This is a genomic window from Caulobacter ginsengisoli, assembly GCF_030814835.1.
Taxonomy (GTDB): Bacteria; Pseudomonadota; Alphaproteobacteria; order Caulobacterales; family Caulobacteraceae; genus Caulobacter; species Caulobacter ginsengisoli.
Map to the genome: position 1 here is coordinate 810,972 of NZ_JAUSVS010000001.1, position 110,834 is coordinate 921,805.

Below are 110,834 nucleotides of genomic sequence, written 5' to 3' on the forward strand. Positions count from 1 at the left end.
GACGGCGAGGTCACCATCGCCGTGGTCGGCAAATACACCGTCCTCAAGGACGCCTATAAGTCGCTCATCGAGGCGCTCACCCACGGGGGCCTGGCCAACAAGGTCAAGGTCAACCTCGACTGGGTGGAGAGCGAGACCTTCGAGGGCGAACCGGGCGCGGCCGCCGCCAAGCTGGAGGGGGTGCACGGCATCCTGGTGCCCGGCGGCTTCGGCGAGCGCGGGGCCGAGGGCAAGATCCTGGCGGCCCAGTTCGCCCGTGAGCGCGACGTCCCCTATTTTGGCATCTGTTTCGGCATGCAGATGGCGGTGATCGAGGCCTTGCGGAACGTCGTCGGCATCGAGGGCGCCTCCTCCACCGAGTTCGGCCCCACGGACGAGCCCGTGGTCGGGCTGATGACCGAGTGGGTGCAGGGCAACGAGCGGGTCAAGCGCCAGGCCGGCGGCAACATGGGCGGCACCATGCGGCTGGGGGCCTATGACGCGGTGCTGAGCCCCGGTTCGCGGGTTTCGGAGATCTATGGCTCTACCGCCATCGCCGAGCGCCATCGCCATCGCTACGAGGTCAATATCGAGTACAAGGATCGCTTCGAGCAGGCGGGGCTGAAGATGACCGGCGTCTCGCCCGACGGCGTGCTGCCCGAGATCGTCGAGCGCACCGACCATCCCTGGTTCGTGGGCGTGCAGTTCCACCCGGAACTCAAGAGCCGCCCCTTCGCGCCGCACCCGTTGTTCGCCAGCTTTATCGCCGCGGCGAAGACCCAGAGCCGGCTTGTCTGACGATGAAGGTCTGCGGGACCTGCAGCCTGTGCTGCAAGCTCCTGGAGATTCCGGCGCTCGAAAAACCGGCCGGCGCCTGGTGCCGGCATGTGGTCAAGGGACGGGGCTGCGCCATCCACGGCGCCCATCCCCAGTCCTGCCGCGTCTTCACCTGCGGCTGGCTGGCGCGGGATGATCTGGGCGAGGCCTGGAAGCCGGAAAAGGCCCGCTTCCTCCTGCGCAACGAACTGGACCTGGGTCAGCTCTGCATCGATGTCGATCCAGGCTTTCCGGCGGCCTGGCGGGGGCCGGCCTACTATCCGACGATCAAGGCCATGGCCCGCATGGTGTGGGACCAGAGTGGCTGCGTGGTGGTCTTCGTCGGAGAGAAGGCCACGGTGGTCTTCCCAGAGGAGGACATCGAGATCGGCCCGTTCGGCGGCGGTCAGCGGCTGATGGTCGGCTATCGCGCCGTGGACGGGATCAAGCGCCCGATGGTGCGGCTGCTGGACGGCGAGGCGGTCGCAAGGGAGTGGCTGGGAACCGTCGCCTGCCAGCGCCCCTAGCTCCAGATTCCCTTGGCCTTGGTGATCGCCGCCGTGCGTTCGGCCAGACCGTTGAGGCCGCCGTTGATCTTCAGGGTCTCGGCCTTGATGGCGGCGGTTTCGTCGGCGCCATCGGCGATGGCGTTGAGGCCATTGTTGGCCCAGAAGGCCGCCGCGATCTGGGCGGCCCCGGTTTCGGCCGCCGCCTGATCGGGATTGCCGACCAAATCCAGACCCGACCATGTGCTGGCCGCCGTGTAGTTCGACTTGCCGGTCAGCTGGATGAAGCCGCGGCCGCGGTATTTCCAGCCGTCGCCCGGCGCGGTGTTGCCCATCCGGCCGCCATAGACCTTGTTGGCCAGGGCCTCGGGATTGCCCGCGAACGGCGTGGCGGCGGCGATATTCGGGAACCGGCTGGGCCAGACCTGCACCAGGCGGGCGGCCTTGTAGTTGAGGTTCTCGACCAGCCGGGTGAAGCCGCCGCTCTCGACATAGATCTGGCCCAGGAAGTGGGTGATCCGTCGGGCGGTGTTGATCTGGCGGGCGTCGCAGGCGGCCTGGAAGGCCGGGGCCAGGCCTGCCGCGTCACAGGCCGGCGAGAATGCCTTGAGGCTGGCGGCGTCGATGGTCAGCGCCATGGTCTCTGTCCCTCCCCAATGCCGCGGGATATCGCGGCAATCAGGAATGGAACCAGCGGTTCAACTGAAAGTAAAGTGCGGGCTCGGGCCTTGTCTCGGGCCTTGTCTTGCGGGGCGATTTGCGGCATAGACCCCCGCTCACGTCGGCGGCCCGCTTGGCCGCCGCATCCGTTTTCGCGCTCCAGCGCACCGACTTAGAGATTTCCGATGGCCGTTCCTAAGCGAAAAGTATCCCCCTCGCGCCGCAACATGCGCCGCAGCCACCATGCTCTGGGCCCCAACGCCTATCATGAGGACAAGACCACCGGCGAACTGAAGCGCCCCCACCATGTCGATCTGAAGACCGGCATGTACAAGGGCCGCCAGGTTCTGACGCCCAAGGAAGACTAGAGCCCGCTTTAGAAGCGGCTCTGACGAGCTTCAAGGCGCCCGGGGGAAACTCCGGGCGCTTTTCGCATATGGGGATACGCCAATGGACAGGCGCGCCTGTTTTCTGGGGGACAGCTATACGGCGGGGGCGGGCGACGACACCGGCCTGGGCTGGGTCGGCCGCGTGGCTGCCGCGGCGCGCGGGGAAGGGATCGACCTCACCGCCTACAATCTGGGCGTCCGGGGCGAGACCGGGCCGCAGATCGCCGCCCGCGCCGAGGCCGAGCTGCCGCCGCGTCTGGCGCTGGGCGATTCGCACGCCATGGTCTTCAGCTTCGGCAGCAACGATTTCAACAAGGGCGTGACCCAGGCCGAGAGCCTGGCGGCGACGGCCCGCCTGCTGGACCTGGCCCGTCGGCTGAACATCCCGGCCTTTGGCGTGTCTTCGCCGGTCTTCCTGGACGATGCCCAGCTCGACAGGCGCTCAGTGGCGCTGAGCGGTGGCATGGCAAACCTCTTCGCCCAGGCGGGCGCCGCCTGGCTGGACCTGAGAACCTCGGACATGGACTGGCGGCCCTGGTGGGATGAGGCGGGGGCGGGTGACGGCTACCATCCAAACAGCGCCGGCTATGCCGCCCTGGCCAAGGTCGTGGCCGCCTGGCCGGCCTGGCGCGCCTGGCTGCGAGGGCAGGGCTAAAGTTCCCGAGCCATGCTAGAGTGACCCAACGATAAGGGAGGTCACGCCATGCTGACCCGCCGACACCTGGCCACCGGACTTTCAGCGAGTCTGGCCGCCACCCTGCCGCTGGCGCTGACCCCCGGGCGATCCTGGGGCAGCGAGACGCCGCTGGGGGCGCCGGGCCAGACGCTTCCCGATTCGAGCCGCCCCAGTCCTCCCAATGGCCTTCCCAATGAACCCACGGACCTTTCGACCCTGATCCAGGGCGGGCTGGACCTGCAGGAGCGGCTGACCATACCGGTGATGATTGGCGATCAGGGGCCATTCGAGTTCGCCGTGGACACCGGCGCCGACCGCAGCTGCCTTTCCGATCAGCTGGCCGCCAAGCTGGCCCTGCCGGCCGGGCCCAACGTCATGGTGCACGGCATTTCCGGCTCGGCCCTGACCCCCACCGTGCTGATGCCCGGCCTGACCATCGGCGAGGAGACCTTGAAGGGCGGCGTGGTGCCGATCCTGGCGCGGGGCCGCCTGGGGGTCGATGGCCTGTTGGGGGTCGATGCGCTGCAGAACCGCCGGCTGGTGATGAACTTCCGCGACCGGATCCTGGAGCTGCGCCAGCCCAACCTGAGCGACGGCTACGAGCCGACCCCCAAGAGCGCCCTGGTGCCGGCCCGCAACCGCCAGGGCCTGCTGACGGTCGCCGGCGCCAAGGCCGACAATGTGCCGGTCGAGGCCTTCGTCGACAGCGGCGGCGCGCTCAGTGTCGGCAACATGGCCCTGGCCACGGCCCTCGGCCGTCGCGCCAGCCGCTGGGATCCCTTCGCGCCCCAGGTCCGTATGGTCGATGTCACCGGCGAGGAGGCGATCGGCGAGGTGCATGTGGTGCGGGTGCTGAAGTTCGGCACCATGCGGTTCACCGACATGGGGCTGGTGTTCTGCGACCTGCACGTCTTCGACCGCTGGGGCATGGGCGACAAGCCCGCCGTGCTGCTGGGCGCCAACGCGCTCAAGCTGTTCTCGCGGATCGAGATGGATTACGGCCGCAAGCGCATCTACTTCCAGATGGCGGCCGACCCGATGATCTGGCTGGCCGACAACGCCGTGCTGGGCTGACATTCCTCGCCCGTTGGGCGAGGGGGACCACGAAGTGGTGGAGTGGGCTCTGTCAGCCGGCACTCAGATAAAAGCACGCCCCCTCCGGCGGTGCTCGATCCTGAAACACCGTGTGTTCCACGGCCCACTCCGTCGGCTTCGCCGCCACCTCGCCCAAGGGGCGAGGAACTACTGGCTGCGGCCCCGCGCCTGGATGGCGGCGCGGCGGGCCTCGACGGCGGCCGGGGTGACCTTGCGGTTGTTGGCGGTCGAGCGCTCCTGCTCCAGGTTCATCGCCTTGCCGAACGACTTGGCGTAGCCGTCGTCGATGATCGACTTGTAGAGGCTGAGGGTCTCGACCGGGATGGTCGCCATATCGGCGGCCAGCTTGCGGGCCGTGGGCAGCAGCTCGGCGGCGGGGACGATCCGGTTGACCAGGCCCCAGTCGCGGGCGGTGGCGGCGTCCAGGAAGTTGCCGGTCAGCGACAGCTCCTTGGCCCGGTAGAGTCCGATCAGCCGCGAGAGCTTCTGCGACAGGCCCCAGCCCGGCATGATGCCGACCCGCGCATGGGTGTCGGCGAAGCGGGCGTTCTCCGAGGCGATCAGCACGTCGCAGGCCAGGGCCAGCTCGAAGCCGCCGGTGATGGCCACGCCATTGATGGCCCCGATCACCGGTTTGGAGCAGCATTCGATGGCCTTGACCGGATTCTCGTCGGCGCCCGTGGCGTTGGCGGCGCTCATCGCCTTGGGATCCGAGCCCAGTTCCTTCAGGTCCAGCCCGGCGGTGAAAGCCCGCTCGCCGGCCCCGGTCAGGATGACGACGCTGACGTCATCGTCCTTGTCCAGGGCGACCATGACCTTGTGCAGCTCCGAGCGCAGGGCCTTGGAGAGGGCGTTCATGGCGTCGGGGCGATTGAGGGTGACCACGGCGACGCCGTCGGTCTTCTCGAGCAGCAGGTTCTGGAATTTCATGGGCCGGTTAAGGGCCCGGCGCCGGCGGGGAAGTCAAGCGGCGGTAGGCCTCGGCGGCGGGGGCGGTGACGATGATCAACAGCGCGCCATAGATCAGGATGGCCAGCACACCCGCGATGCCGATCATCTGGCCAACCGCGCCGGTCCCCCGATGGATGGCCTGGTCGATCCGGGTGTCGTTGACCAGGATCATCCACTTCCAGAAATGCCCCAGCAACACGGTGGTGGTGGCGTAGATGCCTGCGATCAACAGATTCATCGCCAGCAGACTCGCATAGCGTCTCCAGGCCAGCCGAAAGCCCTGCAGGAGGTCGAGCCGACGGGTGGCGAACACCGCCGGCGCGAGGAGGCAGAGAAAGGGGCTGATCAGCAGCAGGATGGCCGTGGCGGCCAGCCGCTGCGGTCCGGAAAGCACCAGGGGAAGAATGCAGACGGCCGCGATGGCGCCCAGGACCAACACCAGCGGCGCCAGGCGAAGTTCGTCAGGACCGATCCGCAGGCCGATCCGATGGCGCTCCTGCGTCCGGAGCACTAGGCGGAAGACCGCACAGATCAGGATGGTCGCCGTCAGCCAAAGAACCGGCGCCCCGATAGGCCCGAAAAGATGGATGCCGAAGCCCCCTGGGCTGGCTGCGAAGAGCGCGCCGAGAACCGCCGCCCACACAGCAAGCGCGCCGAGCCCCCAGACCAGAAAGGTCAGCGGCCGGCGGGCCAGGAGGCGAAAGCCGGCGAAGGCGCTGGAGGCGAGGGCTGCATCCGCCACGACAGTCTCCTTAGATTGGGCTGTCCTATTCCAGCATCGGTCCCTCTAGAGCAAGTTAGTCAAACGGTCCTGTCCGTCGCGGACCAATGCGATCAGCCGTTCCACAGCCGCCTGAGCCTCCGCGATGCCAACAGGGTTGTGCGTCATCCTCTGAATCGTGAGGTTCTTGAACGCCTCAGGTGCATTCGCCGCCAAGCCAGTAAGCGCCAGGAACTCATTCATTGCCAGAATAGGTAGGCGTTCGGCGGGAAAGGCCTGCATTGCGGAAGAAATAGCTTCCATGTGCAGTTTCTGAGCCGCAGCTTCGACTTCCTTGATTGATCTTCCCTCTGGAAGTTCGAAAACGGCTCCCAGCGCACCGGCGGTTTCAACCGTCAATTTGAGTAGACGAGCAAGCGCATCAGCTTTCTGTCGAAAGCGCCGATCTTCTGTTTGAGCCGCAATCATTGGTGCGGTCACAGCGATCCCCAAGGCTAGAATAGTGCCAATTGCTCCAACCCAGCTTGCGCGATCTGATGATGGCAGGTCGAGAAATGGCTGAACCTGGGTACCGACCACAATGGCGAACAGCAGGGCACCGATCGACGCAGCGGCCTTTCCCCATTCATTGAACCGGACGTGGGCGAGTGCTTCGATGAGCATGAGTTCAACAGTGAGTTGATTCTTGGGGAGCGGCACGCGATCTACCCGCGAGTTCCCGGTAAGGCGCTTGGGTTGCTCAACCGCCCTGGCGCGGCTAAGCCACCCCCGCGCCGCCACATGAGGGACTCATGACCGAGATCGTCGACATCACCGCCCGCGAAATCCTCGACAGCCGGGGCAACCCGACCGTGGAAGTCGATGTCACGCTGGAAGACGGCGCCTTTGGCCGCGCCGCCGTGCCCTCGGGCGCCTCGACCGGGGCGCACGAGGCGGTCGAGAAGCGCGACGGCGACAAGAAACGCTATGGCGGCAAGGGCGTGCGCCAGGCCGTCGAGGCGGTGAACGGCGAGATCTTCGACGCTCTCTCGGGCTTCGACGCCGAGGACCAGCGCCGGCTGGACACCGCCCTGATCAATCTGGACGGCACGAAGAACAAGGCCCGGCTGGGCGCCAACGCCATCCTGGGCGTCAGCCTGGCGGCGGCCAAGGCGGCGGCGGCCAGCGCCGGCCAGCCCCTCTACAAATATGTCGGCGGCGTCTCGGCCCGGGTGCTGCCGGTGCCGATGATGAACATCATCAACGGCGGCATGCATGCCGACAATCCGGTCGACATCCAGGAATTCATGATCCTGCCGGTCAAGGCCGGCAGCTTCGCCGAGGGCCTGCGCATGGGCTCGGAAATCTATCACGCCCTGAAGAGCCTGCTGAAAAAGGCCGGCCACAACACCAATGTCGGCGACGAGGGCGGCTTCGCTCCCAATATCGGCACCGCCGTGGAGATGCTGGACTTCATCATGCGGGCCGGCGAGGCGGCGGGCTACAAGGCCGGCGACGACTTCCTGCTGGGCCTGGACGTGGCCTCGACCGAGTTCTTCAAGAACGGCCGCTACGAGCTTGAAGGCGAAGGCAAATCCCTCGATCCGGCCGGCATGGTCGGCTACCTGGCCGATCTGGTCGCCCAGTACCCGATCGTCACCATCGAGGACGGCTGCGCCGAGGACGACCTGGACGGCTGGAAGCAGCTGACCGACGCCCTGGGCCGAAAGATCCAGCTGGTCGGCGACGACCTCTTCGTCACCAATTCCGAGCGCCTGGCCATGGGCCTGGAGAAGGGCCTGGCCAACTCCATCCTGATCAAGGTCAACCAGATCGGCACCTTGTCCGAGACTCTGGATGCGGTCGATATGGCCCACCGCGCCGGCTACACCGCCGTTATGAGCCACCGCTCGGGCGAAACCGAGGACTCCACCATCGCCGACCTGGCCGTCGCCACCAACTGCGGTCAGATCAAGACCGGGGGCCTCGCCCGCTCGGACCGCACGGCCAAATACAACCAGCTGCTGCGCATCGAGGAGATGCTGGACGACCAGGCCATCTATGCGGGGCGTGGGGCGCTGAAGCGGGGCTAACTTAAGCCGGCGTTAAGCACGAAGAGCGAGTTTGTCCCCATTGGAATTCCTGATGGATTCGCCGCCTTGCTCGCCCGCCTGCAGCCTTTCATGTTCACCTTCGCGCTGGCGGGCCTGATCACCTATTTCGTCTTCCACGGCCTGACCGGCGAGTTGGGCTGGATGCTGTCGGCTCAGCGCAAGGAAGAACTCAAGCAACGCAACGCCGAATTGATCCATGTCCACCAGCAGAGGATGGACCTGGAGGCGCGCGCCCGGTTATTGAGGGACGGCAGTCTTTCGCGGGACCTCTTGGAGGAGCGCGCGCGTTCCCTGCTAGGCTTCTCGGATCCAAAAGATTATGTGATCCGCCTGAAGCCCTGATCCGGGTCGATCTTTTCGTCCCGGCTCTTAGATAGGGACGAAATGGCCGCGATGGTGATGGATCAGGGAGAAGCGCATGGCGCGCACGCCTAAAAGCGGACCTTCTGAGGGGAAAACCCCTGACACCGGTGTCAATCGGAAGGGTCGCGCGCCTGACAAGGCGCAACTGACCCAGTGGTATCGCGACATGCTGCTGATCCGCCGCTTCGAGGAGCGAGCCGGCCAGCTCTATGGCATGGGTCTGATCGGCGGCTTCTGCCACCTCTATATCGGCCAGGAAGCCATCGCCGTGGGCATGGAGACGGTGAAGAAGCCGGGCGACCAGATCATCACCGGCTACCGCGACCACGGCCATATGCTGGCCGCCGGCATGGATCCCAAGGAGGTCATGGCCGAACTCACCGGCCGGGCCGGCGGCTCGTCCAAGGGCAAGGGCGGCTCGATGCACATGTTTTCGACCGAGGCCGGCTTCTACGGCGGCCACGGCATCGTCGGGGCGCAGGTGAGTCTCGGCACGGGCCTGGCGCTGGCGGACCGCTATCGCGGCGATGGCCGGGTGTCGTTCACCTATTTCGGCGACGGCGCGGCCAACCAGGGCCAGGTCTATGAGAGCTTCAACATGGCCGAGCTGTGGAGCCTGCCGGTCGTCTATGTGATCGAGAACAACCAGTACGCCATGGGGACCAGCATCGAGCGCTCGGCCTCGGAAACCCGGCTGCACCGCCGCGGGATCAGCTTCAACATCCCCGGCGAAGAGGTTGACGGCATGGACGTCCTGGCCGTGGTCGAGGCCGGCGCCAAGGCCGCCGAGCACGCCCGCAGCGGCAAGGGGCCCTATATCCTGGAGATGAAGACCTACCGCTACCGCGGCCACTCGATGAGCGACCCGGCCAAATACCGCACCAAGGAGGAGGTCGACGAGGTCAAGAAGACCCGCGACCCCATCGAGCACCTGCGCGAGCGGCTGGAGAAGGCCAAGGTCTCCGAAGAGGACCTCAAGGCCATCGACGCCGAGGTGAAGAAGATCGTCGCCGAGGCGGCCGAGTTCGCCCGCACCAGCCCCGAGCCGGACCCCTCCGAACTCTATACCGACGTCTACCTGGAGGCGGCCCAGTAATGACCGACATCCTCATGCCCGCCCTCTCCCCGACCATGGAGGAGGGAACGCTGGCCAAATGGCACGTCAAGGAAGGCGACACGGTCAAGGCCGGCGACGTCATCGCCGAGATCGAGACCGACAAGGCGACCATGGAGGTCGAGGCCGTCGACGAGGGCAAGATCACCTCGATCCTGGTCGCGGCCGGCACGGAAGGCGTGGCGGTCAACACGCCCATCGCCCGCCTGGACGGGGAGGGCGAGCCTGCCGCCGAAGCGCCGAAGGAAGCGCCCAAGCAGGAGGCCCCAAAACAGGACGCTTCTGGCGATCCTGAAAAGCAGCCGCCGGAAGCCGCCAAGCCCAAGCCGGAAGGCGAGGGCGCCGCGCCCGTCGCGCCCAAGCCTACGGTCGAACTGCGCGACCCGGAAATCCCGGCCGGCGCCAGGATGGTCAAGATCACCGTGCGCGACGCCCTGCGCGACGCCATGGCCGAGGAGATGCGCCGCGACCCCGACGTCTTCCTGATGGGCGAGGAGGTCGCCCAGTACCAGGGCGCCTACAAGGTCAGCCGCGACCTCCTGCAGGAGTTCGGCGACAAGCGGGTCATCGACACCCCGATCACCGAGCATGGCTTTGCCGGCCTGGGCGTCGGCGCGGCCATGGCGGGGCTCAAGCCCATCGTCGAGTTCATGACCTGGAACTTCGCCATGCAGGCCATCGACCAGATCATCAACTCGGCGGCCAAGACGCTCTACATGTCGGGCGGCCAGATCAAGTCGTCGATCGTCTTCCGCGGCCCCAACGGCGCGGCGGCCCGGGTCGGCGCCCAGCACAGCCAGGACTACAGCGCCTGGTACGGCCAGGTGCCGGGCCTCAAGGTCGTGGCCCCCTATGACGCGGCCGACGCCAAGGGCCTGCTCAAGGCCGCCATTCGCGACCCCAACCCCGTGGTCTTCCTTGAGCACGAGATGATGTACGGGGTCGAGTTCGAGATTCCCGAGGTGGAGGACTGGATCGTCCCCATCGGCAAGGCCCGCATCCGCCGCGAGGGCTCGGGCGTCACCATCACCGCCCACAGCCGCATGGTCGGCCTGGCGCTGAAGGCGGCCGAGGAACTGGCCGGCGAGGGCATCGAGGCCGAGGTCATCGACCTGCGCACCATCCGCCCCCTCGACCACGAAACCATCGTCGAGAGCGTCAGGAAGACCAACCGCCTGGTCACGGTCGAGGAAGGCTGGGGCCCGATGGGCGTCGGCGCCGAGGTGATCGCCCGGGTGCTGGAGCACGCCTTCGACTACCTGGACGCCCCGCCGCTGCGGGTCCATCAGGAGGACGTCCCGCTGCCCTACGCCGCCAACCTGGAAGTCCTGTCGCTGCCGTCGGTCGAGAAGATCGTCAAGGCGGCCAAGGCCGTGAGCTACAAGTGACCACGGAGGGCCATATCTGGCGCTCCGGTGGTTGCCACTGCGGGGCCGTGCGGTTCGAGGCGGCCCTGCCGGACGTCGTCGAGGCGCAGGCCTGCAACTGCTCGATGTGTGAGAAGGTGGGCTTCATCCACGTCATCGTGCCCGAGAGCCGGTTCCGGCTGCTCCAGGGCGCGGAGTCGATCACCACCTACACATTCAACACCGGCGTGGCGCAGCACACCTTCTGCAAGATCTGTGGCGTGAAGAGCTTCTACCGTCCGCGCTCCAACCCGGACGGCTGGTCGGTCAACGCCCGCTGCCTGGACCAGGCCGACGCGCTGGATATCCGCATCGAGGCCTTCGATGGCCGCCACTGGGAGGCGCACGCCGCCGCCCTGGCGCATCTGAGCCAGGAGACCTGAGATGCTGGCCGGCGCCTGCCATTGCGGCTCCATCCGGGTGGCCTTCACCCCCAGCGTCGAGCCGGACGACCTGCCACTGCGGGCCTGCCAGTGCGGGTTCTGCCGGCGGCACGGCGCCCTGACCACCAGCGACCCGCGCGGGCGCTTGGCCATCGACGCCGCCCCGGGCTCGACCCACCGCTACCGCTTCGGCCGCCGGGCCACCCAGATGCTGGTCTGCCGCGATTGCGGGGTCTATGTCGCCGCCCTGATCGAGGGCCCCAATGGCCTGCTGGCCACGCTGAATGTCGCCGGGACCGACCTTGCCGATTTCGCGGGCCGGACGGGCGAACCCGCCACCTATGACGACGAGACGGACGAGTCGCGCCTGGCGCGGCGTCTGGCCCGTTGGACCCCCACCACCGTCGTCGAAGTCTCGCCGAACGCCTGAAGGACCAAGCATGTCGATCGACATCCTGATGCCCGCCCTGTCGCCCACCATGGAGGAGGGCACCCTCGCCAAATGGCACGTCAAGGCCGGCGACACCGTCAAGGCCGGCGACGTCATCGCCGAGATCGAGACCGACAAGGCCACCATGGAGGTCGAGGCGGTCGACGAGGGGACCATCGAGTCGATCCTGGTCGACGCCGGAACCGAGGGGGTGAAGGTCAACGCCCCCATCGCCCGGCTGAGCGGGGAGGGCGACGCTGTCTCACCGCCACCCGCGCCAGCGCCCGCCAAGGAAGCGCCCAAGGCTGAAGCGCCGCCCAAGCCCGCGCCGCCGACCGAGCAGGCCGGCGAGACCGCCGCGCCGGCCCAGGCCGCCCCCGCCCCCAAGGCTGAAGGCGAGCGCGTTTTCGCATCGCCCCTGGCCCGCCGCCTGGCCCAGGCCGCCGGCCTCGACCTGAAGGCCATCAAGGGCAGCGGCCCGCATGGCCGGGTGATCAAGGCCGATGTCGACGCCGCCCGTGGCAAGGCCCCCGCTGCAGCGCCCGGCGCCGCCCCGGCCGCCGCGCCTTCAGCCCCGCGCGAGCACAAGACGCTGGAGCAGATGGGCATCGCCCCCGGCAGCTACGACCTCATTCCGCTGGACGGCATGCGCAAGACCGTGGCCCGGCGGATGACCGACAGCTTCCGCGACGTGCCGCACTTCCCGCTGACCATCGACATCGAGATCGACGGACTGCTGGCCGCCCGCGCCAAGATCAACGCCATGCTCGAAAAGCAGGGCGTCAAGATCAGCGTCAACGACATGGTCATCAAGGCCGTCGCCGTAGCCCTGACCCAGGTGCCGGAAGCCAACGCCAGCTATTCGCCCGAAGGCCTGGCCATGCACCACCACGCCGACATCGCCATGGCGGTGGCCATCGAGGGCGGCTTGATCACCCCGATCATCCGCTCGGCCGAGACCAAGGGCCTGGCCCAGATCGCCAAGGAAACCAAGGACCTGGCCGAACGGGCTCGCACCCGCAAGCTCAAGCCCGAGGAGTTCCAGGGCGGCACCTTCTCGGTCTCGAACCTGGGCATGTTCGGCATCAAGTCCTTCGCTTCGATCATCAACGAGCCGCAGGGCGCCATCCTCAGCGTCGGGGCCGGCGAGCAGCGGCCGGTCGTCAAGGACGGCCAGCTGGCCGTGGCCACGGTGATGACGGTCACCCTGACCTGCGACCACCGCGTGGTCGACGGGGCCGTCGGCGCCAAATTCCTCAGCGTCTTCAAGCCGCTGATCGAAGATCCTCTGAACATGATCGTCTAGGCTGGAGAGCATCAAGTGAGCGACAGCTTCGACGTCATCGTCATCGGCGCCGGTCCCGGCGGCTATGTGACGGCCATCCGCGCCAGCCAGCTGGGCCTGAAGACCGCTATCGTCGAGCGGGAGAACCTGGGCGGGGTCTGCCTCAACTGGGGCTGTATCCCGACCAAGGCCCTGCTCAAGACCGGCGAGGTCTATGAGCAGCTCTCGCACCTGGACGCCTACGGCATCTCCATCCAGGGCCGTTCCTACGACTTCGCCAAGGTTATCGAACGCTCGCGGGGCGTGGCCAAGCAGCTGTCGGGGGGCGTCGCCTTCCTGATGAAGAAGCACAGGATCGAGGTGGTCGAGGGCGAGGCCAAGCTGGAGAAGGGCTCGCCCGCCCCCAAGGTGGTGGTGGCGCTGAAGGCCGGCGGCTCGCGCAACCTGACCGCCAAGCATGTCATCCTGGCCACCGGCGCCCGGGCGCGCGTCATCCCGGCTGTCGGCCTGGTCCCGGACGGCGACCGCATCTGGACCTACCGCGAGGCCATGACGCCCAAGGCCTGCCCCAAGAGCCTGATCGTCATCGGCTCGGGCGCCATCGGCATCGAATTCGCCAGCTTCTATCGGGCCTTAGGCGCCGACGTTACGGTGATCGAGGCCCTGGACCGCATTCTGCCGGTCGAGGACGAGGAGGTCTCCAAGGCCGCGCACAAGGCCTTCGAAAAGCGCGGCATGAAGTTCCGGGTCTCGGCCAAGGTCTCCAAGCTCGCCAAGACCAAGACCGGCGTGTCGGTGACCCTGGAGAAGGAAACCCTGGAGGCCGAGGTCGCCATCGTCGCGGTCGGCATCGACGGCAATGTCGAGAACCTGGGGCTCGAGGCCCTCGGCGTAAAAATCGATCGCGGTCATGTAGTTATCGACAAGACCTGCAAGACCAATGTCCCGGGTCTCTACGCCATCGGCGACGTCGCCGGCCCGCCCTGGCTGGCGCATAAGGCCAGCCACGAAGGCGTCCACTGCGTCGAGCATATCGCCGGCCACCCTTCCGCCAACCTGACCGCCCCGATCCCCGGCTGCACCTACGCCACCCCGCAGGTGGCCTCGGTGGGCCTGACCGAGGCGGCGGCCAAGGCGGCGGGCATCGAGGTCAAGGTCGGCCGCTTCCCCTTCCGGGTGAACGGCAAGGCCATCGCCGCCGGCGAGCTGGACGGCTTCGTCAAGACGGTGTTCGACGCCAAGACCGGGGCGCTGATCGGCGCCCACATGATCGGCCACGAAGTGACGGAAATGATTCAGGGTTTCGCGATTGCGATGACTCTGGAGGCGACGGAAGAAGACCTCTTCGCCACCGTCTTCGCCCACCCGACGATGAGCGAGGCCATGCACGAGGCCTCGCTCGACGCCTACGGGCGGGTCCTGCACATCTAGGGGCGTTTGCGGATCTGCGCGTCCACGCTCCACTCACCCCCGCCGGCCGCGGCCAGGTAGAGGAAGATGAAGCAGAACAGCACGGCCCCGTCGCCGCCGTTCAGGGCGGGGAAGATGGTGCCGCTGCGGCCGACATGGGCCGTGAAATAGGCCACGGCCATCTCGCCGGAGAGGATAAAGGCCACGGGCCGTGTCCAGGCGCCGAGCGCCAGCAGCCCGCCGCCGATCACTTCCAGCCAGGCGGCGACGACCAGGATCACCGGCAGCGGATCGGGCACGGCCGGCTGCGGACCGGGGAAGGCGAACAGCTTCATCAGGCCGTGCTCCATGAAGAGCAGGGCGGCCATGATACGCAGCACGCTCAACAGGCGCGGGGACCACACGGCGAGATTAGGCATTCGAAGTCTCCCTCTAGGCCGCGCGGGCCTCCGTTTCGGCCATGCGCTGGATGGCCACGTAGTCGGTCTTGCCCGTGCCCAGAACCGGCACTTCGGTGACTCTCAGGATCTTGCGCGGCACGGCCAGTTCCGGCGCGCCGATCGACTGGGCGTGGGCGACCAGCGGGGCCACCGCCGCGTCGGGCCGGTCGGTGACCAGCACCAGCCGCTCGCCCTTCTTGGGATCGGGCATGGAGATCACCGCGTGACGGCCGTCCGGCCAGACGGCGGAGGCCAGATCCTCGGCGGCGGTCAGGGAAACCATCTCGCCGCCGATCTTGGCGAAGCGCTTCACCCGGCCCTGGATGGCGATCCACTGGTCGGCGTCGTCGGTGATGGTCACCACGTCGCCGGTGTCGTGCCAGCCGTCCGGCGGGGCGTCGACGCCGCCATCGGCCCGCAGATAGCCGGCCATGACATTGGGCCCGCGCAGGAACAGGCGCCCGCCGTTGGGAATGCCCTCGACCGGATCGATGCGCGCCTCCATGCCGGGCAGCAGCCCGCCGACCGTGCCGCGGCGATTGTCCTTGGGCTTGTTGACGGCCACTACGGGCGAGGCCTCGGTGGCGCCATAGCCTTCAAGCACCGGCACCCCGCCAAAGCGCTCGTTGACCAGATCGTGGGTCTCGTGGCGCACCTTCTCGGCGCCGCAGACGATGAACTCCAGGCCGCTGAGATCGCCCGCGTCGGCCGAGCGGGCGTACTGGTTCACGAAGGTGTCGGTGGCCAGCAGGATCGAGGCCTTGCAGTCGCGGATCAGCGGCGGGATCTGCTTGATGTGCAGGGGCGAGGGATACTGGAAGGCCTTCATGCCGGTCAGGATCGGCAGCAGCGCCCCGCCGGTCAGGCCGAAACAGTGGAAGGTCGGCAGCGGGTTGAACATCACCCAGTTCGGATCGAGGTCGATATGGGCGGCCACCTGCTCGACATTGGCGAGCAGGTTGCGCTGGCTCAGCACCACCCCGCGCGGGGCCCCGAAGCTTCCGGAGGTGAACAGGATGACGCCGGTGTCGTCCGGCCCGGCCCTGGTGGCGAAGCGACGCGGGAAGGCGCCGGCCGCGGCGGCGTAGAGCTTGTCGGCGAGGCCGATCTTGGCCCGGACGTCCTCGAGATAGACGATCTTGGCGTGGGCCTCGAGCGCATCGATCAGGTCATGCAGCTTGCCCTGCTCGATGAAGGCATGGGCTGTCAGCACCGTCTTCACGCCCGCCAGCTTGCAGGCGGCCCGCAGGTTGCGAAGGCCCGAGGTGAAGTTGAGCATGGTCGGCACCCGGCCGAAGGCATGCAGCCCGAAGAAGGTCACCACCACCCCGGCGCTGGCCGGCAACAGCACCCCGACCCGCTCGCCCGGCTCTGTCAGGCCGGCGATCCTGCGGCCCAGGGCGAAGCTGCCCCGGATCAGGTCGGTGTAGCTGAGTGGTGTGCGGTTCTGGTCCTCGAGAATCGGCTTCTTGGCGCCGTAGCGGTCTCTGGCATCGATAAGGGCGTCGAACAGTGACCGCTCGGCGGCCTTCGCGTCGAAAGCACGCGGCATATGGGTGAAACTCCCCGATGTTTCCCACCTTGGTCTTGGCGGGAAGGTTATAGGCCGCTCACGGGCTTGAAAAGCTCTGTTACAAACGGTGAGGGGCGGGAGATCGTTGCGCGGCCTGCCGTTCAGCGATGCGCTGGGCGATGAAGGCCTCGATAGCGGCGAGCCAAACCCGCCGTTCCGCGTCGGGCGCCAGCTGGCCAGCCGCGGCCTTTGCGGGCGCGTCGAGCGTGGGCGGTCCCCGCCAGTTCGGATCGGCCTTGGCTGCCTGGACCGCGTCCAGCAGCGCCGCGTCCCAGCCGTAGCTGGGGCCGCCCATCCGCAGGTCGGGATTGCTGGTCTGCCAAGCCGCCTGGCTGGCGGCCCGCGTTGGATCCAGGCCGGAGGAGGGCAGGGCGAGCTGGCCGCGTTTCCAGCCGGAAAGGCCCAGCACCCGTATCCTGCCGAGCCCGAACCGCCGCAGGGTCCGGCCCTGCTGGGCGGCGCCAAAAGCCTCGCCATCCAGGGCATTGACCGGCGCCGACAGGATCAACCCGTCGGCCCGGCCGCCCCGCATCAGGGCCAGCCGGGCCACCGGCGCGCCGGCGCCCTGGGCCAGGATCACGATGGGGGCGTCATTGCCGCTGCCGGCGATCATGGTCAGCAGGGCCTTGGTCGCGGCGATATCGGGATCGAAGGATTTGGCGTGGCCGAGGTCGCGGCCGGCGAGGCGGCCTGAACCGCCCTGGCCCTGTCGCTCCAGCACCCAGGTCGTGTAGCCAAGATCGTTGAGGGCCCGCACCGTCTCGAACCAGCTCTCGGCCGTCTCGCCATAGCCCGGCAGGATCAGCACCTGGGCGGCGGGGTCGACCGCCGGGGCGCTGACGCCGTAGCGCTGGGCGGGGGCATCGCCGATCTTGATCAGCCCCCAGCCCCAGCCCTCGGGCGGGAAGAAACGCGGGGCCAGCGAGGCGGGGGTGCGGCTTTCGCCGAACGGTTCATGCTCACGGCCGGACCCGCAGGCCGACAGCAGCGCCGTGGCCAGCAGCAACGGAACGGCCATGGCCCAACCTGCGCGCATCCCTGCAGCTTTCCGTGCTTGGCGCGCGCCCGCAAGCGCTCTCACGTATCAGGCGGCTTGATCGCGAGGCCCGGAAGGACGATCTAGACGGCATGGCTACGGTGATCGACACCCTCAAGGCGCGACCGCGCCATCCCGAAAAGCAATCGCGCCCGGACACCCCGCTGCTGCGCAAGCCGGACTGGCTGCGCGTCCGCGCGCCTGGCTCGCCCGGCTACAACGAGACCCGGGCCATCGTGCGCGAGCACGGCCTGACCACGGTCTGCGAAGAGGCGGCCTGTCCGAACATCGGCGAGTGCTGGTCCCAGAAGCACGCCACCATGATGATCATGGGCGAGATCTGCACCCGGGCCTGCGCCTTCTGCAACGTGGCGACCGGACGGCCTGACCCGCTGGATCCCACCGAACCGGCCCGGGTGGGCGACGCCGTGGCGCGCATGGGCCTCAAGCATGTGGTCATCACCTCGGTGGACCGTGACGACCTCGCCGATGGCGGCGCCGGGCACTTCGCCCAGGTGGTGCGGGCCATCCGCGCCGCCGCCCCCGGCACGACCATCGAGATTCTGACCCCCGACTTCCTGCGCAAGCCCGGCGCGGCCGAGGTGGTGATCGACTCCCAGCCGGACGTCTTCAATCACAACCTGGAAACCGTGCCGCGCCTCTATCTGAACATCCGGCCCGGCGCCCGCTACTACAACTCCCTGCGCCTGCTCGAGCGGGTCAAGGAGCGCGACCCCGCCCAGTTCACCAAGTCCGGCCTGATGGTCGGCCTTGGCGAGAGCAAGGAGGAGGTCATGCAGGTGATGGACGACATGCGCTCGGCCGGCGTCGACTTCATCACCATCGGGCAATACCTGCAGCCGACCCGCAAGCACGCGGCCATCGACCGTTTCGTCAGCCCCGACGAGTTCGCCAGCCTGGAGAAGATCGCCCGGGCCAAGGGCTTCCTGATGGTCTCGGCCAGCCCGCTCACCCGCTCCTCGCACCATGCCGGCGAGGACTTCGCCCAACTTCAGGCGGCCCGCAGAGCGCTGGAAGGTAGCGTTTGCGCCACGAGCTGACGCGCATCCTGCCCTACAGGCCCGAGCAGCTGTTCGAGCTGGTGGGCGATGTCGAGCAGTATCCGAAGTTCGTGCCCTGGATCAGCGCCCTGCGGGTCTGGAACCGGCGCGAAACCGCCCCGGGGATCACCAGCCTGGATGCGGAGGCCTCGGTCGGCTTCTCGTTCCTGCGCGAGCGCTTCTCGACCCGGGTGGTGCGCGACGCCAATACCCGGACCATCACCGTCAGCCTGCTTAGCGGCCCCTTCCGCAAGCTGCACAACCGCTGGCGGTTCGAAGAGCACCCGACCGGCACGGCGGTTCACTTCGAGATCGATTTCGAGTTCAAGATCCGCATGCTCGACCGCCTGCTCGACGCCAATTTCGATCATGCGGTGAACCGGCTGATCGGCTGCTTCGATGAGCGGGCCCGCGCGTTGTACGGGCCATGAAGGCCTTTTTCGCGCGGTTCGAGATCCGCACCCTGGCGGCCCTGATGACCGTGGCGGCGGCGATCTGGGCCTTCCTGACCATCGGCGGCGAGGTCGGCGAATCCGAAACCCTGCCCACCGACCGCCAGCTTCTGCTGCTGTTGCGCACGCCCGGCCACCCCGCCGATCCCATCGGCCCGCACTGGTTCGAGGAATCGATGCGCGACGTCACCGCACTGGGCGGCTTCACGGTCCTGACCCTTCTGACGGTCGTGGCCGCCAGCGTGCTGCTCTTCTACGGCAAGGCCAAACAGGCGGTGGTGTTCGTTGGCACGGTGCTGGCGGCGGAAATCTCCAGCGACCTGCTCAAGCTGGTCTATGACCGCGCCCGGCCCGACCTCGTGCCGCACGGGTCCTACGTCTATTCGCACAGCTTCCCCAGCGGCCATTCGACCGTGTCGGCCGCCGCCTACCTGACCCTGGTCAGCGTCATCGCCAGCCTGGACCCGCACCGCCACGCCAAGGCCTTCCTGTTCGCCATCGCCGGCCTGGTGGTGCTGTCGATCGGCTTCAGCCGCGTTTATCTGGGCGTCCACTGGCCCAGTGACGTGCTGGCCGGCTGGGCCCTGGGCGCGGCCTGGGCCCTGGCGGCGCGGCTGGTGCTGGGGTGGTGGCTGCGGCGAGGCGCCTAGATCGCTTCGCGCAGCATGGTCAGGGCCTGAGCCACCGCCGCCAGCTGCACCTCCTCGCGGGTGGTGAAATCGAACTGCTCGTGCAGGTGACGGATGCCGTGGTTGGAACGGGCGGTGGCGAAATGGACCGTGCCGACCGGCTTCATCGGAGTGCCGCCGCCGGGGCCGGCCACGCCGGTGATGGCCACGGCCAGGTGGGCGTTTGAGGCCTCCAGCGCGCCCTCGGCCATCATCCGGGCCACCGGCTCGCTGACCGCCCCGACATCGGCCAACAGGTCGCCCGGCACGCCCAGCATCTCCTGCTTGGCGCGGTTGGTGTAGGTGACGAAGCCCCGCTCGAAGACATCGGACGCCCCGGCGATCGAGCAGATGGCCCCGGCCACCAGTCCGCCCGTGCAGCTCTCGGCGGTGACGATACGCAGGGAGCGCTGGCGGGCCTCGTCGATCAGCAGGCGCGCCAGGGTCTGAATTTCCAGGGGAAACATGGCGCTCGCTCCGACTTCACTAGCCAACCCGGGCGGGAAGGGCCCAACATCGTAGCAACATCGCGCCACAAGACGATTCGAACCATGACCGCTGAAACCGCGGCTGCCCCCAAAACCGCGCCATCCGCCCCCCCTTTTTCTTCGGGCGCCTGGCTGTTCGCCCTGGCGGTGTTCAGCGGCGCGGCCCTGGTCTTCCTGGTCGAGCCGATGGTGGCCAAGCTGGTCCTGCCGCTGCTGGGCGGTTCGGCCAATGTCTGGAACACCAGCCTGGCCTTCTTCCAGGCGGCGTTGCTGGCCGGCTACGGCTACGCCCATCTGCTGCAGAAACTGCCCTCGGTGCGCCGCCAGGGGCTGGTCCACCTGGCCGTGCTGGTTCTCGCCGCCCTGGTGCTGACGCCGCTGAAGATCACCGGCCTGATGGGCGAGCCCTGGGCGGGGCGGCCGGTGCTGTGGCTGCTGACCGTGCTGACCGTCTCCATCGGAGCCCCCTTCGCGGCGCTCTCGGCCACCGCGCCCCTGGTCCAGGCCTGGCATGCCCGGGTGTTCCGGCATGACGGGGCGCCGCAGCCCTGGGCGCTCTATGCGGCCAGCAACCTGGGCAGCCTGATCGCCCTCTTGGTCTATCCCATCCTGGTCGAGCCCAGCCTGACGCTCGGCGCCCAGCGCTGGGGCTGGACCGTGGGCTACGGCGGCTTCGTAATCCTGATGGCGGTGCTGGTGATCGCCATCCGCCGCCGGCCGGAGCCGCCGCCCCTGGTCGCCCCGATCGAGACCGGCGCGGTGAGCTGGCGCCAGCGCCTGCTGTGGATCGCCCTGGCCGCGGCGCCCTCCAGCCTGATGCTGGGGGTCACCACCTACATCACCACCGATATCGCCTCGGCGCCCTTCCTGTGGGTGGCGCCGCTGGCCCTCTACCTCTTGACCTTCATCATCGCCTTCCAGGACCGGCCCTGGATACCGCGCGGCATCGGGCTGATCCTGCAGGCGGCGGCCGTCGTCATCTGCGCGGCGCTGTTCAGCATCACCCACGTGCTGATCCTGCTGCCGGTCCATCTGATCGCCTTCTTCCTGACGGCCCTGATGTGCCACCAGGCCCTGGTCGCCCGGCGTCCGGACCCGGCCCATCTCACCGACTTCTATCTCTGCATGTCGCTGGGCGGAGTGATCGGCGGGGGCTTCAACGCCTTCCTGGCCCCGGTCATCTTCAGCACGGTGCTGGAATATCCGCTGGTGCTGGTCCTGGCCTGCCTGGCCCGCCCCTGGACCCGCGAGCGGCTGACAGTGCTGCAGGGCTATGTGACCGGCGTCAGCGTGGTGGCGATGGCGGCGGCGGCCGTCGTCCTGGTCACGATGCCCGCGACGGTGATGAACGAGCGGGGCGTTCAGTGGCTGGCGGCCATCGCCGCCGGCGCCGCCTTCTTCGTGCGCAGCCGCACCCGCCTCTTCACCCTGCTGGTCGCCGGGCTGATGAGCATCTCCATCGTCGCCGGCAGCCAGTCCAACCCCGTCCACGCCCACCGCAGCTTCTTTGGGGTGGTGCATGAGTCGCTTTGGCCGCCGCAGCTGGGCTTCGGCAAGATGCGCCTGCTCACCCACGGCACCACCCTGCATGGCGCGCAGTTGCTGGACGAGGCCGACCACTGCCGGCCGATGGTCTATTATTCGCCCTACACGCCGATCGGGGAGGTCTTCCACACCATGCAGGCGCGCGGCCGGCCGATGACCATCGGCACGGTGGGGCTGGGGACCGGCACGGTGGCGACCTTCGTCAGACCGGGCGACCGGCTGACCTTCTTCGAGATCGATCCGATGATCGTGAAGCTCTCGGGCGATCCGACCACCCAGAGCTTCGACTACACCACCGCTTGCGCCAAGGGTCCCATCGACTATGTGCTCGGCGACGCCCGCCTCACCCTGCAGAAGCAGCCGGCCGACAAATACGACCTGCTGCTGATCGACGGCTTCTCCTCGGACGCGGTGCCGGTGCACCTGCTGACCGTCGAGGCGGTGAAAATCTACCTCAGCAAGATCAAGCCGGACGGCGTGATCATCCTGCACCTCTCCAACCGCAACCTCGAACTGCCGCGGCCGGCCGCCGCGGTGGCGCAGGCGGCGGGCGGCTATGCCCTGTTCCGCCGCTACCTCTTCATCGACCGCGGCCCCTGCTACTACCCCGAGACCTATTACGACAGCGAGGAGGACGCCCTGATCGTGGCGCGCTCACCGGAAGTGCTGGAGGCGTTCAAGGCGGCCGACCGGCGCTGGGTCCCCGGCGATCCGCGCGGGGTGCGGCCCTGGACCGACGACTACACCAACCTGTTCAGCTCGCTGGTCCGCCGCATGGTCGAGCGGTCCAGGGATCCGCCGCCTAGGCCGGTGTGTCGAGGCTGACCACGGCCTGGGCCGCCAGGCCCTCGCCCCGGCCGGTGAAGCCCATGCCCTCGGTGGTGGTCGCCTTGACGCTGACCCGGTCGAGGGGGAGGTCGAGCAGTTCGGCCAGCCGGATGCGCATGGCCTCGCGGTGGGGTTTGATCTTCGGCCGCTCGCAGATCAGCGTCACGTCGGCGTTGAGCAGCCGGCCGCCCCGCGCCTTCATCCGCTCGACCGCGTGCAGCAGGAAGCGGTCGGAGGCCGCGCCCTTCCACTGCGGATCGGTTGGCGGGAAGTGGTCGCCGATGTCGCCGTCGCCCATGGCCCCCAGGATGGCGTCGGTCAGGGCGTGCAGGCCGGCGTCGGCGTCCGAATGGCCGACCAGGGTCTGGTCGTGGTCGATCCGCACCCCGCACAGCCACACCACTTCGCCCGGCCCCCAGCGGTGGGCGTCGAAGCCCTGGCCGATGCGGGTTATGCGCCCCTGACCACCAAGGGGGCCCCCCGCGAGTTGCTCGGCCATGGCGAAGTCCTCCGGATAGGTCAGCTTCATCAGCATGGGATCGCCCGGCGCCAGGGCGACGGTCCCGCCATCGGCCTCGACCACGGCGGCGTCATCGGTAGGCTCGCCGGCCGTCCAGGCGGCGTAGGCGGCCAGCAGCCGGTTCTTGCGGAAGGCCTGCGGGGTCTGGGCGCGCCAGAGGCCGTCGCGGGGGACCGTAGTCGTGGTGTCGCCCTCACGGCGCTTGAGGGTGTCGGCGACGGGCAGGGCAGGGACCGCGCCGTCCGCGCCGGCCAGGGCGGCCAGCAGGGCCTCAACGTGGGCCGCCTTCACGAAGAGGCGGGCGGCGTCGTGGATCAGCACCGCTTCGTCGGCGGGGCCCGTGAGCGCCGCCAGACCTGCCTGCACGGACAGGGCGCGGGTCGCGCCGCCGATCGCCGGCCGCCAGCGGTCCAGACCCGCCAGCACCTCGCGGGCGGCGGCTTCCCCGTCGTCGGGCAGCACCACCACGACCTCGCGGGCGCCGGCGGCCAGCAGGGCTTCGGCCGACCAGCGCAACACCGGCTTGCCCGCCACCAGCCGCCACTGCTTGGCCGCGCCGGGCCCGGCCCTGGTCCCTGAACCCGCGGCGACGATGACGGCTGAAAATTCCATGGCCCTGGTGTAGCGAGGCCCGCTCTTCGGTTCCAGCTTTACGGCGCCGCACAATCTGCCTAAAAAGGCAGCGATGGGGATGATCAATAAATGAGCAGCGAGCTCAAGATCGGCGGGGTCGAGGTCCCCGGGCGGGTATGGATCGCGCCGATGACCGGCATTTCCGACCTGCCGTTCCGCCGCGCCGCCACCCGGCTCGGCGCCCCCTATGTCGCCACCGAGATGGTCGCCAGCGCCGAGTTCGCCAAGGGCCGTCCCGACGTCGTGCGCCGCGCGGCGGTGGGCGAGGGCCTGGGGCTGATGGTGATCCAGCTGGTCGGCCGCGATCCGCAGGCCATGGCCGAGGGCGCCCGGCTGGCGGCCCAGGCCGGGGCGCACGTCATCGACCTCAACTTCGGCTGCCCCGCGCGCGAGGTGACCGGCGCCCAATGTGGCTCGGCCCTGATGCGCGACCTCGACCTGGCTGACCGCATCGTCGGCGCCGCCGTCGAGGCCGTGGATGTGCCCGTCACGGTGAAGATGCGCCTCGGCTGGGACGACGCCTCGCGCAACGCCCCGGAGTTCGCCGCCCGCGCCCAGGCGCTGGGCGTGCAGGCGGTGACCGTGCATGGCCGCACCCGCTGCCAGTTCTACAAGGGCGCCGCCGACTGGAGCGCCGTGCGGGCCGTGAAGTCGGCGGTGTCGATCCCGGTGATCGTCAATGGCGATGTGGTCGACGCCATCACCGCCGCCCTGGCTCTGGAGCAGTCCGGCGCCGATGGGGTGATGATCGGCCGGGGCGTGGTCGGCAAGCCCTGGATCGCCCGTGAGGTGGCCGCGGGCCTGGACGGCCTGTCGAACGGCGCGCCGGGCCGGACCGAGCGGCTGGACATCGCCCTCGACCATTTCCGCGAGAGCCTCGGCTTCTACGGCGACCGGCTGGGCCTGAAGATGTTCCGCAAGCACCTGGCCTCCTACATCGAGGCCGCGCCCTGGCCGGCCTCGCCCGAGGCCCGCCGCGCCGCCCGGGCCCGGCTCTGCCAGCTCGACGCGCCCGGCGAGATCGAGGCCGGCCTGGCCGCCCTGTGGTCGGACGATCCCGCAAGGCTGGCCGCATGACCGGCGTCATCAGAACCCTGAACAACGGTCCGGGCTCGCAGGCGCTGAAGGCGGCGGCCTTCGATCTCAGCCCCGAGCCGGCCCTGGTGGTCGACGCCGAGGGCGCCCTGGTGGCGGTCAACGAGGCGGCCGAGGCGCTGTTCGGCCAGGGCCTGGCCCTGCTGGCACGCGGCCGCTTCCGCGCCGCCCTGCCGGAAGGCTCGGCCCTGATCTCGCTGCTCAACCGCGCGCTGGAGGAGGGGGCCCGGGTGCGCGAGCACGGGGTGGAGATCAGCCTGTTCGGCCATCCCGCCTTCACCGCCGACGGCGCCGCCGCGCCCCTGGGCGACGGCTCGGTGCTGCTGACCCTGCATGTGCGGGGCGGGGCGCTGGGCATGGAGCCCTTCGCCGACCCGGCCAGCCTGCGCTCGGTGGTGGGCCTGGGCCGCATCCTGGCCCATGAGATCAAGAACCCCCTGGCCGGCATCCGCGGCGCCGCCCAGCTGCTCAAGACCGGGGCGGCGGCCGAGGACGCGCCGCTGGCCCAGCTGATCGTCGACGAGACCGAGCGCATCCGCCGGCTGGTCGATCGCATGGAGGCCTTCAGCGACGACGCCACCCCGCAGCGCGAGGCGGTCAACATCCACCGGGTGCTGGACCGGGTCCGGGCGCTGGCCGCCAACGGCGTCGCCGACGGCCTGGCCCTGCGCGAGCGCTACGATCCCTCGCTGCCCGCCGCCTGGGGCGACGAGGATCAGCTGATCCAGATCTTCCTCAATCTGGTCAAGAACGCCGCCGAGGCCGCCCATAGCCGGGGCGACAGTCGCGGCGAGATCCTGGTCGCCACCGCCTGGCGCCCAGGCGTGCGGGTGCGGGGCGCGGCGGGCGGGCAGGGCGCGCCGCTGGAGATCCGGGTCACCGACAACGGCCCCGGCGTCCCGGCCCATATGCGCGAGCATCTGTTCCAGCCCTTCGTCACCAGCAAGGCCAACGGGGCGGGCCTGGGCCTGCCGCTGGTCGCCAAGCTGGTCTCCGGCCATGGCGGCCTCATCGATTTCGAATCCGAGCCTGGAAGAACCACCTTCCGCGTCCTGCTGCCGGTCACGCCAGAAAGCGACCGCTCTCTTTAAAGAAAGTCGGGCATGAACACCGCGTCCAAGAAGATCCTGATCGCCGACGACGACAGCTCGATCCGGCTGGTGCTCAGCCAGGCCTTCAGCCGGCTGGGCTATCAGGTGCGGGCCACCGGCAACGCCACCACCCTGCTGAAATGGGTGACCGACGGCGAAGGTGACCTGGTGGTCACCGACGTGGTCATGCCCGACGAGAATGTCTTCGACGTGCTGCCCCGCATCCGCAAGGAGCGACCCAAGCTGCCGATCATCGTGATGAGCGCCCAGAACACCCTGCTGACGGCGGTCAACGCCGCCGACGCCGGGGCGTTCGAATACATCTCCAAGCCCTTCGACCTGGACGACATGACCGCCGCCGCCCGCCGGGCCCTGTCGCGGCCGGCCGACAGCGAAGCGGCCAAGGCCCAGGCCCGGGCCATGAAGGACGAGCGCCTGCCGCTGATCGGCCGCTCGGCTCCCATGCAGGACGTCTACCGCACCATCGCCCGGCTGGTCGGGGCGGACCTGACGGTGCTGATCCTGGGCGAGAGCGGCACCGGCAAGGAGCTGGTGGCGCGGGCGCTGCACGACCTGGGACGCCGGCGCGACGGCAAGTTCGTGGTCATCAACCTGGCCGCCGTGCCGCGCGAACGCGTCGAGTCGGAACTGTTCGGGCGCGGCGAGGGCGATCCGGGCAAGCTGGTCGAGGCCGACGGCGGCACCCTGTTCCTCGACGAGATCGGCGACATGCCGCTCGACGCCCAGTCGCGCCTGCTGCGGGTCATCGACGGAGCCGAGCCGGCGCTCAACCCCCGCACCGGCCGCAAGCCCAATGTCCGGGTCATCGCCGCCACCAACCGCGACCTGCGCGGCCTGATCCGCCAGGGCCTGTTCCGCGAGGACCTGTTCTTCCGCCTCAACGTCGCCCCGATCCGCCTGCCGCCGCTGCGCGACCGCACCGAGGACATCCCGGACCTGGCCCGCTCCTTCCTGCTGCGCGCCGCCCGCGAGGGCCTGCCGTCCAAGACCATCGACCAGTCGGCCCTGGAGCGGCTGAAGATCCACCCCTGGCCCGGCAATGTCCGCGAGCTGGAGAACCTGATCCGCCGGGTCTGCGCCCTCTATGGCGAGGACCTGATCAGCGCCCGCATCGTCGAGCGCGAACTGGCCGAACAGTCCGCGCCCCAGCCGGGCGAGGAGGGGCCGATCACCCTCTCGACCCTGGTCGAGCGGCACCTGGCGGCGCATTTCGCCGAGCAGCCGGACGGGGTGCCGCCGGTCGGCCTCTACGACCGGGTGCTGGAAGAGGTCGAGCGGCCGCTGATCCGCCTGACCCTGGCCGCCACCCGCGGCAACCAGGTGCGGGCCGCCGAAATCCTGGGCCTCAACCGCAACACCCTGCGCAAGAAGATCAGCGACCTGGGGGTAGAGCTGGCGCGCGGCAAGAAGTGAAGCGCCGCAGCAACATCCTGTTGCATTCCTAGCGCAGTCCGACCTAGGTTCCGCCGATGAGTGCGTTGGCGGCCGAAGCGATTGCTGCACCGACGCCGCTGTGGCGGCGTCTGGCCCAGTCGCCCTACGTGCTGGGCGGCGGCTATGTCCTGTCGGTCCTGCTGACCGCCGCCGGCGTCTTCCTGGCCTCCTCGCCCCCGCGCACCGGACCGGTCTCGGCCGCCAGCGAGATTGTCCTGGTGGTGCTGGGCTTCAACCTCGTGCTGTTGCTGACCCTGGCGGCGATGATCGCCTGGCGGGTGCTGTCGCTCAGGGAAGCCGACGCCGGCGCGAGATTGACCCTGCGCTTCGTGGCGATGTTCTCGGCCGTGGCGGTGGCGCCGGCCGTGGTGGTGGCGCTGCTGTTCGGCGTCTTGATCAATCGCGGGGTGGAGAGCTGGTTCAGCCAGCGGGTCACCAACCTGGTGGAAACCTCGGCCAACGTGGCGCGCAGCTACGTCAAGGTCCAGCTGGACTATGTCGAGCATAACGTGAACCTGATCGCCCAGGATCTGGATCAGGTGCCCAGCTCCCTGGAGGCCTCTCCCGTCGCCTATGGCCACCTCCTGGCCACCGAAGCCGCCGATCACGGGTTCAGCGCCATCTATCTGCTGGATCATCGGGGCATGGTCCTGGCCCAGGCCGAGACCCTGAAGGCGCCGCCCTTCCTGGTGCCGCCCGCCACCAGTTTCCAGTCCGCCAACGACAACTACATCTCGACCGAAACCTTCGAGGCCGACGACGCGGTCCGGGCCCTCTCCAAGCTCAAGGGCTATCGGGACGCCTATCTCTACATCACCCGCCCCGTCGAGAAGGGCATCATCCGCCACCTGCGCGAAACCGAAGCCTCGCTGGCCGAGTACAGCGACGCGGCCAAGTCCCGCGCCCGCGTGCAGTTCGCCTTCCTGCTCAGCTACATCGAGACCGCCCTGCTGGTCCTGGTCGGCGCCGCCTGGCTGGGCATCGGCGCCGCGCGCTCGATCGCCGGCCCTGTCGCCCGGCTGGTCAAGGCGGCGGGGTCCGTCGCGGGCGGGGACCTGTCTGCCCGGGTGGAGACCGGGGAAGAACCTGAAGAAATCGCCATGTTATCCAGGGCATTCAATAACATGACGCGGGATCTTCAGGACCAGCAGGCGGCCCTGAAAGCCGCCGGCCTGGACGCCGAGGCCCGGCGCCAGTTCATCGAGACCGTACTGTCGGGCGTCAGCGCCGGGGTGCTGGGCCTGGACGCCGAGGGACGGATTTCAGCCGCCAACCGTCAGGCGGCCGCCCTGCTGGACCTGTCGCCGGTCGAAATCCTGGGCCGTCTGCTCAGCGAAGCGGCGCCGGAGTTCGCTCCCGTGGTCGAGCTGGCCCTGGAGATGGGGGCGGGGGCCGAGGAGGAGGTCGACCTGGTCCGCGACGTCGAGACCCGCCGCCTGCGGGTGCGGGCCACCGGGGCCGGCGGCGGCGGGGTGGTGCTGACCTTCGACGACATTACCCGCCTGGTCACCGCCCAGCGCAACGCCGCCTGGAAGGATGTCGCCCGCCGCATCGCCCATGAGATCAAGAACCCGCTCACCCCCATCCAGCTGTCGGCCGAGCGGCTGAAACGCAAATACCGCAAGGACATCACCCAGGATCTCGAGACCTTCGACCGCTGCACCGACACCATCATCCGCCAGGTCGGCGATATCGGCCGGATGGTCGACGAATTCTCCTCCTTCGCCCGCATGCCGGCCCCGCGCTTCGCCGACCAGGATCCGGCCGAGCTGCTGCGCCAGGCGGTGTTCGCCCAGCGGGTCGCCAGCCCCGACATCGCCGTGGAAATGCCCGACCCGCCGACCGGCCTGCACCTGGTCTGCGACGAGCGGATGGTCGGCCAGGCGCTGGCGAATGTGCTGAAGAACGCCGCCGAGGCCGTCTCGGCCCGCGACGCCGCCAAGGGCCAGGGCCGGATCGTCGCGCGGCTGAAACTGACCGAGCCGCACGGCATGAGCTTCGAGATCGAGGACAATGGCGTGGGCCTGCCGGCCCGCGACCGCGACCGGCTGACCGAGCCCTACATGACCACCCGCGAAAAGGGCACCGGCCTGGGCCTGGCCATCGTCAAGCGCATCATGGAGGACCATGGCGGCGAGCTGGGTCTGACCGATGCATCGCAACCGCCCGGGGCCAAGGTGACCCTGAGCTTCCCAACTGTCCGGCAAGCCGAAAACGCGGCGGACAACACACTGACCGCGCCCGTGGCGCCGGCTGAAGAGGTGAACCATGGCGGCTGACGTACTGGTCGTCGACGACGAGATCGATATCCGTGAACTGGTGGCGGGCATCCTCAGCGATGAGGGCTATGCCGTGCGCACCGCCGCCGATTCCGAGTCCGCCCTGGCCGCCATCCGGGCGCGCCGGCCGGCCCTGCTGATCCTGGACATCTGGATGCAGGGCGGCGGCATGGACGGGCTGGAACTGCTCGACCTGATCAAGACGCTCGACGAGGACCTGCCGGTGATCATGATCAGCGGGCACGGCAATATCGAAACCGCCGTCAGCGCCATGAAGCGCGGGGCCTACGAATTCCTGGAAAAGCCGTTCAAGTCCGACCGGCTGATCCTGACCGTCGAACGGGCCCTGGAGCAGGCCGGGCTCAAGCGCGAGAACCGCCGGCTGCGCACCCAGGCCCTGGCCAGCGACGACCTGATCGGCAAGTCGGCCGCCGCCCAGTCGCTGCGCCAGATGATCAACAAGGTCGCCTCGGCCAACAGCCGGGTGCTGGTCACCGGCCCGCCCGGCTCGGGCAAGGAGACGGTGGCGCGGCTGATCCACGCCGCCAGCCAGCGGGCCAAGGGCGAGTTCGTGGCCATCAGCGCCGCCGGCATGGCGCCCGAACGCATGGACGGCGAGCTGTTCGGCGAGGAAGGCGAGGGGGGGCGTCCCCGCAAGATCGGCGTCTTCGAGCGCGCCCACGGCGGCACGCTCTATCTCGACGAGGTGGCCGAGATGCCGCGCGAGACCCAGAGCCGCATCCTGCGGGTGCTGGTCGACCAGCGTTTCCGCCGGGTCGGCGGCGACAATGACGTGCAGGTCGATGTGCGGGTGATCTCGTCCAGCTCGCGCGACCTGCGCGAGGAGATCGCCGCGGGGCGGTTCCGCGAGGACCTGTTCCATCGGCTGAACGTCGTGCCGGTGCGGGTGCCGTCCCTGGCCGAGCGGCGGGACGATATTCCCGAGATGATCCAGTATTTTATCGAAAGAATCTGCGAAGCCACCGGCATGCCGCGCCGCCGCCTCGGCGAGGACGCCCTGGCCACCCTGCAGGTCCATGCCTGGCCCGGCAACGTCCGCCAGTTGCGCAACAACGTCGAGCGGATGCTGATCCTGGCCACGGGCGAGCCCGGCGAGATCATCAGCGCCGAGATGCTGCCCGCCGAGGTGGCCACCGCCGCCCAGGCCGGAACCATCGGGCCCGAACGGATCATCGCCCTGCCGCTGCGCGAGGCGCGGGAGCTGTTCGAGCGGGAGTATCTGAACGCCCAGATCCTGCGGTTCGGCGGCAACATCTCGCGCACCGCCACCTTCATCGGCATGGAGCGCTCGGCCCTGCACCGCAAGCTGAAGTCCCTGGGCCTCTCCGGCGGCCGGGGCGGCGAGGAAGAGGCCGACTGATGTCCGCGCGCTGGGTCTATGTGAACGGCCAGTTCGTCCGGCATGGCCAGGCCATGGTCCATGTCGAGGACCGCGGCTACCAGCTGGCTGATGGCATCTATGAGGTCTGGGCGGTGTTCAATGGCGCCCTGGCCGACTCCGAGGGCCATTTCGAACGGCTCTGGCGCAGTCTGGACGAACTGCGCATCCCCCATCCGATGAGCCGGGCCGCGCTGGAGGTCGTGCTCAAGGAGGCGGTGCGCCGCAACCGGGTGCGCGAGGGGCTGGTCTATCTGCAGGTCACCCGGGGGGTCGCCAAGCGCGACCACGCCTTCCCGCATCCCTCGACCCCGCCGGCCGTGGTGATCGTCGCCCGCGGCCTCGACCGCGCCGCGACCGAGGCCAAGGCGGCCGGCGGCATCTCGGTGATCACCACGCCGGAAAATCGCTGGGGCCGCTGCGACATCAAGACCGTGGGCCTGCTGCCCAATGCGCTCGCCAAGCAGGCGGCGCGGGAGCGCGGGGCAGGGGAGGCCTGGTTCGTCGACGACCTGGGCCTAGTCACCGAGGGCGCCTCGTCCAACGCCTGGATCGTCGATGGCGAGGGCAATCTGCGCACCCGCGACACCAACGCCAACATCCTGCGCGGCGTCACCCGGCGCAGCGTCATGGACCTGCTGGCCAAGGAGGGCCTGACCCTGCAGGAAAAGCCGTTCACGCCGGAGGAAGCCAAGGCCGCCAGGGAAGCCTTCATCACCGGGGCCGGCAGCCTGGTCATGCCGGTGGTGGCGGTCGACGGCCATCCGGTCGGCGACGGCAAGCCAGGCCCCCTGGCGACAAGGCTGCGCGCCCTCTATATCGAGCACGCGCAGAAGTCGGGCATTTGAGCGCGGTCGGTCTTATTCGATTGCGGTCCGCAGAACCCGGTGGCTAGCGTTTGACTTATGTGTGTGAGGGGCCTTCTGCTCCTCGACCAAAAAGAGGGGAACCCCCGTGAGCGACAAGAAACAAAACCTGCAGGACACCTTCCTCAACGCGGTCCGCAAATCCAAGACGCCCCTGACCATCTTCCTGGTCAACGGCGTCAAGCTGCAGGGCGTGGTGAGCTGGTTCGACAACTTCTGTGTCCTGCTGCGCCGTGATGGCCAGTCTCAGCTGGTCTACAAACACGCCATTTCCACCATCATGCCCGCCCAGCCTGTGCAGCTGTATGAGCCGGGCCCCGAGCAGGACGATTGACCAATAAATCCGTAGACCGGGGCGTCCCGGTCCAGCAGGCCCTGGTGCTCCACCCGGTTCGTCCGGGCGGAGACGCCTCTGGCCGTCATCCGCAGACCCGTCTTGAGGAGGCCATGGGCCTGGCCGAGGCCCTCGACATCGAGGTCGCGGAGGCCATGATCGTGCCTTTGCGCAAGACCATGCCCGCCACCCTGTTCGGCAAGGGCAAGGTCGAGGAACTGCGCCTGGTCTGCGAGGCCCAGGAGCTGGACGTGGCCGTGGTCGACGACCAGCTGACCCCCGTGCAGCAGCGCAATCTGGAAAAGGCCTGGGGGGTGAAGGTCATCGACCGCACCGGCCTGATCCTGGAGATCTTCGCCCGCCGGGCCCGCACCAAGGAAGGCCGGTTGCAGGTCGAACTGGCCCGGCTGAACTACGAGAAATCCCGCCTCGTCCGCACCTGGACCCACCTGGAGCGCCAGCGTGGTGGCTTCGGCGTCATGGGCGGCCCCGGCGAAACCCAGATCGAGACCGACCGCCGGCTGCTGGCCGAGAAGATCGGCAAGCTCAAGAAGGAGCTGAAGGAGGTGCGGCGCACCCGCACCCTGCACCGCTCGGCCCGCAAGAAGACCCCGACCCCGACCATCGCGCTGGTCGGCTACACCAACGCCGGCAAGTCGACCCTGTTCAACCGCCTGACCGACTCGGCGGTGGTGGCGCAGGACATGCTGTTCGCCACGCTCGATCCGACCCTGCGCGAGGTGAAGCTGCCCGGTGGCCGACCCGCCATCCTGTCGGACACGGTGGGCTTCATCTCCGACCTGCCGCACGAACTGGTCGAGGCCTTCCGGGCCACGCTCGAGGAGGTGCAGGAGGCCGATGTCGTCCTGCATGTCCGCGACATCGCCAGCCCCGACAGCAACGCCCAGGCCCGCGACGTCGAGGCGGTGCTGGCCGACCTGGAGGTTACCGAGGCCGGCGGCCGCAACCTTCTGGAAGTGTGGAACAAGGCCGACCTGGTGCCTGAGGCCGACCGCGACGACCTGGACGGCTCGGCCCGCCGCAACGGCGCCGCCGTGCTGTCGGCTGTGACGGGCGAGGGCTGCGACAGCCTGCTGCGCCGCCTGGCCGCCCTGATCGACGACGAGCCGGAAATCGCCCTGACCCTGGGCTCGGCCGACGGCCAGGCCCTGGCCTGGCTCTACCGCCATGGCCGGATCACCGGTCGTCATGACGGACAGGACGGTGGGGTCGAACTGAGGGCCAAGCTGTCGTCCGAGGCGCTGGGCCGGTTCGAGCGCCAGTTTCCCACCCTTCTATCCAGCGTTGACGGCTCGGAGGAGCCGTCAGAGGATTAGCCTCGTATTTGGGGGGTAATCCAATGATCGTCAGAAGCATGGCCATTGCCGCCGCCGTCGCGCTGGCCGGCGCCTCGACCGGCCTGGCGCAGGATCGCCTGGGGACCTGGGATTGTGAACCGGGCTCCGCCGCGGGCCTGCGCTGGATCCTGGCCCCAGGGTTCGCCCAGCAGGAAATGGCCGCCGGTGAACTGACGACGGGCAGTGGCTATGCCCGCGTCCAATGCGAACTCAACGCCAGCGGCCGGCCAAAGGACTGCATCGTGCTGATGGAAAGCGCGGCGGGAAAGGGATTTGGCGCGTATGCCGCTGAACTGGCCGGTATGTACAAGGCGGCCAGCAAGGACTCGGCCGGGCAGCCGACCAAGGGCCGCAGGGTGTGCCGAGCCTTTGGCGTGAGCGGCAAGAGCGACGGCGGTCCTACCGGCTGATCAGGTGTGTGGCTGGGTCTCGTAGGCCATCGCCCCGACATCGTTGCCTTCCGGATCGTCGAAGCGGATCAGCGTTCCAACCGTGGGGATGGTCGCCCGCTCCATGGTGATCCGGCCGCCGTTCGCCGCCACCGCCGTGTAGACGGCGTCCAGGTCATCGACGGCGATGGTGCATTCGAAGCCGTTGAGACCCGTGCCGGCGCGCGGAACCTGGCGCTTGTGCATCAGACCCTGGATGCCGGGACTGGCCTCGTCGCCGGTGTGGATCACGTAGAAGCCCGGCGGGCCCCAGGGCTCGAACCGCCAGCCGAACACCGCCTCGTAGAAGGCCCGGGCGCGGTCGACATCGTCGACATGGATGGAGAAGGACGCGAGGTTGTTTGCCATGAGCGAACCCTAACGCCGCTGGCCGGGCTGTCGCAATCGCGATAGTCTGCCATTCGATGTCTGCAATCCGTCAAACCGCCGCTGACGAACCCTTCTATCTGGTGCGTGTCTCCAAGGCCGACCTGCCCAGCGGTTTCGAACTGGAGCGGCACGCCCATGACTGGCCTCAGCTGATCTATGCTTCCGCCGGGGTGATGACCGTCTGGACCGAGGCCGGGTCCTGGGTGGCGCCGCCCAGCTGGGCGATCTGGGCGCCCGGCGGCATGGCCCACGCCATCCGCTTCACCGGGGCCAGCGCCATGCGCAGCCTCTATGTGCGGCCCAATGCGGGGGAGGGGCTGCCGACCGAGTGCAGCGTCATCGCCGTCTCGCCACTGCTGCGCGAACTGATCCTGCGCACGGTGGAGCTGGGCCGGCTTGACGAGCGCCACCGGGCCGATGTGGCCATGGCCCAGCTGATCTTCGAGGAGCTGCGCCGTCATCCAGCCGCGCCCTTCGACCTGCCGATGCCGACCAGCCCCGCAGCCCGCCGGGCCGCCGAACTGCTGGAGACCGGCGAGGCTGGGGCGACGCTCGCCCGACGGGTCGGCCTCTCCCTGCGCACGCTCGAGCGACGCTTTCAGACCGAGACCGGCCTATCGCTGGGCCAGTGGCGCCGCCAGGCCCGGCTGCTGGCCGCCCTGCGCGGCCTGGCCGGCGGCCTGCCGGTCAAGGCGGTGGCCGAAGACGCCGGCTATCGCACGCCCAGCGCCTTCGTCGCCGCTTTCCGTTCCGCGTTTGGCTCCACGCCGGGGCGGTATTTCAGCTAGGCCTGATTGGCCCGCTCCAGCGCCTTGGCCTCGTCCCAGAGGGCGTCCATCTCGGCGAGATCCGACTGGTCCGGCGTGCGGCCACTCTCCGCCAGCCGCGCCTCGATATGGCGAAAGCGGCGGGTGAACTTGGCGTTGGTCCCGCGCAGGGCGTCCTCAGGCTCAACGTCCAACTTGCGGGCAAGGTTGGCGATCACGAACAGGATGTCGCCCAGCTCGTCGCGGGCCTTGTCCTTGTCCCCGGCCTCGATCTCGACCTCGAGTTCGGCCACTTCCTCGCGCAGCTTGGCCAGCACCTCCTTGGTCGAGGGCCAGTCGAACCCAACTCTGGCCGCCCGCTTGGTCAGCTTCACCGCCCGGATCAGCGAGGGCAGGGATGGGGGAACATCGTCCAGCACGCCGGGCGGCTTTTCCGGCCTGCCCTTGGCCGCTCGCTCCTGGGCCTTGATGGCTTCCCAGCCGGTCTCGGGATCGGAATGGTCCGAGCGCGGCGCCCCGGCGAAGACGTAAGGGTGGCGGCGGACCATCTTGTCGGAGATGGCGGTGGCCACGGCGGCGAAATCGAACTGCCCGGCCTCCTCGGCCATGCGGGCGTGAAACACCACCTGCAGCAACAGGTCGCCCAGCTCGTCCTTCAGGTCCGCCAGATCGCCCCGCTCGATGGCGTCGGCGACTTCGTAGGCTTCCTCGACCGTGTAGGGGGCGATGGTGGCGAAGGTCTGCTGGGTGTCCCACGGACAGCCCGTCACCGGGTCGCGCAGCTGCTCCATCACCGCCAGCAGGCGGAAGATCGGGTGGTCGCTGCTCTGCTGATCGTTACTGGGCGGGTGCGACATCGAGCGGGACGGTGTCTTCCTGAGGCGGCGGCGGGTGTGTCGCGTCGCGTTCGCCCAGCTTCTGGCGAATCTCGGCGTGACGTTCTTCGGTCAGCGGATAGCCCACCATGGTCAGCGCCGCCAGGAGGCCAATGACGCCGGGCACCACCGCGTACATGGCCTGCAGGCTGAGCAGGCCGAAGGCGGTGCTGGCGGCCGGATTTTCGGCATTCAGCCCCAGATAGCTGAGCAGGATGAAGGACGATCCGGCCAGCGCCGAGCCCACCTTCTGCGTGCCAGTGAGGATCGAGAACAGCATGCCTGTGCGGTCCTTGCCGGTGTTGAGCCGCTCCTCGTCGTTGATGTCGGCCATCATCGACCGCAACAGGAAGGAGGCCGCCGAATAGGGCAGGCCGGCCAGCACCAGGAAGGGAACGGCCATCAGGAAGTTGCCCGCCGGCAGGAAGACCACGAGGAACTGCACGGCGGCGTAGATGACGCAGGATATCCGCAGGGAAGAGGCCTTGCCGGACCGCTTGGCCAGGCGAGTCCACAGCACCGCCCCGACGATCGCCGCCAGGAAATAGATCAGCAGCAGACCGGCAGCCTCGATCCGATCGAAGCCCTTGACCCGGATGAAGTAGAAGAAAAACAGCGTGCCGGCGACCCCCGGGGCCAGGCCCATCAGCAGATCGGCGATCAGCACCCGGCGCACGGTCGGGCGGCTGAGCATCTTGAAATAGTCCATGACCTGGGTGCGCGGCGCGCTGGCGTCATGAACGACCTTGGGCTCCTCGACCCGCCACAGCGCCAGGGCGATCATCAGCGGCGCCATGATGACGATGAACAGGCCCTGCTGGCCGACATAGCCGTCCTCCCGGCCCGGAACCTTGAGGATGCCCAGCAGCACCGGCATGGCCAGGATCAGGATCATCCCGACCACATTGCCGGTCTGCCAAAAGGCGTAGACCCGCGAGCGCTGGTGGTAGTCGGCTGAAAGAGTCGAGGCCCAGGACGTGTGCGACAGCACGGTGATCGAGTAGCCGATATAGACCACGCCCAGCCAGAAGAAGAGGTGGATCGGCCCCACCCCCGGCTTAGCCATGAACAGCATCCAGACCGCCAGCATGAGGATCGGTGTGCCGATGGCGAACCAGGATTTGAAGCGGCCCCACTTCCAGTTGGTCCGGTCCAGGACCGTCCCGAACAACGGGTCAAAGGCGATATCGAACAGGCGTATCAGCACCCAGGCCCAGCCCGTGAGCTCCAGGCCCAGGCCCAGGGATTCGGCATAGAAGGTCGGCAGGGTGATGGTGAGCGGCAATCCGAAGGCCGCCAGGGGGAGGCAAGGCGCGGCGAACGCGGCCAGTGTCAGGGTTGAACGTCTGCCCGTCGCCATGAAGCCTCACCTTATGAAAGAGCCGGCGTATTGGTGATCGCCGTTCAGGCCATGAGATCGTCTCGCACCGGCGCTGGCAAGTGAAAGCGGCGACAGGATTCCAGCCGGTGGGTTTGACAGTCGCCGCCGATGAAAACATAACCAGAACAATCGCAACCCGGGAGCCTGCCGATGCCAACCGCCAAGGGGCCGTTTGAGGTCAAGACCACGCCGCTGGACGGCGACACCGACGTGGACGGCGTCATCATGGGCCGCCTGGCTCTGGACAAGATTTATGAGGGCGACCTCCAAGGCGTGGGTGTCGGCCAGATGCAGACCACCGGCGGCCCCAGCGGCGCGGGCGTCTATGTGGCCCTTGAGCGGGTGACCGGGACGCTCGCCGGCCGCAAGGGCAGCTTCGTGCTGGTGCATCGGGGTGTGATGACCAAGACCTCGCGCGACCTTTCCATCGCCATCGCGCCGGACTCCGGCACGGGCGGGCTGGCTGGTATCTCCGGGACCTTCAGCATCGAGATCGTCGACGGCAAGCACGGCTACAGCCTCGACTACAAGCTGGGCTGATGGCTGAGGATGTCTCCGACCGCACGTTGAGCCGCGCGGACCTCAAGGCCCTGGCCGACGGCGAGCCCGTCAACCTGACCGACTGCGATCTGGAGGGGGCGGACCTTTCGAGCCTGGAGCTGGAGGGCTGGCGCTTCGAACGCTGCATCTTACGGCAAACGCGGCTGGCCGGCGCGCGGCTGGAGGGGACGCAGTGGCTGGGCTGCCGGGCCGGGTTCGCCGATTTCGGGCGGGCCGACCTGACCGACGCGGTGTTCCGGTCGGGCGACTTCAACAACGCCAACTTCCGCGCCGCCACCCTCTCGGCCGTGAAGTTCGAGGGCTGCAAGCTGACTGGGGCGGACTTCTCGGAGGCCGCGACCCTGGGCCTCAGCTTCACCGAATGCCTGCTGGTGGCGGCCAAGCTGCCGGGCTTCTCGTTCCGCAAGCTGACCCTGACCCGGCTCGACTTCGCCCAGGCCGACCTGCGCCGGGCCGATTTCCGCGAGACGGTGCTGGAGGCCTGCAGCCTGCGCGACGCCAATCTGGTCGACGCCCGCTTCGACGGGGCGGATCTGCGCGCCGCGGATCTGGGCGGGCTTCGGCTGATCGACGCAACCATGTTCAAGGGCGCGGTGATTTCGCGGGATCAGGCCGGCGCGCTATTATCGACCCTGGGACTGAAGGTGCGCTGACCACAGGGAGGGGCAAACGCATGGAGTTGTCACGGGTACGCTGGATTTACGCCGTGCTGGGCGCCGTCCTGGCCGAGGTTGCCCTGATCGCGGCCGCCATCCTCTGGGTCACCCTCTACAGCTATGTGATCCGGCCCGGCCTGACCCTGGCCGACTACCAGACCTATGCCGAGCAGGCCTCGCCCTGGGTGTCGGTGATCGCCGGATTGCCGGTCTTCTTCCTGGCCGGACGCTGGGCTCGCGGCCGTGAAACGGCCATAGCCCTGTTCGCGATCTATCTGCTGGCCGACCTGGCCATCCTGCTCTCGGCCAGTCCGCCCACGACGATCCTGCTGATCGGCGCCCTGGGCTATCTCGTAAAGGCGCTGGGCTGCTGGCTTGGCGCAAGATCGCGGGGCGGTTGATGCAGGAGATTCTGCCCGGCGTGTTCCTGGTCCGCCAGAACGGCGGCAAGGGCTTCGGCTATTCCCACTTCGTCCGGCGGCCCTCCGGCAACCTGCTGCTGGACGCCAGCCGCATGGGCTCGCTCTCCGACAGCTTCGACGACTTCGAGGCGCTGGGCGGGGTCGCGGCGGTGGTGATCAGCGACCGTCACCTGGGCGGCCCCCCGACCAACCAGATCGCCGAGCGGTTCGGAGCCCGCGTCTATTGCAGCGCCATCGAGGCCGAGGCGATGGGCCACCGCACCAACGCCGCCCACATCGACCATGTGATGCCGTTCGAGCGGGCGACGGTCGAGGGCGACGTCCGGCTGATCCCCACGCCCGGCCACACCCCCGGCCAGTTCTCGACCCTGGCTGAGGTCGGCGGGGCCAGGATCCTGTTCACGGCCGATTTCGTCTGGCGCGAGGGCGGCCGCTGGCGGCCCGGCAATCTCAGCCGCAAGAAGATGATCAAGAGCTTCGAGGGGCTGCGCGATCTCGCCTTCGACCATGTCGCGCCCTGGACCGGCTACGGCCAGACCGAGTTTTTCGTGCCGATCGCCTCGGTCGATGCGGCGGTCGATGAGATGATCGCCGCCTGCTCCAAGCCCTAGGCGCCCGCCCAGGCGTTGGCGACGGCCAGCATCTCGCCGCCGTCCAGGCCCAGCTGCAGGCAGGCCAGGCCCGTCGAGGTCCGCTCGATCAGCCCCCACTGCCAGATCGGCTCGGGGTCGAGGCCGGTCAGTTCAGCCAGCCGCTGGCAGCGGGCCTGACCGAGCGCCAGCGGATCGCCGGCCAGCAGCGGCTGGCTCCATTCCCGCATCGGAATGGCCAGGTCATAGGCCGGCTCGATGAAGAGGCCGTCGGGGTCGACGAACCTGAACCGTTCGGGCCCGTCGCCGGGGGCCTGCAGGGTGTTCCAGGCATGGGCGTCGCCATGGGCCAGCACGGCTAGCTCTGGATCGAAGGCGCGGCCGCGGGCCTCGGCGAAGGCCAGCGCCGCGGCGATGGTCCGCTCGGGGCAGGGATGGTCCAGATCACGCCAGGCGGTCTCGATATACTCGGCCAGAGCCTTGGCCTTGCCGGCGCCATCGATGAAGCCGTCGCTGTCCGCCAGCGGTCGCCAGGCCAGCTTGAGGGTGGCGCAGATCGCCTGCAGCTGGGCGTCTAGCGGCCAGCCCAGCTCGTGCAGTTGCGGTCCCAGCCGTTCCAGCAGCACCGCCTCGCGGGCCTCGTCATGGCGATAGAGCTGGGCGTAGCCCCGCCCGCCGCCCGCCCTCAGGGCCCGCAGTTCGCCAAGGCTGGGATCAGCGCCCGGGAAGTTCAGCTTCAGCACCGCCGGGAGGCCGTCGGCCAGGCTGGCGGCGACCACCAGGCCCTCGGTGCCGCCGGTCAGGGTCGCGCCCAGCTCAAGGTCCCATTCCTCAGCCAGGTCCCGCACCAGGCCGGGGAGGGCGGTCAGCCAGGCCTCGCCGGCCGGTCCGCGCGAGACGGCCCTGCGCCGCACGATGTCTGGGATGTCGAGGGTCATGGCGGGTTCAGGTCGGGGCCGGCAGTTGGGGCCTTTCGGCGCTCGACCAGGCCGCGCCGGCCGCCGCGGCGATGACGACGGCGACACCGGCGGTCTGGGCCAGGGTCAGCCGCTCGTGCAGCAGGACCAGGCCCGACAGCACCCCGAAAGCCGGCTCCAGGCTGGTGAACACCGCGAAGGTGCGGGCCGGGACGCGGGGCAGGGCGTACATCTCCAGCGAAAAGGGCAGGGCGGCCGAGATCACCGCCACCAGCAGGGCCAGGGGGATCAGCCCCGGCTGCTGGAAGACGACGGCCGCCTGGAGCGCTCCGAACGGCAGCACCAGCAGGGCGGCGATACCGATGGCCAGCGCCGCCGTGGCGTTGCCAAAGGCCGTGCCCGCCACCCGGCCGAACAGGATGTAGCCGGCCCATCCGGCCGCCGCCAGCATGGCCCAGAGCACGCCCAGCGGGTCGACGCCCTTGAGCGTGAGGCCGGTTCCGATCAGCAGCCAGACCCCCAGCACCGCCAGGCCCGCCCAGACGAAGTCCCGGGTCCGCCGCGATCCCAGCACCGCCACGCTCATCGGTCCGACGAACTGCAGCGCTATGGCCACGCCCTGCGGCAGGCGGTCGATTGCCAGGTAGAAGAACAGGACGGCGGCGGTCACGCAGACGCCCAGGCCGAACAGCGCGCCGAGCGGGGCAGGGCGCGGCCAGTTCCGCCAGGGCCGGGTGAGGGCGATCAGCAGCACGGCGCTGAACACCAGGCGCAGGGTCACCGCCCCGACCACGCCGGTGGCCGGAAACAGTCCCTTGGCCAGCGAGGCCCCGACCTGGAAGCCGGCCATGGCCAGCATGGTCGCGCCGAGCGGCAACAACCCGCCCGATATCCGCGAAGAAGACTGTGGCAAGCTGGCCCCCCAAGATTGGAATCCGGGTTGGAATCCGGCAGTGTCCTACACGGCTTGTGGAGCCGGTGGGAGAGATGGCGTGTCGATAGCGGATGCCGGGACGATCGATGCCATGGGGATCGACGAGGCGAACGGCGAGGTGGTCCTGACGATCATCGACGATCTGGACTGGGCCAATGAGCGCGAACACTTCCTGGCCCTTGAGCGGAAGATCAACGCCTATCTGGGTTTCATCAAGAGTGGCGGAGTTGTCGAGAAGCTGCCGGAAGCGCTGGGCCGAAGGGTGCGGATCGTCGCCTATCAGCAGGCCGCGCCGCCGGCCAATGCGGTCGGGGTTCTGGAAGGCCTGGGCCGCTTCCTGGGAGATCGCGACGTGGCCTTCTCCTACGGCGCTGAGCCCGAGCAGCCCACAGGGTCTAGAGCGTCTTGGCCATATAAGTCGTGACGCCCAACTCGGAGGTTTCCTCGCGCTCGATGGCATAGCCGACCGATTGGTAGAGCCGCACATTCTCGGCGAAGGCCTGGTTGGTGTAGAGGCGCATGATGGCCAGCCCGGCCTCCGCCGCCAGATCCTCGGCCAGGGCCAGCAGCCGGCGGCCATGCCCCCGACCCTGGAAGGCCGGATCGACCGCGACATTGACGATCAGCAGGGCGTCGTCCCGCGGCGTCGTCTCGATCAGCGCCGCCAGGGTCTCGCCGACATACAGCAGGTCGAAGCGATGGCTGGCGACCGCCACCGCGTAGTCGGCCCGCATCGGCAGCGGCTCACGGCCGATCAGCGGAACCCATTTGGCGTAGGCCCGGCGGGTGAGGGCGGCGATGGCGGAGGCGTCGGCGGGCTGGGCGCGGCGAAGGGACTGCATTGACCCCATGGGACAGAGACGCCACCGTCCCGTCAAAGGGAAACTGGGCAGGGAGCGGGTCGGATGATGCGGAAAATCGCCGTCGCCCTTGTCGTCACGGCGGCCATGGCCGGTCCGGCGCAGGCCGTCATGCCCGCCAGCCTCGAACAGATTCTGTGCTCGGGCCGCAGCGCGGTCATCGCCACGGTCGTGGAGGCGCGCAGCCGCGACTGCCGGCTCCAGAGCGCCGATCGATACTGCTACAATTTCGGTTCTGTCGGGGTGACGCTGCGGATCGACGAAGTGCTGGCGCCTTCGGAAATCAGCGCCACGGCGGGCGATCTGGTGCAAACCGCCATCCGCGCCCGCAACGACCGTCCTTCGAGCCTGTCGCCAACGATGGTCTTGCCGGACCTGCCGACCCAGGCCGGCGCGGTCGGGTTTCCAGCCACCGACGCCGCGATCACCGACGCCGAGGCCAGCCGGACGCTGGTCGGCAAGCAGTTCATCTTCAGCCTGCATCCCGGCGATCCCGGCAAGCCGCCGACGGGCGAGCCGAACTTCGCCAGCATCTGGGCGATGAGCGAGGAGACCTGGGTCAGGGGACTTTGGCCAACGCCGAATTGCAGCCGTTGGCGGCGTTAGTCAGGACGGGGGACGCCCCCATTGGCGGGATACGTTCTTCGCCTAAGGAATATTATCGGAAATAATAGCTAGATATCGAGCTCAAGCCTCATGCCGTCGAAGGCCGGCGTGACGCCCATCGGAAGACTTTCCAGCAAGCGCCTGTAATCCATGTCGATGTGCATGTTGGTCAGGATCGCTCGTCCCGGCTGGATCGCGGCAATCCATTCCAGGGTCCGGGCCAGGTGCGCATGGGTCGGATGCGGCGTGTGGCGCAGCGCATCGACAATCAGCACCTCGACGCCGGCCAGGGTTTTGAGCGCGCTGGCCTGCAGGTCGTCGACGTCCGGAATGTAGGCGACGGGACCAAAGCGGAATCCCAGCGAGTGGATGGCGCCATGCCGCACGTCGAACGGTTGGGCCGCAATGGCGCCTGAAGGCCCGTCGAGGACCACCATCTGGCCCGCCGTCAGCCGCCGCCGCTCGCAGATGGCCGGATAGCCGCCTTCCGCCTCGAAGATATAGCCGAACTTGCGCGACAGACTGAGTTCCGTAGCCGCATCCATATGCGCCGGTATCTTGCTGCGTTGATTGAGGAAAAAGGCCCTTACATCATCAATGCCATGGGTCTGGTCGGCGTGGTCGTGGGTGAAGAGAATGTGGTCCAGCCGCTTGATGCCGGCGGCGATGGCCTGCTCGCGAAAGTCGGGGGAGGTGTCGACGATCACCGTGGTCTGGGCGCCCTCCCCCAGCCGGCGCAGGAGCAGGGAGCAGCGGCGGCGGCGGTTCTTCGGCTCGGCGGGATCGCAGTCGCCCCAATTGCCGTCCGCCCGGGGCACGCCGCCGGAGGAGCCGCAGCCCAGCACGGTGACCTCCAGCGTCCCACTCACGGCCGGGGTATCCGATCGAAGAGGTCGAAGAAGGCGTTGCTGGTCCGCGCTTCGGCCTCGGCCAGGCTCCAGTCGCGGATCTCGGCCAGCTTGGCGACGATGTGCGGCAGATAGGCCGGCTCGTTGCGACGCCCGCGCATCGGAACGGGCGCCAGATAGGGGCAGTCGGTCTCGACCATGATCCGGTCGGCGGGCATGTCGGCGATGATGGCCCGCACATCGCCGGCCGCCTTGAAGGTCGCGATGCCCGAGACAGAGAACCAGGCCCCAAGCGCCGCCATCCGGCCAGCCAGTTCGGCGCCGCTGGTGTAGCAATGCATCAGGATCCGGAAGGCGCCCTTGGCGTGCTCTTCCTCGAGGATCTGGGCCATCACCTGGTCGGCCTCGCGGGTATGGACGACCAGCGGCAGGCCGGTCGCGCGGGCGGCCTCGACATGGGCGCGGAACACCCTGGCCTGTTCGTCGCGCGGGCTGAGGTCGTAGTGGAAGTCCAGGCCGCACTCGCCGATGCCGACCACCTTGGGCCGCTCGGTAAGCTGGATGAGGTCTTGCGCCGTAAGGTCCGGATTTTCCTTGGCTTCGTGCGGATGGGTGCCGACTGTGCACCAGATGTCGTCATGGGCCACGGCGACCGCATGGACGGCCTCGAAGGACGAGACCTTGTCGCAGATGGTCAGCATCAGCCCGACCCCGGCGGCACGGGCCCGCTCGATGACCTGGGCCTGGTCGTCGGCGAACTGCGGGGCGTGCAGGTTGACGTGGCTGTCGATCAGCATCTTCAGGCGGCCGCCGCGCGCAGCTCGCGCATCACCGTCCAGAAGGCGTCGGCGCGGTCCAGGTTCAGCCCCTCGGCCTCGCCCGGCAGCTGGCTGATCATCGCCCAGGCCTGGGCCCAGCGGTCCAGTCCCTCGGCCAGGCCGGCGGCGGCCTGGGTCAGGGCCATCTCATGGATACGGTCGGCCAGGCGGTTCAGCAGCAGTTCGAACCGCTGGGCCCCCTCCCCGCCCCGGAAGCCGTCGGCCAGGGCCAGCAGCGCCGCCTCGTCGGGCTTGGCCAAACCCCGCAGGATCTCCTCGGCCGCGTCGTCGATGGCCAGCGCCCCGGCCCCCGCCAGCCGCAGGGCCAGGCCCGGCGCGCCCTTGGCCATATGCACCAGCCGCTGGGCGTCGGCGGCGTCGACATCGGCCCGCAGGCGCACGAGATTGACCGCCAGTTCCTCGCTGGGCGCGGTGAAGACCAGCCGCCGGCAGCGCGAGCGGATGGTCGGCAGCAGCTTGCCCGGAGAATGGCTGACCAGCAGCAGCACGCCACGCTCGGGAGGCTCTTCCAGCGTCTTGAGCACGGCGTTGGCCGAATTGACGTTCAGGTCGTCGGCCGCGTCGATGATCGCCACCCGATAGGGTGAGGTCGCCGGGGTGTTGGCGAAGAACTCCGGCAAGCGGCGGGCCTCGTCGACCGGGATGACCTTGCGCTGTTTGCCGTCTTCTCCCAGCCGTTCCAGCACCAGCAGGTCGGGGTGCGAGCGGGCCGAGACCTGGCGCGAGACCGGATCGTTGGGCGACGAGCCAAGGAGGCCGTATTCCGGGGCGGGCCGGGCGCCCAGCAGCCGGCGGGCGACGCGGAAGGCGAAGCTGGCCTTGCCCACGCCCTCGGGGCCGGTCAGCAGCCAGGCGTGGTGCATGCGGCCGCGGTCCAGGGCCTCCTGCACGGCCTCTTCCTGGCGCTCCAGGCCGTTGAGCTCAAAGACGTCGCGGGGATGGGGGGCGGCTTCCATCGTCAAAGCCCCAGCCGTTCGGCCAGGGCCGCTTCGATGGCGGCGGCCACGGCGTCCTGGGACTGGGCGGCGTCGATCACCTGGCAGCGCTCCGGCTCAGCCTTGGCGATGGCCAGATAGGCCGCGCGCAGCCGCTCGTGAAACGCCTGGCCCTTGGATTCGAACCGCTCTTCGCCGCCCGCCCGCGCGCCGGCCCGGGCCAGGCCTTCGGCCACCGGCAGGTCGAGGATCAGGGTGAGATGGGGCCGGGTATCTTCGACCACATGGCGTTCCAGGGCGGCGATGAATTCGGCGTCGACCGCCCCGCCCTGCCCCTGATAGGCGCGGGTGGAGTCGGCGAAGCGGTCGCACAGCACCACCGCGCCCCGCGCCAGGGCCGGCCGGATCACCCGCTCCAGATGGTCGCGGCGGGCGGCGGACATCAGCAGCGCCTCGCTGACCGGCGACCAGCGGTCGACCGCGCCATTGAGGATCAGGGCGCGGATCTCCTCGCCGCCCGGCGTGCCGCCCGGTTCGCGGGTCAGCACGACCTCGCGGCCACTGGACGCGGTCAAGCGCTCGGCCAGGCGGCGAATCTGGGTGGACTTGCCGCTGCCCTCGCCGCCTTCGAAGGTGATGAAATAGCCCTGGGACACGCCGACCCATTCGGACGGTTCGGCGCGAAAGTCCAGTAGTGGCTTTAGGGCTTGAGCACCTTGGCGCCGGGATAGCCCAGCCGCGCCACCTGATCGCGCAGGGCGTCGGCGGCGGCTTCGTCGCGGGCCCCGCCCACGGTGACGCGGTAGAGGGTATCGCCATCGCGGCCGATCTCGTCGATATCGGACTTGCCCAGCTCGCCCAGCTGGCGTTTGGCCCGCTCGGCGTTGTCGCGGCTGGTGAAGGCGGCGGCCTGCACCTTCCAGCGCCCGCTGCCGCTCGACGGCTTGGCGGCGGTCAGGGTCAGGCCCAGCTGCCGGTCCGGACGGTCGCCGGCCGGGCCGATATAGCGCACCCGCACCCGGGCGGTGCCGCGCTGCAGGAAACCCAGCTCGTCGGCGGCGGCCCGCGACAGATCGATGATGCGGCCGCTGACGAAGGGGCCGCGGTCATTGACCCGCACCTTGATGGTCTTGCCGTTGTCCAGGTTGGTCACCGAGACGATGCAGGGGATCGGCAGGGTCTTATGGGCCGCCGAGGGGATCCACATGTCGAAGATCTCGCCGTCGGAGGTCTGGCGGTTGTGGAACTGGTCGCCGTACCAGGAGGCGATGCCGATCTCGTCGTAGTTGGGCTGTTCGCGCGGCGTGTACCAGACCCCCTTCACCTGATAGGGCTTCATGGTGCCGGGAACCCGACCGCTCGGTGGGCGTGCGTCGGGTAGGCGCGTCGCCAGCCGGGGCTGGGGCGTGGCGCAAGCCGTGAGGCTGGCGCAGGCCGCGGCCAGCAGGGCGAACTTGAGGGTCGCGTTAGACAATCGGGAGCGCCTTCTACGGCCGATCTTGGCCAGCATGCTGAATGAAAGCTTTTGCAACGCCGTTAACGGCCCTTCCGGCTTTGCAATCGGAGCCGCTTTGGCCAAGTCTGGCCCGGATGCGACTCCTCCCCGCCCTGCTCATGCTGGCCCTGCTGGCCATCACCCCGCTGGCCGCCCAGGCCGATGGCGAGCCCGCGACCCTGTTCGCCAACCTCACCCTGGTAAACGGCGACGCCAGCCCGCCCCAGCCCGGCATGGCCATCCTGGTGCGCGGCGAGCGGATCGAGGCGGTCGGCCCTGTCGGCCAGGTTCAGGCCGCCGGCGCCAAGGTCGTCGACATGAAGGGCGCCTTCGTCACGCCCGGCCTGATCAACACCCATGTGCACCTGGCTACGCCCCCGATGCGCCGCTACGCCGAGGCCATGCTGCGGCGCGATCTCTATGGCGGGATCACCGCCGAGCGCGACATGGCCGACGACCTGCGCCAGGTCGCCGATCTCGCCCGCGCCGCCCGGGTCGGCGAGATTCCCGGGCCCGACATCTACTACGCCGCCCTGTTTGCCGGGCCGGAGTTCTTCGAGGACCCGCGCACCCAGGCCGTCACTGCCGGCGAGACACCGGGCAAGACCCCGTGGATGCGGGCGGTGGACGCCGACACCGACCTGCGCCAGGCCGTGGCCGAGGCCAAGGGGACCGGCGCCACGGCGATCAAGATCTACGCCGACCTGTCGGCCGAGCGGGTGGCGGCGATCACCGCCGAGGCCCACCGCCAGGGCCTGAAGGTCTGGGCCCATGCCGCCGTCTTCCCCGCCTCGCCCGCCGAGGTGTTGGCGGCCGGCGTCGATGGCGTCTCGCATGTCTGCATGCTGGCCTATCAGGTCTCGGACAAGATGCCGCTCGCCTATCATCGCCGGCCCAATGTCCAGGAGGAGCGGCTGGCGGCAGGCGACGATCCGACGATGGCCGGGCTCTTCGAGACCATGAAGGCCAAGGACCAGGTCCTGGACGCCACCCTCTGGGTCTATGAGGAACTGGCGCGGATGAGCGCCGCCGATCCGTCGCGTCCCAAGCCCTATTGCAGCGCGCCCCTGGCCGCGCGGCTGACCAACCAGGCTTACCGGGCCGACGTCATCATCACCGTCGGCACCGACGGTTTCTCGCCCGGGACCAGCCCCTGGCCGGCCCTGCAGGATGAGATGCAGTACTTGCAGGACACCGCCGGCCTCAAGCCGCTGGACGTCCTCAAGGCCGCCACCCTGAACGGCGCCAAGGCCGTGGGCCGCGAGGCCGAGATGGGAACCATCACGCCGGGCAAGCTGGCCAACCTGGTCTTCCTGACCGCCGATCCCAGCCAGGACGTGCGGGCCTTCCGCACCGTGCGCCTGACCGTCAAGCGCGGCGTCCTCTTCTGGCGCAAGGACTACCGGCCGGTGAGCAAGGCCGAGACCAAGGACGCGGAATGAACCGGCGGGGGCTGCTGGCGACGGGGCTGGCCCTGGCGACGCCGGGCCTGGGGTGGGCGAAGGAGCGCGGGATGATCATCAACGCCCTGGGCGGCATCGAGAACCCCAACCTCGCCCTGGCCCGGCCGCCCGGCGACAAGACCGTGCCGCGCGACATGGACATCGACGCCAGGGCCCTGAGCGACCTCAGGACGGCGGGGATCGCCGCGGTCAACGTCACCCTCGACTATGTCGCCGGCCCCGAGGATCCCTACGAGACCAGCCTGAAATCCATCGCCGCCTGGGACGCGGTGCTGGCCGCCCACCCGCGGGCCCTGGTCCCGGTGCGCAGCGCGGCCGACATCCAGGCGGCTCATGACCAGGGCCGGACCGGCGTCATCTACGGCTTCCAGAACGCGGTGCAGATCGGCGAGCATCTGGAGCGGATCGCCGAGTTCGCCGACAAGGGCCTGCGGGTCATCCAGCTGACCTACAACCCGGCCAACCTGCTGGGCGATGGCGCCATGGCGCCGGAAAACCGTGGCCTCACCCCGCTTGGCCACCAAGTCGTCGAGGGGCTGAACGCCGCCAGGGTCATGGTCGACCTCTCCCACAGCGGCGAGCGGACCTGCCTGGACGCCATCGCCGCCTCGCGCGCGCCGATCTCGATCAACCACACCGGTTGCCGCGCCCTCTGCGACCTGCCCCGCAACAAGACCGACGCGGAACTGCGCGGGGTGGCGCAGGGCGGCGGCTTTGTCGGACTCTATTTCATGCCGTTCCTCGCCCGGGACGGTCATCCGACCGCGGGCGACGTCGTGGCCCATATCGAGCACGCCCTGAACGTCTGCGGCGAGGATCATGTCGGGCTGGGCACCGACGGTGACATCACCGGCATCGACGACCTGAAGGCCTACCAGGCGCATCTCGAACGCGAGGTTGCCGACCGGGCGGCGGCGGGGATCGGGGCGACCGGCGAGCGGGCCGACACCTATCCCTTCGTGGCCGATCTGCGCGGGGTGGGGCAGTTCGAGAAACTGGCGGGCCTGCTTTCGGCGCGTGGCCACTCGCAGGCGCGGATCGACAAGATATTGGGCGGTAACTTCCTGCGTTTCGCCCGTGACGTCTGGGGCGGCTGATGAGCCTGCTGGTCATCGACGGCGCGACGGTCCGCCAGATCCTGACCTACGAGGCCTGCATTCCGCTGATGCGCGAGGCGATGATCGCCCTTTCGGCCGGCCGCACCCGGCAGACCCTGCGCCAGATCATCGACATGGGCGACGGCGACCAGTTCGGGGTCATGCCCGGCGCCGCCGAGGACACCTTCGGCGCCAAGCTGATCAGCGTCTTCCCGCGCAATTTCGACCGCGCCATGCCCTCGCACCAGGGCGTCATCGCCCTGTTCGACCGTGAGAGCGGCGCCCCGGTCGCGGTGATCCAGGCCGGCGAGGTCACCGCCATCCGCACCGCCGCCGCCAGCGCCGCGGCGACCGACGTCCTGGCCCGCCCCGACGCCCATGTCCTGGCCCTGCTGGGCTATGGCGAACAGGCCGAGCGCCATGCCGAGGCGCTGGCCAGGGTGCGCCCGTTGAGCGAGGTGCGGGTCTGGGGCCGGTCGGCCGAGCGCGCCGCCGCCTTCGCCGGGCGGATGGGCGCCCGCCTGCCCCTCCCCTTCCGGGTCTGCGCCACGGCGCGGGAGGCGGTGGAGGGCGCCGACCTGATCTGCGCGGTCAGCGGGGCGAGCGAACCGATCCTCGAAGGCGCCTGGGTTGACGAGGGCGCGCATGTGAACCTTGTCGGCTCAGCCCGGGCCGGTCCGCGCGAAGCCGACGACGATCTGGTGGCCCGGGCCCGCCTGTTCGCCGATCACGCCGAATCGGTGCGCCGGCAGGGCGGCGAGTGGCTCCACGCCCTGGCCTCGGGACGAGTGGGCGAGACTCATCTGCTGGGTGAGATCGGCCAGGTCATGGCCGGCGACCTGCCCGGCCGGCTGAGCGAGGCCGATGTCACCGTCTACAAGTCGCTGGGCATCGTCGTGCAGGACCTGGCCAGCGGCTGGTTCCTCTATCGCCAGGCCCAGGCGCGTGGGCTGGGAGCGTCCGTCGCCTTCTAGCCCCCGGCGCCGATGGCCCGACGGGATGGCCCCGAACCGATGGCCGCCGCGCCGCGCGCTTCCGCCGGGCTGGACCGGCGGACCATGACCCCGCAGGCGAAGGCGAAGACGCAGGCCATGGCCAGGGTGCGCAGCGGATAGTCGACCGCCGAATGGATCAGCAAAAGGCCGCTGGCGACGCTGGCCGCCCGGGCCAGGCTGCCCGGCAGGTCGGGCGGCCCCCGCCAGGCCGATACGGCGGCCCGGCTCCACCAGACCAGGAACCCCAGAAGCGTGGCCAGGGCCAGCCAGCCGGCCTCGAGCCAGAGCTCGAGATAGTCGTCATGCACGTGCAGCCAGTAGCTCTCGAACATGGTCTCGTTGGTCTCGGCCCCCGCATAGATGTTGCGGAACGAGCCCAGCCCGCCGCCCAGCGGCTGCAGCGCCCAGGCGGCGCCGGCGGCGATGGGGGCCGAGACCGCCCGCCCCTCGCCTTTGGTCTCGAAACGCTGCTTGAGCGGGCCGAACCCGACCAGCAGGCCGAGGACAATGGCGCCCACGACGATGGCGCCCAGGCCCGCGGCCATCCAGCGGTTGAAGGCCAGGCCGCCGCGCCAGGTCAGGGCCAGGCTGGCCAGCAGGCTGGGAACCAGCAGCAGCACCCCGGCCCGCGATCTCAGCACGATCAGGCCAATGATGACGATGCCGAACAGGGCCATGACCAGCAGCGGCCCGATCGGCGGGCGGCCCCGGCTCTGCTCGGAGGGTCGCAGCCAGAGGGCGGCGAACGGCAGGCAGGCGACCAGCAGGGCGGCCTGGTGGTTGCGGTTGGCGAACAGGCCGACGGCGGAGTCGCGGTTGGTGTTGGCGTAGAAATACAGCGGACCCTCGGGGTCGCCGAGCAGCTGGGCGACGCCCACGCCCAGGCTGATGGCGGCGGCCAGCGGGATCAGCAGGCTGAGCCAGAGCCGCTGGCGGCTGTGCATCTGGCCGGCCCCCAGGAAGACGGCGATGGGCGGCAGCAGGGCCAGGCCATAGCGGGCGGTGACCTCGGGCGTCAGGCTGTAGGGCCGCCAGGCCCTGTCCAGTCCCGCCAGGCGCAGGGCCTCGGCGGCGGGGGCGTGGCCGGGCAGATGGTTCCAGATCGCCGGCGGCAGCGGAACCAGCTGCAACAGCACGATGCCGACGATCGCCAGCACGATCAGCCCCGGCCCGCGAATCTCGCCCCAGCTGCCCAGGGCGGCATGGCGCCAGAGCGCGCAGAACAGCAGCGGCAGGCTGAGCAGTTCCAGCCCGATGACCTGGAAGGCGTTCTGGCGGCTGGCCCCGCCGAACACCAGGCAGCCCGCCAGCACGACGCCGGTCAGGATCGAGATCAGCAGGCTGGACGGCGGACTAGCCCGCATGAGCGTTCACCACGGCGATGTCGTCGAACCAGGCCTCGATGGGGACGTCCAGCCGGGCGGGCAGGCCCTGCAGGACCAGCGACTGGCCCGGGCATCCGGCGGCCGGGACCGTGAAGCTGGCCGAGAAGCTGCGCCACTGGTCGCCGCTGTCGCCGATCGGAACCTGGGTCACCACCGGCGCCGGCCCCTGGCAGACGATGCGCCACTCGGTGCGCCCGCCGGCGCGGGTGCGGAAGCGGCCGGTCAGGCGGTAGTCGCCGGGCGGCAGGACCAGGAGCTGGCGGACCAGCCATTGGTCCCGGCCCCCATCATAGGTGACATGCAGGGCCGAACCCTTGCCGGCTCCCAGCTTGGCGATGGCGCCGCCGCCGCCCTGTTCGGAATCGAAGTTCCAGCCGAAGGGCGGGGTCGAGGTCCAGCCGTCGAAGCCGCCGTCCTGCAGATTGCCCTGCCGGGCCAGTTCCTCGGGGGTCATCAGCAGGGTCCAGGACAGATAGGCCTGTTCGTAGCGGCCGCCGGCGACCAGCCGCCGCAGCAGTTGCGACTGCTCCCCGCGGGTCGGCGGATGATCGCTGGACTTGAGGGCGGCGAGAATCGGGAAGGCGGCGGACGGATCGGGCGCCTCGTCGGTCAGCAGCTCGAAGAAGGCGACCCGCCAGCTGGGTCCCCTGGCCAGCCGCGCCAGCAGCGGCTTGAGCGCCGCCGGGTCGCCCAGATAGGGGAAGATGGTCCGCACCAGCGGCTTGCGGGCGCTGGTCTGCCGCCGCAGCAGCGCGTCGAGATGGGTGAAGGCCTCCGGATACCGCCGCGTCTCCAGGGCCTGGACATAGGCCCAGCGGTCGGCGTCGTCGTCGCGGTGGCTGAGCTGAGTCGCCACCCGCATCAGGGCGTCGCCGTCGTTGCGCCGGCCCTGCCGGAAGCGGACCTGAGCCAGCAGGCTGGCGCCGCGGGATTCCACCGGGGCCTTGTTCAGCGCCGCCTTGGCCAGGCCCTCGACCTCCGCAAGCCGGACATCGGCGGCGCGCAGCCGCTCGGCCCCCAGCCGGGCCAGATCGCGGGCCTGGCTGTCGCCTCCGTCCGCCTGTCGGCTGAGCAGGGCGGCCGGAATCTGGCTCAGGATGGCGGCGGCCAGGACCAGGGCGCCGACGGCCAGGCCGGCAAGCAGCCAGAGAGACTTCGACCCGCGCTGGCTCAAGACCCGCCGACCCTAGCGGCCGGCGGACTTGGAGCGCTTGCCGTCCTCGATGGCCGGCTTGGTCCCGTAGGAGTAGTCGTAGTTGTAGCTGTAGCCATATCCGTAGCCATAGCCGTAGCCGCTGACCCGCAGATCGAACTTGGTGAGCAGCACGCCCAGGATGCGGGCGTTGCCCATCTTCAGGCGGCGGATGGCGGCCTTGACCACCTTGCGGCCGGTGCGGCCGGATTCGACCACCAGCACCACGCCGCCGACCCGCGAGGCCAGCAGCGGCGCATCGGCCAGGCCCATGATCGGCGGGGCGTCGAAGACCACGATATCGAACACCGAGCCGGCGTCCTTGAGCAGTTCGAGCAGCCGCGCGCCGGCGAGCAGTTGGGCCGGGTTGGGCGGCAGCGGGCCGGAGGGCATCAGGTAGAGGTTGGGCTGGGTCGACTCCTTGACGAAGTGCTCCAGGCCCGCATTGCTGCTCAGATAATTGGAGAGGCCCGCGCTGTTTTCCACGCCCATCACCCGGTGGAGCGAGGGATTGCGCAGGTCGGAGTCGATCAGCAGCACCCGGGTGCCCAGCCGCGCCAGGTTGCGGGCGATGGCGGTGGCGCTGGTGGTCTTGCCTTCCGACGGCCGCGCGCTGAGCACGGCCAGACTTCGGGGGATGCCCTGTTCGGTGGAGAACTGCAGCGCCGTCTGCACCGAGTAGTAGGCCTCGGCGAAGGGTGATCTGAGGTCGGCGATGGCCTCGGCCGGCGTCGTCCCCTTCTCCAGCTTGGGAATGGAGCCCAGTAGCGGCAGGCCCAGCTTGCGCTCGACGTCCTGAACCGAGCGGATCGACTCGTCCATCATCTCGATCAGGAAGGCCAGGCCGATGCCCAGGATCAGGCCCAGCAGGGCCGAGGTCACCAGGTTCTTGCGCAGCGACGGCTTGGTGGCGAAGCGCGGCGGCTTGGCGTGGTCGATGATCGAGACGTTGTTGTTGGCCAGGCCCCCGGCGACACCGATCTCCTTGTAGCGTTGCAGCAGGCCGTCATAGAGGGTGCGGTTGGTGTCCACCTCGCGCTGGTAGATGTCGTACTGGATGCTGCGGTCGCGCAGGTCCAGGACCGAGCCCTTCATCTGATTGACCTGGGCCTCCAGCGACCGCTCCTGGCGCAGGGCGACGTCGTACTGGGCCTTGAGCGCCTGTTCGCTGGAACTGCGCGAATTGGCGTTGATGCCGTCGATCTGGGCCTGGATGCCGTCGATGCGGTTCTTCAGCTGGATCATGTCGGGGAAGTCCGGCTTGAACCGCGAAAGCTTGTCCTGGTACTCGGCCTGCAGGTTGGCCTTGGTCAGGGTCAGCTGCTGGATGTTGAGGTTCTGCTGCGGATCCAGCGTGCCGGCCCCGCCGGTCGCCTGGGACTGGCGCCAGCGCTGTTCGGCCATGATGCGTTCGGCCCGCGCGGTCGACAGGGCCGAGTTGAGGGCGACCAGGCTGGTGGCGGTCAGGGATTCGCTGCCGCTGGTGCCGGAAGGCGAACCGCCCGAGGAACTGCTGCCGGACGCGGCCCCGCCCGTGCCGCCGCCGGCGGGCACGTTGATGATCTGCTGCTGGCGGGCATAGCCGACCAGGTCGCGTTCGCTCTGCTCAAGCCGGGCCTTGGTTTCCGCCAGCCGCTCCTCGAGGAATTTGCGGGCATAGGCCGAGGCGTCGAACCGGCGATCCAGGTTCGAGGCGATGAAGTTGTCGGCGAAGGCGTTGGCGATGCGGGCCGAGAACTGCCGGTCGGGGCTGTCGAAGGTGATCCGCACCAGCCGCGAGCGCTGCACCGGCGCGACGTTGAGATTGCCCAGCAGATAGGTGATCAGCGCCTCGCGCTTCTGGGTGAAGGTCAGCGTGCCGCCGCCCTTTTGCGAGCTGTCGAGGCCCAGCAGATGCAGCGTGGCCGGTTCGTTGACCAGGCCCAGCTTGTCGACGACCCGGGAGGCCAGCGACTCGCTCTTGATCAGGCCGTACTGGGTCTGGAAGAACTCGTCATAGGACCCCTGGTCCGCCGGCTCGAGGTTCTGGACGTCGACGACCTGGGCGGCTTCCTTGTCGATCTGGACCGTGACTCCGGCCTCATAAACCCGCTGGGTCATCAGGGTGACCGCGATGCCGATGCCGATGGCGACGGCGACGGCCGCCAGGATCACCATCCAGTGCTTCTGGATGATGTGCAGGTACTGCATGAACTCAAGACCTTCGTCCTGAGTCTCATCCCCCGGCCCGCCCATGAGCAGGCCCTGCAGCCTGGGATCGGGCAGATTCTGATTGCGCAGAATGACGATGGGCGACGACCGGTCGAACGACCCACCTTCGATATTCTGCTCACCACTCGGCATCGTCCACTCCGCCTTTCAGGCCAAACTCAAGTCCGTGGACCCCAACTCGTAACACCCCCGGGGTCCATGGGGCAGCGCGCGTCGTTCGGACACGCGTCATGCAACGCCTGATCGCGGCGGGCAACCGCGAACACGTAGTTCGCGGACATATAACACGGCCCCATCGCCCCGCGCCAATCCGCCGCAGCATTGTGAACAACAACAGGCGCCGAAATCCGTCGCCAGAATCCGTCGGGCGAGCGCGCTTTTCGTGAGCCCCGATTTTGGCCGGTATGTTCTGGACGCCGTTGGGGACGGGCGCCATCCTGGCGGCTGGCCGCGTTCGGGATCGCTGAACTTCGTGCAACCATCCCTGCGAGACCCCCGATGATCGACAGACTGGGTTTTGGCTGTGTCGCCCTGACCAGCTTTGCAACGCCTGGCGAGGCGATGCGGTTGCTGAACACGGCCTACGACCTGGGAATCCGGCATTTCGACACCGCGCCGATCTACGGACAGGGCTATTCCGAGCGCCTGCTGGGGCGGTTTCTGCGGGGACGCCGCGACCGGGTCACGGTCGCCACGAAATTCGGCCTGACGCCGCCGCGCACGCCAAATCTTCCCCTGGCGGCCGCCCTGGCGCTGAACGCGGTGCGACGGCGGCTGGCGCGGCGCAGGGCGGAAACCCCCAGCGCGCCCGCCACCGCCGAACCGGTCGAGCCCGATCGCCGCCGGATCGAGCGATCGGAGATCGAGGCCGCCTTCGACGCCAGCCGGCGCTCGCTGGGGATCGACCACATCGATCTCTATCTGCTGCATGAGGAGGTTCCCGCGGCGCTGACGCCCCAGGCGTTCGACTATCTCCAGAGCCTGCGGGCGAGCGGCAAGGTCCGGCGGCTGGGGCTGGCGGCGCCCGCCACCCGCTACGGCGCCCTGTCGCCTGAGGACCTCGAGGGCTGGGATGTCCTGCAGTACGAGGCGGGGCCGGCGTGGCCGGGCAGCGCAGGACTGATCGCGCGGTTTCCCGCCCAGCAGCACATCTTCCACAGCTGTCTCAAGGGCGTGGCGCGCGATGGCGACCCCCAGGCCGCCGGACGGGCGCTGGCCGAGCGGCTGACGGCCAACCCCCAGGGGTTGGTGCTCTTCTCGTCCACCAGGCCCGACCATGTGAGAACCAATCTGAGAGTCCTGGCGGGATGACCCATGCCTTTCCTTGACGGCAATCGGGATCTTGGCCGGGTCGATCTTGGCGCCTTCGATCATACGATCGTCGGGGCGGGCGCGGCGGGCATTCTGCTGGCCGTTCGCCTGGCGGAAAGCGGCCGCAAGGTCCTGCTCCTGGAGAGCGGAGACATCGCGCCCAGCGACGACCGCGACGCCCTGAACCGGATCGAGCAGTCCGGAAAGCCCCTCTCCAACCCGATCACGACGCGAAGGCGGGCGGTCGGGGGCACCACGATAGCCTGGGGCGGGCAGTCCCTGCCCTTCTCGCCGCTGGATTTCGAGCCGCGCGACTGGGCCCGGAACAGCGGCTGGCCGATCGATTTTCGGGAGGTCGAGCGCTACTATGCGCGGGCCAACCAGTTCATCGGCGTCGACAAGCTCGATTATCGACAAGCCATCGATCGCCGCCTCGGCATCCGGCCGGTGGCGTTCGATCCCGACCTTGTCGACCGGCACTATGCGAAATGGTCGACGGAGCCGAATTTCCTCAAGCGCCATGGCCGCAGACTGAAGGCTGGCGTCACCGTCCTCTACAACAGTCATCTGACGCGCATCGATCTCGACGAGACGGGCGCCGCCTCAGTGATCGAAATCGCCAATTTCAGCGGTCAGCGCCGGGAAGGACGGGTTTCGAACCTCATCCTGGCGGCCGGCGGGATCGAAACGACCAGGCTCCTCCTGCTCAACAACCACCAGGTCGCCGATGGGCTGGGGTCGGGGTCCGGCTGGCTCGGCAGAGGCTTCATGGACCATCCCGCCTGCGACATGGGCGTGGTCGAGACCGGCGACATGCGCCGCCTGCAGTCGGTCCTGGGCGTCCGGTTCCATTGGGGGCGGCTGTATTCGGTCCGCATGAGCGCCAGTCCGCGGTGGCAGCGGGCGAACCGAAAGCTGAACGTCTCCGCCAGCCTGCTCTGGCGGCACGAGGGCGACACGTTCGGACCGTTCGCCGAACTGAGGGAGTTGCTGCGGCAACCCACCCTGAAGCGACTGGCCAGAGTGGGGACCATTCTGGATCAGCTGCTTCCCGGACTCTGGGTGCTGGCGACCGAGGGGGTCGTCTACAAGCCCGGCGCGACGGCGGTGCTCAGCCTGATGGCGGAACAGGAAGCTATCTGCGACAGCCGCATTACCCTCGGACAGGAAACCGACCGCTTCGGCCAGCGCCTGGCCAACCTCGACTGGCGGATCACCGACCTGACATGGGAGACGATGGTGTCGTTCACCGACGCGCTGATCCAGGAACTGTCCCGGCTCGGATTGGGAACGCTCAAGCCTTACGACTATGTGCGGGCTGACAATGCCGACTGGCGAGGGCACGTCGGGGACGTCAATCACCACATGGGCGCCGCCAGGATGAGCGCCCGGCCGGAGGATGGGGTGGTCGATTCGCAACTGCAGGTCTGGGGCATTCCCAACCTGCATGTCTGCAGCACCGCCGTCTTCCCGACCGCATCCCACTCCAACCCCACCCTCAACCTGCTGGCCCTGACCGAGCGGCTGGCCGAAAAGCTGGTCCGCGCTTGAATCGACCGGCCGATGCTCCGGCGCGGCGCTATTTTCCGTGACGGCGCATCGGCCTGCCTTCTATAGAGGCCGGGAGGGGCTTTGAGATGACGACGACCTCCCCGGACGGGGATACAACGCCAGCCATCCCAGCAGCCCCCTGGGGCGCGCGCTACGGCATGGTCGATGGCCTGCGGGCGCTGGCGGCGCTGGGCGTGGTGTTTTCCCATCTGGGCGTTCGGCCGGGATTCGACCTGGGCCACACCTGCGTGCTGATCTTCTTCGTGCTGTCGGGCTATTGCATCTCGGCCTCGTCGGACTCGTGCCGGCGCAACAATGTCCCGGCGACCGGCTACATGTATCGCCGGCTCAAGCGCATCTACCCGCCCTACTTCTTCGCCCTGCTGCTGTTCATCGCCACGCGCCTGGTGAAGATCCATTCCGGCGGGGCCGACCAGCTGCCCGACACGCTGGGCCCCTGGGTCCAGAACTTCACCATGACCCAGTGGCTGACCCTGCTGACGGCGCCGACCTCGCACGCCTTCGCCAATCCGACCCTGTTCGTGGCCGGCTTCTGGTCGCTGAACTACGAGGAGCAGTTCTACATCGTCATGGGCCTGTTGATGTATGCCTCCACCTGGCTCCGGGGCCACATGCTGCTGGGCGTGGCCGGGCTGATGGCCGCGGCTCTGGTCTGGAACATCGTCTTTCCCTCGACGACCTTCGGCTTCTTCCTGGAATACTGGGTGTGTTTCGCGGTCGGGGTGCTGGTCTTCGCCCGGCTGTGCCTTGGCCTGGACAAGCGCGTCGACCGGATGATCGACCTGGGCCTGTGGCTGCTGTTCGCCGGCGCCCTGGTGGCCAATTTCACCATTCGCTTCGAGGGCCGCTCGGCCTATTACGAGTGGATGGTCACCAGCGGCTTCGCCCTGCTGCTGATCTATGCGCGGCGTTTTGACGGGACCTATCGGAGCAGTATTTTCGGCATCGTACTCAGCGCGGCCAGTCTGGCGTCATACAGTCTCTACCTGACGCACCAGATGAACATCACCTCCTCGCAGGTTTTCGCCAACCTGCTGGTCCGGCTGGGACTGCCGCATGGCTCGGAATTCGTGTCCCGGACGTTATTCATGTGCGCCTTCGCGGCGGTGTTCTGGTTCTTCTGTGAGAGGCCGTTCGTGAACAAGCCCCTGAAAGGCCAGACCCGACCCATCGCCCCGACCGACGCCCTGGAAGCCTCCGCATGAGCCGCACCATCCTGGTCACCGGCGGGGCCGGCTATGTCGGTTCGCACTGCTGCAAGGCGCTGGCGGCGGCCGGCTGGACCATCGTGGTCTATGACAATCTCTCGCGGGGCTGGCGCGAGTTCGTCAAATGGGGCCGGCTGATCGAGGGCGATGTCACCGACGCGGCGGCGCTGAAGCGGGCCATGGCCGAGGTTCGCCCCGACGCGGTCGCCCATTTCGCGGCCCTGGCCTATGTCGGCGAGTCCATCGAGCAGCCGGGCGACTACTACCGGGTCAATGCGCTGGGCATGCTGAACCTGCTGGAGGCCATGCGCGAGGCGGGAACCAGCCGCATCCTGTTCTCGTCCAGCTGCGCCACCTATGGCGTTCCAACCCGCCTGCCGATCGACGAGACCCACCCGCAGTCGCCGATCAATCCCTATGGCTGGTCTAAGCTGATCTCGGAAAAGATGCTGGCCGACTATGGCGTGGCGCACGGCATCCGCTCGGTGGCCCTGCGCTACTTCAACGCCGCGGGCGACGATCCCGAGCTGGAGGTGGGCGAAAAGCACGAGCCCGAGACCCACATGATCCCCCTGGCCATCCGGGCGGCCCAGGCCGGCGGCGGGACCTTCAGCATCAATGGCGACGACTTCGACACCGCCGACGGCACCTGCGTGCGCGACTACATCCATGTGCGGGACCTGGCCGACGCCCATGTGCGAGGCCTGGACTATCTGATGAACGGCGGCGGCTCGGACGTCTTCAACCTGGGCACGGGGACCGGCCTGTCGGTCAGCGAGGTGCTGGACGCGGTCGAGCGCTTCTCCAACGCCAAGATCCGCCGCCAGGTCGGCCCGCGCCGGCCGGGCGATCCGGCCGCCCTGGTCGCCTCGGCCGAGAAGGCGCGGCGGGTGCTGGGGTGGACTCCGAGCCATTCCAGCGTCGATGAGATCATCGGCTCGGCCTGGCGCTGGCATCAGAAGGCCGGCTGATGGACGAGGAACTGCCCCCTCCAGCCATGGAAAACCCCCGACTGGACGTCGAGCGCACGCGCAAGACGGTCATCTGGGGCGTGAGCCTGGCGGCGGCGACCAAGGTGGGCTCGATCGCGCTCAGCTTCGTGCTGGCGCGCCTGATCGCGCCGCACATGTACGGCCAGTACGGCACGGTCAGCACCATCCTGCTGTTCGTGATGTCCTTCTCGATGCAGCGGTTCACCGAGAACCTCTTCACCCAGAAGGAGCCGACGCTGGAGCAGTACCACAGCCAGCTGGGCTTTGGGCTGCTGCTGCATCTGCTGCTGTTTACGATCACCAACCTGATCGCCCTGGCCATGTGGTTCTCGCCGACCTTCGCGCCGGTGGCCATCTATCTGCACGCCGCCTCGATCTCGATCCTGCTGAACGTCCCGCGCATCCACTACGCGACCCATCTGCGCTTCGAGCTGATGTTCGAGCGGATCCGGATGCTGCAGGTCGTCTCGTTCGTGCTCTACGCCGCCAGTTCCATCACCCTGGCCCTGAACGGGTTCGGCATCTGGGCTCTGCTGACCCAGAACCTGGTGGTCCCCCTGCCCTTCGTGGTCGCCTATCTCCTGGACGACAAGGCGCTGAGGGGCATGACCTTCCGGTGGAGCGCCTATCGCGGCGCCTTCGGGTTCGGCATCAAGCGCATGGGCGGCGATGTCATGCGCACCGCCCAGCAGGCCATCGAAAGCGTCGCCTTCTCCGCCCTGGTCGGCTTCAGCACCCTGGGCATCTATGTTCGGGCCATGGGCCTGGCCCAGTTCGCCACCATCTGGCTGTCCGACCAGGTGACCGCCGTCCTCTACCCGGCCGTCGCCAAGCTGGAGCCGCGCTCGCCCGACGCCAAGCGGGCCGCAGGCCTGCTGCTGCGGGTGGGCCTCTGGGCGGGGGCCCCGGCCGGGGTGGCGGTGGCCATGGCCAATCATGCGGCCATCCATGTGCTCTATGGCAACCAGTGGCTGGAGGCGGTCCCGCTGGTGCGGCCCCTGCTGATCGCGGCGGTGGTCAGCGGCCTGATCACCATGTCCAACCTGGTCATGCTGACCAACGAAGGCCCCCTGCCCGTCCTGGTGATGGACATCGTCTCGGCGGTGGTCACCCTGGCGGGCCTGGGGGTTCTGGCTCGCTGGGGCATCTACCCTTACGTGCTCTACCTGGCCGGGGCGCATCTGGTCCTGCTGGCGGGACTGATGGGGGTGCTGATACAGCGCGGCGTCATCCTGGTGCGCGACATGGCCCGGGCCACCCTGCCCGGACTTATCCTGATGGCGGCCGGACTCTCGATCGCCGCGATCCCGGCCTATCAGCAGGCCGAGGTCACCCAACCGGTCCTGACCCTGGGCCTGACCGGCCTGGGCTGCGGCCTGACCCTGCTGCTGCTGGCGCGATTCATCGACATGGAGGGACTGGCCCGCATCTGCCGGCTGATGCCCGGCAGCCGCTACCTGTTCCGCCTGCTGCGCCTGGACCCCAGGCTGGCGATCCGCAGCACATGAGCGCCACGCGGCAGCTGATCGTGTTCGGCACCCGTCCGGAGGCTATCAAGATGGCGCCGGTGGTGGCCGAACTGCGCCGTCGTCCGGGCATAGAGACCCTGGTCTGCGTCACCGCCCAGCACCGCCAGATGCTCGATCAGGTGCTGGACATCTTCGATCTCAAACCCGATTTCGACCTGGACATCATGCGCCAGGGCCAGACCCTGGACGATATCGTCACCGGCGTGCTGACCGGGCTGGGGCCGGTGCTGGACAGGGTCAAGCCCGACCGGGTCATCGTCCATGGCGACACCACCACCAGCTTCGCCGGCGCCCTGGCCGGCTTCCACCGCCAGATCCCGGTCGGCCATGTCGAGGCGGGCCTGCGCACCGGCGACCTGACCGCCCCCTGGCCCGAGGAGATGAACCGCCGCTTCGTCGACCTAGTCGCCGACCTGTTGTGGGCCCCCACCGAGCACGCCGCCGCCGTGCTGCGGGGCGAAGGCGCGGCCCCGGACAACATCCTGGTCACCGGCAATACCGTGGTCGATGCGCTGCAGACCACGGTTGGGCGGCTGCGGGCCGATCCGGGCCTGGCCGCCGAGCTGGACGCCAAGGCCGGCTTCACCGCCCTGGGACGGCGGATGATCCTGGTCACCGGCCATCGGCGCGAGAACTTCGACGGGGGCCTGGCCGATGTCTGCGCCGCCCTCGACCGGCTGGCCTCGCGCGGCGATGTCGAGATCGTCTGGCCGGTGCATCCCAACCCGGTGGTCCGCCGCACCGTGGCCGAGCGGATGCAGGCCCGTGACTGCGTCCATCTGATCGCCCCTCAGGACTATCTGGCCTTCACCCGGCTGATGGACCGCTGCGAGCTGATCATCACCGATTCCGGCGGCATCCAGGAGGAGGCCCCCTCGCTGGGCAAGCCGGTCCTGGTCACCCGCGCCCAGACCGAGCGCGGCGAGGCCCTGACCGCCGGCACCGCGATTCTGGTCGGCACGGATACGGCGCGGATCGTGGCCGAGGCCGAGCGGCTGCTGGACGACGCCGGCGCCTATCGCGCCATGGCGGCCCGGGCCAATCCGTTCGGCGACGGCGGGGCGGCGGCGCGCATCGCCGACTCCATCCTGGCCAGGCACGGGGCCGGCGCCGCGTGAGGATCTGTGTCGTCACCTCGGCCGCCGCGAACGCCGAGCCGCGCGGCCCCCACCACGCCGCCGCGGCTCAGGAAGCCTTTCCAGACGCCGAAGTCATCTTCCTGGACCTGCAGCCCCAGGGGGCGACGACCGCCGACCCGCCGGTGCTGACCCAGGCGCCAGGCGTTCGCCGCCTCACCGCGCGCTATCCGGTCCGCGGCGCGGGCGGACTGGCGATCGCCGCCCTGGCCTGGCGACGGTTTCGGGTTCGCCTGGCCCGCGCCTGGTTCCGGCTGACCGGCCAGATCACCGAGGCGCTGTTCGGCGCGCCGGTCATCGGCCTGACCGCCAGGCTCAAGGCGCTGCAGGCCGACCTCTACTACGCGCACAATATCGACACCCTGCTGCCGGCCGCCCGGGCGGCGATGGCCAGCGGCGGGAGTCTGGCCTTCGACAGCATGGAATATCATGCCGACATGGGCGACTCCCAGGCGCCCGAGGAGGCGCGGGCCGTGCCGATCCTGCAGGCGCGCTGGCTGCCGCGCTGCGTGCTGGTGACCGCCGCCAGCGAAGTCCTGTCCGACGTCCTGGCCAGGGAATACGGCATCGCCCAGCCCCTGGCGCTCTACAACACGCCGGCCGTGGAGGCCGACCTCCCCGCCCCGCCCGACCAGGGGCTGTCGCTCTATTGGCGAAACTCGGTGGTGGGGTTTGGCCAGCGGGGCCTGGACGATGTCCTGGTCGCCATGACGCAGCTGCCGGCCGATGTCACCCTGTCGGTGCAGGGGCGTCCCCCTTTCGACGGCGGCGCGGCGCTGGCCCGGCGGGTGGCCGAGCTGGGCCTGGGAGACCGGGTCAGGGTCCTGCCGCCCTACCGTCCTGCGGAGGCGGTGAAACTGGCCGCCGTCCATCATGTCGGCCTCTGTCTCGAGCGCCGTGGTCCGGCCAACCACACCTATACGGTGTCCAACAAGCTGTTCGACTACATGATGGGCGGACTGGCGGTGGTCGTGGCGAACCTGCCCGGCCTGAAGGTCATCGTCGACCGCTCGCAGGGCGGCCTGCTGTTCGAGCCGGGCTCGCCGGGCGATCTGGCGGCCCAGATCCGGCGGCTGCACGCCGACCCCAACCTGCGCGCGCAGTTGGCGGCCAACGCCCGGGCCTTCGCCCTGGCCGAGGGCAATGCGGGGGTTGACATGCAACGGTTCAGGACCGCTCTGAAGGCAGCCTTTCCCCCGCGAGCCTGACCGCCGCCGCCCGCTCGAGCCCTATGCGTCAGCTACTTATCGTTTCACCGCATTTCCCACCGTCAGACGTGGTGGATATGCACCGGGTCAGGACCAGCTGCCGCTACTATGCCGATCACGGCTGGTCGCCGACGGTGCTGGCCGTGCGGCCCGAGGACTGCGGGCGGCTGATCGACGAGCGGCTGACCCAGACCGTGCCCAGCGAGATCCGGATCGTCCGGACGGGCGCCTTCCCCGAGCGCTGGGCTAGGCCGCTGGGGTTTTCGGCCCTGGCTTTCCGCGCCTGGCAGCCGCTGAAGGCCGCCGGCGACCGGCTCATTCGCGAGATCTCGCCGGACCTGGTCTATTTCTCGACCACCGCCTTTCCGGTGATGGCCCTGGGGGACCGCTGGCGGCGCCGCTTCGCCACCCCTTTCGTGCTGGACCTGCACGATCCCTGGTACACGACCCCGCCGAGCGCCACGTCGTTTCGCCGGCCAGGCCTCAAGTCGCGGATGATGTACGCCATCCATCGGCGGCTCGAGGCGCGCGCCATGCGCTCGGTCAGCGGGCTGATCGCGGTCAGCGACCGTTATGTTCCGGCGCTCGAGACGGCCTACCCGCGGCTGGAAGGCGTGCCGCGCGACACCATCCCCTTCGGCATCGAGGCCCTCGACTTCGAGGTCGCCCGGCGGACCGGCAAGCCCGTGTCGTCCGGCTTCGACCGCTCGACGACCAGGCTCGGCCTCTATGCCGGGCGGGTCAGCGACGGCATGCTGCCCACCCTCAAAATGCTGCTGGCGACCCTGGCGGCCGGCGCCGACCGGCCCGCCATCCGCGACTTCCGGCTGGGCTTTCTGGGCACGGGCTACCAGTTGAGCGGCAATCCCCTCATCGCCGCCCCGCTGGCGGACGAAATGGGGCTGCAGGAGGTGGTGCGGGAGCAGCCGGATCGGGTGTCGCTGATGGACAGCCTGTCCACCCTGGCCCAGGCCGATGTGCTGCTGATCCTGGGGTCCGAGGACAAGGCCTACCAGCCCTCCAAGCTGTTCCAGTATCTGGCGACCGACCGCCCGATCCTCTGCGTGGCGGCGGCCGATGCGCCGTTCGCCCGTCAGGTCGCCGGCCTGGACAGCGTCTTCCTGCTGGACAGCGCCCGGCCGCCGCAGGACCAGGTCACGGCGTTGGCCGATTGGCTGGCCAGGGCAGCCGGGCGACCGGTCGAGGCCGAGCCGGGGCGCCAGGTCCTGGCCGAACAGTTCAGCGCCCGGGCGATGGCGGCGCGGGAGTGCGCCCTGTTCGACGCGGCCCTGGCCTCCGCCGGGACGGACCAATGACGAGCACGGCGGTCCCCGAGAACGGCATCCGCGTGCTGGCCCTGCTCAGCGGCGTGGTCATGTACGGCGCCGAACGCGCCAACCTGGAGGCGCTCAACGCGTTGATGGAAAAGGGCGCACGGGTGCAACTGCTGGTCTCCAGCGACCCCTGGGCCGAGCCGATGCGCAAGGAACTGGCGGCGCTCGGCTACGACCTGGCCTTCGCGCCCTACATCACCCCGCCGCGCCCGGACTATCCGATCAACCCGCTGATCAACTTCCCATGGGTCATCGCCCGGGCGAGCCTGGCCTTCCTGAACGCCAGGCGGCGGTTTCGGCCCACCCACATCCTGGCCAACACCCAGCTGAACGTGCTGAGCGTGCTGCCGGCCCTGGCGGTCACCCGCACGCCGCTGGTCTATCGCTGCGGCGACAAGCCGGTCACCCACAACCGCCTCTACAGCCTGGTCTGGCGGTTCATCGTGCGGCGGGCCAGCGCCTTCGTCGCGGTCAGCCGGTTCATCGCCGACAAGATGCGCGAGCATGGCGCGCCGGAGGAAGCGCTGCATGTCGTCTACAGCCGCCCGCCGGCCCGGGTCGTGACCGAGCCCTTCGACACCGCGCTGGTCGAGCCGGGCTGTTTCAACATCATGTTCGTCGGCCAGGTGAACGCCACCAAGGGCGCCGACTGCCTGGTCGAGGCCTTCGAGACGGTCGCGACCCGCCACCCCAACGCCCGGCTGTTCATCGCCGGCCGGGTCTCCGACTGGGTGGGCGACGCCTGGGCCCGCGAGCTGCGCGACGCCACCCTCGCCAAGCCGGACCTGGCCGGCCGGGTGCATTTCCTGGGCTATCTCGAAGATGTCCCCGGCCTCTTGGCCCATGCCGATGTCGTGGCCGCGCCCACCGTGACCGACGAGCCCCTGGCCAATGTGGTGATGGAAGCCAAGAAGGCCGGCGCCCCGACCGTGGTCTTCCGCAGCGGCGGCCTGCCCGAAGTGATCGAGCACGGCGTCGACGGCTTCATCTGCGAGACGCGGACTGCCCAGGCCCTGGCCGACGCCCTGGATGCCTATGTCGCCGACCCGGCCATGGCCAAACGCCAGGGCGAGGCGGCGCGGGCTTCCCTGGCGCGGTTCGGGGTCAACGAGTTCGCCGAGCGCTGGACCGCCATCTACCGCGCCATCCAGAGGCCGGGCCGATGAGCGCGACCCTCGCGGGCCTGACCCTGCCGCCGACCCGCCGTCCCAACCTGCTGGGCATCGGCGCGGCCAAGGCCGGCACCACCTGGCTGGCCGGCCTGCTGGCCGCCCACCCCGACATCTTCATGCCGCCGCAGAAGGAGCTCAACGCCCTGCACTACGGCAATCTGGCGGCGCGGCTGCACGAGTACCAGGCCTATTTCGACGCTGGCGAGACCCACGCCGTTCGCTGCGACTTCTCGGTGCGCTATCTGGCTTCGCCCCAGGCGCCGGCCGCCGCCGCCCAGCTGGCTCCCGACAGCCGCATCCTGGCCATCCTGCGCAACCCGGTCGACCAGCTGCAGTCGCACTACTGGCACCTGCGCCGGCAGAACTTCCATCACCACGCCCCGGTCGACCCCGCCCCCGACCTGTTCCAGGCGCTGGACCGGTTCGGCGATATCCTTCTGGAGCCGGCCCTCTACGGCAAGCATCTGACCCGCTGGCTGGAGCATTTCCCGCGCGAGCGGCTGCTGGTCCTCGATCATGCCGACCTGGCGGGCGAGCGGCTGGGCCCGAGCCTGGAGCGCCTCTGCCGGTTCCTGGAGATCGAAAGCTTCGACTTCTCCGCCGCCGCCGCCGAGGCCTCGGCCGCCGAAAGCCGGGTGGGCGTGCAGCCGCGCGGCGGGCTGGCGGGGTTCCTCTATTCCCGCCTCTATGTCGGGGTGGCGCGCGGCCCTTACCAATGGGCCAAGCAGACCTTCGGCGTGAAGGCCATGGATTCGGTCAAGCGCGGGCTGAAGCTGCGCCAGGCTTCCGAGGCGGTGTTCTTCAAGCCGGGCTATCCCCGCCTGGATGCGACGGATCGGGCGCGGCTCTACGAGCGCATGGCCCCCGATATCGCCCAACTCGAGAGCTTGGGCCTCATCGACACCAGCCGCTGGAAGCCGGCCCCATGAAGCCCCGGCTCGGCATATTGCTGACTCATCCCGTCCAGTACTACAGCCCCTGGTTCCGCGCCCTGGCCCAGGCCAGCGACCTGACCGTCTACTACGCTCATCAGCAGTCGGCCGAAGGTCAGGCCCAGGCCGGGTTCGGCACGGCCTTCGAGTGGGATGTGCCGCTCCTCGACGGCTATGACTGGCATTGGCTGACCAATGTCTCGCGCCGGCCGGGCCTGAGCCATTTCAACGGCTGCGATACGCCCGAGATCGCCCAGATCGTCCGGACCGGCCACTTCGACGCCTTCATCATCTTCGGCTGGAACAAGAAGAGCTTCATCCAGGCCGGCTGGGCCTGCCATCGCAGTGGCACGCCCTGCTTCATCCGGCTCGACTCGCAGCTGGCCATGCAGGCCTCGCCGCTGAAGCGGGCGATCAAGCGGCTGGTCTATTCGGCCATCCTGCCCTGGGCCGCCCATTATCTGACCCCCGGGGTGCGGTCCGACGCTTATCTGCGCCATTTCGGCGTTCCCGAGCGCCGCATCCACCGCCTGCCCCACATGATCGATGTCGACCGCTTCAGCGCCAGCGCCCAGGCGGCGCGGGTCTCCGGCGAGACGGCGGCGCTGCGGGCCCGGCATGGCGCGGGCGATGACGATTTCGTGCTGCTGTTCGCCGGCAAGCTGCTGGCCCGCAAGCGGCCGGGCCTGGTGCTCGAAGCCCTGCGCTGGCTGCGGACCAGCGATCCGAAGGCGGCGGCCAGGCTGAAGGTCTGGCTGGTGGGCGACGGGCCGCTGCGGGGCGAGTTGGAGGCCTTTACCGCCCAGCACGCCCTGCCCGTCAGCTTCCTCGGCTTCGTCAACCAGAGCGCCATTCCCACCGCCTATGCCGCCGCCGACTGCCTGGTCCTGCCCTCGAACGGCGAGGAGACCTGGGGCCTGGTGGTCAACGAGTCCTTCGCCTGCGGCCGCCCGGCCATAGTCTCGATCGAGGCCGGCTGCGCGCCCGACCTGATCGAGGACGGCGTCACCGGCTGGACGCTGCGCCATCCGGACGCCGACGCGCTGGCCAAGGTAATGGCGACCGCCCTCAGAGACGCCCGCCGGCTGCCCAACCAGGGCTTGGCGGCCAAGAACCTGGCCGGTAGCTACTCGACAGGCGTGGCGAGCTTGCTAGAAACGCTGTCGACGCTGAAGGCGAACCCGTGACCATGAGCCAGAGTACGGCGGTTTTCGACAAGTACGAGGCCATGGGCGCCTACCACTGGCGCGAGTGCGACCGCCGCTCCAAGGTCTACAACCCCCCGCTGGCCGCCCGCTACGAGATGGTCCTGCGCCAGGCGCCGCAAGGGCGGGTCCTGGATGTCGGGGCCGGCGACGGCTACCTCTCCGGCCGGCTCGCCGAGCAGTGCCGCGAGGTGGTGGGGTTGGAATACGAGCCATCGGGCGTGGCCCTGGCCCAGTCCATGCTGCAGGGCCGTGGCAATGTCAGCGTCCGGCAGGGCGACAGCTACGCCCTGCCCTTCGAGGACGCCTCGTTCGACGGCGTGGTCATGGCCGATGTCATCGAGCATCTCGACGACCCGGACCGGGCGGTGGCCGAGATGGCCCGGGTCGTGCGCGACGACGGCGTGGTCCTGGTCACCACGCCCCACTGGCGCAGCGACCGGGTCTGGGACGAGCGGCATGTGATGGAATACACCGCCGAACAGCTGCGCGAGCGGATGGCGGCCAGCTTCGCCGAGGTCACCCTGCAGTTCGGCTGGCCCAAGGTCTGGTCCGATCTCTACCGGACGCGGGTCGGCTGGCGGCTGCTGCGCGCGGTCGGACGGCTGGGCGTGAACCCCTTCTTCGCCCAGAGCGACACCGCCGCGGGCCATTACCAGATTCTGGCCATCTGCCGGCGTCCGCGGAGAACCGCCGCATGAGCGACGTCGAACTGGCCCAGGCTTTCGAAGCGTCGGTCGCGCCGCCGCCGCGCGCCCGCAAGGCCAAGGCGCCGAAGGTCAACCTCTATCCGCTGCAACTGCCGCTGTTCCTGGTCGGGCTGGCCTTCGGCTTCGCCGCCCTGGTGCTGCAGGACTGGGTGGTGGCGGTCTGCATCACCACCCTGTTCACCCTGGTCGGCCTGATCTGGCGGGCCGACATGCTGCCCATCCTGCCGGCCTGCATATCCTTCCAGTGGCTGTCGGCGACGGCCGGCTACGTCTACCAGCTCAACACCGGCAGGTTCCCGGGCGGAGGCTACCCGACCTCGCTGCCGATGACCCTTATGCTGGCCATGTTGGGCCTGACCGCAATGGTCGTGGGACTGAGGATCGTCCTGACCGTGTTCAAGACCACGGTTTTTGAAAAGACCCTGGCGACCTCGGCGGCCTATGACCTGCGCAAGGTCTTCATGCTGACGATCGTGCTGTTCGCCGTCTACTACGTCGAGGACATCCTCCCCAAGGACATCTGGTTCGGCGGCGCCCAGATCATCGAGAACATCCTGTCGCTGCGTTTCGTGCCCTATTTCATCCTGCTGGTCGCCGCCTTCGAGCGCGGCAAGGGCTATGGCTATGTGTGGGGCGCGACCGCCTGGGTGCTGTTGCCCGGACTGCTGACCGGTTTCAGTGACTTCAAGGAACTGCTGCTGGTGGTCATCGTGGCCGCCCTGGCCCAGTGGCGGCCCTGGGTGCGCTCACGCCGCCAGGCGCGGGAAAACCGGCGGATCCTGGTGTTTGGAGCGATCGGCATCCTGGTCATCGGCATGTTCGGCATCGTGTGGTCGGGGGGCGTCAAGCGGGAGTGGCGCGACGAAATCTGGCAGGAGACGGTGACCGCCTCGCCCCTCGAACGGATGGAACTGTTCTTCGACGTGGTCGGCCGGGTGCTGCCCAAGCTGGATCTGGCCACGGCGGGCGAGTCCATGGCCGGGCGCATGTCCAGCGGCACCCTGTATTTCTCCTACGTGGTCGATCGCGTGCCCCGGGTCGTGCCGCATGAGAACGGCAAGCTGTTCTCCCTGGCCATCGCCAACGCCACCCAGCCCCGGTTCCTGTTTCCCAACAAGGGCAACCTCGGGGGCGACAGCTGGCTGGTGCGCAAATATGCCGGAGTCAACGCGGCGGGCGATGAGGAAGGCGCCTCGATCGGTCTGGGCTACATGGCCGAGTTCTTCATCGACTTTGGCGTGCTGGGCGTGCTGGTTCTGGGAATATTCTGGGGCGCCTGCGGCGGCGGCGCGATCATCCTGCTGGCCAAGGCCAGTCCATCGCGAGAAATCTTCCTGGCGCTGATGATCGGGCTGTTCACCGGCTATTTCATGGGCTTCGACGGCAACTTCATCAAGATCTTCTCAGGGATGCTGCAGCGGACCCTGGTGGCGGGCGCGGTGATCGCCATCGCCGGACCCCACCTGCAGAAGATGATGCTGATCCGGCGGCCCACCCATCGCCCATCGCCCACGGACGGCGGCCTGCACTACGCCTGGCCCGGCGCCGCCCAGTCGATGTCGCCGCCCATGATCGCGCCCGGCCCCATGGGCCGCGACGAAGCCTGACCGGTGAGCCAGCGGCGCTCCGGCCCGATCCTGTTCTGCGCCACCGGCATCACCGAAACGGTCGGCGGGATCGCCTCGGCCAATCGCAATGTGCTGAACGCCCTGCGGCGGCTGGCGGCCGAGGACGGCCGCGCCGTTCGCACCCTGGTGCTGAACGAGCCGGCCCGGCGCGATGGCGACCACCGGGCGTTCGGCGGCGACAAGATCGGATTTTCCTTTGCCGTCCTGGGCGGGCTGGCCGGCGCGGGGCTGGTGGTGTTCGACCATGTCCGTCTGGCGCTGCCTGTGCTGGCCCTGCCCAGGCCCCTGCGGGCGCCCGTCGTCGTCTGCGCCCACGGCTCGGAGGCCAGCTGGCGCATCCGGCCCGAAAGCATCGCCTGCTACAGGGCCGCGGACCTGGTGCTGGCCAATTCCAGCTTTACCTTGGGTCGCATGCGCGAGCGGTTCGGCGGCGGGCGAGCGGTCGTCTGCCCGCTGGGACTGCCACCGCAGTTCGCCGTGCGGGCGGCCCCTGAGCCGCCGGGCGGAGAAGCCCTGACGCTGGAAGCGGCCGACGGCGCCGCCCGGCCGCTGGGCGGGCAGATGCTGCTGCTGGTCGGCCGGACCGACGCGGGCGAGCAGCAGAAGGGCCATCGCGAACTGCTGGCCGTGATGCCCGAACTGGTCCGCCGGTTTCCGGCCGCCCAGCTGGTCTTCGTCGGCGCCGGGTCCGACCTGTCGGCCCTGAAGGCCCTGGCGGCGGCCTCGCCCGTGGCCGGATCGCTGTTCCTCACCGGCCGGGCCAGCGACGAGCTGCTCGAGCGCCTCTACCGCCGGGCTTTCGCCTTCACCATGCCCAGCGGCCAGGAAGGCTTTGGGCTGGCCTATCTGGAGGCGATGAACTGGGCCAGACCCTGCCTGGCCTGCCATGACGACGGCGGGGCCGACGTGGTCGTCGACGGCGAGACCGGGGTGCTCATCGGCCGGCCGATCGACCTTGCCGAACTGACCGAGGCGATCGGCGGGCTGCTGGCCGATCCGTCCCGGGCGCGGCGGCTGGGCGAAGCCGGATGGCGGCGGTTGACCGAGCGGTTCACCAGCCAGGCGCATCAGGACCGGGTGATGGACCTGTTGCGTCCGCTGCTGGGCTGAGGCGGCCGGCTACCAGCCCATCTTAGCGAGATCGGCGCCCAGCCGCTCACTCCAGTACTGCGTCTCGCCGCGGAACAGTTCGGTCAGCGCCCGGGCGATGGCCGGGTCGGCCTTGACCGGCACCGGGATCACATCGACGGCGTTGGGCCGGCGCTTGACGATGCGCGCGATCCGGCTGCGCAGGCTGGGCTGCTCGGGCAGGCTGGTGGGGTTCTCATGCGGCAGCGCCGTGGGAAAGCCCGATGGATCCAGATCGAGGAAGCGGCTTAGCTGGCCGCGCATGGCCTCGGGCGAGCGCAGGGCGTCCTCCAGGGTCAGCACCAGGACGTTGGCCGCTCCGAACTGCGCCTCATAGCGCGCCACCTGCCGGCGGTAGCCGGTGTTGGCGATATAGCGAAAGGACCAGAGGTAGTCGTCATACCGGCGCTTGTAGGGCTCGGGCGAGATGCGTCGCTCGACCAGCGCCCGAGCCAGCCGTCGCAGTTCGGTCTGCTCGGCCTGGTCCTGGTCCCCGCCCAGATCGGCCAGCACCGCGCCCGGCTCCCGCCGCTCATGGCCGCGCTTGTAGAGGTGCAGATAGCCGGAATAGACCCGCGCCGCCGGCGCGCGCAGCATGAAGATCAGCTTGACGTCCGTTCCCAGCGCCCCGGCGATGAAGGCCGCCGCGCGCGGATTGGCCATGTTCTCGGTGGTGGCGTCGAGGATTACTCGCGGGTGGGGACTTCCGCCGCCGGTGAAGGAGGTCGTGTAGCCACCCAGATTTTCCAGGTTGGTGGCCTTGGAAAAGAAGGCGTTTTCCTTGGGGTTGGACAGCAGGCAGTCGGGGTGCGCGGACAGATATTCCGCCAGGGACGTACTGCCGCTCTTCTGGCAGCCGGCGAGGAACACATTAGGCAGTCGCAAGTGACACCCTCACACACATACTCCAGCACAGGCCCCTCTCCGCGAGGCCGTGGAGTGTGACCCTCCCCTGACCAGCGATTTGCGAAGCAGGCGACGTGGCGCCGAATCGTAACGCTCCACTGGGAAATGGATTCCGACAAATCCCCCCGGAAATGCGAGCGAACACAAAAACTATCTGCTGTCGCGGGACGGGCCAAGTCAATAATGCGATGCCCCCAGAACAGGGGGTATGTTGCCGGAAAGACCGCCCATGACTGTCAGTCCGGCCCGGACGGCCCGGGACTCGTGCGGGAACACCTGGGATATTCCACCTGCGGTCGCCATCGATGCTGGATTCCATGGCAGTCGTTCGCACGTCGCCCCACGCTGATTGTCCGGGCAAGCCCTTTCACCCTAGGATGAAACGCGGCGGCTGGCGGAATCCCGTCGCTGTGATCACAATCGTTGCAGGTTGGCGGGCGCCCCCTGCCTATTTTCGGGTGTCCGTATGCCGTCCCTGACCCGCCAAGTGAAGACAGCCGGCAAGAGCCTGCTGCACGGGCTGTTCGCCCTGGGCCAGCGGCTGGGAGTCGATGTCCTGCCGCGGCATTTTTATTCACAGATCCCGGACCTGGCCCGGCTGAAGGGCCAGACCGGCTGGCGGGCGCCGATGAGTCTCCACGGGGTGCAGGGCCGCGAACTGGAGGGCCAGATCGCCTTCGTCGGCGAATGCGTGACGCCGGAGCGGACGGCGCTGTTCGCGGCGCGTGACGTGCATGCCGAAGCGGTGGCCGCCAACGGCAGCGACGGCGGCTATGGGCCCATCGAGGCGCAGTTTCTCTACGCCTTCATCCAGGCCAAGGCCCCCCGGCGGGTGATCCAGGTCGGTTGCGGCGTCTCCACGGCGGTCATCGAGGCGGCGGCCAAGGACGCCGGCGGGGCGGTGGACATCCTCTGCATCGACCCCTACCCCACCGACTTCCTGCGGCGGCGCCAGGCGGCGGGGGGCATCCGCCTGCTGGCCGAGCCGGCGCAGAGCGTGGACCTGGCGACGTTCGAAACCCTGGAAGCGGGCGACCTGCTGTTCATCGACTCCACCCACGCGGTGACGGCCGGCAGCGAGGTCAACCGCCTGGTGCTGGAGGTGCTGCCCCGGCTGAAACCCGGGGTGTTCGTGCACTTCCACGACATCTACTTCCCCTACGACTACCCGCGCCGGCTGCTCAGCGAGGACCTGTTCTTCCATGCCGAAAGCACGCTGGTGCACGCCTTCCTGGCCGGCAATCCGGGCTACCGGATCGAGGCCAGCCTGAGCATGCTGCACTACGGGGCCAAGGAGGCGATGAGGGGCTGGTTCACCCGCTACGACCCGCAGGGCGACGCCGATGGCCTGGCGGCGCCGGGCGGGCGGCATTTTCCCAGCGCCCTCTGGCTGCGGACGGTGTCGGCCCGGCCATGAACCCGCTCAGCGCCTGGCGCCGGCGGCGGGTCGCGGCGGACCTGGCCGGCTATCGGGGGATCTATGACGATCCGTCGGCGGACGTCGCGGCCCTGCAGCTGCAGCGGCTGAACGCCGCCTGGGCCGCGAGCCTGGCGGCCTCGCCCTGGGCGCGGGCCCAGCGCCAGCGGCTGGCCCTGCCGGAGCGGTTCGACAGCTGGGCGGCCTTCGAGGCCCAGGTCCCGGTCCAGCGCAAGGAAGACCTGCGAACCGACCTGGCCGCGCCGGATGGCCCGGCCCCCAGGGTGCTGTGGCGCTCGACCGGCGGGACGACGGCCCAACCGCTGCGGTTCCCGGTGCTGCCGTCGGAAACGGCGGCGGCCGGCCGGGACCTTTGGCTGGGCCGGGCGCGTCTGGGGATCGGGGCGGGCGACCCGTTGTTCCTGATCTGGGGCCACAGCCATATCTTCGGCGCCGGCTGGCGCGGCCGGCTCTACGCCTGGCGGCGAAAGCTGTCGGACGCGGCCCTGGGCTACACCCGCTGGAGCGCCTACCGGCTGTCGCCGGAGGATCTGCGGCTGGCGGGAGCGGCGCTGCTGGCCAGCCGGGCGCGCTATGTCATCGGCTACGCCTCGGCCCTGGATCGGTTCGCGCGGGCCAATGAGGATCGGGCCGACGCCTTCGCGGCCCTGGGACTGAAGGCGGCCATCGCCACCGCCGAGGGCTTCCCCCGGGCCGACAGTCGCGAGACCGTCGCCGCTGTGTTGGGCTGCCCGGTGGTCATGGAATACGGCAGCGTCGAGACCGGGCCGATGGCCTACGAGCAGCCGGGCGGCGGCTATGACGTCTTCTGGGCCCACCATCGGCTGGAACTGGGCGAAGGGGGCGAATTGATCGTCACCAGCCTCTTCCCACGGGCCCTGCCGCTGCTGCGCTATGCGGTCGGCGACCTGGCGACCAGTGACGAGACCGGGCCGGGCCTGACCCGGATCACGGCCATCGGCGGGCGCTGCAACGACGCCGTGCCCCTGCCCGATGGGGCGCCGATCCATTCGGAGGCCTTTACCCACGCGGTGCGCGATACGCCCGGCCTGCTGGCCTACCAGATTGTCCGGCATGGCCCCGGCGCCTGGCCCTCGATTCGCTACGAAGCGGCCCAGGCCCTGGGCGGCGCCGCCGAGGCCGGCCTGCGCCGGCGGCTGGGGCGGATCGCGCCGGGAATGGAGCGGATCGCGCTGGAACGGGTCGAGGCCCTGCCGGCATCCGTGGCGGGCAAGCATCGGATGGTGGTCGACGCCGACGAGGCGGGCTAGTGTCCCGATTCCGAAGTTCGCCGTGGGCCGTGGCATCTGCTGACGAACTTCGGAATCGATAAGGACACTAGCGAAGTATAAGTTTCTAGTGTGCTTTTTTGGATTTGAAGTTCGCCCCCACGCTTGACCCAAGAATGAGTCGAACTTCAAATCCAGCACACTAGAGAAACACCGTGGACCAGGCGCAGGACATTGCAGGCGAACCCGCGCGGGCGGCGCGAATCCGGGGGCTGGACAGCATCCGCTTCATCGCCGCCGCCATTGTCATGTTCGCCCATACGGGCCAGCCGCCGCTGCGGGTCGGCATCGACACCCACACCCTGGCCGGCCGGGCCCTGGACGGGCTGCTGGGCAACACCAGCTCCTCGGCGGCGGCGGTGATCGCCTTTTTCGTGATCTCCGGATTCTGCATCCACTACGCCCATGCCGGGAACAACCAGATCCGCAGCCTCTCGGAATACTATGCCCGCCGCTACATCCGCATCCTGATCCCGGCCCTGGCGGCCCTGGCCGGGGCGGCGGTGCTGCATCTGGAAATGTCGCTGTTCGACAAGTCCATCCTGTGGAGCGTGGCGGCCGAGATCATCTACTACACCCTCTATCCGCTGCTCCTGCTGGCCCGGCGCAAGGCAGGCTCGTGGCTGCCGCTGATCGCGGTGTCCTTCGTGTTCTCGGTGATGGTGGCGGCGACCAATCCGCTGTCCGGCGCCTATCCGGTGTTCGGGCTGAAGCTGAACTGGCTGCTGGCCCTGCCCTGCTGGCTGCTGGGCTGCTGGCTGGCCGACCTGCAGACGGCGGGCCGCACGGCCTGGGCCGAGAAGTGGCTCTGGCCGCTGCGGGGCGCGACCTGGGCGACGATGGTGGTCTGCAGCGTGCTGCGCTACCACAGCCCGATCGGCTATCCCTGGACGCTGAACCTGTTCGCCATCCTGGTCACCTTCTGGCTGATGGCCGAACTGGCCCACTTCTCGAAGGCCAGGCCCGTCGGCTGGCTGGAATGGGCCGGGGGGTGGAGCTATTCGCTCTACCTGACCCACAAACTGACCTTCATCCTGCTGGGCCCGCTCTATCTGCAGGGTCTGGGCCTGATCCCCGGCTGGACCATCCAGCTGGCCCTGCTGCTGGCCGGGGCCTATGTCTTCTACCTGGCGATCGAGCGTCCCTCGCACCACCTGGCCCGTATCGTCGGGCGCAGGCTGGCCAGCCTGCGGCCGGCGGCGGCGGCCAACCCCGCCGAATGACCAACCTGCATGTGATCCAGACGCTCGCCTCCATCGCCAATGAGGCGGCCGGCCCGTCCTATTCGGCGCCCAGCCTGGCCACGGCCCTGGCCGGCGTCGGCGCCCGGGTGGAGATGTTCACTGTCGGCGACGGCCCGCCCCGGCCGGTGGAGGGCGCCGATCACCGGATCTTCCCGCAGAGTTGGGCCGGGCTGCCGGGCCTAGGACAGCTGCGCGTTTCCCGGGCCATGCAGGCGGCGTTGCGGACGGCGCCGGCCGATCTGGTTCACACCCACGGCCTCTGGCTGGCGCCCAATGTCTATCGCCGCCCGGACAAGGCCTTCGTGATCTCGCCCAGAGGCATGCTCGGCCCGGCGGCTCTGGCCTTCTCCAGGACCAAGAAGCGGCTGATGTGGGCGGCCTTCCAGGGCCGGGCGGCGCGGGCGGCGGCCCTGCTGCACGCCACCAGCGACCAGGAGCATGACGAGATCCGCGCCTTTGGCCTGACCAATCCGGTGGTGGTGATTCCCAATGGCATCGATGTGCCGTCGCTGGAGCGGCCGGCGGCGGGCGCGACCCGGACCGTGCTCACCCTGGGCCGCATCCATCCCAAGAAGAATCTGACGGGCCTGATCCGCGCCTGGTCGCGGCTGGCCGACCGCCAGGGCTGGCGGCTGCGGATCGTGGGACCGGACGAGGGCGGTCACGCCGGCGAACTGCGGGCCCTCGTCGCCGAACTGGGTCTGGACGATGTCGTCGTCGACGGACCGGTTTTCGGGACCGGCAAGCTGGCCGCCTATCGCGAGGCCGACCTGTTCGTGCTTTCTACGCTGAATGAGAACTTCGCCATGACGGTCGCCGAAGCCCTGGCCGCCGGGACGCCCGTCGTCTCGACCAAGGGCGCGCCCTGGGCAGGACTCGAGACCGAAGGCTGCGGCTGGTGGATCGAGCATGGCGAGGTCGCGATGACCCAGGCGCTGGCGGCGGCGATGGCGCGGCCCGCCGGGGCCCTGGCCGCCATGGGCGCAAAGGGCCGGGACTGGATGCTGCGCGACTACAGCTGGACGCGGATCGGGCGGGACATGCTGGCGGCCTATGAGTGGGCCGTGCGGGGCGGGACGCCGCCCGGGACGGTGCGGCTGTGAGCGAACTGGACATCGCCGCCAACCGCGCGGCGCGCAAATGGACGACGGGCGAACTGCTCGGCCGGGCCCTCTGGGAGACCGGCGGCCAGCTGCTGTTCGCGCTGACTCCGCGCCCCTTCTGGGGGTGGCGTCGCCAGCTGCTGCGGCTGTTCGGGGCCAGGATCGCCAAGGGCGTCCACCTGCATCCCCGCGTCCGCATCACCGTCCCCTGGAACCTGGACATCGCCGAGTATGCGGCGGTCGGCGAGGACGTGCGGCTCTATAACCTGGGCCTGGTCAGCATCGGGGCCGCCGCCACGGTCAGCCAGGGCGCCCATCTCTGCGCCGGCACCCACGACTACCGCAAAGCCGACCTGCCGCTGGTCAAGGCGACCATCCGCATCGAGGGCGGCGCCTGGGTCTGCGCCGATGCCTTCATCGGGCCGGGCGTGACGGTGGGCGACCATGCCATAGTCGGGGCCCGGGCCGTGGCGGTGCGCGACGTGGCGCCCTACGCCATCATGGCCGGCAATCCGGCCCGTCAGATCGGCCTGCGCGAGATGCGAGGCGGCGCTTGAAGGTCTCGATCCTGATCCTGGCCCATAACGAGGCGGCCAACCTGCCCTCGTGCCTGGCGGCCCTGACCTGGTGCGACGACATCCTGGTCATCGATTCGGGCAGCACCGACGACAGCGTGGCCATCGCCCAGGCCCACGGCTGCCGGGTGATGCACCGGCCGTTCGACAACTTCGCCGGCCAGCGCAACTTCGGCCTGGACGAAGGCGGCTTCAAGCACGACTGGATCCTGCACCTGGACGCCGACGAGGTGGTGACCCCCGCCTTCCTGACGACCCTGGAAGCCCTGCAACCCACCGAGGCGCTGGACGCCTGGCGCGTGCCGTTCAAGACCATGCTGTTCGGCAAATGGCTGCGCCACGCCGGCATGTGGCCGGCCTATCAGGTGCGGCTGGGCCATGCGAAACGCCTCCGCTTCGTCCAGGTCGGCCACGGCCAGCGCGAAGCCCTGCCGACGGAACGGGTCGGCGACTTCCCCGAGGCGCTGCTGCATTACAGCTTCTCGCATGGCCTCAAGCGCTGGCTGGACAAGCATGTCCGCTACGCCGCCGACGAGGCCGCCGAGATGACCGCCAATCCCTCGCAGCCGGACGCCCTGAAGACCGCGCTGTTCGGTTCAGACGCGACCAGCCGCCGCCGGGCCGTCAAGGCGCTGGCCGGGCGGATGCCGCTGTTCTGGCGGCCGTTCGCGCGGTTCTTCTACATCTACATCGTGCGGCGCGGATTCCTGGATGGCCGGGCTGGCCTGGCCTATGCCTTCATGCTGGGGACCTATGAGGCGATGACCGCCATCCTGGCCTTCGAGGCTGCAGGCAGGATGGGAAGCAACCGCATGCCGCCGCCGGAGACCGCCGCGTGATCCACGCCCTCTACAAGGCCCTGCTGCGCGGCCCTAGGTTCCGAGGCCGCCACCGGCTCGAGAACCTGCTGCGCCGGATGCTGATGCCGCCCGTCGACACGGTCGACGGTGTCCGCATGGAGCTGGATCCCCAGGAGTGGCTGCAAATCCACATGCTGGCCGGCCAGCCGACCGAGCCGGCCACCACGGCCCTGTTCCGCCGGCTGCTGAAGGCCGGCGATACCTATATCGACATCGGCGCCCATGTGGGTTTCCACGCCCTGGCGGCGGCGCAATGCGTGGGGCCGACCGGCCGCGTCCTGGCCGTGGAGCCGCAGCCGTACAACTGCGCGAAACTGCTGATCAACAGCCAGATCAACGGCTTGACCAATATTCTTGTCGTCATGTCGGCGGCCGGAGACAGCGACGGGATGATCGTGCTGCACGACCAGAAACGCAACGACAAGGCGCGGCTGTCGGTGGTCGAGGGCGCCGGGATCAGCGATGTCGCCACCCGCTTCGAGGTGCCCATCCAGCGGATCGACACCCTGCATGAGCGGCATGCGCCCGGCCCGGTCCGGCTGTTGAAGATCGACGTGGAAGGCTATGAACGCCAAGTGCTTTCCGGCGCCGCCGCCACGCTGGAGGTCACCGAGAACCTGGTGTTCGAATGCCTGCCGGACTCCAGTCCCGAGATGGTGGCCGAGCTGGTCGCCACCCTGACCGGCGCCGGTTTCAGCCTGCGGCAGGTCGATGGCTCGCCCTGGACGCCCGGCGGCGCGGCCATCGAGCACAATGTCTGGGCCGCCCGCGCATGAAGCTGCGCAACCTCCTCGCCCTCGCCGGCCACGCGCCCCAGGTGGCATCGGCCTTCAGGGGCATGATCGACCAGACCACGGCGAGCGACCGCCAGCACCTGAACTGGGTCGGCGACGCCATCCTGCGCTACAACCGCTGTTCCAAGGACGGCGGCTACAGCGTCGCCTTCAGCCTGATCCACGGCTGGCAGAACGGCTATGTCGAGACCACCGGCTATCTGGTCCCGACCATGCTCGACCTGGCCGAAACCCTGGGACGGCCCGACCTGCGCGAAAACGCCCTCGCTCAGGGGCTCTGGCTGCTGGAACACCAGCGGCCGGACGGCAGCTTTCCGGATATCAACCGCTCGGTCTCATCCGCCTTCGACACCGGCCAGGTGCTGATGGGCCTGCAGCGGCTGTTCGTGGAGACCGGCGAGCCGCGCTACGCCGACGCCGCCCGCCGAGCCTGCGACTGGCTGGCCGGCCTGTCCGAGGCCGACGGGTCCTGGCTGCGGGCCGGCGAGTCGCCCGGCCGCTCGCCGACCTATTATTCGCGGTGCGCCGCGGCGATGATGGACTTCGGCAAGCTGGTCGGCGAGCCGCGCTACGTGGCCGCCGGCGAGGCCTTCCTGGCCTGGGCGGCGGACCAGCAGCTGCCCAGCGGCCTCTTCCGCCATTCCGAGCTGGTGGTCGGCCGGCCCTACCTGCTGCACACCATCATCTACGTGCTGGAGGGTTTCCTCCACGCCCATGAGGTCACCGGCGACCGGCGCTGGCTGGACGTGGCGCTGAGCGGCGCCGAACCGCTGAAACAGGCCAACCTGAACCGCGAGATCGTGCTGGTCAGCTACTATGACGCCGATCTGAAACCCGCCAGCCGCGAGAAATGCATCACGGGCCTTTGCCAATGGGCGGGCCTGGCCCTGCGGCTGCACGAGCTGACCGGCGACGAGGGCTATCTGACCTGCGCCTCCAACACGCTGTTCTATCTGAAGTCCAAGCAGATCAAGGCCGACCCGGTCATCGGCGGCGCCCTGCCCGGCTCGGTCCCCTTCTGGGGCGACTATCTCAAGCTCTCCTTCCCCAACTGGAACCTGAAGTTCTTCGCCGACGCCCTGCTGCGCTGGACCCGGATGGGGCTGGACACCAGCCTGCAGCAGGAGTGGTTCGTGATGTCCTGCCACGGCCAGAACGCCGCCAAGGTGGGCTGGACCGAGGTCGAGGATCACCTCAGCGCCTTCGACGAATTCACGCTGGAGCAGATCGAGCCCTTGATCGCCGGGCTGGGGGGAAGCCCGACGGTGCTGGACCTGGGCTGCGGGGCTGGCCGGTGCCTGGACTGGTTCGCCGGCCGCCATCCGGACTGGGAGCTGGTCGGGGTCGATCCGATCGATCCCCAGCGCCCCGACCGCGCCATCCAGGTCGGCACGGCCAACCGCATTCCTCTGGCCGACGCCAGCGTCGAGGTGGTCTATGCCTGCATCGCCCTGCAGCATGTCGGCGATATCGACGGGGCGCTGGCCGAGATCGGCCGGGTGTTGAAGCCCGGCGGCCTGCTGGTGGTATTCGACCGCGATCCGGTGTCGCTGCGCGGCCTGCTCAAGCCCTGGCACGAACTGAAGGGCCGCTGGATCTACAGCTGGGATGCGCCCTTCCGAGAGCGCTGGTACACCGCCGGGCGTTGGCGGCGCCTGATGCGCAAGGCCGGCTATCGCGTGCAGAAGGTCAAGGGCTATACCGGCAACGGCGGCGGCGGCTGGCGCGGGCGGCTGCCGATCAACCGTTTTCTGCTCATCGCCGCCCGCAAGGCGGCCTGACGCGCGAAAAACATGGATGACCTGGGCTGGGTCGGGCTATGGCAGACGACCGGTCAGTAGATTTGAGGAAACCAGCGTGGCGGCGACAACCCAGATCCGGCAAGGCCTGAACCGGCTGCTGCGGCCTCTCAACATCGAACTCAAGAGCCTGACGGCCGACCGCCAGGAGCAGCAGCGCATCCAGGCCCTGATCCAGGCCGGATTGCTGGACAAGCAGATCTTCCCGCTGTCGCCCGGCATGGACGCCTTCGATCCGACCCCGCTGGCCGAGACCTGGAGCCGCTGCCGGGCCGACCTGGCCAGGCTGCAGACCGTCCCCAATCCGGTCGGCTACGACCCGACCAACACCTACTACGCCAATCCGGACATGGAGGTGCTCTACCTCCTGATCCGCATGCTGGCCCCCGGCAAGGTGGTGGAGATCGGCTGCGGCAGCAGCACCCGCATCACCCGCCAGGCCATCCGCGACGGCGCCCTGGCCACCCAGATCATCGCCATCGACCCCTATCCCCGCAACGACATCGCCCCCTTCGTCGACCGGTTCGAGAAGACCCGCGTCGAGGAGTTGGCCGACTACAGCGTCTTCGAGAGCCTCGAGGCGGGCGACATCCTGTTCGTCGATTCCAGCCACGAGGTGCGGGTCGGCAACGACGTGGCCCGCATCTTCTGCGACATCATCCCCCGGCTGAAGCCCGGCGTGATCCTGCACTTCCACGACATCTTCCTGCCGTTCGACTACCCGCCGGCCGACGCGGAACGCACGCCGGAGTGGGGGGAACAGTATGTCCTGCACGCCTGGCTGCAGCACAGCGGCGCGGAAATCCTCTGGGCCGGCCGTTATGTCCAGCTGTGCCGGCCCGATGTGCGCGCCGCCCTGCCCTTCCTGGGCGAAGCCATCGCCCAGAGCTTCTGGTTTCGGCTGGCTTAGGGCTGCTCAATATTTGGGCGGCCAATCGGACCCTTACCGAAAATGGGCCACCTGCATCGGTTAAGCAGGAAACACACGCCCCGATAGAACTATAACTGCCGCTCTATGGTCTCCATCGGGGCATGCACAGCTTAGGATTGTTGCCCAAATCGAGTTGATAGCGCCGACAATACAGGCCTTCCCCCGACGACAACCACCCCCCCGAATTTGGGCTAGGCAAGCTATGCGCCCTTCGCGTAGTGAAAAGTCAGCGATCAAACTCGTATCCAGCCACGGATTTGCTGTTTGTCCGTAAGCGAACCATCCGAGATGACCATTTCGGATCGCCGCGCGCCGAAGGAAACGACGGTCAGTAACTGAGGAGTTCAAGTGTCTAGTCGGCGATGCTCGGTCGCGATTTCGGACGGGGGCGCAAAGCCTGCGGCCGAGACGACCTGCGCGGACCGCCGGAGGGCGCCGGCGTGAACACCATCATCGTCTGCGACTGGCTGCCCCCCGCCTTCGGCGCCGTCGGCCAATACATGTCCCAGCGGGCCCACAGGCTGGCGGCGGAAGGCGGCCAGGTGACCCTGATCGGCCTGGGCGAAGAGCCCAGCGTCACCCAGGTTCCGATGCAGACCGGCTCGCTCACCGAGGTCCGCATCAAGGCCGTCGGCCTGCAGAAGGGCAGCTTTCTGCTGACCCGGGCCACCTGGGCGCTGCGCAAGAACGTCAAGCTGGCCTGGGCCGCCAACAAGGCCATCAGCCGCTCGCCGCGCGGCAAGGGGACCGAGATCGTGGTCACCGGCTCGCCGCCCTTCCTGTCCTATGTGATGATCGTCCTGAACCTGCTGCTCTGGCGGCGAACGCTCATCTACCGGATCACCGACTTCTATCCCGAGACCGTGTTCGCCGCCGGCTTCATGCGGAAATTCCAGTTCGTCGGCGGCCTTTTCCATTTCCTGCGCCGCTTCGCCACCCGTATCGAGGCGCTGGGCGAGGACCAGAAGCGGCGGCTGCTGGAGACTGGCGTCAAGCCCCAGGCCATCCAGGTCGTGCGCGACGCCTCGCCGATCGAGGACTGGGGCGATGCGCCGCCGGCCGAGCGCCCCTTCCCGGCCGACAAGGTCCTGCTGCTCTATTCCGGCAACCTGGGCCTGGCCCACGATATCGAGACCCTGGTCAGGGCCTATGACCGCCATGTCCGCCATGGCTCCGACCGGATCAGGCTGTGGGTGAACGGCACCGGCGCGCGGCTGGGCCCGCTGCAGGAGGCCTGCGCCGAGCGGAATTTGCCGCTGCATGTTTCGGCCCCGGTTCCGATCGAGGACCTGCCGGCGGTGTTGCGGGCGGCCGACGCCCATCTGGTGCTGCTGCGCGCGCCCTTCTGGGGCTATGTGCTGCCCTCGAAGATCTATGCCTGTGTCGCGCTGGACCAGCCGATCCTCTATGTCGGGCCGGTGCAGTCGGACGTGCATCTGCTGGCCTCGCAGCGCCCGCGCCCCTACCGCCAGGTCGATCCGGGCGATGTCGTCGCCTGCGTGAACGCGCTGGAAGACATCGCCGACGCGGTCCAGGGCCGGACCTGGCGCGCCGAGCCGCCCGCGCTGGTGACCTCCGAACCGGTCGCCAATGAAACGCAGACGGTTGCTTCGGACCGTCCGCGGCGTCAGGCTGGAGCGGAGTGGATGTCGTCCTGGGGTAAGAGAATATGAAAACGGCCTTGGTGTTGGGCGCCGGCGGCTTTATCGGCGGCCACCTGGTCAAGCGGCTCAAGCGTGAGGGCTTCTGGGTCCGGGGCGTCGATCTGAAGCTGCCGGAATATGCCGAGACTGAGGCCGACGACTTCGTTATGGCCGACCTGCGCGAGCAGAGCGTGGTCCGGGCGGTGATCGACCGCCGCTTCGACGAGGTCTACCAGCTGGCCGCCGACATGGGCGGGGCCGGCTATATCTTCACCGGCGAGCATGACGCCGACATCATGCACAACTCGGCGACCATCAACCTCAACGTCGCCGACGCCTGCCACCGGCGGACCATCAAGCGGCTGTTCTATTCCTCGTCGGCCTGCATGTACCCGGCCTATAACCAGGAAGACCCGGACAACCCCAACTGCGCCGAGGACTCGGCCTATCCGGCCGCCCCGGACAGCGAGTACGGCTGGGAGAAGCTGTTCTCCGAGCGCCTCTTCCTGGCCTACAACCGCAACCACGGCACGGAATTTAGGGTCGCCCGCTACCACAACATCTTCGGTCCCGAGGGCACCTGGGACGGCGGCAAGGAAAAGGCCCCGGCCGCCATGTGCCGCAAGGTGGCCATGGCCAATACCGGCGGCACAATCGACATCTGGGGCGATGGCCTGCAGACCCGCTCCTTCCTCTATGTCGACGAATGCCTGGAAGGCTCGACCCGCCTGCTGCGCTCGGGCTTCGAGGGGCCGGTCAATATCGGCTCGGACGAGATGGTGACCATCAACCAGCTGGCCGGCCTGGTCGCCGACATCGCCGGCAAGACCATCCATCTGAACCACATCCCGGGCCCCCTGGGCGTGCGCGGCCGCAACTCCGACAACCGGATGATCGAAGACCGCCTGGGCTGGCGGCCCAGCCAGCCCCTGGTGGCGGGGCTCGAACGCACCTACGAATGGATCGAGCGTCAGGTGGCGCGTAACGCCGCCTGATCTGGCGATTCTAGAGGGACGGTGGGGCGATGAGCGGGCCACGCATACTGGTCACCGGCGGCGCGGGCTTCATTGGCTCGCATCTGTGCGAGCGGCTGCTGGACCTGGGCGCCGACGTGCTTTGCGTCGACAACTTCTTCACCGGCTCGCGGGCCAATGTTCGCCACCTGCTGGGCAATCCCAACTTCGAGCTGATGCGTCACGACGTGACCTTCCCGCTCTATGTCGAGGTCGACCAGATCTACAACCTGGCCTGCCCGGCCAGCCCGGTACACTACCAGCACGACCCGGTGCAGACGACCAAGACCAGCGTCCATGGGGCCATCAACATGCTGGGCCTGGCCAAGCGGCTGGGCGCGAAGATTCTCCAGGCCTCGACCTCGGAAGTCTATGGCGACCCGGCGATCCATCCGCAGGTCGAGGGCTATTGGGGCAACGTCAATCCGATCGGCCCGCGCTCCTGCTATGACGAGGGCAAGCGCTGCGCCGAGACCCTGTTCTTCGACTACTGGCGCCAGCACCGCCTGCAGATCAAGGTGGCGCGGATCTTCAACACCTACGGCCCGCGCATGCATCCCAACGACGGGCGGGTGGTCAGCAATTTCATCGTCCAGGCCCTGCGCGGCCAGCCCATCACCCTGTTCGGCGACGGCGAGCAGACCCGCTCCTTCTGCTATGTCGATGATCTGGTCAGCGGACTGATCGCCCTGATGAACACCCCGCCCGAGGTCACAGGCCCGATCAACCTGGGCAATCCCGGCGAGTTCACCATGCGCCAGCTGGCCGAACTGGTGCTCGAACTGACCGGCAGCGCCTCGCCCATGGAGCATCTGCCCCTGCCTATCGACGATCCGCGCCAGCGCCAGCCGGACATCGGCCTGGCCCGGCAGCACCTGGGCTGGGCGCCGACCACGGACCTGCGCGCGGGTCTGGGCAAGGCCATCGCCTATTTCGACAAGGTGCTGACGACCAACGAGGCCAACTAGTGTGGCCCTGCACCCGGTAATCCTCTGTGGCGGTTCGGGCGTGCGGCTCTGGCCGCTCTCCAACGCCAGGCGCTCCAAGCCCTTCATCCCGCTGGTCGACGGCCAGTCGACCTTCGCCCAGACCCTGGCCCGCCTCGCCGCCATCGACGGCGCCGCCGCCCCGATCGTCGTGGCGGGGCCGGCCCATGTCGAGGCCATCGAGGCCGAGTTCGCCGCGGCCGGCGTCGAGGGCGTGATCATCGTCGAGCCCGTCGGCCGCGACTCCGCCCCGGCCATGGCCGCCGCCGCCCACTACATCCAGGACCGCCACCCCGGCGAGGTCGCCCTGTTCCTGGCCGCCGACCACCATATCCCCGATCCGAAAGCCTATGCCGCCACCGTGGCCATCGCCGTGGCCCAGGCGGCGCTGGGCTCCATCGTCACCCTGGGGGTTCGACCGAGCGGCCCGTCGACGGCCTATGGCTACATCGCCCCCGGCGCGCCGCTCGAGGCCGGGGCCTATCGGGTGGAGGGGTTCGCCGAGAAGCCGGACGAGGCCACCGCCCAGGCCTATCTCGACCAGGGCCGGCTCTGGAATGGCGGCATGTTCATCGTCCGGCCCGACGTGCTGATCGCCGAACTGCAAGCCCACGCCCCGGCCATCAATCAGGCGGCCCGGGCGGCCCTCGACGGGGCGCAGACTCTGGGCCGCCAGGTCCGACTTGGCGAGGCCTTCGCCGGCGCCCCGAAGCTCTCCATCGACTATGCGGTCATGGAGCACACCGCCCTCGCCGCCGTGGCGCCGGCCGATTTCGCCTGGTCGGACCTGGGCGCCTGGGACGCGGTGCTGGCCGTCTCCCGGCGCGATGAGGCCGGCAACAACGCCGAGGGCGCGGTGGTGCTGACCGGGGCCGAAAACTGCCTGGTGCGGGCGGAGGGCGGGGTGAAGGTCGTGGCGGTCGGGGTGCGCAACCTGGCCATCATCGCCGGCCCCGATGGGGTCATGGTCTGCGACCTGGACGCGCTGGACCAGATCAAGGACGCCGTGGGCCGCCTCCAGGACTCCTGAACCGGATTTGGGTCAGGCCGGCATTGCCAAATCGGTTTCGAATCGCACAACTACCCATTGAAACTTGAGTCGACTTCGGCCCAGGCGTGGGCTGTGAGCCGATGCGCCACAATGGGCGGGGGCCTTGCGATGAAGAAGTCCGATCCGGTCACGCGGCTGACGCCGATGGAGCAGGCGCTGGTGGCGACGCTCAACGCCACGAGCAACCGCGAGACGGTGCTGAAAGAGCTGAAAGCCAACCTGCAGACCGCCATCGAGATCGAGCTGGCGACCATCCCGATCTATCTGAACACCTATTATTCGATCAACCGGAACACCAACAGCGGCGAGGCCATCGACAACCTCCAGGCCTTCGCCAACAAGGCCGGCGGGATCATCATGAGCGTGGCGGTGGAGGAGATGCTCCACATGTCGCTGTCGGCCAACATCCTGTTCTCGATGGGGGTGGCGCCGCAGATCTACCGCCAGGCCCCGAAGAAGTATCCGACCGGCCTGCCCTATCACCAGCCGCAGGGCCCCAAGGGTCCCAATGGCGAGACGGCGGTGTTGATCCCGCTGGCCAAGCTGACTTTCGAACAGCTCTGGCACTTCCTGCAGATCGAGTATCCCGAGCAGTGGGATGCGTGGCCGCAGGACCGTAACTGGCAGACCATCGGCCAGTTCTATTCCTACATCCGCTGCCTGATCCACACCCGGTTCCTGACCGACGCCGACTTCCAGCGCGGGCCCGCCGCCGAGGCGATCCAGCCCTACAACTACTCGCCCAACAACGTCGACACCGTCTATCCGACCGGCAAGTTCGATCCCTGGAAGCCTGCTCCGGGCGGCGGTCCGGCCCCGGCCTGGAGCCAGGCCGACGGCTATCCCAGCGGCGCGGAGATTGCCCAGTATCCCGACCGCGGCGACAGCCATGCCGGGGCGACCGAGCTGATGACGGTGGCCTCGATCCTCGACGCCGCCTGCGCCATCGACACCATCTGCGACCAGGGCGAGGGCTATCCGGTCCCCTATCTGGGCCCGGGCGACGATGACGACCCGTCCAAGGACGAGGCCTCGCACTATGTGAAGTTCCTGACCCTGCAGGCCCAGTACGCCGAATACAAGGGAACCACCGAGTCGCTGCCGGCCGAGCCGCCGCCGCCCGACCTGCAGCTGCCGACGATCGCCAAGGGCGCCCTGGAGGCGGCGGGCTATGTGATCAACTTCCCCAAGAACCCGACCGCCAAGGGCTATCCGGCCAAGTACAAGCCCATCGCCGACTTCTGCAGCGCCTGCTTCCAGTACATGCTGATCATGACCGAGACCATCTACCGGGTCCCGCCGCAGAGCCAGAAGCTGTTCTTCAACGAGGGCCTGCACCGCTCGATGATCTGGGTGCTGGACAAATATATCCGCACGATCCGGCAGATCCCCATCGACGACAAGCAGTTCATGGGCCCGGTGTTCGAGGACTTCAACCTCGGCGGCCGCAAGGAAAGCTTCAAGGCCCTGATCAAGGCCGGGGCCGAGGCGATCGACGCGGCCAACAAGGTCATCAAGACCCTCAAGCCGGACGACCCGCTGGTCAGCGTGATGAACAACGTCATCTACTATGTCGGCGTCGCCACGCCCCAGCCGAACAACAGCGCGTCCGGCAAGGCCCACCTGCCCGACGTCGCTCCCTACTGGCCCGCCGGATCCTAGCGCAGGAGGACAAAACCATGCCCCATCCCGACAAGCCCACGGCCGCGCCAGGCGTCCCGGTCCCCAAGCCCTATCCCTATGCCGCCGAGCCCGCCTTCCCGCCCAAGATCGGGCCCCAGCCGACCGGCATGCCGCAGCACGCCTGCATGGGCCTCAACAGCTGCGCCGGTTCCGACCGCTATGGCGCCAAGGGACCGCCGGGCGGCCAGCCCAACGCCTGCGCCGGCCAGGGCTATTGCTCGACGGCCGTCGACCACACCTGCCACGTCCAGAACAGCTGCAAGAACCAGGGCGGCTGCGGCCTCTACGGCACCGGCGAGGAGATGGACAATCCCGGCGCCAACGACTGCGCTTCGCTCGGCTCCTGCGCCACCCCGATCAACGCCGAGCGGTTCAGCACCAACGGCCCCAACCGCGGCAAGAGCGTCTGGGCCCGGGCCCGCGAGGTGTTCGAGGAAAAGGTCTGGCCGGGCCTGCGCCAGGACCTGCTGGACAAGCAGGCCACGGGCGGGGTCGCTGCCGACCAGCCCCTGCCGGAAACCCTCGGCCATCCGCCGGCCGCCTTCGCCGCGACGGGCCCGACCTACCTGTGGATCAGCGACGACAACATCTCGCGCGGCAACATGACCGCCTGCGGCTCGAGCGGGCTCTCCGGCGCCGGAGGCTGCAGCTAGAGGGATGATCGCCGACCTCCCTCGCCTGGGGCTGGGCCTTGGCCTGCGCAACGTCCATTTCGAGCAGATCCTCTCGCAATGGCCGGCGGTCGACTGGTTCGAGGCGATCTCCGAGAACTTCATGGACTCCGGGGGACGTCCAAGGGCGGTGATCCGCCAGGTCGCCGAGCGCTATCCGCTGGTACTGCATGGCGTGTCACTCTCGATCGGCAGCACGGACCCGCTCAATCGCGACTACCTGTTGAAACTCAAACAATTGGCCGACGAGGTTAAACCGGCCTGGGTCAGCGACCACCTGTGCTGGACCGGCGTCATGGGCCTCAACTCACACGACCTGCTGCCCATGCCGCTGACCGAGGAAAGCCTGGCCCACGTCGCGGGGCGGGTGCGGCAGGTCCAGGACATGCTCGAGCGCCCGCTGATCCTGGAAAACCCCAGCAGCTATGTGCGCTTCACCCAGTCGACGATGGAGGAACCGCAGTTCTTGCGCTCCCTCGCCGAGGAGACCGGCTGTGGCCTGCTGCTCGACGTCAACAACGTCTTCGTCAGCTGTTTCAACGCCGGAACCGACCCGGTGGCCTATCTCGAGGCCTTCCCGTGCGAGCGCGTCGTGCAGATGCACCTGGCCGGCCACCAGCATATGGGAACCCACATCATCGACACCCACGACCGCCCGGTGCGGCCCGAGGTCTGGGAGCTGTTCCGCCTGGCCTGGGCCAAGACCGGCGGCGCCTCGACCCTGCTGGAATGGGACGGCGATATCCCCAGCTTCGACGACTGCCACGCCGAGGTCCGCAAGGCCGAGCGCTACATGGGCGGCAGCTTCGAGGGGCCGCGCCCGGCGGCCGAGTCCCCAGCCGGCGATAGCGTCTCCAACCCGGTCGGCTTCCTCGTCCCCAAGGTGATGGAGAGCGCCGTGCTGGAAGAGACATGAGCCCCACCCTGGAGGCGACACAGCGCTGGATGCAGGAGGCGTTGGTCTTCCCGCTCCGCGTCGCGCCGGAGGATGTCCAGGAACGCCTGGCGTCCTCGGCCCAGCTTACCGGAGCCGACGGTCTGGCCATCTACCAGCGCGGCTATTTTCTGCGCATCACAGCCTGCATGCGCGAGCAATTCCCAGCTCTCTGCCACGCCCTGGGCGAGCCGCTGTTCAACGATTTTGTCGCCGGCTACATCCAGGACCATCCCCCGGAGAGCCACACCCTCTACGATCTCGGCCGCCGCTTCCCGGCCTTCCTGGAGGAAAGCCGACCCGACCGTGACGATCCGCCGGAAGCCCGCGAGACCTGGATCGACTTCATGATCGACCTGGCCAGTTTCGAGCGCGCCGTCTTCAGCCTGTTCGACGCGCCGGGCTGGGAGGGCCGCCCATTCGCCGACGCCGCCACGCCGCCCGATCGCCTGCGCCTGCAGCCGGCCTTTGCGCTGGGCGCCTATCGCTACCCGGTCGCCGCCTACTACCACGCGGTTCGCCAGAAGCAGCCGGCGCCACTGCCGCCTGCCCAGCCCTGTTTCGTGGCCCTGGTGCGCACCGATTATGTGACCCGCACCATTCCGATCACCGAGGCGGAACACCGGCTCCTGACGGCAATCGCCGGCGGCGCCACAGCCACCCTCCGCGACCCAATTCAGCAGCGTTGGCTGGACTGGGGGTTCTTCATCGACGAACCGCCGCCGGCCCTGCTAGAAGGCCCGTCCCGGACAGGTGGCCGAGTGGTTTAAGGCAGCGGTCTTGAAAACCGCCGTGGGTTTGCGCCCACCGTGGGTTCGAATCCCACCCTGTCCGCCAGCTAGTTTCGCGGCGTTTCCTTCAGCCAGGCCAGGACCCGCGGATTGAGCTCGCCCGGATAGCTGTGGGCCAGGTCGTCCAGCTCCACATAGGTGAGGTTCGCGCCCGTACTCTCCAGGAAGCGCGCCGCCTCGCGCGCCATCCCGACTTCGAACATCCAGTCCCGCGCCCCATGGACGATGTGGATCGGCAGGCCGGCCAGGCGTCCGGGCTCGGCGAACTGGGCCAGCATCGGGTGGAAGGCGGCGGCCGTCGGGGCCAGATGGGTGAAGGGCGAGCCGGTCTCCAGGCCGCTGACATAGGCGAAGGTCCCGCCGTCGCTCATGCCACAGAATAGGCGGCGGTCCGGGTCGATGTTCCAGCGCGAGGCGACGAACTCGACCATCCGGGCCAGGTTCGGGCTATCGACATCGTCGCCGGCGAGCGCCCAGGTGCGGCCGATGGCGGTCGGGGCGACCAGGATGGCGCCGTGGGACCGGGCGGTGCGCAGCCAGCTCCACAGGAAGCCGCGGCCATGGCCGCTGCCGCCGTGCAGGGCGAAGACCAGCGGCCAGGCGCGGTCAGGCCGGTAGTCTTCCGGGACGTAAAGCGAAAAGCCCCCGCGCTCGTCAGGGGCGTTGCCGACGTGGAAGACGCCGACTTCCGCGTCGGGCGCTGGATCAGCGAGCCGTTTCAGCAGATCGGTGTCCTGCCGCTTGTCCGGTTCCAGAAACAATTGGCTGACCGGCGGCAGCATGGCCGCCAGGGGATAGAGCGCCTCCAGGGCCTCGGGCGGATGCCGCAGCGCGCGGAACACGGCCATCAATCCGTCTTCGGCGTCCGCCGCGCTGCGCAAGCCCTCGAAGGCGGCAATGACGGCGTCAGCGGCGGTGCGAACGGCCTGGCGGATGTCGGCCAGGCTTTCCGGCCAGGCTTCCAGTCTTGGCAGCTGCGCCCGCACGGCGGCGTCCGGCTCGCCTATGGCTTCCATCAGCTGGGCATAGCGCGGCGGGTCGAAATGGCGGGCCAGCAGGTTTAGCCGCTCCAGGGCGGTCAGCAGCGGCGGCAGAAGCTCCGTCAGGTCGTCGAGGGCGCGCTCGTCCATTCCCCACCCTAGGCGGGCCTCCGTGGCGGCGCCCAAGGAAAAACGGGCCGGCATCGACGGGGCGCCTCGGCCCCTGCTAGATCACCTCGCCATTCACGCCCGGAGCTCCCCCATGAAAACCCGCCATGTCGGCCCGTTCGAGGTCTCCGAGATCGGCCTGGGCTGTATGAGCCTCAGCCATGCCTACGGCCCGCCACCGCCGCGCGAGCAGGCCGAGCGGGTGCTCAAAGGGGCGCTGGACCGCGGCTACAGCTTCTTCGACACGGCGGCGGTCTATGGCCTGGGCCACAACGAGCGGCTGATTGGCGAGGTGCTGGGGGATCGGCGGGACGAGTTCGTGCTGGCCTCGAAATGCGGCATGACCGACGGCGAGACCCGCGACCTCAACGGCGCGCCCGAGCGGCTGAAGAAGACCTGCGACGAAAGCCTGGCCCGGCTGGGGGTCGATGTGATCGACCTCTACTACCTGCACCGCTGGGACAAGCGCGTGCCCATCGAGGACAGTGTCGGGGCGCTGGCCGACCTGGTGCAGGCGGGCAAGATCCGCGCCATCGGCCTGTCGGAAGTCTCGGCCGCCACCCTGCGCAGGGCCCATGCGGTCCATCCCATCGCCGCCCTGCAGACCGAATACTCGCCCTGGACCCGCAATCCGGAAGTGGCGGTGCTGGACGCCTGCCGCGAGCTGGGCGTGGCCTTCGTCGCCTTCTCGCCGGTGGGGCGGGGCTTCCTGGCCGGCGGCCTGCGCGACCTGGGCAAGCTGCAGCCGGGCGATTTCCGCGCCGGCATGCCCCGCTTCATCGGCGAGGCCTTCGAGGCCAATCTGAAGCTGCTCGACGCCTTCACGGACCTGGCGGGCGAGGCAGGCTGCACGCCGGCTCAGCTCTGCCTGGCCTGGCTGCTGCAGAAGGACCCGATCATCGTTCCCATCCCCGGCACCACCCGGCCCAAGCATATGTCGGAAAACGCCGGGGCCTCGGATGTCGTCCTGACGACCCAGGTCGTCGAACGGCTGGAGGCGCTGGTGAACGCCCGGACCGTCAGCGGTTCCCGCTATGCGCCGGCCATGCAGGCGACGGTCGACACCGAGGAACTGGTGCTTTCGGAAGCCTGACAGGGCGCCTGTTGCGCCAACATGGCGTCGGCGTTCGACCCGAGCGGCGGGTCGAACGCCTGAACGCGCCTACTGAAAGCGCCTATCGGGGAGTCGAGGCGCTGGCCGAGGCCGAGGCGTTGGCCGAGCCATCGCTGGTCGAGGCCGAGCCGGAGACCGAGCCGCTGGCCGAGGCCGACGGGGCCTTGCGGGAGACCGTGCCGGTGGCGGTGGCGGCCGCGCCCTGGGCGCGCTGTTCGGCGCCGGCCTTCAGAGCCGCTTCGCGCTTCTTGGCCGCGTCAGCTTCAGCCCTGGCCCGGGCCTTGGCGGCGCGGGCTTCGGCGCGGGCGGTGCGGGTCGCGCCACTGGTGTCGGGGGTGGTGACCTGGGCGCCGCCCATCACCGAGCCGGAGCCGGTCAGGCCGCCAGGGCCGCCGCCGACCGCGCCACCGACCGTTCCGGCCACGCTGCCGCCGCCGCCCAGGATCTGGGCCTGGGCGGGGGTCAGGGCCAGCAGGCCACAGATGGCGGTCGTGACGACAAGAGCTTGAATCTTCATGGCGAACTCTCCTTGCGATACGGGCGCGGTGGGGAGGCCGCGCCGTTGTGTCTGCAAGGAACAACGTTCCGCCGGGCCGGTTTCATCCGACCCCCTGGCGAAAATTAACCACCCGCGCGGAGATCCTCGCCGATGACCCCGTAGCCGTAGAGGGAATCGCGGCCGCGCTGGCCCAGGTCGCGGGCCTGCCGGGCCAGGGCGTCGACCGCCGCCCGGCCGCCGCCTCTGGAGAGCACCGCCAGGCGCCCGGCTACGATGGGCGCGGCATAGGAGGTGCCGCGCACCGGGCTCAGGCCCCCGCCGGGCCGGGCGGCCGTCAGGGCGTCGCCGGGGGCGGCGAAATCGACATGCAGGGCGCGGCTGGCCTCCGGCAGCACCCGGTCGCGGCGGTCGACGCCGGTGACGGCGATCACCTGGGGGTAGGAGGCGGGATAGAGCGGCGGGGCGGCTGGTCCGTCATTGCCCACGGCGGCGACGATCAGCACGCCGCGGGCGGCCAGCGACTGGATGACGGCGGCCACCGCGGCGTTGGGCGGCCCGACCAGGCTGACATTGATGACCTGGGCCCCGCTCTGCGACAGCCAGCCCAGCCCCTGGGCCACCGCCACGGCCGAGCCGCCGGTCGGGCCGGCGCCATAGACATCGGCGACCAGCAGGGCGGCCCCCGGCGCGGCGCTGCGCACGCCCCCGCCCCGGCCGGCCAGCAGCGAGGCGGTGGCGGTGCCGTGCGCGGCCGGCCTGACCCCACCGGGGGCGAAGCCGCGCTGGACGATGCTGAGGCCCGCCAAACAGGGATGACCGGCATCGACGCCGGTATCGATCAGCCCGATACGCACGCCCGCCGCCGAGGGACCCGGCGGCGGGGGACGGCCTGGCATCGTGGCCGGCGGTGGCGGTCCAACGCTGGGCGGGCGGGGCGAGGTGGCCTCGCCATAGATGTGGTCATAGTCATAGGTTCCGCCCGGATCGGCCCGCCGCAATCGCCGCAGGGCCTGGCGGGCGTTGGTCCCGGGGGGAATGGCCAGGGTGACGATGTCGACCTCGGTGCCGGCAACCGCCTCGCGCCGGGTGATCATGAAGCCGGCGGCCTGGGCGGCCTGCAGCGAGCCCGGGCTGGGCGAAATGGCGACCAGCTCGCCCCGCACCACCGCGCGGCCGAAGTCATCGACATCGATCTCACGGGGGTTGCGGCGGATCAGTTCCTGCTCGCGCCAGCGCCGCAGGTCGGTCAGGCGGTTGGGATTGAGCTGCTGCTGCACGCCGCTGACGGGCCTGTCGAGATCGCTGGGCAGTCCGCCCGGCAAACCGCTGGGCAGGCCGCCGGGAACGCTCGGCAGACTGGGCAGCTGAGCCCAGGCCGGGGCGTTCAGCAGCAGGCCCAGAACGACCACCAGCGCTGTCCGGATCGGGCGTCTAGGACCGCTTGGCATGACAACCTCGCCGAATTGGCGCCATCCTGGCGCTCCTGGAGTTTTTCGCCATCCTGGCGACGGGAATTGTTTTTCCAAGGATGAAACGGCTCAGGCCAGACGTTTCATCCCTCAAGACGAGGTGTGGCTTGGAGTTCGAGCAGGCGATCGTCGGTCTACTGCCACGGCTGCGCCGGTTCGCCCGAGCGCTGACCCGCAATATGGCGGACGCCGACGACCTGACCCAGATCGTGATCGAGCGCGCCCTGTCTCGCAGGGGCCAGTGGGCTCCGGGAACGCGACTGGACAGCTGGCTGATGCGGATCATGAAGAACGCCTGGATCGACGAGACCCGCTCAAGGGGTCGGCGCGGCCGTCTGTTCGCGGCGGAAGAGGCCGGAGAGCATGTCGCCGATCCGCTGGTGGCCCGTCCCGCCGACCGCGACGACGCCATGGCGGTGGAGCAGGCCATGGCCCGCCTGCCCGACGACCAGCGGCTGGCCGTGGTGCTGGTGCTGGTCGAGGGCCTGTCCTACGCCGAAGCCGCCGAGGTGCTGGAGATTCCGCCCGGCACCCTGACGAGCCGTCTGGTGCGGGGGCGCATGGCCCTGATGGCCGAGCTGGAACGCTGAGGAGAATGACATGACCATCTCCGACGACATCCTGATCCGCTACGCCGACGGCGAGGTTTCGGCCGACGACCGGCTGCTGGTCGAGGCGGCCCTGGCGGCCGATCCGGCCGTGGCGGCGCGTCTGGCGGCCCATCAAAGGCTGGCCGACAAGGTCAGGGCGGCCTTCGCCCCGGCGGCCGAGGCGCCCGTGCCGCAAGCTTTGCTGGACATGCTGAACAAGACCGACCCCCCAAGCGCCGATATTGGGTCCACTGTCGTGTCGCTTAACCAGTTCCGCAGCCGAAAGGTTCCCGCCCAGCCGCAATGGATGGCCTGGGCGGCGATGGCGGCCTGTCTGGTCATCGGTGTCACAGTCGGCGCGCGCCTTCCAGGCCCGGGCCTGGTCGACCGCCAGCAGAACGCCCGCGGAGCCCTGATGGCGGCGCTGGATGGCCAGCTGGCCTCGCAGCCGGCGCAGGGCGAGGCGGTGCGGGTCGGGGTCAGCTTCCGCAAGGCCGGCGGCGCGGTCTGCCGCACCTACACCGCCGACAGCTCGGCGGGCCTGGCCTGCCGCGACGGCGGCAAATGGAAGGTGATGGTGGCCGTGGCCCAGGCTCCGGCGACGTCCAGCGAGTTCCGCACGGCGGGCAGCGAGACGCCGCCGGCGGTGCTGGAAGCCATGGACAGCCTCATCGTCGGCGAGCCCCTCGACGCGGCCGGGGAGGCGGCGGCCAAGAAGGCTGGCTGGCGCTGACCGCTTGACAGTTCGGCGAGGGGGTGGCCTCCCCTCCCCCATGAGCCTGCCCGAAATCCTGGTCGACGCCCGTGGGCATCGCTGCCCGGTCCCGACCCTGCGGCTGCGGCGAGCGGCCGAGGCGGCGCCGGCGGGCGCGCGGATCCGGCTGCTGGCGGACGACCCGATGGCGCGGATCGACGTGCCGCATTTCGCTGGCCAGTCAGGGCTGCAGCTGGTCGAAATTCTCGATGTGGAGGCTGGGTTCAGTTTTCTGCTCGCCAAGCCCGCCCAGGACCTCGGGTGACATCTGCACCGGCGTGCGGCGGATATGCAGGGCCATCTCGACCTCGGTGGCCAGGGCCCCGCCGAAGAAGATGGCGTTGACGTTCCAGGACAGCCAGATCAGGAACACCACCACCGCGGTCAGCGAGCCATAGGTGGCCCCCAGATGGGCGATCTGGTCGACATAGACCGCGCAGGCCCAGGAAAACAGCAGCACCAGGGCCGCCGCCGCCGCCCCGCCGATGATCGAGGGCCGCCAGGCCACCGGCTCGCGCGACATGGCAAAGCGGTAGATCAGGGTCATGGCCAGGGTGACCCCCAGGCTGGTCCAGGTCCATTCGCTGTAGATCCAGGAGATGCCGGCCAGGGGCTTGAGGTCCAGGGTGGTGGCCAGCAGCCGGATGGTCAGGAACAGCGAGGAGCCCACCGCCACCATGACGAAGGCGGCCAGCAGCACGACCAGGGCCATGAAGTTGAAGCCGAAGAAGCCGCGCTGATTCTCCTCGTCATGGATGAAGGAGAGGCCGGCCAGCATGGCCTTGAAGCCCCGATGGGCGGCGTAGGAGCCGATGATCAGCGCAAACGCGCTCTGGAACGACACGGCCTGGAACGGGGCGTTGGCCAGCCGGATCAGTTCGTCCTCGAACAGGTGCTGGGCGCCGGGCGGCATGAGCTGGGTGAAACCCTCGACCCGGTTTGCCACCGAGCGGGGATCGCCGAACAGCTTGAACAGGCCCATGGCGATCTGCAGGCCCGGGAAGGCCGCCAGCATCACCCAGAAGGAAACGCCGCCGACATAGAGCATGACGTCCCGGCCCCACAGGCGCGACAGCGACTTGCCGGCCACGACCAGAATGTCGCGCGCCCAATGGGTGGGATCGAGATCGATATCCTGCCAGGGGGCCTTGTCTACGGACATCGGCGGACCCTGCCCGCCTAGGACCAGAAAGGCAACGGCGCGCCCCGGAGAACCGGAACGCGCCGCCAGGATGACCTTGCCTTCGTCCTGATGTGTCCGGCCGCCGCTTTCGAGGGACGGGAGAGCGCGGCGGCCATCCACGACGCCAATCTGCGATTCGTTCGCTGAACCCAGGCTGAACGGATATCGGCGCCTGATTGTCAGGCTTTCATCTGCGCCTTGCGGGCGGTCCAGTCGGCGATCTGCTGGCGGGCGGTGGCCGCCTCATCCGCCATCACCGCGTCATGGGCTTCGTCGCGGCAGGTGATCTCCAGGGCCAGGCCGTTGGGGTCGGCGAAATAGATCGAGTGGCAGAAGTGGTGGTTGATCGGCCCGAAACAGGGCACGCCGGCGGCGTTCAGTTTGTCCTGCCAGCCCTTCAGCTGGTCCATGGACGCGGTCTCCATGGCGAAATGCAGGTCCAGCCCGTCCTTGATGGCGAACCTGTCCTCGGTCGCGCCCTTGGGCACGTCGAAGAAGGCGATGTACCGTCCATCGTTCAGCTCGAAGAACAGATGCATGAACGGGTTGGCGCGGCTGGTAGCCCCGCCCGGTTCGATGATCAGGGCGGCGGCCAGCGGGAAACCCAGCACGTCCTCGTAGAAGGCGCGGGTCTCCTCGGCGTCGCGGCAGCGGAAGGCGGAATGGTGGATGCCGCTCAGCTTGAGGGCCGTATCGGCGGCGATGGCGGTGTGGGCGTTCATGACGGTTCCTCCCGGACGCGCTCTTTGGCAGAAAGAATAGGCCGCTGACGGCGGACGTCCAGTTCAACTCCTCACCCGTAGGGGGAGGACGACCGCGCCTGTGCAGCCTCGATAGAGTGGTGACAGAACAGCCCGGATAGATGGGTGACAGTGCCCTCCGATCTGGAGGGTTGGTCTGATGCCATGGGTTGAGGCGATGGATCAGCGGCTGCGGTTCGTGGCGGACTGTCTTGCTGGGCAAGAGACGATAGTCGATGTCTGCGCGCGCTACGGGATCAGTCGCAAGACGGGTTACAAGTGGCTTGGTCGGTATGAGGCGCAGGGCGGCGCTGGGCTTGCCGAGCGGTCACATGCGCCGTTGGCGCACGGGACCAGGACTGACCAGGCCTTGGTGGATGCGCTGTTGCAGCTGAAGGCGGCGCGGCCGAAGTGGGGTCCCCGCAAGCTGATCGGTCGGCTGAAGCTGGACCATCCGCAGCTTGCCTGGCCATCGGCCTCGACGGCGGGGGGTTATCTCAAGCAGGCCGGGTTGGTTGGGATGCGGCATCGCCGTTACCGCGCCCAGCCGACACCGGGCGGCCTGACGATGCCGGCGGGCCCCAACGACGTCTGGGCGGTGGACTACAAGGGCTGGATGATGCTGGGTGACGGTCGGCGCTGTGAGCCGCTGACCATCACCGATCTGTTCAGCCGATACTTGGTGACACTGTCGGCGGGCGGCAGTGTGCGGGGGCAGGAGGCGCGCCCCTGGTTCGAGGAAGCCTTCGAGATCAATGGCCTGCCGCTGGTCATCCGATCCGACAATGGCTCGCCGTTCGCCTCCACCGGGATCACCGGGCTGACCAGTCTGAGCGCCTGGTGGATCAGTCTGGGCATCCGACCCGAGCGGATCACCCCTGGCCGTCCCCAGCAGAACGGCTCGCACGAGCGCTTCCACCTGACCCTGCTGGAAGCGATGAACCCGCCGGCCGCCAATCGCAACCAGCAGGCCAAACGGTTCGACGCCTTCCGCGAGGACTTCAATACCTATCGGCCCCACGAAGCCCTTGGCCAGATCCCGCCGAGCCAGCTCTACAAAGCTTCGCCCAGGAAGTTCTCTGGCCAGCCGCCAGACCCTAAGTATCCGGACGGCGCCACGCTTCGACAGGTCCGCACGACCGGCGAGATCAAATGGCGAGGCGAGCTGGTCCAGATATCCAAGGCCCTCAAGGGACAGACCCTGCTTCTGGAAGAAAACAACCAGGGCGGCTGGATGATCATCTTCTATGACTATCCCCTCGGCGTCATAGACCGCGCCACCAATCGTCTGGAGCCCTTAAGCGACCCCAACGACGACCAGAATCTGTAACCTATCCATCCGGTCTGTTCTGTTACCTATCAATCCCGCTGGACACGCCAGAGCGCGGTCCGGAGGGGGTGTTTGGGCAAGGGCGCCCTGGTTTCCGCAGGTCCTCAGGCGTCATGCAACCCGCCCGTTCGAGGCCGGATAGCCCCAGCCTCTGCCCCAACACCCCCACCTGGCCGGCCACGGGCGCGCTGCTAGCGCGCCTCGGGCGGGCCGTCCGCCCCCTACGGAGGCGGAGTGCTAGATGCCGCCGGCCGCCGTCAGCGCTTCGATATCGGCGGCGCTGAAGCCCCACTCGCTGAGGGCCTCGGCGTTGTGGGCGCCGATCTTCGGCGGCGGGCCCTGGATTTCGCCGGGCGTGGCCGAGAAGCGCGGCGCGGGGGCCGGCTGTACGACGCCTTCGACGGTCACGAAGGTCTGGCGGGCGACGTTGTGCGGATGCCTGGGGGCCTCGTCGAGATCGAGGATCGGCGCGAAGCAGACGTCGGTGGCGTCCATGATCTCGCACCACTCAGCCTGGGTCTTGCCCAGAATCGCTTTCGCCAGCTTGGCCTTCAGCGAGGGCCAGTGATCGCGGCTCATCTGATTGCTGAACTCGGGATCGGTAATCCCAGTTTTTTCAAGCAGTAGCGCGTAGAACTGTGGCTCGATCGAACCGATGGAAATCCATTTGCCGTCGGCGCACTGATAGGTGTCGTAGAAGTGGGCCCCGCCGTCGAGCAGGTTGGAGCGGCGCGTCTCCTGCCAGATGCCCGCGCCCTTGAAGCCGTAGAACATGGCCATCAGGGAGGCGGCGCCATCGCTCATGGCGCAGTCGATGACCTGGCCCTGGCCGGTCTGGCGGGCGCTGATCACCCCGGCCAGCAGCCCGAAGGCCAGATAGAGGGCCCCGCCCCCGAAATCGCCGACCAGGTTGAGCGGCGGCACCGGCTTGTCGTCGGTGCCGATGGCGTGCAGGGCGCCGGTGATGGCGATGTAGTTCATGTCGTGGCCGGCGGCCTTGGCGTAGGGCCCGAACTGGCCCCAGCCGGTCATGCGGCCGAACACCAGGCGGGGATTGCGCGCCAGGGCGACGTCCGGCCCCAGCCCCAGCCGCTCCATGACGCCGGGCCGGAAGCCCTCGATGATGGCGTCGGCCTCTTCCATCAGCTTCAGGCAGGCCTCGATGGCGGCCGGCTGCTTGAGATCCAGGGCCACCGAGCGGCGGCCGCGGCTGGTGACGTCGGCGGGCGAGGCCCGGCCCGGACCCTTGCGGTCGATGCGCACCACGTCCGCGCCCAGGTCCGACAGCAGCATGCCGCAGAACGGCCCCGGCCCGATGCCGGCGAATTCCAGGACCTTCAGTCCCGACAGCGGCCCTTTGCCCATGCTCTCAACTCCCAAATCGCTTTGACCTCGATCTAGAGGCCGTGACGCATGGTCACGCAAGCGCGGTATGATCCGCCGCTATCGCCTTGCCCCGCCTGTAGTTATTGTGGCGACTTGCGAATCTTGCGGGGACACTTTGTCAATCAACGCCCGGATCCTGATTGTCGCGCGTGACGACGCGTTGGCCGGGCCATTGGCCGAGGGACTGGACCGCCTGGGCTGGCGGACGATCACCGCCCGGGGCCCCTTCGCGGCCATCGCGGCGCTGGGCGATCTGCAGATCGAGGCGGTCATCGTCGACGTCGCCAGCGGCGGCCAGGACAGCCTGACCCTGGCCCGCCGGATGAAGGCGGCCTGCGCCCCGCGCCGCCTGCCGGTCATCGCCATCGCCGACCCCAGCCCCGAGATCGAGGGCCACGGCTTCGACCTGACCCTCGCCCCGCCATTGCACCCGTCACAGGCGGTGCTGCGGCTGGAATCCCTGGTCCGCATGGCCATCGCCGAGGAAGAGTTCGAGCTGCGCCTGGAGACCTTCGCCGAGCGCGGCCGGCGGCTGGACCTGCCCGAGAACCCGCCCGGCCCCGTGCGGGTGCTGGCCATCGGCGAGCCGGCCCCGCAGTTCCTGGCGCTCTCCAACGCCCTGTCCCGCAGCGGCGCCGAGGTGGTTGGCGCCTTCACCGCCTTCACCGCCTTCGACTACCTGCATGAGCGACCGTTCGACGCCGTGGTGCTGTGGGCGGGCGACAACCAGGCCGAGGCCCTCTCCATCGCCGCCGGCATGCGGCGCAACACCCGCCTCTATCATATCCCGGCCATGCTCTATCTCGAGGCCGACAGCTATGTGACGACCTCCGAGGCCTTCCATCGCGGGGTGTCCGACGTCGCCTCGCCCGAGACGCCGGAAACCGAGACCGCCAAGCGGGTCATCGAGCTGGCCCGCAGCTATCGCCGCCAGAACAGCATCCGCAAGGCGCTGGAAAAGGCCCGCAGCTCGGGCCTGATGGACGCGGCCACCGGCCTCTTCACCCGCGACCTCTTCGCCGCCCATCTGGTGCGGCTGGCCCAGGCCTCCAAGGTGCGCAACCGGCCGATCTCGGTCTGCGTGCTGCGGGTGTCCGAGCGGCCGGAAGTGGCCAAGGCGCGGGCCGGCGGCTGGCTGGACCGGGCCATCCCGCAGATCGGCTCGATGATCGGCCGGCTGGTCAGGGCCGAGGACACCGGCGCCCGGCTGGGTCCGGAAGTCTTCGCCCTCGCCCTCCCCGCCACGGGCCTGGCCGCCGGGCGCGCGGCCGCCGAGCGGATCGCTGCGGTCATCGCCTGCACCGCCTTCGACGCCGGCGACGACAAGCCGCCCTTCGTGGTGGAATTCGATATCGGCGTGGCGCAGATTGAGCCGGGCGAAGGCGCCGCGCGGGCGCTTGAACGGGCGGCCAGCCGGGCCCTGCAGCGAGAAGCGAGTTAGGAAAATGACCCAGGCGCTGAAAATCGACTTCATCGCCGACGTGGTCTGCCCCTGGTGCTACATCGGCCTGCGTCGCCTGGAGAAGGCCCTGGCCCAGCGCCCCGACGTCCAGGCCGAGATCGTCTGGCGCCCCTACCAGCTGGATCCCACCATCCCCGAGGAAGGCGTCGACCGCGCCGCCTACATGGCCCGCAAGTTCAGCGACCCCGAACGCCGCGCCGAGATGGCGAAGGTGCTGGCCGGCGAGGCCGCCCAGGACGGCCTCGACCTGAAGCTGGCCGACATTCCCGTCTCGCCCAACACCAACGCCGCCCACCGGCTGATCCGCTGGGCTCAGGCCCAGGGTCTGCAACAGCCGGTGCTGGAAGCGGTGCTGAAGGCCTATTTCACCGACCTGCGCGACATCGGCGACCCGGTGGTGCTGGCGGACATCGCCGAGGCGGCCGGCATGGACCGGCTGGACGTGCTGCAGAAGCTCTCCGAAGGCGTCGACAAGGACCAGGTCGCCCACGACCACGGCATGGCCATCGAGGCCGGCGTCACGGGCGTGCCTTTCACCATCTTCGCCGGCAAGTTCGCGGTGGTCGGGGCGCAGTCGCCCGAGCGGCTGCTCAAGGCCATCGACAAGGCGATGGAAACAGCCGCCTGAGCCCTGCATCCGATTAGAGGGTTGGCGGCGACTAAGGGCTAATTCTGTTCTCCGAGGGGGCGTCCCGTGGCTATTGATCCCAAACTCATGCCTTACCTGATCGGCCTGCCGATCATGGCGCTCGTGCTGTTCTTCCGCTTCCGCCGGGTCGGCCAGGACCGGCCGCTGAAGGTCGAATGGATGTGGATCGTGCCGACCATCATGATCGTCATGGCCGGCCTCCTCACCTGGGTGACCAAGCCGGCCGGTCAGCAGTGGCTGTGGCTGGCCAGCGCCGCCGTCGTGGGCGGGGCGATCGGCTGGTATCGCGGCAAGCTGATGGCCATCACCGTGGACCCCGAAACCCACGCCCTGACCAGCCGCACCTCGCAGCTGGCCATGCTGTTCCTGCTGGCCCTGATCGCCGTCCGCTTTGGCCTGCGCGCGGTGATCGACGAATACGCCGCCCAGTGGCACGTCAGCATCAACCTGGTCAGCGACGCCTTCGTGGTGTTCGCGGTCGGCCTGCTGGGCGTGACGCGGCTGGAGATGTTCCTGCGGGCGATGAAACTGCTGGCTGAGGCGCGAAGCCAGCGGCCCAGTTCGGCCGCCTAGGGAACAACCGGATGGATTTCAGGGGGGTTCTGGTTATCGCCGCCGTCGTGCTGGGCGCATCCGCGCCAGCGCCGAAGTTGCCACGGGGGGTAGTCTCCGCCCCGACGGAGCAGCAGATTCTGGCCGCCTACCCGCCTGCGGCGCGAGCCGCCAATATCGCCGGATTTGCGGAAATCACCTGTACGGTCAACGCTGGAAAGCCGGGCCACGTCTCTGCTTGCCGCGTCGTCAGGGAATCCCCAGAAGGCATGGATTTTGGGAAGTGGGCGGTCCGCCTGGCCGAGGCGCGTCTTCTCATGGCGCCCGCGGATGATCCCCAGCAGTGGCGAAGCGTCCGGGTGGCTGTTCAGTGGTCGCCGGCTTCGGCGGGATCGGGCCTCTCGGCGAGCATCGCCATCGGCCAGCCCCGCCCGGCGGAGACGCCGGTTGTTTCGATTGTCCCCAGACCCCCCGGCGCCCCATCCCCGCCGCCCAGCCCGCCTGATGATGACCGGGCCAGGACCGTCGGCCCCTGCGCGTGGGCCTCGATAGGTCCCGAGGGACAGGCGGAGTTCATCCAGGAAGCCGCAGCCCGCGAACCGGATTTCGGCGCCGTGATCGCTGTTCATGCCGACTGGCGCGATGCTCTGGAGCGTTGCGATCCCGCTCTGCTGGATGACCGCGAAGAGCGGGTCCTCTGGATCATCGAGACCTACGCCAAGCAGCAGGCCTATCTGGCCCTCCTTGCTCCCTACGGCCTGGACGCCGCGAAAATAGATTTCGTGGCGGCCCGGGCGCCGATCGCCACCAGGGCCGCCAGCTACCTCGGCCTCGTCGATGGTCTAGAGAAGCCGGAGGCCATCTGGGACCCGGTGTTCAAGCCGCTGGGACTCTCAACGCCCCCAAATTGGCCGACCGCAAGCCCGCAGATGCTTGTGGTCGCCTATCTGAAAACGGCGCACATCTATGAAGGTGTCGTGCAAAATCTCGACCCCGCCGCGCGCGAATATCGCAGCCGGTCCATCCGGATGGACTTTCGTGAGGAGCTTTACTCAGCGCCTATCGCCGCCCCGATCTGGCGGCGGCAACCGACCCCAGAAGAACTGGCTCAATCATTTCCGCCGACGGCAATCAGGAAGAACAGCTCGGCCACCGCCGTCTATGATTGCCGCGTGACGGCGAAAGGAAGCATGCAGGCCTGCATCCAGCGGTCGGCTTCAAAGAACAATCCGTGGCGCGACGGCCTCGATGAACTGGATTTGGTCGAGAACTGCTTCGCCGTGGCGGCCCTGGACGCCGATGGCAAGCCGGTGGACGGCCGGACCGTGCGGGTTACCGTCGTCTGGCCAGCCAACCCGAAATAGCCTTCCGCGGCTAGCCTTTCGCCAGCTTCGCCAACTGCGTCAGGATCCGCTCCGCCGCGTCCAGCCGCGCCTTGGGCGTCTCCCATTCGCCCTTGATCACCACCTTCTGGTCGGGGCGCACGCGCCAGACCGCCTGGTTGCGCTGGACGAACTGCACAAGCCCCATCGGGTTGGCGAAGGTGTCGCCCCGGAAGGCGGCGACGGCCCCCTTGGGCCCGACATCGATCTTGGCGACATTGGCTTCGCGGCAGAGGCCCTTGATGGCCACGACCTTCAAAAGCTGGCCGGCCTCGGGCGGCAGCGGGCCGAAGCGGTCGATCAGTTCGGCGGCCAGGGCCTCGCGGTCCTCGGCCTTTTCGGCGTCGGAGAGGCGGCGGTAGAGGGCCAGGCGGACGGTCAGGTCCGGGACATAGTCCTCGGGGATCAGCACGGCGGCGCCGGTGTTGATCTGGGGCGACCAGCCCCGATCGGACAGGATCTCCTCGGCGCCCTTGGCCTTCAGCTCGGCGACGGCGTCCTCCAGCATCTGCTGGTAGAGCTCGACACCGATCTCCTTGATATGGCCCGACTGCTCGTCGCCCAGCAGGTTGCCGCCGCCCCGGATGTCGAGGTCGTGGCTGGCCAGCTGGAAGCCGGCGCCCAGGCTGTCGAGCGACTGCAGCACCTTCAGCCGCTTCTCGGCCGACAGGGTCAGCTGCTTGTCGGCCGGGGTGGTCATGTAGGCATAGGCCCGCGCCTTGGCCCGGCCCACCCGGCCGCGCAGCTGGTAGAGCTGCGAGAGGCCGAACATGTCGGCGCGATGGATGATCAGGGTGTTGGCCGTGGGGATGTCCAGGCCGCTCTCGACGATGGTGGTCGACAGCAGCACGTCGTAACTGCCCTCATAGAAGGCGCTCATCACCTCCTCGAGCTGGGTGGGCGACATCTGGCCGTGGCCAACGACGAACTTCACCTCGGGCACCTGTTCGCGCAGGAACCGCTCCAGGTCCGGCAGGTCCTTGATGCGCGGGGCGACGAAATAGGCCTGGCCGCCGCGATACTTCTCGCGCAGCAGGGCCTCGCGCAGGGTCACCGGATCCCAGGCGGTGATGTAGGTGCGCACCGCCAGGCGGTCGACCGGCGGGGTGGCGATGATCGACATCTCGCGGATGCCCGACAGCGCCATTTGAAGCGTACGAGGAATGGGGGTTGCAGTGAGCGTCAGCATATGGACGTCGGCCCGCAGCTCCTTGAGCTTTTCCTTATGCTTGACCCCGAAATGCTGCTCCTCGTCGACGATGACCAGGCCCAGGTCCTTGAAGCTGACCAGCTTGGAGAGCACCGCGTGGGTGCCCACCACGATCTCGAACTCGCCATTGGCCAGGCCCTCGCGGGTCTCGTTGGCCTCGGCGGTGGGGACCAGGCGTGAGAGGCGCTTGACCTTGATCGGCCAGCCCTGGAAGCGCTCGGAGAAGGTCTTGTAGTGCTGGCGGGCCAGCAGGGTGGTGGGACAGACCACCGCCACCTGCTTGCCGCTCATGGCCATGACGAAGGCGGCGCGCAGGGCGACCTCGGTCTTGCCGAACCCAACATCGCCGCAGATCAGCCGGTCCATCGGCCGGCCGCTGGCCAGGTCCGTCAGCACATCGGCGATGGCGTTGAGCTGGTCGTCGGTCTCTTCATAGGGGAAACGGGCGCAGAACTCGTCGAACAGGCCGTGCGGCGGATCGGTCTCCTCGGTCTCCTTGATGGCCCGGGCGGCGGCGATGGCGATCAGGCCCTCGGCCATGACCCGCAGTCGCTCCTTGGCCTTGGACTTGCGCGACTGCCAGGCGGCGCCGCCCAGGCGGTCGAGCTGCACGCCCTCGGACTCGGCGCCGTAGCGGGTCAGAAGGTCGATGTTCTCGACCGGCAAGTAGAGCTTGGCCTCGCCGCCGTAGTGCAGCTCCAGGCAGTCGTGCGGGGCTTCCTGCACTTCCAGGGTCTTCAGGCCCGCATAGCGGCCGATGCCGTGGTCGATGTGGACGACCAGGTCGCCGGGGCTGAGGGCCGAAGCCTCGGCCAGGAAGTTGGCGGCCCGGCGCTTCTTACGCGGGCGGGCCAGGCGGTCGCCCAGGATGTCGGTCTCGGAGATGACCGCCAGATTGTCGGTCTCGAAGCCGCTCTCCAGGGGCAGGATAACCCGCTGCGGGGTTCTGGGATCGGCGGCCTTGGCCTGGCTCCAGTCGGAGGCGAAGGGCACGCGCTTGAGCCCATGGTCGGCCAGCATGGTGCCCAGCCGCTCTGACGAGCCCTCGGTCCAGGAGGCGAACAGCACGCGTTTTCCGTTGGCCGCCAAGGCGGCCGCGTGGGTTGCAGTGGCTTCGAACAGATTGACACTGTCCTGCGCCCGCTCGGCGACAAAGGTGCGGCCCAGCCGCGCGCCCATGTCGACCACCGCCGCGCCCTCGTGCTGGAAGGGGGTGAACCAGCGGTTGGCGCGCTCGCCGATGGCGCCCTGCCACTGCTCGGCAGTGAGATAGAGGGAGTTCGGCGGCAACGGCCGGTAGGCGGCCTTGCGATCGGCGCTGGCCCGGGCGTCGTAGGCGTCCTCGACCATGGCCAGGCGCTCGTTGACGGCCTCCAGCGCCAGGTGATCGACCCCGATCAGGGCGTCCTTGGGCAGGTAGTCGAATAGCGTCTCGAGCTGGGGATAGAACAGGGCCAGCCAGTGCTCGAGCCCGGCGCGCCGTCCGCCGGCGCTGACCGCGTCATAGAGGGCGTCCTCGCCCGGCGCGCCGAACTCGGCGACATAGCCGCGGCGGAAGCGGGCGATGCTGTCCTTGTCCAGCAGCGCCTCGCTGACCGGCAGCAGGTCGATGGACTGAAGTTGCCGGGTCGAGCGCTGGGTCTCGGGATCGAAGGCGCGGATGGATTCCAGGGTGTCGCCGAACAGGTCCAGCCGCACCGGCTCGGCGGCGGCGGGCGGGAAGACGTCGATCACGCCGCCCCGGATGGCGAACTCGCCGCGCTCGGAGACGGTGGAGGCGCGGGCATAGCCGTTGACGGCGAAATAGCGCTCCAGGTCGGCGATCTGCACGTCCTGGCCGGGCCTGGCGCTGAAGCCAGACTGCAGCACAGCCTCGCGCGGCGGGACCTTCTGGATGGCGGCCGGCCCGGCGGTGACCAGCAGTTTGGGCTTGCTGGCGTCCAGGCCCTTGGCCAGCCGCGACAGCGTCGCCATGCGCTGGGCGGCGATGGCCGGCGACGGCCCGATGCGGTCGTACGGCAGGCAGTCCCAGGACGGAAACTCCAGCACCTCGACCTGCGGCTGGAAGAAGGTCAGGGCGGCGGCGAAGGCCTGGGCCCGGGCGCCGTCGCGGGCGATGAAGACCGCGAGGCCGCCGCGCGCGCGCAGGATGTCGCTCATCACCAGGGCGTCGAAGCCCTCCGGCGCGCCGGTCAGCTCCAGGCGGCCGCCATCGCCGGCGACCTGCTTGAGGTCCGCGCGGCTGGGTCCAGCACTGCCGTCAGGCGCCATCTTGGTCTCGGGACTTGTGGGGCTGGAAGGCCTTGAGGAGAGTCATGATCTCGCCGTCAAACTCCGGCGGCGGGTCATTGGCTCCCACGATCCAGCCGTAGAGGTCGGGATCGGGGACTTCGAGCATCCGTTCGAAGACGCTCATCTGCGCGTCGGTGAAATCCGGGCAATAGGCATCCGCGAACGGGCCCAAAATCAGGTCCGCTTCCCGAAATCCCCGATGCCAGGCGCGATACCTGGCCCTCTTCTGCCTCACGTCATCCATGCCGAGCGGCGGGATATAGGCGCTGGCGGGGCCGGCGCAAAGCCCTGATCAGGGCGTCAGCAACATCAGATCGGTATCGGCGGGCCTGGCCCCGGCGGCGGTCAGCAGGGCATGGGCCTGGCCGCGATGGTGGGTCTGGTGATTGAAGAGGTGGGCGACCAGTTGCCACATCGGCCGGGTCAGCTCGCGCCCCGCGGCGCCGGAAAACCAGGTGAGGTCCTGGGCCAGCCGCTCCTCGGTCAGGCCGGCAGCCCAGGCGGCGATCCCGGCGTCGACCCGGATGCGGGCGGCGCGCAGGTCGCTCCAGTCGGCGCATATCTCGGTCGATCCGGCGATGGATACGGCCGGCTTTTCCCAGCCGTCGAAACGGCTCATCCAGATCTGGTCGCCCCAGAGCAGATGGTTGAGCGTGCCCTGGATCGAGCCGAAGAAGGCGCCGCGATCCGCCAGACGGTCGGCGGGCGTCAGGGTCTCGGCGGCGTCGTAGAGGCTGGCGTTCTGCCAGCTGTTGTAGGTCGCCATCAGGCGGGCGAGATCGGGTGTCATGGTCGGGAATATCGCCGCCGCCCCGCCCGTCGCCTAGCTTGATTGAATCGATCAAGCCCGGTTTGGCGCTATGGTTCGCCCATGCGCCCCGAGATTCTCTTCCCGCTGTTCGCGCCGGCGACCTCGCTGAAAGGCGTGGGGCCCAAGGTCGCGCCGGCGCTGGAGAAGGTGGCCGGGCCGCTGGTGCGCGATGTCGCCCTGCTCGCCCCCACCGCCCTGGTGCATCGCGAGCCGACCACCGTCGAACGGGCCCGCGAGGGCGA

At 68.9% G+C, this 110,834-nt stretch carries 109 protein-coding genes, 1 tRNA gene and 1 pseudogene (2 of these 111 cut by a window edge); 78 read left to right on the plus strand and 33 right to left on the minus strand.

The window, feature by feature from the left end:
* Both pyrG and QO010_RS04070 read left to right on the plus strand, forming a co-directional pair.
* Positions 1-777, plus strand: the end of a protein-coding gene (pyrG, locus tag QO010_RS04065; RefSeq protein ID WP_307346268.1) for a CTP synthase. The gene continues 873 nt to the left of window position 1, outside the view; the window shows 777 of its 1,650 coding nt (coding positions 874-1,650); its start codon lies off the left edge, out of view; it ends in the stop codon at positions 775-777.
* A gap of 2 nt (positions 778-779) precedes the next feature.
* Entirely contained in the window at positions 780-1,322 is a 543-nt protein-coding gene (locus QO010_RS04070; RefSeq protein ID WP_307346271.1) for a YkgJ family cysteine cluster protein, read from the plus strand.
* On the opposite strand, the gene QO010_RS04075 is transcribed toward QO010_RS04070, so the two are convergent.
* The gene (locus QO010_RS04075; protein ID WP_307346274.1) at positions 1,319-1,939 is read right to left on the minus strand and encodes a glycoside hydrolase family 19 protein; all 621 of its coding nucleotides are present in this window, start codon (positions 1,937-1,939) and stop codon (positions 1,319-1,321) included. The genes QO010_RS04070 and QO010_RS04075 overlap by 4 nt on opposite strands.
* Before the next feature lie 207 nt (positions 1,940-2,146).
* Between QO010_RS04075 and rpmF the strand changes: the two genes are divergently transcribed.
* The 3 genes from rpmF (at position 2,147) to QO010_RS04090 (ending at position 4,100) form a co-directional block, all read left to right on the plus strand.
* Positions 2,147-2,329: a 50S ribosomal protein L32 gene (gene rpmF / locus QO010_RS04080; RefSeq protein ID WP_307346277.1), complete on the plus strand. Its 183-nt coding sequence runs from the start codon at positions 2,147-2,149 to the stop codon at positions 2,327-2,329.
* A gap of 82 nt (positions 2,330-2,411) precedes the next feature.
* Positions 2,412-3,005 (plus strand): GDSL-type esterase/lipase family protein, encoded by a 594-nt coding sequence (locus QO010_RS04085; RefSeq protein ID WP_307346280.1) that lies wholly within the window; start codon positions 2,412-2,414, stop codon positions 3,003-3,005.
* 48 nt (positions 3,006-3,053) lie between these two features.
* A complete protein-coding gene (locus QO010_RS04090) occupies positions 3,054-4,100 on the plus strand; it encodes an aspartyl protease family protein (RefSeq protein ID WP_307346283.1) in 1,047 nt (348 codons plus the stop codon).
* Between the two features lie 168 nt (positions 4,101-4,268).
* On the opposite strand, the gene QO010_RS04095 is transcribed toward QO010_RS04090, so the two are convergent.
* Genes QO010_RS04095 through QO010_RS04105 form a run of 3 tightly spaced genes read right to left on the minus strand, consistent with a single transcriptional unit; the run spans position 4,269 to position 6,456 of the window.
* On the minus strand, positions 4,269-5,051 hold the full coding sequence (locus QO010_RS04095) for an enoyl-CoA hydratase (protein WP_307346286.1): 783 nt from the start codon (positions 5,049-5,051) through the stop codon (positions 4,269-4,271).
* Positions 5,052-5,058: 7 nt separating this feature from the next.
* Complete coding sequence (locus tag QO010_RS04100; protein ID WP_307346289.1) at positions 5,059-5,814, minus strand: hypothetical protein; 756 nt, start codon at positions 5,812-5,814, stop codon at positions 5,059-5,061.
* Between the two features lie 45 nt (positions 5,815-5,859).
* Entirely contained in the window at positions 5,860-6,456 is a 597-nt protein-coding gene (locus tag QO010_RS04105) for a hypothetical protein (protein WP_307346292.1), read from the minus strand.
* Between the two features lie 128 nt (positions 6,457-6,584).
* On the opposite strand from QO010_RS04105, the gene eno reads away from it, so the two are divergent.
* The 8 genes from eno to lpdA all read left to right on the plus strand — a co-directional run bounded on the left by eno (position 6,585) and on the right by lpdA (position 14,298).
* Positions 6,585-7,865, plus strand: a complete 1,281-nt coding sequence (gene eno / locus QO010_RS04110; protein ID WP_307346294.1) for a phosphopyruvate hydratase — start codon at positions 6,585-6,587, stop codon at positions 7,863-7,865.
* 66 nt (positions 7,866-7,931) lie between these two features.
* Positions 7,932-8,228 (plus strand): FtsB family cell division protein, encoded by a 297-nt coding sequence (locus QO010_RS04115; RefSeq protein ID WP_307346297.1) that lies wholly within the window; start codon positions 7,932-7,934, stop codon positions 8,226-8,228.
* Positions 8,229-8,304: 76 nt separating this feature from the next.
* A complete protein-coding gene (gene pdhA / locus QO010_RS04120) occupies positions 8,305-9,345 on the plus strand; it encodes a pyruvate dehydrogenase (acetyl-transferring) E1 component subunit alpha (RefSeq protein ID WP_307346300.1) in 1,041 nt (346 codons plus the stop codon).
* Entirely contained in the window at positions 9,345-10,751 is a 1,407-nt protein-coding gene (locus QO010_RS04125) for a pyruvate dehydrogenase complex E1 component subunit beta (protein WP_307346302.1), read from the plus strand. The genes pdhA and QO010_RS04125 overlap by 1 nt, the downstream gene beginning before the upstream one ends.
* Complete coding sequence (locus QO010_RS04130; protein WP_307346304.1) at positions 10,748-11,152, plus strand: GFA family protein; 405 nt, start codon at positions 10,748-10,750, stop codon at positions 11,150-11,152. Before QO010_RS04125 ends, QO010_RS04130 begins: the two co-directional genes overlap by 4 nt.
* Position 11,153: 1 nt before the next feature.
* Positions 11,154-11,582 (plus strand): GFA family protein, encoded by a 429-nt coding sequence (locus QO010_RS04135; RefSeq protein ID WP_307346306.1) that lies wholly within the window; start codon positions 11,154-11,156, stop codon positions 11,580-11,582.
* Positions 11,583-11,592: 10 nt separating this feature from the next.
* Positions 11,593-12,888, plus strand: coding sequence for a pyruvate dehydrogenase complex dihydrolipoamide acetyltransferase (locus QO010_RS04140; RefSeq protein WP_307346309.1), 1,296 nt, complete (start codon positions 11,593-11,595; stop codon positions 12,886-12,888).
* A 15-nt stretch (positions 12,889-12,903) separates the two neighbouring features.
* Positions 12,904-14,298: a dihydrolipoyl dehydrogenase gene (gene lpdA, locus QO010_RS04145; protein ID WP_307346311.1), complete on the plus strand. Its 1,395-nt coding sequence runs from the start codon at positions 12,904-12,906 to the stop codon at positions 14,296-14,298.
* On the opposite strand, the gene QO010_RS04150 is transcribed toward lpdA, so the two are convergent.
* The 3 genes from QO010_RS04150 to QO010_RS04160 form a co-directional block, all read right to left on the minus strand.
* Positions 14,295-14,696, minus strand: a complete 402-nt coding sequence (locus QO010_RS04150) for a DoxX family protein (protein WP_307346314.1) — start codon at positions 14,694-14,696, stop codon at positions 14,295-14,297. The two genes, lpdA and QO010_RS04150, sit on opposite strands and share 4 nt — an antisense overlap.
* Before the next feature lie 13 nt (positions 14,697-14,709).
* Positions 14,710-16,269: an AMP-binding protein gene (locus tag QO010_RS04155; protein ID WP_307346318.1), complete on the minus strand. Its 1,560-nt coding sequence runs from the start codon at positions 16,267-16,269 to the stop codon at positions 14,710-14,712.
* A gap of 79 nt (positions 16,270-16,348) precedes the next feature.
* Positions 16,349-17,308, minus strand: coding sequence for an alpha/beta hydrolase (locus QO010_RS04160; RefSeq protein ID WP_307346320.1), 960 nt, complete (start codon positions 17,306-17,308; stop codon positions 16,349-16,351).
* A 110-nt stretch (positions 17,309-17,418) separates the two neighbouring features.
* Between QO010_RS04160 and lipA the strand changes: the two genes are divergently transcribed.
* From lipA to QO010_RS04175, 3 genes are read left to right on the plus strand one after another with little or no spacing between them, the layout of a single operon-like run.
* Complete coding sequence (gene lipA / locus QO010_RS04165) at positions 17,419-18,387, plus strand: lipoyl synthase (protein ID WP_307346323.1); 969 nt, start codon at positions 17,419-17,421, stop codon at positions 18,385-18,387.
* Positions 18,372-18,818, plus strand: a complete 447-nt coding sequence (locus QO010_RS04170; RefSeq protein WP_307346326.1) for a type II toxin-antitoxin system RatA family toxin — start codon at positions 18,372-18,374, stop codon at positions 18,816-18,818. The genes lipA and QO010_RS04170 overlap by 16 nt, the downstream gene beginning before the upstream one ends.
* Positions 18,815-19,489 carry a phosphatase PAP2 family protein gene (locus QO010_RS04175; RefSeq protein ID WP_307346330.1) on the plus strand — a complete coding sequence of 225 codons (675 nt, stop codon included), beginning with the start codon at positions 18,815-18,817 and terminating at the stop codon, positions 19,487-19,489. Before QO010_RS04170 ends, QO010_RS04175 begins: the two co-directional genes overlap by 4 nt.
* Here QO010_RS04175 and QO010_RS04180 read toward each other — a convergent pair.
* On the minus strand, positions 19,486-19,974 hold the full coding sequence (locus QO010_RS04180; protein WP_307346332.1) for a CinA family protein: 489 nt from the start codon (positions 19,972-19,974) through the stop codon (positions 19,486-19,488). The genes QO010_RS04175 and QO010_RS04180 overlap by 4 nt on opposite strands.
* 84 nt (positions 19,975-20,058) lie before the next feature.
* Between QO010_RS04180 and QO010_RS04185 the strand changes: the two genes are divergently transcribed.
* Positions 20,059-22,365: a fused MFS/spermidine synthase gene (locus tag QO010_RS04185; RefSeq protein WP_307346335.1), complete on the plus strand. Its 2,307-nt coding sequence runs from the start codon at positions 20,059-20,061 to the stop codon at positions 22,363-22,365.
* Here the strand turns inward: QO010_RS04185 and QO010_RS04190 are convergent.
* Positions 22,343-23,500: a bifunctional 2-C-methyl-D-erythritol 4-phosphate cytidylyltransferase/2-C-methyl-D-erythritol 2,4-cyclodiphosphate synthase gene (locus QO010_RS04190; RefSeq protein ID WP_307346338.1), complete on the minus strand. Its 1,158-nt coding sequence runs from the start codon at positions 23,498-23,500 to the stop codon at positions 22,343-22,345. The two genes, QO010_RS04185 and QO010_RS04190, sit on opposite strands and share 23 nt — an antisense overlap.
* 90 nt (positions 23,501-23,590) lie before the next feature.
* Between QO010_RS04190 and dusB the strand changes: the two genes are divergently transcribed.
* From dusB to QO010_RS04235, 9 genes are all read left to right on the plus strand, one after another.
* Positions 23,591-24,598: a tRNA dihydrouridine synthase DusB gene (gene dusB, locus QO010_RS04195; protein WP_307346341.1), complete on the plus strand. Its 1,008-nt coding sequence runs from the start codon at positions 23,591-23,593 to the stop codon at positions 24,596-24,598.
* On the plus strand, positions 24,595-25,707 hold the full coding sequence (locus QO010_RS04200; RefSeq protein WP_307346344.1) for a two-component system sensor histidine kinase NtrB: 1,113 nt from the start codon (positions 24,595-24,597) through the stop codon (positions 25,705-25,707). The genes dusB and QO010_RS04200 overlap by 4 nt, the downstream gene beginning before the upstream one ends.
* A gap of 12 nt (positions 25,708-25,719) precedes the next feature.
* Entirely contained in the window at positions 25,720-27,141 is a 1,422-nt protein-coding gene (locus tag QO010_RS04205) for a sigma 54-interacting transcriptional regulator (RefSeq protein WP_307346347.1), read from the plus strand.
* Between the two features lie 56 nt (positions 27,142-27,197).
* The gene (locus tag QO010_RS04210) at positions 27,198-29,441 is read left to right on the plus strand and encodes an ATP-binding protein (RefSeq protein ID WP_307346351.1); all 2,244 of its coding nucleotides are present in this window, start codon (positions 27,198-27,200) and stop codon (positions 29,439-29,441) included.
* The gene (gene ntrX, locus QO010_RS04215) at positions 29,431-30,822 is read left to right on the plus strand and encodes a nitrogen assimilation response regulator NtrX (RefSeq protein ID WP_307346353.1); all 1,392 of its coding nucleotides are present in this window, start codon (positions 29,431-29,433) and stop codon (positions 30,820-30,822) included. The genes QO010_RS04210 and ntrX overlap by 11 nt, the downstream gene beginning before the upstream one ends.
* Complete coding sequence (locus QO010_RS04220) at positions 30,822-31,688, plus strand: D-amino-acid transaminase (RefSeq protein ID WP_307346356.1); 867 nt, start codon at positions 30,822-30,824, stop codon at positions 31,686-31,688. Before ntrX ends, QO010_RS04220 begins: the two co-directional genes overlap by 1 nt.
* Positions 31,689-31,794: 106 nt before the next feature.
* Positions 31,795-32,040 (plus strand): RNA chaperone Hfq, encoded by a 246-nt coding sequence (gene hfq / locus QO010_RS04225; protein WP_307346359.1) that lies wholly within the window; start codon positions 31,795-31,797, stop codon positions 32,038-32,040.
* Entirely contained in the window at positions 32,037-33,377 is a 1,341-nt protein-coding gene (gene hflX, locus QO010_RS04230; protein WP_307346362.1) for a GTPase HflX, read from the plus strand. Before hfq ends, hflX begins: the two co-directional genes overlap by 4 nt.
* Before the next feature lie 23 nt (positions 33,378-33,400).
* A complete protein-coding gene (locus tag QO010_RS04235; protein WP_307346366.1) occupies positions 33,401-33,808 on the plus strand; it encodes a hypothetical protein in 408 nt (135 codons plus the stop codon).
* Here QO010_RS04235 and QO010_RS04240 read toward each other — a convergent pair whose 3' ends face one another.
* Positions 33,809-34,195, minus strand: a complete 387-nt coding sequence (locus QO010_RS04240; RefSeq protein ID WP_307346369.1) for a VOC family protein — start codon at positions 34,193-34,195, stop codon at positions 33,809-33,811.
* 56 nt (positions 34,196-34,251) lie between these two features.
* On the opposite strand from QO010_RS04240, the gene QO010_RS04245 reads away from it, so the two are divergent.
* Positions 34,252-35,004 (plus strand): AraC family transcriptional regulator, encoded by a 753-nt coding sequence (locus tag QO010_RS04245; RefSeq protein WP_307346372.1) that lies wholly within the window; start codon positions 34,252-34,254, stop codon positions 35,002-35,004.
* Here QO010_RS04245 and mazG read toward each other — a convergent pair.
* Together mazG and QO010_RS04255 are read right to left on the minus strand one after the other, a co-directional pair.
* The gene (gene mazG, locus QO010_RS04250) at positions 35,001-35,840 is read right to left on the minus strand and encodes a nucleoside triphosphate pyrophosphohydrolase (RefSeq protein WP_307346375.1); all 840 of its coding nucleotides are present in this window, start codon (positions 35,838-35,840) and stop codon (positions 35,001-35,003) included. The two genes, QO010_RS04245 and mazG, sit on opposite strands and share 4 nt — an antisense overlap.
* Positions 35,821-37,218 carry an MFS transporter gene (locus QO010_RS04255; RefSeq protein WP_307346377.1) on the minus strand — a complete coding sequence of 466 codons (1,398 nt, stop codon included), beginning with the start codon at positions 37,216-37,218 and terminating at the stop codon, positions 35,821-35,823. The genes mazG and QO010_RS04255 overlap by 20 nt, the downstream gene beginning before the upstream one ends.
* Before the next feature lie 171 nt (positions 37,219-37,389).
* Between QO010_RS04255 and QO010_RS04260 the strand changes: the two genes are divergently transcribed.
* Genes QO010_RS04260 through QO010_RS04275 form a run of 4 tightly spaced genes read left to right on the plus strand, consistent with a single transcriptional unit; the run spans position 37,390 to position 39,489 of the window.
* Complete coding sequence (locus tag QO010_RS04260; protein WP_307346380.1) at positions 37,390-37,779, plus strand: DUF3224 domain-containing protein; 390 nt, start codon at positions 37,390-37,392, stop codon at positions 37,777-37,779.
* Positions 37,779-38,453, plus strand: a complete 675-nt coding sequence (locus QO010_RS04265) for a pentapeptide repeat-containing protein (RefSeq protein WP_307346383.1) — start codon at positions 37,779-37,781, stop codon at positions 38,451-38,453. Before QO010_RS04260 ends, QO010_RS04265 begins: the two co-directional genes overlap by 1 nt.
* A gap of 20 nt (positions 38,454-38,473) precedes the next feature.
* The gene (locus tag QO010_RS04270; protein WP_307346388.1) at positions 38,474-38,857 is read left to right on the plus strand and encodes a hypothetical protein; all 384 of its coding nucleotides are present in this window, start codon (positions 38,474-38,476) and stop codon (positions 38,855-38,857) included.
* Positions 38,857-39,489 (plus strand): MBL fold metallo-hydrolase, encoded by a 633-nt coding sequence (locus QO010_RS04275; RefSeq protein WP_307346390.1) that lies wholly within the window; start codon positions 38,857-38,859, stop codon positions 39,487-39,489. Before QO010_RS04270 ends, QO010_RS04275 begins: the two co-directional genes overlap by 1 nt.
* Here the strand turns inward: QO010_RS04275 and QO010_RS04280 are convergent.
* Both QO010_RS04280 and QO010_RS04285 read right to left on the minus strand, forming a co-directional pair.
* Positions 39,486-40,406, minus strand: coding sequence for an aminoglycoside phosphotransferase family protein (locus QO010_RS04280; protein ID WP_307346394.1), 921 nt, complete (start codon positions 40,404-40,406; stop codon positions 39,486-39,488). The genes QO010_RS04275 and QO010_RS04280 overlap by 4 nt on opposite strands.
* A 7-nt stretch (positions 40,407-40,413) precedes the next feature.
* Entirely contained in the window at positions 40,414-41,262 is an 849-nt protein-coding gene (locus QO010_RS04285) for an EamA family transporter (RefSeq protein ID WP_307346397.1), read from the minus strand.
* A gap of 115 nt (positions 41,263-41,377) precedes the next feature.
* Between QO010_RS04285 and QO010_RS04290 the strand changes: the two genes are divergently transcribed.
* Complete coding sequence (locus QO010_RS04290; RefSeq protein WP_307346400.1) at positions 41,378-41,743, plus strand: DUF6572 domain-containing protein; 366 nt, start codon at positions 41,378-41,380, stop codon at positions 41,741-41,743.
* Here QO010_RS04290 and QO010_RS04295 read toward each other — a convergent pair.
* A complete protein-coding gene (locus QO010_RS04295) occupies positions 41,715-42,161 on the minus strand; it encodes a GNAT family N-acetyltransferase (protein ID WP_307346402.1) in 447 nt (148 codons plus the stop codon). The two genes, QO010_RS04290 and QO010_RS04295, sit on opposite strands and share 29 nt — an antisense overlap.
* 63 nt (positions 42,162-42,224) lie before the next feature.
* Between QO010_RS04295 and QO010_RS04300 the strand changes: the two genes are divergently transcribed.
* Positions 42,225-42,785, plus strand: coding sequence for a hypothetical protein (locus QO010_RS04300; protein WP_307346404.1), 561 nt, complete (start codon positions 42,225-42,227; stop codon positions 42,783-42,785).
* A gap of 68 nt (positions 42,786-42,853) precedes the next feature.
* On the opposite strand, the gene QO010_RS04305 is transcribed toward QO010_RS04300, so the two are convergent.
* From QO010_RS04305 to QO010_RS04325, 5 genes are read right to left on the minus strand one after another with little or no spacing between them, the layout of a single operon-like run.
* Positions 42,854-43,654, minus strand: a complete 801-nt coding sequence (locus QO010_RS04305) for an MBL fold metallo-hydrolase (RefSeq protein WP_307346407.1) — start codon at positions 43,652-43,654, stop codon at positions 42,854-42,856.
* Complete coding sequence (locus QO010_RS04310) at positions 43,651-44,430, minus strand: TatD family hydrolase (protein ID WP_307346410.1); 780 nt, start codon at positions 44,428-44,430, stop codon at positions 43,651-43,653. Before QO010_RS04310 ends, QO010_RS04305 begins: the two co-directional genes overlap by 4 nt.
* Before the next feature lie 2 nt (positions 44,431-44,432).
* Positions 44,433-45,428: a DNA polymerase III subunit delta' gene (locus QO010_RS04315; RefSeq protein ID WP_307346413.1), complete on the minus strand. Its 996-nt coding sequence runs from the start codon at positions 45,426-45,428 to the stop codon at positions 44,433-44,435.
* Between the two features lie 2 nt (positions 45,429-45,430).
* Entirely contained in the window at positions 45,431-46,063 is a 633-nt protein-coding gene (tmk, locus tag QO010_RS04320; RefSeq protein ID WP_307346416.1) for a dTMP kinase, read from the minus strand.
* Positions 46,064-46,107: 44 nt separating this feature from the next.
* Entirely contained in the window at positions 46,108-46,881 is a 774-nt protein-coding gene (locus QO010_RS04325; protein WP_307346419.1) for a septal ring lytic transglycosylase RlpA family protein, read from the minus strand.
* Positions 46,882-46,997: 116 nt separating this feature from the next.
* Here QO010_RS04325 and QO010_RS04330 point away from each other — a divergent pair, with 116 nt between their 5' ends.
* The 3 genes from QO010_RS04330 to QO010_RS04340 are packed head-to-tail and all read left to right on the plus strand — an operon-like array spanning position 46,998 to position 50,436.
* Entirely contained in the window at positions 46,998-48,344 is a 1,347-nt protein-coding gene (locus QO010_RS04330; RefSeq protein WP_307346422.1) for an amidohydrolase family protein, read from the plus strand.
* On the plus strand, positions 48,341-49,462 hold the full coding sequence (locus QO010_RS04335; RefSeq protein ID WP_307346424.1) for a dipeptidase: 1,122 nt from the start codon (positions 48,341-48,343) through the stop codon (positions 49,460-49,462). The genes QO010_RS04330 and QO010_RS04335 overlap by 4 nt, the downstream gene beginning before the upstream one ends.
* Positions 49,462-50,436, plus strand: a complete 975-nt coding sequence (locus tag QO010_RS04340; RefSeq protein ID WP_307346426.1) for an ornithine cyclodeaminase family protein — start codon at positions 49,462-49,464, stop codon at positions 50,434-50,436. The genes QO010_RS04335 and QO010_RS04340 overlap by 1 nt, the downstream gene beginning before the upstream one ends.
* Here the strand turns inward: QO010_RS04340 and QO010_RS04345 are convergent.
* From QO010_RS04345 to QO010_RS04355, 3 genes are read right to left on the minus strand one after another with little or no spacing between them, the layout of a single operon-like run.
* Positions 50,433-51,821: an O-antigen ligase family protein gene (locus QO010_RS04345; protein ID WP_307346429.1), complete on the minus strand. Its 1,389-nt coding sequence runs from the start codon at positions 51,819-51,821 to the stop codon at positions 50,433-50,435. The two genes, QO010_RS04340 and QO010_RS04345, sit on opposite strands and share 4 nt — an antisense overlap.
* The gene (locus QO010_RS04350) at positions 51,811-53,016 is read right to left on the minus strand and encodes a hypothetical protein (protein ID WP_307346431.1); all 1,206 of its coding nucleotides are present in this window, start codon (positions 53,014-53,016) and stop codon (positions 51,811-51,813) included. Before QO010_RS04350 ends, QO010_RS04345 begins: the two co-directional genes overlap by 11 nt.
* 12 nt (positions 53,017-53,028) lie before the next feature.
* Positions 53,029-55,377 carry a GumC family protein gene (locus tag QO010_RS04355; protein ID WP_307346433.1) on the minus strand — a complete coding sequence of 783 codons (2,349 nt, stop codon included), beginning with the start codon at positions 55,375-55,377 and terminating at the stop codon, positions 53,029-53,031.
* A gap of 366 nt (positions 55,378-55,743) precedes the next feature.
* On the opposite strand from QO010_RS04355, the gene QO010_RS04360 reads away from it, so the two are divergent.
* The 14 genes from QO010_RS04360 (at position 55,744) to QO010_RS04425 (ending at position 72,292) form a co-directional block, all read left to right on the plus strand.
* The gene (locus QO010_RS04360) at positions 55,744-56,556 is read left to right on the plus strand and encodes an aldo/keto reductase (RefSeq protein ID WP_307346435.1); all 813 of its coding nucleotides are present in this window, start codon (positions 55,744-55,746) and stop codon (positions 56,554-56,556) included.
* 3 nt (positions 56,557-56,559) lie between these two features.
* Positions 56,560-58,107 (plus strand): GMC oxidoreductase, encoded by a 1,548-nt coding sequence (locus QO010_RS04365; protein WP_307346438.1) that lies wholly within the window; start codon positions 56,560-56,562, stop codon positions 58,105-58,107.
* 86 nt (positions 58,108-58,193) lie between these two features.
* Complete coding sequence (locus tag QO010_RS04370; protein ID WP_307346441.1) at positions 58,194-59,333, plus strand: acyltransferase family protein; 1,140 nt, start codon at positions 58,194-58,196, stop codon at positions 59,331-59,333.
* Positions 59,330-60,307 (plus strand): UDP-glucose 4-epimerase GalE, encoded by a 978-nt coding sequence (gene galE, locus QO010_RS04375; RefSeq protein WP_307346443.1) that lies wholly within the window; start codon positions 59,330-59,332, stop codon positions 60,305-60,307. The genes QO010_RS04370 and galE overlap by 4 nt, the downstream gene beginning before the upstream one ends.
* Positions 60,307-61,836: an oligosaccharide flippase family protein gene (locus QO010_RS04380; protein ID WP_307346445.1), complete on the plus strand. Its 1,530-nt coding sequence runs from the start codon at positions 60,307-60,309 to the stop codon at positions 61,834-61,836. The genes galE and QO010_RS04380 overlap by 1 nt, the downstream gene beginning before the upstream one ends.
* Positions 61,833-62,975, plus strand: coding sequence for a non-hydrolyzing UDP-N-acetylglucosamine 2-epimerase (gene wecB / locus QO010_RS04385; RefSeq protein ID WP_307346450.1), 1,143 nt, complete (start codon positions 61,833-61,835; stop codon positions 62,973-62,975). The genes QO010_RS04380 and wecB overlap by 4 nt, the downstream gene beginning before the upstream one ends.
* Positions 62,972-64,201, plus strand: coding sequence for a glycosyltransferase (locus QO010_RS04390; protein WP_307346451.1), 1,230 nt, complete (start codon positions 62,972-62,974; stop codon positions 64,199-64,201). Before wecB ends, QO010_RS04390 begins: the two co-directional genes overlap by 4 nt.
* A 77-nt stretch (positions 64,202-64,278) precedes the next feature.
* Complete coding sequence (locus QO010_RS04395) at positions 64,279-65,517, plus strand: glycosyltransferase (RefSeq protein WP_307346454.1); 1,239 nt, start codon at positions 64,279-64,281, stop codon at positions 65,515-65,517.
* Complete coding sequence (locus QO010_RS04400; protein ID WP_307346457.1) at positions 65,514-66,701, plus strand: glycosyltransferase family 4 protein; 1,188 nt, start codon at positions 65,514-65,516, stop codon at positions 66,699-66,701. Before QO010_RS04395 ends, QO010_RS04400 begins: the two co-directional genes overlap by 4 nt.
* Positions 66,698-67,636 (plus strand): sulfotransferase domain-containing protein, encoded by a 939-nt coding sequence (locus QO010_RS04405; RefSeq protein ID WP_307346459.1) that lies wholly within the window; start codon positions 66,698-66,700, stop codon positions 67,634-67,636. Before QO010_RS04400 ends, QO010_RS04405 begins: the two co-directional genes overlap by 4 nt.
* On the plus strand, positions 67,633-68,826 hold the full coding sequence (locus tag QO010_RS04410; protein ID WP_307346461.1) for a glycosyltransferase family 4 protein: 1,194 nt from the start codon (positions 67,633-67,635) through the stop codon (positions 68,824-68,826). Before QO010_RS04405 ends, QO010_RS04410 begins: the two co-directional genes overlap by 4 nt.
* Positions 68,827-68,828: 2 nt before the next feature.
* Positions 68,829-69,545, plus strand: coding sequence for a class I SAM-dependent methyltransferase (locus QO010_RS04415; RefSeq protein ID WP_307346462.1), 717 nt, complete (start codon positions 68,829-68,831; stop codon positions 69,543-69,545).
* Positions 69,542-71,161: a hypothetical protein gene (locus QO010_RS04420; protein ID WP_307346465.1), complete on the plus strand. Its 1,620-nt coding sequence runs from the start codon at positions 69,542-69,544 to the stop codon at positions 71,159-71,161. Before QO010_RS04415 ends, QO010_RS04420 begins: the two co-directional genes overlap by 4 nt.
* 3 nt (positions 71,162-71,164) lie before the next feature.
* Positions 71,165-72,292 carry a glycosyltransferase family 4 protein gene (locus QO010_RS04425; protein ID WP_307346467.1) on the plus strand — a complete coding sequence of 376 codons (1,128 nt, stop codon included), beginning with the start codon at positions 71,165-71,167 and terminating at the stop codon, positions 72,290-72,292.
* A 9-nt stretch (positions 72,293-72,301) separates the two neighbouring features.
* Here QO010_RS04425 and QO010_RS04430 read toward each other — a convergent pair whose 3' ends face one another.
* On the minus strand, positions 72,302-73,195 hold the full coding sequence (locus QO010_RS04430) for a sulfotransferase domain-containing protein (RefSeq protein ID WP_307346470.1): 894 nt from the start codon (positions 73,193-73,195) through the stop codon (positions 72,302-72,304).
* Positions 73,196-73,682: 487 nt separating this feature from the next.
* Here QO010_RS04430 and QO010_RS04435 point away from each other — a divergent pair, with 487 nt between their 5' ends.
* From QO010_RS04435 to QO010_RS04520, 18 genes and pseudogenes are all read left to right on the plus strand, one after another.
* Positions 73,683-74,633, plus strand: a complete 951-nt coding sequence (locus QO010_RS04435) for a class I SAM-dependent methyltransferase (RefSeq protein WP_307346472.1) — start codon at positions 73,683-73,685, stop codon at positions 74,631-74,633.
* The gene (locus QO010_RS04440) at positions 74,630-75,925 is read left to right on the plus strand and encodes a phenylacetate--CoA ligase family protein (protein WP_307346475.1); all 1,296 of its coding nucleotides are present in this window, start codon (positions 74,630-74,632) and stop codon (positions 75,923-75,925) included. The genes QO010_RS04435 and QO010_RS04440 overlap by 4 nt, the downstream gene beginning before the upstream one ends.
* A gap of 173 nt (positions 75,926-76,098) precedes the next feature.
* Positions 76,099-77,166, plus strand: a complete 1,068-nt coding sequence (locus tag QO010_RS04445) for an acyltransferase family protein (protein ID WP_307346476.1) — start codon at positions 76,099-76,101, stop codon at positions 77,164-77,166.
* Entirely contained in the window at positions 77,163-78,290 is a 1,128-nt protein-coding gene (locus tag QO010_RS04450) for a glycosyltransferase (RefSeq protein WP_307346478.1), read from the plus strand. The genes QO010_RS04445 and QO010_RS04450 overlap by 4 nt, the downstream gene beginning before the upstream one ends.
* 410 nt (positions 78,291-78,700) lie before the next feature.
* Positions 78,701-78,826, plus strand: a pseudogene (locus QO010_RS23970) (type B chloramphenicol O-acetyltransferase); the annotation flags it as partial.
* A 17-nt stretch (positions 78,827-78,843) separates the two neighbouring features.
* Positions 78,844-79,704, plus strand: a complete 861-nt coding sequence (locus tag QO010_RS04460) for a glycosyltransferase family 2 protein (protein ID WP_307346483.1) — start codon at positions 78,844-78,846, stop codon at positions 79,702-79,704.
* The gene (locus tag QO010_RS04465; protein ID WP_307346485.1) at positions 79,701-80,501 is read left to right on the plus strand and encodes an FkbM family methyltransferase; all 801 of its coding nucleotides are present in this window, start codon (positions 79,701-79,703) and stop codon (positions 80,499-80,501) included. The genes QO010_RS04460 and QO010_RS04465 overlap by 4 nt, the downstream gene beginning before the upstream one ends.
* Entirely contained in the window at positions 80,498-82,300 is a 1,803-nt protein-coding gene (locus tag QO010_RS04470; RefSeq protein ID WP_307346488.1) for a methyltransferase domain-containing protein, read from the plus strand. The genes QO010_RS04465 and QO010_RS04470 overlap by 4 nt, the downstream gene beginning before the upstream one ends.
* A gap of 76 nt (positions 82,301-82,376) precedes the next feature.
* Entirely contained in the window at positions 82,377-83,228 is an 852-nt protein-coding gene (locus QO010_RS04475) for a class I SAM-dependent methyltransferase (RefSeq protein WP_307346491.1), read from the plus strand.
* Between the two features lie 461 nt (positions 83,229-83,689).
* Positions 83,690-84,922, plus strand: coding sequence for a glycosyltransferase family protein (locus QO010_RS04480; protein ID WP_307346493.1), 1,233 nt, complete (start codon positions 83,690-83,692; stop codon positions 84,920-84,922).
* Positions 84,919-85,887, plus strand: coding sequence for an NAD-dependent epimerase/dehydratase family protein (locus tag QO010_RS04485; protein ID WP_307346496.1), 969 nt, complete (start codon positions 84,919-84,921; stop codon positions 85,885-85,887). The genes QO010_RS04480 and QO010_RS04485 overlap by 4 nt, the downstream gene beginning before the upstream one ends.
* 29 nt (positions 85,888-85,916) lie before the next feature.
* The gene (locus tag QO010_RS04490) at positions 85,917-86,873 is read left to right on the plus strand and encodes a UDP-glucuronic acid decarboxylase family protein (RefSeq protein ID WP_307346499.1); all 957 of its coding nucleotides are present in this window, start codon (positions 85,917-85,919) and stop codon (positions 86,871-86,873) included.
* A gap of 1 nt (position 86,874) precedes the next feature.
* Positions 86,875-87,921, plus strand: a complete 1,047-nt coding sequence (locus QO010_RS04495; protein ID WP_307346502.1) for a mannose-1-phosphate guanylyltransferase — start codon at positions 86,875-86,877, stop codon at positions 87,919-87,921.
* Positions 87,922-88,050: 129 nt separating this feature from the next.
* Positions 88,051-89,604, plus strand: coding sequence for a ferritin-like domain-containing protein (locus QO010_RS04500; RefSeq protein WP_307346505.1), 1,554 nt, complete (start codon positions 88,051-88,053; stop codon positions 89,602-89,604).
* 17 nt (positions 89,605-89,621) lie between these two features.
* A complete protein-coding gene (locus QO010_RS04505) occupies positions 89,622-90,278 on the plus strand; it encodes a hypothetical protein (protein WP_307346508.1) in 657 nt (218 codons plus the stop codon).
* A 4-nt stretch (positions 90,279-90,282) separates the two neighbouring features.
* On the plus strand, positions 90,283-91,212 hold the full coding sequence (gene bufB, locus QO010_RS04510) for an MNIO family bufferin maturase (RefSeq protein WP_307346511.1): 930 nt from the start codon (positions 90,283-90,285) through the stop codon (positions 91,210-91,212).
* Positions 91,209-92,000: an HvfC/BufC family peptide modification chaperone gene (locus QO010_RS04515; protein WP_307346514.1), complete on the plus strand. Its 792-nt coding sequence runs from the start codon at positions 91,209-91,211 to the stop codon at positions 91,998-92,000. The genes bufB and QO010_RS04515 overlap by 4 nt, the downstream gene beginning before the upstream one ends.
* Positions 91,978-92,067: transfer RNA gene (locus tag QO010_RS04520), tRNA-Ser, on the plus strand. The genes QO010_RS04515 and QO010_RS04520 overlap by 23 nt, the downstream gene beginning before the upstream one ends.
* A 1-nt stretch (position 92,068) precedes the next feature.
* Here the strand turns inward: QO010_RS04520 and QO010_RS04525 are convergent.
* Positions 92,069-93,151: a hypothetical protein gene (locus tag QO010_RS04525; RefSeq protein WP_307346516.1), complete on the minus strand. Its 1,083-nt coding sequence runs from the start codon at positions 93,149-93,151 to the stop codon at positions 92,069-92,071.
* A 112-nt stretch (positions 93,152-93,263) separates the two neighbouring features.
* On the opposite strand from QO010_RS04525, the gene QO010_RS04530 reads away from it, so the two are divergent.
* Positions 93,264-94,262 carry an aldo/keto reductase gene (locus QO010_RS04530; protein ID WP_307346519.1) on the plus strand — a complete coding sequence of 333 codons (999 nt, stop codon included), beginning with the start codon at positions 93,264-93,266 and terminating at the stop codon, positions 94,260-94,262.
* Positions 94,263-94,344: 82 nt separating this feature from the next.
* Here QO010_RS04530 and QO010_RS04535 read toward each other — a convergent pair whose 3' ends face one another.
* Together QO010_RS04535 and QO010_RS04540 are read right to left on the minus strand one after the other, a co-directional pair.
* Positions 94,345-94,800, minus strand: a complete 456-nt coding sequence (locus QO010_RS04535) for a hypothetical protein (protein WP_307346523.1) — start codon at positions 94,798-94,800, stop codon at positions 94,345-94,347.
* Positions 94,801-94,904: 104 nt separating this feature from the next.
* Complete coding sequence (locus QO010_RS04540; protein ID WP_307346525.1) at positions 94,905-96,191, minus strand: S8 family serine peptidase; 1,287 nt, start codon at positions 96,189-96,191, stop codon at positions 94,905-94,907.
* Positions 96,192-96,310: 119 nt separating this feature from the next.
* Between QO010_RS04540 and QO010_RS04545 the strand changes: the two genes are divergently transcribed.
* Genes QO010_RS04545 through QO010_RS04555 form a run of 3 tightly spaced genes read left to right on the plus strand, consistent with a single transcriptional unit; the run spans position 96,311 to position 97,860 of the window.
* Positions 96,311-96,841, plus strand: a complete 531-nt coding sequence (locus QO010_RS04545; RefSeq protein WP_307346528.1) for a sigma-70 family RNA polymerase sigma factor — start codon at positions 96,311-96,313, stop codon at positions 96,839-96,841.
* Positions 96,842-96,851: 10 nt separating this feature from the next.
* Positions 96,852-97,574: a hypothetical protein gene (locus QO010_RS04550; RefSeq protein WP_307346531.1), complete on the plus strand. Its 723-nt coding sequence runs from the start codon at positions 96,852-96,854 to the stop codon at positions 97,572-97,574.
* 40 nt (positions 97,575-97,614) lie between these two features.
* On the plus strand, positions 97,615-97,860 hold the full coding sequence (locus QO010_RS04555; RefSeq protein WP_307346534.1) for a sulfurtransferase TusA family protein: 246 nt from the start codon (positions 97,615-97,617) through the stop codon (positions 97,858-97,860).
* Here QO010_RS04555 and QO010_RS04560 read toward each other — a convergent pair.
* Positions 97,777-98,757, minus strand: coding sequence for a YihY/virulence factor BrkB family protein (locus QO010_RS04560; RefSeq protein WP_307346538.1), 981 nt, complete (start codon positions 98,755-98,757; stop codon positions 97,777-97,779). The genes QO010_RS04555 and QO010_RS04560 overlap by 84 nt on opposite strands.
* Positions 98,758-98,957: 200 nt before the next feature.
* Complete coding sequence (locus QO010_RS04565) at positions 98,958-99,500, minus strand: VOC family protein (protein WP_307346541.1); 543 nt, start codon at positions 99,498-99,500, stop codon at positions 98,958-98,960.
* Positions 99,501-99,696: 196 nt separating this feature from the next.
* On the opposite strand from QO010_RS04565, the gene QO010_RS04570 reads away from it, so the two are divergent.
* Positions 99,697-100,848 (plus strand): integrase core domain-containing protein, encoded by a 1,152-nt coding sequence (locus QO010_RS04570; RefSeq protein ID WP_307347069.1) that lies wholly within the window; start codon positions 99,697-99,699, stop codon positions 100,846-100,848.
* A gap of 237 nt (positions 100,849-101,085) precedes the next feature.
* On the opposite strand, the gene QO010_RS04575 is transcribed toward QO010_RS04570, so the two are convergent.
* Positions 101,086-102,213, minus strand: coding sequence for a CaiB/BaiF CoA transferase family protein (locus tag QO010_RS04575; protein ID WP_307346544.1), 1,128 nt, complete (start codon positions 102,211-102,213; stop codon positions 101,086-101,088).
* 136 nt (positions 102,214-102,349) lie between these two features.
* Between QO010_RS04575 and QO010_RS04580 the strand changes: the two genes are divergently transcribed.
* The 4 genes from QO010_RS04580 to QO010_RS04595 all read left to right on the plus strand — a co-directional run bounded on the left by QO010_RS04580 (position 102,350) and on the right by QO010_RS04595 (position 106,261).
* Entirely contained in the window at positions 102,350-103,675 is a 1,326-nt protein-coding gene (locus QO010_RS04580; RefSeq protein WP_307346547.1) for a diguanylate cyclase domain-containing protein, read from the plus strand.
* Positions 103,676-103,679: 4 nt separating this feature from the next.
* Complete coding sequence (locus tag QO010_RS04585; RefSeq protein WP_307346549.1) at positions 103,680-104,324, plus strand: DsbA family oxidoreductase; 645 nt, start codon at positions 103,680-103,682, stop codon at positions 104,322-104,324.
* A gap of 87 nt (positions 104,325-104,411) precedes the next feature.
* Positions 104,412-104,918 (plus strand): CcdC protein domain-containing protein, encoded by a 507-nt coding sequence (locus QO010_RS04590; protein ID WP_307346552.1) that lies wholly within the window; start codon positions 104,412-104,414, stop codon positions 104,916-104,918.
* Between the two features lie 11 nt (positions 104,919-104,929).
* On the plus strand, positions 104,930-106,261 hold the full coding sequence (locus QO010_RS04595; protein WP_307346554.1) for a hypothetical protein: 1,332 nt from the start codon (positions 104,930-104,932) through the stop codon (positions 106,259-106,261).
* A gap of 10 nt (positions 106,262-106,271) precedes the next feature.
* Here QO010_RS04595 and mfd read toward each other — a convergent pair whose 3' ends face one another.
* Genes mfd through QO010_RS04610 form a run of 3 tightly spaced genes read right to left on the minus strand, consistent with a single transcriptional unit; the run spans position 106,272 to position 110,571 of the window.
* Entirely contained in the window at positions 106,272-109,760 is a 3,489-nt protein-coding gene (gene mfd, locus QO010_RS04600; RefSeq protein ID WP_307346556.1) for a transcription-repair coupling factor, read from the minus strand.
* Positions 109,750-110,025, minus strand: a complete 276-nt coding sequence (locus QO010_RS04605; RefSeq protein ID WP_307346559.1) for an FAD assembly factor SdhE — start codon at positions 110,023-110,025, stop codon at positions 109,750-109,752. Before QO010_RS04605 ends, mfd begins: the two co-directional genes overlap by 11 nt.
* A 48-nt stretch (positions 110,026-110,073) precedes the next feature.
* Complete coding sequence (locus QO010_RS04610; protein ID WP_307346562.1) at positions 110,074-110,571, minus strand: DinB family protein; 498 nt, start codon at positions 110,569-110,571, stop codon at positions 110,074-110,076.
* Between the two features lie 81 nt (positions 110,572-110,652).
* Here QO010_RS04610 and recG point away from each other — a divergent pair, with 81 nt between their 5' ends.
* On the plus strand, positions 110,653-110,834 hold the 5' portion of the coding sequence (gene recG / locus QO010_RS04615) for an ATP-dependent DNA helicase RecG (protein ID WP_307346564.1). It continues 1,894 nt past the right edge of the window; 182 of the gene's 2,076 nt are visible here — the first part of the coding sequence; its start codon is at positions 110,653-110,655; the stop codon falls past the right edge of the window.

What these genes read in the sequence shown, in the direction of transcription:
- QO010_RS04070 (WP_307346271.1), top strand. Translation starts at nt 780, where the DNA reads ATGAAGGTCTGCGGGACCTGCAGCCTGTGCTGCAAGCTCCTGGAGATT.
- QO010_RS04075 (WP_307346274.1), bottom strand. Translation starts at nt 1,939, where the DNA reads ATGGCGCTGACCATCGACGCCGCCAGCCTCAAGGCATTCTCGCCGGCC.
- rpmF (WP_307346277.1), top strand. Translation starts at nt 2,147, where the DNA reads ATGGCCGTTCCTAAGCGAAAAGTATCCCCCTCGCGCCGCAACATGCGC.
- QO010_RS04085 (WP_307346280.1), top strand. Translation starts at nt 2,412, where the DNA reads ATGGACAGGCGCGCCTGTTTTCTGGGGGACAGCTATACGGCGGGGGCG.
- QO010_RS04090 (WP_307346283.1), top strand. Translation starts at nt 3,054, where the DNA reads ATGCTGACCCGCCGACACCTGGCCACCGGACTTTCAGCGAGTCTGGCC.
- QO010_RS04095 (WP_307346286.1), bottom strand. Translation starts at nt 5,051, where the DNA reads ATGAAATTCCAGAACCTGCTGCTCGAGAAGACCGACGGCGTCGCCGTG.
- QO010_RS04105 (WP_307346292.1), bottom strand. Translation starts at nt 6,456, where the DNA reads ATGCTCATCGAAGCACTCGCCCACGTCCGGTTCAATGAATGGGGAAAG.
- eno (WP_307346294.1), top strand. Translation starts at nt 6,585, where the DNA reads ATGACCGAGATCGTCGACATCACCGCCCGCGAAATCCTCGACAGCCGG.
- pdhA (WP_307346300.1), top strand. Translation starts at nt 8,305, where the DNA reads ATGGCGCGCACGCCTAAAAGCGGACCTTCTGAGGGGAAAACCCCTGAC.
- QO010_RS04125 (WP_307346302.1), top strand. Translation starts at nt 9,345, where the DNA reads ATGACCGACATCCTCATGCCCGCCCTCTCCCCGACCATGGAGGAGGGA.
- QO010_RS04135 (WP_307346306.1), top strand. Translation starts at nt 11,154, where the DNA reads ATGCTGGCCGGCGCCTGCCATTGCGGCTCCATCCGGGTGGCCTTCACC.
- QO010_RS04140 (WP_307346309.1), top strand. Translation starts at nt 11,593, where the DNA reads ATGTCGATCGACATCCTGATGCCCGCCCTGTCGCCCACCATGGAGGAG.
- QO010_RS04150 (WP_307346314.1), bottom strand. Translation starts at nt 14,696, where the DNA reads ATGCCTAATCTCGCCGTGTGGTCCCCGCGCCTGTTGAGCGTGCTGCGT.
- QO010_RS04155 (WP_307346318.1), bottom strand. Translation starts at nt 16,269, where the DNA reads ATGCCGCGTGCTTTCGACGCGAAGGCCGCCGAGCGGTCACTGTTCGAC.
- QO010_RS04160 (WP_307346320.1), bottom strand. Translation starts at nt 17,308, where the DNA reads ATGGCCGTTCCGTTGCTGCTGGCCACGGCGCTGCTGTCGGCCTGCGGG.
- lipA (WP_307346323.1), top strand. Translation starts at nt 17,419, where the DNA reads ATGGCTACGGTGATCGACACCCTCAAGGCGCGACCGCGCCATCCCGAA.
- QO010_RS04175 (WP_307346330.1), top strand. Translation starts at nt 18,815, where the DNA reads ATGAAGGCCTTTTTCGCGCGGTTCGAGATCCGCACCCTGGCGGCCCTG.
- QO010_RS04180 (WP_307346332.1), bottom strand. Translation starts at nt 19,974, where the DNA reads ATGTTTCCCCTGGAAATTCAGACCCTGGCGCGCCTGCTGATCGACGAG.
- QO010_RS04185 (WP_307346335.1), top strand. Translation starts at nt 20,059, where the DNA reads ATGACCGCTGAAACCGCGGCTGCCCCCAAAACCGCGCCATCCGCCCCC.
- QO010_RS04190 (WP_307346338.1), bottom strand. Translation starts at nt 23,500, where the DNA reads ATGGAATTTTCAGCCGTCATCGTCGCCGCGGGTTCAGGGACCAGGGCC.
- dusB (WP_307346341.1), top strand. Translation starts at nt 23,591, where the DNA reads ATGAGCAGCGAGCTCAAGATCGGCGGGGTCGAGGTCCCCGGGCGGGTA.
- QO010_RS04200 (WP_307346344.1), top strand. Translation starts at nt 24,595, where the DNA reads ATGACCGGCGTCATCAGAACCCTGAACAACGGTCCGGGCTCGCAGGCG.
- QO010_RS04205 (WP_307346347.1), top strand. Translation starts at nt 25,720, where the DNA reads ATGAACACCGCGTCCAAGAAGATCCTGATCGCCGACGACGACAGCTCG.
- QO010_RS04210 (WP_307346351.1), top strand. Translation starts at nt 27,198, where the DNA reads ATGAGTGCGTTGGCGGCCGAAGCGATTGCTGCACCGACGCCGCTGTGG.
- ntrX (WP_307346353.1), top strand. Translation starts at nt 29,431, where the DNA reads ATGGCGGCTGACGTACTGGTCGTCGACGACGAGATCGATATCCGTGAA.
- QO010_RS04220 (WP_307346356.1), top strand. Translation starts at nt 30,822, where the DNA reads ATGTCCGCGCGCTGGGTCTATGTGAACGGCCAGTTCGTCCGGCATGGC.
- QO010_RS04235 (WP_307346366.1), top strand. Translation starts at nt 33,401, where the DNA reads ATGATCGTCAGAAGCATGGCCATTGCCGCCGCCGTCGCGCTGGCCGGC.
- QO010_RS04240 (WP_307346369.1), bottom strand. Translation starts at nt 34,195, where the DNA reads ATGGCAAACAACCTCGCGTCCTTCTCCATCCATGTCGACGATGTCGAC.
- QO010_RS04245 (WP_307346372.1), top strand. Translation starts at nt 34,252, where the DNA reads ATGTCTGCAATCCGTCAAACCGCCGCTGACGAACCCTTCTATCTGGTG.
- mazG (WP_307346375.1), bottom strand. Translation starts at nt 35,840, where the DNA reads ATGTCGCACCCGCCCAGTAACGATCAGCAGAGCAGCGACCACCCGATC.
- QO010_RS04255 (WP_307346377.1), bottom strand. Translation starts at nt 37,218, where the DNA reads ATGGCGACGGGCAGACGTTCAACCCTGACACTGGCCGCGTTCGCCGCG.
- QO010_RS04260 (WP_307346380.1), top strand. Translation starts at nt 37,390, where the DNA reads ATGCCAACCGCCAAGGGGCCGTTTGAGGTCAAGACCACGCCGCTGGAC.
- QO010_RS04265 (WP_307346383.1), top strand. Translation starts at nt 37,779, where the DNA reads ATGGCTGAGGATGTCTCCGACCGCACGTTGAGCCGCGCGGACCTCAAG.
- QO010_RS04270 (WP_307346388.1), top strand. Translation starts at nt 38,474, where the DNA reads ATGGAGTTGTCACGGGTACGCTGGATTTACGCCGTGCTGGGCGCCGTC.
- QO010_RS04275 (WP_307346390.1), top strand. Translation starts at nt 38,857, where the DNA reads ATGCAGGAGATTCTGCCCGGCGTGTTCCTGGTCCGCCAGAACGGCGGC.
- QO010_RS04280 (WP_307346394.1), bottom strand. Translation starts at nt 40,406, where the DNA reads ATGACCCTCGACATCCCAGACATCGTGCGGCGCAGGGCCGTCTCGCGC.
- QO010_RS04295 (WP_307346402.1), bottom strand. Translation starts at nt 42,161, where the DNA reads ATGCAGTCCCTTCGCCGCGCCCAGCCCGCCGACGCCTCCGCCATCGCC.
- QO010_RS04300 (WP_307346404.1), top strand. Translation starts at nt 42,225, where the DNA reads ATGATGCGGAAAATCGCCGTCGCCCTTGTCGTCACGGCGGCCATGGCC.
- QO010_RS04310 (WP_307346410.1), bottom strand. Translation starts at nt 44,430, where the DNA reads ATGCTGATCGACAGCCACGTCAACCTGCACGCCCCGCAGTTCGCCGAC.
- QO010_RS04315 (WP_307346413.1), bottom strand. Translation starts at nt 45,428, where the DNA reads ATGGAAGCCGCCCCCCATCCCCGCGACGTCTTTGAGCTCAACGGCCTG.
- QO010_RS04330 (WP_307346422.1), top strand. Translation starts at nt 46,998, where the DNA reads ATGCGACTCCTCCCCGCCCTGCTCATGCTGGCCCTGCTGGCCATCACC.
- QO010_RS04335 (WP_307346424.1), top strand. Translation starts at nt 48,341, where the DNA reads ATGAACCGGCGGGGGCTGCTGGCGACGGGGCTGGCCCTGGCGACGCCG.
- QO010_RS04340 (WP_307346426.1), top strand. Translation starts at nt 49,462, where the DNA reads ATGAGCCTGCTGGTCATCGACGGCGCGACGGTCCGCCAGATCCTGACC.
- QO010_RS04345 (WP_307346429.1), bottom strand. Translation starts at nt 51,821, where the DNA reads ATGCGGGCTAGTCCGCCGTCCAGCCTGCTGATCTCGATCCTGACCGGC.
- QO010_RS04355 (WP_307346433.1), bottom strand. Translation starts at nt 55,377, where the DNA reads ATGCCGAGTGGTGAGCAGAATATCGAAGGTGGGTCGTTCGACCGGTCG.
- QO010_RS04360 (WP_307346435.1), top strand. Translation starts at nt 55,744, where the DNA reads ATGATCGACAGACTGGGTTTTGGCTGTGTCGCCCTGACCAGCTTTGCA.
- QO010_RS04365 (WP_307346438.1), top strand. Translation starts at nt 56,560, where the DNA reads ATGCCTTTCCTTGACGGCAATCGGGATCTTGGCCGGGTCGATCTTGGC.
- QO010_RS04370 (WP_307346441.1), top strand. Translation starts at nt 58,194, where the DNA reads ATGACGACGACCTCCCCGGACGGGGATACAACGCCAGCCATCCCAGCA.
- galE (WP_307346443.1), top strand. Translation starts at nt 59,330, where the DNA reads ATGAGCCGCACCATCCTGGTCACCGGCGGGGCCGGCTATGTCGGTTCG.
- QO010_RS04380 (WP_307346445.1), top strand. Translation starts at nt 60,307, where the DNA reads ATGGACGAGGAACTGCCCCCTCCAGCCATGGAAAACCCCCGACTGGAC.
- wecB (WP_307346450.1), top strand. Translation starts at nt 61,833, where the DNA reads ATGAGCGCCACGCGGCAGCTGATCGTGTTCGGCACCCGTCCGGAGGCT.
- QO010_RS04395 (WP_307346454.1), top strand. Translation starts at nt 64,279, where the DNA reads ATGCACCGGGTCAGGACCAGCTGCCGCTACTATGCCGATCACGGCTGG.
- QO010_RS04400 (WP_307346457.1), top strand. Translation starts at nt 65,514, where the DNA reads ATGACGAGCACGGCGGTCCCCGAGAACGGCATCCGCGTGCTGGCCCTG.
- QO010_RS04405 (WP_307346459.1), top strand. Translation starts at nt 66,698, where the DNA reads ATGAGCGCGACCCTCGCGGGCCTGACCCTGCCGCCGACCCGCCGTCCC.
- QO010_RS04410 (WP_307346461.1), top strand. Translation starts at nt 67,633, where the DNA reads ATGAAGCCCCGGCTCGGCATATTGCTGACTCATCCCGTCCAGTACTAC.
- QO010_RS04415 (WP_307346462.1), top strand. Translation starts at nt 68,829, where the DNA reads ATGAGCCAGAGTACGGCGGTTTTCGACAAGTACGAGGCCATGGGCGCC.
- QO010_RS04420 (WP_307346465.1), top strand. Translation starts at nt 69,542, where the DNA reads ATGAGCGACGTCGAACTGGCCCAGGCTTTCGAAGCGTCGGTCGCGCCG.
- QO010_RS04435 (WP_307346472.1), top strand. Translation starts at nt 73,683, where the DNA reads ATGCCGTCCCTGACCCGCCAAGTGAAGACAGCCGGCAAGAGCCTGCTG.
- QO010_RS04440 (WP_307346475.1), top strand. Translation starts at nt 74,630, where the DNA reads ATGAACCCGCTCAGCGCCTGGCGCCGGCGGCGGGTCGCGGCGGACCTG.
- QO010_RS04450 (WP_307346478.1), top strand. Translation starts at nt 77,163, where the DNA reads ATGACCAACCTGCATGTGATCCAGACGCTCGCCTCCATCGCCAATGAG.
- QO010_RS04470 (WP_307346488.1), top strand. Translation starts at nt 80,498, where the DNA reads ATGAAGCTGCGCAACCTCCTCGCCCTCGCCGGCCACGCGCCCCAGGTG.
- QO010_RS04485 (WP_307346496.1), top strand. Translation starts at nt 84,919, where the DNA reads ATGAAAACGGCCTTGGTGTTGGGCGCCGGCGGCTTTATCGGCGGCCAC.
- QO010_RS04490 (WP_307346499.1), top strand. Translation starts at nt 85,917, where the DNA reads ATGAGCGGGCCACGCATACTGGTCACCGGCGGCGCGGGCTTCATTGGC.
- QO010_RS04500 (WP_307346505.1), top strand. Translation starts at nt 88,051, where the DNA reads ATGAAGAAGTCCGATCCGGTCACGCGGCTGACGCCGATGGAGCAGGCG.
- QO010_RS04505 (WP_307346508.1), top strand. Translation starts at nt 89,622, where the DNA reads ATGCCCCATCCCGACAAGCCCACGGCCGCGCCAGGCGTCCCGGTCCCC.
- bufB (WP_307346511.1), top strand. Translation starts at nt 90,283, where the DNA reads ATGATCGCCGACCTCCCTCGCCTGGGGCTGGGCCTTGGCCTGCGCAAC.
- QO010_RS04515 (WP_307346514.1), top strand. Translation starts at nt 91,209, where the DNA reads ATGAGCCCCACCCTGGAGGCGACACAGCGCTGGATGCAGGAGGCGTTG.
- QO010_RS04525 (WP_307346516.1), bottom strand. Translation starts at nt 93,151, where the DNA reads ATGGACGAGCGCGCCCTCGACGACCTGACGGAGCTTCTGCCGCCGCTG.
- QO010_RS04530 (WP_307346519.1), top strand. Translation starts at nt 93,264, where the DNA reads ATGAAAACCCGCCATGTCGGCCCGTTCGAGGTCTCCGAGATCGGCCTG.
- QO010_RS04535 (WP_307346523.1), bottom strand. Translation starts at nt 94,800, where the DNA reads ATGAAGATTCAAGCTCTTGTCGTCACGACCGCCATCTGTGGCCTGCTG.
- QO010_RS04545 (WP_307346528.1), top strand. Translation starts at nt 96,311, where the DNA reads ATGAAACGGCTCAGGCCAGACGTTTCATCCCTCAAGACGAGGTGTGGC.
- QO010_RS04550 (WP_307346531.1), top strand. Translation starts at nt 96,852, where the DNA reads ATGACCATCTCCGACGACATCCTGATCCGCTACGCCGACGGCGAGGTT.
- QO010_RS04555 (WP_307346534.1), top strand. Translation starts at nt 97,615, where the DNA reads ATGAGCCTGCCCGAAATCCTGGTCGACGCCCGTGGGCATCGCTGCCCG.
- QO010_RS04560 (WP_307346538.1), bottom strand. Translation starts at nt 98,757, where the DNA reads ATGTCCGTAGACAAGGCCCCCTGGCAGGATATCGATCTCGATCCCACC.
- QO010_RS04565 (WP_307346541.1), bottom strand. Translation starts at nt 99,500, where the DNA reads ATGAACGCCCACACCGCCATCGCCGCCGATACGGCCCTCAAGCTGAGC.
- QO010_RS04570 (WP_307347069.1), top strand. Translation starts at nt 99,697, where the DNA reads ATGGATCAGCGGCTGCGGTTCGTGGCGGACTGTCTTGCTGGGCAAGAG.
- QO010_RS04575 (WP_307346544.1), bottom strand. Translation starts at nt 102,213, where the DNA reads ATGGGCAAAGGGCCGCTGTCGGGACTGAAGGTCCTGGAATTCGCCGGC.
- QO010_RS04585 (WP_307346549.1), top strand. Translation starts at nt 103,680, where the DNA reads ATGACCCAGGCGCTGAAAATCGACTTCATCGCCGACGTGGTCTGCCCC.
- QO010_RS04590 (WP_307346552.1), top strand. Translation starts at nt 104,412, where the DNA reads ATGCCTTACCTGATCGGCCTGCCGATCATGGCGCTCGTGCTGTTCTTC.
- QO010_RS04595 (WP_307346554.1), top strand. Translation starts at nt 104,930, where the DNA reads ATGGATTTCAGGGGGGTTCTGGTTATCGCCGCCGTCGTGCTGGGCGCA.
- mfd (WP_307346556.1), bottom strand. Translation starts at nt 109,760, where the DNA reads ATGGCGCCTGACGGCAGTGCTGGACCCAGCCGCGCGGACCTCAAGCAG.
- QO010_RS04605 (WP_307346559.1), bottom strand. Translation starts at nt 110,025, where the DNA reads ATGGATGACGTGAGGCAGAAGAGGGCCAGGTATCGCGCCTGGCATCGG.
- QO010_RS04610 (WP_307346562.1), bottom strand. Translation starts at nt 110,571, where the DNA reads ATGACACCCGATCTCGCCCGCCTGATGGCGACCTACAACAGCTGGCAG.